This window comes from Shewanella sp. LZH-2, assembly GCF_016859145.1.
GTDB classification, from domain to species: Bacteria; Pseudomonadota; Gammaproteobacteria; order Enterobacterales; family Shewanellaceae; genus Shewanella; species Shewanella xiamenensis.
Window position 1 is genome coordinate 864,592 of sequence record NZ_CP069350.1, and the last position, 115,343, is coordinate 979,934.

At 45.9% G+C, this 115,343-nt stretch carries 100 protein-coding genes, 1 tRNA gene and 2 pseudogenes (2 of these 103 only partly in view); 47 read left to right on the plus strand and 56 right to left on the minus strand.

Annotated elements, in window-relative coordinates; all coding sequences use genetic code 11:
* Together JM642_RS03980 and JM642_RS03985 are read left to right on the plus strand one after the other, a co-directional pair.
* Positions 1-1,321 carry the 3' portion of a bacteriohemerythrin gene (locus tag JM642_RS03980; protein ID WP_047539348.1) on the plus strand. Its footprint begins 269 nt before the window's first position, so 1,321 of the gene's 1,590 nt are visible here — the last part of the coding sequence; its start codon lies beyond the left edge, outside the window; the stop codon is at positions 1,319-1,321.
* Positions 1,322-1,510: 189 nt separating this feature from the next.
* Positions 1,511-1,597, plus strand: a tRNA-Leu gene (locus tag JM642_RS03985).
* A gap of 72 nt (positions 1,598-1,669) precedes the next feature.
* Here the strand turns inward: JM642_RS03985 and modC are convergent.
* From modC to modA, 3 genes are read right to left on the minus strand one after another with little or no spacing between them, the layout of a single operon-like run.
* Positions 1,670-2,755 carry a molybdenum ABC transporter ATP-binding protein ModC gene (gene modC / locus JM642_RS03990; RefSeq protein WP_047539378.1) on the minus strand — a complete coding sequence of 362 codons (1,086 nt, stop codon included), beginning with the start codon at positions 2,753-2,755 and terminating at the stop codon, positions 1,670-1,672.
* The gene (gene modB / locus JM642_RS03995) at positions 2,749-3,486 is read right to left on the minus strand and encodes a molybdate ABC transporter permease subunit (protein ID WP_144374920.1); all 738 of its coding nucleotides are present in this window, start codon (positions 3,484-3,486) and stop codon (positions 2,749-2,751) included. Before modB ends, modC begins: the two co-directional genes overlap by 7 nt.
* Positions 3,486-4,271, minus strand: a complete 786-nt coding sequence (gene modA, locus JM642_RS04000; RefSeq protein ID WP_144374921.1) for a molybdate ABC transporter substrate-binding protein — start codon at positions 4,269-4,271, stop codon at positions 3,486-3,488. Before modA ends, modB begins: the two co-directional genes overlap by 1 nt.
* Positions 4,272-4,473: 202 nt before the next feature.
* On the opposite strand from modA, the gene JM642_RS04005 reads away from it, so the two are divergent.
* Positions 4,474-5,253: a TOBE domain-containing protein gene (locus JM642_RS04005; RefSeq protein WP_069454286.1), complete on the plus strand. Its 780-nt coding sequence runs from the start codon at positions 4,474-4,476 to the stop codon at positions 5,251-5,253.
* Positions 5,254-5,270: 17 nt separating this feature from the next.
* On the opposite strand, the gene queG is transcribed toward JM642_RS04005, so the two are convergent.
* Positions 5,271-6,452 carry a tRNA epoxyqueuosine(34) reductase QueG gene (gene queG, locus JM642_RS04010; protein ID WP_203432896.1) on the minus strand — a complete coding sequence of 394 codons (1,182 nt, stop codon included), beginning with the start codon at positions 6,450-6,452 and terminating at the stop codon, positions 5,271-5,273.
* A gap of 162 nt (positions 6,453-6,614) precedes the next feature.
* Between queG and JM642_RS04015 the strand changes: the two genes are divergently transcribed.
* On the plus strand, positions 6,615-7,424 hold the full coding sequence (locus tag JM642_RS04015; protein WP_203432897.1) for a transporter substrate-binding domain-containing protein: 810 nt from the start codon (positions 6,615-6,617) through the stop codon (positions 7,422-7,424).
* Here JM642_RS04015 and JM642_RS04020 read toward each other — a convergent pair.
* On the minus strand, positions 7,414-9,354 hold the full coding sequence (locus tag JM642_RS04020) for a GGDEF domain-containing protein (protein ID WP_203433723.1): 1,941 nt from the start codon (positions 9,352-9,354) through the stop codon (positions 7,414-7,416). The genes JM642_RS04015 and JM642_RS04020 overlap by 11 nt on opposite strands.
* A 114-nt stretch (positions 9,355-9,468) precedes the next feature.
* Between JM642_RS04020 and JM642_RS04025 the strand changes: the two genes are divergently transcribed.
* Entirely contained in the window at positions 9,469-9,996 is a 528-nt protein-coding gene (locus JM642_RS04025; protein ID WP_037428001.1) for a phosphatase PAP2 family protein, read from the plus strand.
* A 23-nt stretch (positions 9,997-10,019) separates the two neighbouring features.
* A complete protein-coding gene (locus JM642_RS04030; protein WP_037422197.1) occupies positions 10,020-10,454 on the plus strand; it encodes a DUF3069 domain-containing protein in 435 nt (144 codons plus the stop codon).
* 66 nt (positions 10,455-10,520) lie between these two features.
* Here JM642_RS04030 and JM642_RS04035 read toward each other — a convergent pair whose 3' ends face one another.
* The 4 genes from JM642_RS04035 to JM642_RS04050 all read right to left on the minus strand — a co-directional run bounded on the left by JM642_RS04035 (position 10,521) and on the right by JM642_RS04050 (position 14,981).
* Complete coding sequence (locus JM642_RS04035) at positions 10,521-12,209, minus strand: NAD-dependent malic enzyme (protein ID WP_023268525.1); 1,689 nt, start codon at positions 12,207-12,209, stop codon at positions 10,521-10,523.
* 267 nt (positions 12,210-12,476) lie between these two features.
* On the minus strand, positions 12,477-12,941 hold the full coding sequence (locus JM642_RS04040; RefSeq protein WP_037422212.1) for a DUF1456 family protein: 465 nt from the start codon (positions 12,939-12,941) through the stop codon (positions 12,477-12,479).
* 130 nt (positions 12,942-13,071) lie between these two features.
* A complete protein-coding gene (locus JM642_RS04045) occupies positions 13,072-14,355 on the minus strand; it encodes an Nramp family divalent metal transporter (protein ID WP_203432898.1) in 1,284 nt (427 codons plus the stop codon).
* An 83-nt stretch (positions 14,356-14,438) separates the two neighbouring features.
* Entirely contained in the window at positions 14,439-14,981 is a 543-nt protein-coding gene (locus JM642_RS04050; protein WP_047539409.1) for a PH domain-containing protein, read from the minus strand.
* Positions 14,982-15,184: 203 nt separating this feature from the next.
* Between JM642_RS04050 and JM642_RS04055 the strand changes: the two genes are divergently transcribed.
* Both JM642_RS04055 and JM642_RS04060 read left to right on the plus strand, forming a co-directional pair.
* Positions 15,185-17,770 (plus strand): TonB-dependent receptor, encoded by a 2,586-nt coding sequence (locus JM642_RS04055; RefSeq protein ID WP_203432899.1) that lies wholly within the window; start codon positions 15,185-15,187, stop codon positions 17,768-17,770.
* Between the two features lie 117 nt (positions 17,771-17,887).
* The gene (locus JM642_RS04060; RefSeq protein WP_203432900.1) at positions 17,888-18,514 is read left to right on the plus strand and encodes a glutathione S-transferase family protein; all 627 of its coding nucleotides are present in this window, start codon (positions 17,888-17,890) and stop codon (positions 18,512-18,514) included.
* 70 nt (positions 18,515-18,584) lie between these two features.
* Here the strand turns inward: JM642_RS04060 and JM642_RS04065 are convergent, their stop codons facing one another.
* The 4 genes from JM642_RS04065 to JM642_RS04080 form a co-directional block, all read right to left on the minus strand.
* Positions 18,585-19,085: a DUF4447 family protein gene (locus JM642_RS04065; protein ID WP_011623924.1), complete on the minus strand. Its 501-nt coding sequence runs from the start codon at positions 19,083-19,085 to the stop codon at positions 18,585-18,587.
* A 41-nt stretch (positions 19,086-19,126) separates the two neighbouring features.
* Positions 19,127-19,534, minus strand: coding sequence for an SMI1/KNR4 family protein (locus tag JM642_RS04070; protein ID WP_011623923.1), 408 nt, complete (start codon positions 19,532-19,534; stop codon positions 19,127-19,129).
* A 234-nt stretch (positions 19,535-19,768) separates the two neighbouring features.
* On the minus strand, positions 19,769-20,554 hold the full coding sequence (locus JM642_RS04075; RefSeq protein ID WP_037422229.1) for a RelA/SpoT domain-containing protein: 786 nt from the start codon (positions 20,552-20,554) through the stop codon (positions 19,769-19,771).
* Between the two features lie 212 nt (positions 20,555-20,766).
* Positions 20,767-22,851 carry a M13-type metalloendopeptidase gene (locus JM642_RS04080; protein WP_203432901.1) on the minus strand — a complete coding sequence of 695 codons (2,085 nt, stop codon included), beginning with the start codon at positions 22,849-22,851 and terminating at the stop codon, positions 20,767-20,769.
* Between the two features lie 345 nt (positions 22,852-23,196).
* Here JM642_RS04080 and rsuA point away from each other — a divergent pair, with 345 nt between their 5' ends.
* On the plus strand, positions 23,197-23,886 hold the full coding sequence (rsuA, locus tag JM642_RS04085; protein WP_239000486.1) for a 16S rRNA pseudouridine(516) synthase RsuA: 690 nt from the start codon (positions 23,197-23,199) through the stop codon (positions 23,884-23,886).
* Positions 23,887-23,970: 84 nt separating this feature from the next.
* Here rsuA and JM642_RS04090 read toward each other — a convergent pair whose 3' ends face one another.
* The 3 genes from JM642_RS04090 to JM642_RS04100 are packed head-to-tail and all read right to left on the minus strand — an operon-like array spanning position 23,971 to position 26,035.
* Positions 23,971-24,927, minus strand: coding sequence for a DUF4097 family beta strand repeat-containing protein (locus JM642_RS04090; protein WP_203432905.1), 957 nt, complete (start codon positions 24,925-24,927; stop codon positions 23,971-23,973).
* Positions 24,924-25,502, minus strand: a complete 579-nt coding sequence (locus tag JM642_RS04095) for an anti-sigma factor (RefSeq protein ID WP_203432907.1) — start codon at positions 25,500-25,502, stop codon at positions 24,924-24,926. Before JM642_RS04095 ends, JM642_RS04090 begins: the two co-directional genes overlap by 4 nt.
* Entirely contained in the window at positions 25,502-26,035 is a 534-nt protein-coding gene (locus tag JM642_RS04100) for an RNA polymerase sigma factor (protein ID WP_037422238.1), read from the minus strand. The genes JM642_RS04095 and JM642_RS04100 overlap by 1 nt, the downstream gene beginning before the upstream one ends.
* A gap of 403 nt (positions 26,036-26,438) precedes the next feature.
* Here JM642_RS04100 and JM642_RS04105 point away from each other — a divergent pair, with 403 nt between their 5' ends.
* On the plus strand, positions 26,439-28,301 hold the full coding sequence (locus tag JM642_RS04105; protein ID WP_203432909.1) for a methyl-accepting chemotaxis protein: 1,863 nt from the start codon (positions 26,439-26,441) through the stop codon (positions 28,299-28,301).
* Between the two features lie 175 nt (positions 28,302-28,476).
* Here JM642_RS04105 and JM642_RS04110 read toward each other — a convergent pair whose 3' ends face one another.
* From JM642_RS04110 to lolB, 3 genes are all read right to left on the minus strand, one after another.
* Positions 28,477-29,424 carry a ribose-phosphate pyrophosphokinase gene (locus JM642_RS04110; protein ID WP_037422243.1) on the minus strand — a complete coding sequence of 316 codons (948 nt, stop codon included), beginning with the start codon at positions 29,422-29,424 and terminating at the stop codon, positions 28,477-28,479.
* Positions 29,425-29,537: 113 nt separating this feature from the next.
* Positions 29,538-30,392, minus strand: a complete 855-nt coding sequence (ispE, locus tag JM642_RS04115) for a 4-(cytidine 5'-diphospho)-2-C-methyl-D-erythritol kinase (protein ID WP_047539434.1) — start codon at positions 30,390-30,392, stop codon at positions 29,538-29,540.
* Position 30,393: 1 nt separating this feature from the next.
* Positions 30,394-31,038 (minus strand): lipoprotein insertase outer membrane protein LolB, encoded by a 645-nt coding sequence (lolB, locus tag JM642_RS04120; RefSeq protein WP_037427848.1) that lies wholly within the window; start codon positions 31,036-31,038, stop codon positions 30,394-30,396.
* Between the two features lie 254 nt (positions 31,039-31,292).
* Between lolB and hemA the strand changes: the two genes are divergently transcribed.
* Genes hemA through prmC form a run of 3 tightly spaced genes read left to right on the plus strand, consistent with a single transcriptional unit; the run spans position 31,293 to position 34,512 of the window.
* Positions 31,293-32,543 carry a glutamyl-tRNA reductase gene (gene hemA / locus JM642_RS04125; protein WP_203432911.1) on the plus strand — a complete coding sequence of 417 codons (1,251 nt, stop codon included), beginning with the start codon at positions 31,293-31,295 and terminating at the stop codon, positions 32,541-32,543.
* Positions 32,544-32,557: 14 nt separating this feature from the next.
* Positions 32,558-33,649, plus strand: a complete 1,092-nt coding sequence (gene prfA, locus JM642_RS04130) for a peptide chain release factor 1 (RefSeq protein ID WP_037422256.1) — start codon at positions 32,558-32,560, stop codon at positions 33,647-33,649.
* Between the two features lie 2 nt (positions 33,650-33,651).
* Positions 33,652-34,512: a peptide chain release factor N(5)-glutamine methyltransferase gene (gene prmC, locus JM642_RS04135; protein ID WP_203432913.1), complete on the plus strand. Its 861-nt coding sequence runs from the start codon at positions 33,652-33,654 to the stop codon at positions 34,510-34,512.
* A gap of 141 nt (positions 34,513-34,653) precedes the next feature.
* Here prmC and JM642_RS04140 read toward each other — a convergent pair whose 3' ends face one another.
* On the minus strand, positions 34,654-35,067 hold the full coding sequence (locus JM642_RS04140; RefSeq protein ID WP_037422261.1) for a GNAT family N-acetyltransferase: 414 nt from the start codon (positions 35,065-35,067) through the stop codon (positions 34,654-34,656).
* A 117-nt stretch (positions 35,068-35,184) separates the two neighbouring features.
* Between JM642_RS04140 and JM642_RS04145 the strand changes: the two genes are divergently transcribed.
* The 4 genes from JM642_RS04145 (at position 35,185) to kdsA (ending at position 38,671) form a co-directional block, all read left to right on the plus strand.
* Positions 35,185-35,580 carry a SirB2 family protein gene (locus JM642_RS04145; protein ID WP_037422264.1) on the plus strand — a complete coding sequence of 132 codons (396 nt, stop codon included), beginning with the start codon at positions 35,185-35,187 and terminating at the stop codon, positions 35,578-35,580.
* On the plus strand, positions 35,580-36,368 hold the full coding sequence (locus tag JM642_RS04150) for a tetratricopeptide repeat protein (protein WP_037427842.1): 789 nt from the start codon (positions 35,580-35,582) through the stop codon (positions 36,366-36,368). Before JM642_RS04145 ends, JM642_RS04150 begins: the two co-directional genes overlap by 1 nt.
* A 142-nt stretch (positions 36,369-36,510) precedes the next feature.
* Positions 36,511-37,758, plus strand: coding sequence for a DUF819 family protein (locus JM642_RS04155; protein WP_037422269.1), 1,248 nt, complete (start codon positions 36,511-36,513; stop codon positions 37,756-37,758).
* A 64-nt stretch (positions 37,759-37,822) separates the two neighbouring features.
* A complete protein-coding gene (gene kdsA / locus JM642_RS04160; protein ID WP_037422272.1) occupies positions 37,823-38,671 on the plus strand; it encodes a 3-deoxy-8-phosphooctulonate synthase in 849 nt (282 codons plus the stop codon).
* 157 nt (positions 38,672-38,828) lie between these two features.
* On the opposite strand, the gene JM642_RS04165 is transcribed toward kdsA, so the two are convergent.
* The gene (locus JM642_RS04165; RefSeq protein ID WP_047539441.1) at positions 38,829-40,598 is read right to left on the minus strand and encodes a flavocytochrome c; all 1,770 of its coding nucleotides are present in this window, start codon (positions 40,596-40,598) and stop codon (positions 38,829-38,831) included.
* 228 nt (positions 40,599-40,826) lie between these two features.
* Between JM642_RS04165 and JM642_RS04170 the strand changes: the two genes are divergently transcribed.
* From JM642_RS04170 to JM642_RS04185, 4 genes and pseudogenes are all read left to right on the plus strand, one after another.
* Positions 40,827-41,855, plus strand: a complete 1,029-nt coding sequence (locus JM642_RS04170; RefSeq protein ID WP_203432915.1) for a porin — start codon at positions 40,827-40,829, stop codon at positions 41,853-41,855.
* 114 nt (positions 41,856-41,969) lie between these two features.
* Positions 41,970-42,854 carry a LysR family transcriptional regulator gene (locus tag JM642_RS04175; protein WP_037422278.1) on the plus strand — a complete coding sequence of 295 codons (885 nt, stop codon included), beginning with the start codon at positions 41,970-41,972 and terminating at the stop codon, positions 42,852-42,854.
* Positions 42,855-42,870: 16 nt separating this feature from the next.
* Positions 42,871-44,094 (plus strand): DUF819 family protein, encoded by a 1,224-nt coding sequence (locus tag JM642_RS04180; RefSeq protein ID WP_203432917.1) that lies wholly within the window; start codon positions 42,871-42,873, stop codon positions 44,092-44,094.
* A gap of 192 nt (positions 44,095-44,286) precedes the next feature.
* A pseudogene (locus JM642_RS04185) lies at positions 44,287-44,505 on the plus strand (multidrug transporter); the annotation flags it as partial.
* A 266-nt stretch (positions 44,506-44,771) separates the two neighbouring features.
* Here JM642_RS04185 and JM642_RS04190 read toward each other — a convergent pair.
* Positions 44,772-45,788: an IS110 family transposase gene (locus JM642_RS04190; protein ID WP_203432919.1), complete on the minus strand. Its 1,017-nt coding sequence runs from the start codon at positions 45,786-45,788 to the stop codon at positions 44,772-44,774.
* 96 nt (positions 45,789-45,884) lie between these two features.
* On the opposite strand from JM642_RS04190, the pseudogene JM642_RS04195 reads away from it, so the two are divergent.
* Together JM642_RS04195 and JM642_RS04200 are read left to right on the plus strand one after the other, a co-directional pair.
* Positions 45,885-46,532, plus strand: a pseudogene (locus tag JM642_RS04195) (DMT family transporter); the annotation flags it as partial.
* A gap of 87 nt (positions 46,533-46,619) precedes the next feature.
* The gene (locus JM642_RS04200) at positions 46,620-48,164 is read left to right on the plus strand and encodes an EAL domain-containing protein (RefSeq protein WP_203432921.1); all 1,545 of its coding nucleotides are present in this window, start codon (positions 46,620-46,622) and stop codon (positions 48,162-48,164) included.
* Between the two features lie 59 nt (positions 48,165-48,223).
* Here JM642_RS04200 and JM642_RS04205 read toward each other — a convergent pair whose 3' ends face one another.
* The 4 genes from JM642_RS04205 to JM642_RS04220 all read right to left on the minus strand — a co-directional run bounded on the left by JM642_RS04205 (position 48,224) and on the right by JM642_RS04220 (position 51,504).
* The gene (locus JM642_RS04205; protein WP_203432923.1) at positions 48,224-49,540 is read right to left on the minus strand and encodes an ammonium transporter; all 1,317 of its coding nucleotides are present in this window, start codon (positions 49,538-49,540) and stop codon (positions 48,224-48,226) included.
* Positions 49,537-49,875: a P-II family nitrogen regulator gene (locus JM642_RS04210; protein ID WP_037422289.1), complete on the minus strand. Its 339-nt coding sequence runs from the start codon at positions 49,873-49,875 to the stop codon at positions 49,537-49,539. Before JM642_RS04210 ends, JM642_RS04205 begins: the two co-directional genes overlap by 4 nt.
* A 283-nt stretch (positions 49,876-50,158) precedes the next feature.
* Positions 50,159-51,142, minus strand: coding sequence for a 2-dehydropantoate 2-reductase (locus tag JM642_RS04215; protein WP_203432925.1), 984 nt, complete (start codon positions 51,140-51,142; stop codon positions 50,159-50,161).
* Positions 51,142-51,504 carry a VanZ family protein gene (locus JM642_RS04220; protein WP_037422291.1) on the minus strand — a complete coding sequence of 121 codons (363 nt, stop codon included), beginning with the start codon at positions 51,502-51,504 and terminating at the stop codon, positions 51,142-51,144. The genes JM642_RS04215 and JM642_RS04220 overlap by 1 nt, the downstream gene beginning before the upstream one ends.
* A gap of 162 nt (positions 51,505-51,666) precedes the next feature.
* Here JM642_RS04220 and JM642_RS04225 point away from each other — a divergent pair, with 162 nt between their 5' ends.
* Complete coding sequence (locus JM642_RS04225) at positions 51,667-52,152, plus strand: YajQ family cyclic di-GMP-binding protein (protein ID WP_037422293.1); 486 nt, start codon at positions 51,667-51,669, stop codon at positions 52,150-52,152.
* 96 nt (positions 52,153-52,248) lie between these two features.
* On the opposite strand, the gene JM642_RS04230 is transcribed toward JM642_RS04225, so the two are convergent.
* The 4 genes from JM642_RS04230 to JM642_RS04245 all read right to left on the minus strand — a co-directional run bounded on the left by JM642_RS04230 (position 52,249) and on the right by JM642_RS04245 (position 55,369).
* A complete protein-coding gene (locus tag JM642_RS04230) occupies positions 52,249-53,634 on the minus strand; it encodes an MFS transporter (RefSeq protein ID WP_144374940.1) in 1,386 nt (461 codons plus the stop codon).
* A 156-nt stretch (positions 53,635-53,790) separates the two neighbouring features.
* The gene (locus tag JM642_RS04235) at positions 53,791-54,111 is read right to left on the minus strand and encodes a hypothetical protein (protein ID WP_037421860.1); all 321 of its coding nucleotides are present in this window, start codon (positions 54,109-54,111) and stop codon (positions 53,791-53,793) included.
* A 70-nt stretch (positions 54,112-54,181) separates the two neighbouring features.
* Entirely contained in the window at positions 54,182-54,769 is a 588-nt protein-coding gene (locus JM642_RS04240; RefSeq protein WP_203433725.1) for a peptidylprolyl isomerase, read from the minus strand.
* Positions 54,770-54,802: 33 nt separating this feature from the next.
* Positions 54,803-55,369, minus strand: a complete 567-nt coding sequence (locus JM642_RS04245) for a YajG family lipoprotein (RefSeq protein WP_037421857.1) — start codon at positions 55,367-55,369, stop codon at positions 54,803-54,805.
* Between the two features lie 137 nt (positions 55,370-55,506).
* On the opposite strand from JM642_RS04245, the gene JM642_RS04250 reads away from it, so the two are divergent.
* The 9 genes from JM642_RS04250 to JM642_RS04290 all read left to right on the plus strand — a co-directional run bounded on the left by JM642_RS04250 (position 55,507) and on the right by JM642_RS04290 (position 63,807).
* Entirely contained in the window at positions 55,507-56,067 is a 561-nt protein-coding gene (locus JM642_RS04250) for a porin family protein (RefSeq protein WP_099457523.1), read from the plus strand.
* Between the two features lie 242 nt (positions 56,068-56,309).
* The gene (locus JM642_RS04255) at positions 56,310-57,341 is read left to right on the plus strand and encodes a DUF2804 domain-containing protein (protein ID WP_055647730.1); all 1,032 of its coding nucleotides are present in this window, start codon (positions 56,310-56,312) and stop codon (positions 57,339-57,341) included.
* A gap of 52 nt (positions 57,342-57,393) precedes the next feature.
* The gene (locus JM642_RS04260) at positions 57,394-58,257 is read left to right on the plus strand and encodes a sterol desaturase family protein (protein ID WP_203432927.1); all 864 of its coding nucleotides are present in this window, start codon (positions 57,394-57,396) and stop codon (positions 58,255-58,257) included.
* Between the two features lie 198 nt (positions 58,258-58,455).
* A complete protein-coding gene (locus tag JM642_RS04265) occupies positions 58,456-59,091 on the plus strand; it encodes a hypothetical protein (RefSeq protein WP_203432929.1) in 636 nt (211 codons plus the stop codon).
* Positions 59,092-59,259: 168 nt separating this feature from the next.
* The gene (gene mpl, locus JM642_RS04270; RefSeq protein WP_203432931.1) at positions 59,260-60,657 is read left to right on the plus strand and encodes a UDP-N-acetylmuramate:L-alanyl-gamma-D-glutamyl-meso-diaminopimelate ligase; all 1,398 of its coding nucleotides are present in this window, start codon (positions 59,260-59,262) and stop codon (positions 60,655-60,657) included.
* A gap of 1 nt (position 60,658) precedes the next feature.
* A complete protein-coding gene (locus tag JM642_RS04275; protein ID WP_047539467.1) occupies positions 60,659-61,318 on the plus strand; it encodes a flavin prenyltransferase UbiX in 660 nt (219 codons plus the stop codon).
* Positions 61,319-61,325: 7 nt separating this feature from the next.
* Entirely contained in the window at positions 61,326-61,856 is a 531-nt protein-coding gene (gene hpt, locus JM642_RS04280) for a hypoxanthine phosphoribosyltransferase (protein WP_037421839.1), read from the plus strand.
* Between the two features lie 245 nt (positions 61,857-62,101).
* Positions 62,102-63,040 (plus strand): ABC transporter ATP-binding protein, encoded by a 939-nt coding sequence (locus JM642_RS04285; RefSeq protein ID WP_172589962.1) that lies wholly within the window; start codon positions 62,102-62,104, stop codon positions 63,038-63,040.
* Complete coding sequence (locus tag JM642_RS04290; protein WP_011715945.1) at positions 63,037-63,807, plus strand: ABC transporter permease; 771 nt, start codon at positions 63,037-63,039, stop codon at positions 63,805-63,807. The genes JM642_RS04285 and JM642_RS04290 overlap by 4 nt, the downstream gene beginning before the upstream one ends.
* 110 nt (positions 63,808-63,917) lie before the next feature.
* Here the strand turns inward: JM642_RS04290 and JM642_RS04295 are convergent, their stop codons facing one another.
* The 3 genes from JM642_RS04295 to rluA form a co-directional block, all read right to left on the minus strand.
* Positions 63,918-67,556, minus strand: a complete 3,639-nt coding sequence (locus tag JM642_RS04295; RefSeq protein ID WP_172589960.1) for a S8 family serine peptidase — start codon at positions 67,554-67,556, stop codon at positions 63,918-63,920.
* A gap of 208 nt (positions 67,557-67,764) precedes the next feature.
* Positions 67,765-68,226 (minus strand): transcriptional regulator AsnC, encoded by a 462-nt coding sequence (asnC, locus tag JM642_RS04300; RefSeq protein ID WP_011073571.1) that lies wholly within the window; start codon positions 68,224-68,226, stop codon positions 67,765-67,767.
* A 95-nt stretch (positions 68,227-68,321) separates the two neighbouring features.
* Positions 68,322-68,999 (minus strand): bifunctional tRNA pseudouridine(32) synthase/23S rRNA pseudouridine(746) synthase RluA, encoded by a 678-nt coding sequence (rluA, locus tag JM642_RS04305; protein ID WP_037427817.1) that lies wholly within the window; start codon positions 68,997-68,999, stop codon positions 68,322-68,324.
* Between the two features lie 187 nt (positions 69,000-69,186).
* Between rluA and JM642_RS04310 the strand changes: the two genes are divergently transcribed.
* From JM642_RS04310 to JM642_RS04320, 3 genes are all read left to right on the plus strand, one after another.
* Entirely contained in the window at positions 69,187-71,103 is a 1,917-nt protein-coding gene (locus JM642_RS04310) for a U32 family peptidase (RefSeq protein ID WP_047539475.1), read from the plus strand.
* 142 nt (positions 71,104-71,245) lie between these two features.
* Entirely contained in the window at positions 71,246-71,620 is a 375-nt protein-coding gene (locus JM642_RS04315) for a PH domain-containing protein (protein ID WP_037421824.1), read from the plus strand.
* Positions 71,621-71,645: 25 nt separating this feature from the next.
* Positions 71,646-72,398: a CPBP family glutamic-type intramembrane protease gene (locus JM642_RS04320; RefSeq protein ID WP_203432933.1), complete on the plus strand. Its 753-nt coding sequence runs from the start codon at positions 71,646-71,648 to the stop codon at positions 72,396-72,398.
* A 6-nt stretch (positions 72,399-72,404) separates the two neighbouring features.
* On the opposite strand, the gene JM642_RS04325 is transcribed toward JM642_RS04320, so the two are convergent.
* Positions 72,405-74,690 carry a toxin-antitoxin system YwqK family antitoxin gene (locus JM642_RS04325; RefSeq protein ID WP_203432935.1) on the minus strand — a complete coding sequence of 762 codons (2,286 nt, stop codon included), beginning with the start codon at positions 74,688-74,690 and terminating at the stop codon, positions 72,405-72,407.
* Between the two features lie 137 nt (positions 74,691-74,827).
* Between JM642_RS04325 and JM642_RS04330 the strand changes: the two genes are divergently transcribed.
* A complete protein-coding gene (locus JM642_RS04330; RefSeq protein WP_055647738.1) occupies positions 74,828-75,148 on the plus strand; it encodes a cupin domain-containing protein in 321 nt (106 codons plus the stop codon).
* Positions 75,149-75,151: 3 nt separating this feature from the next.
* Here JM642_RS04330 and JM642_RS04335 read toward each other — a convergent pair whose 3' ends face one another.
* From JM642_RS04335 to JM642_RS04350, 4 genes are all read right to left on the minus strand, one after another.
* Complete coding sequence (locus JM642_RS04335; RefSeq protein WP_047533314.1) at positions 75,152-76,324, minus strand: AAA family ATPase; 1,173 nt, start codon at positions 76,322-76,324, stop codon at positions 75,152-75,154.
* Between the two features lie 82 nt (positions 76,325-76,406).
* A complete protein-coding gene (locus tag JM642_RS04340) occupies positions 76,407-77,597 on the minus strand; it encodes a membrane dipeptidase (RefSeq protein WP_172587622.1) in 1,191 nt (396 codons plus the stop codon).
* Positions 77,598-77,707: 110 nt separating this feature from the next.
* Positions 77,708-78,151, minus strand: a complete 444-nt coding sequence (locus JM642_RS04345; protein ID WP_203432937.1) for a SufE family protein — start codon at positions 78,149-78,151, stop codon at positions 77,708-77,710.
* A 51-nt stretch (positions 78,152-78,202) separates the two neighbouring features.
* Positions 78,203-79,450, minus strand: coding sequence for a cysteine desulfurase (locus JM642_RS04350; protein ID WP_203432939.1), 1,248 nt, complete (start codon positions 79,448-79,450; stop codon positions 78,203-78,205).
* 300 nt (positions 79,451-79,750) lie between these two features.
* On the opposite strand from JM642_RS04350, the gene JM642_RS04355 reads away from it, so the two are divergent.
* Positions 79,751-81,451: a methyl-accepting chemotaxis protein gene (locus tag JM642_RS04355; protein WP_144374948.1), complete on the plus strand. Its 1,701-nt coding sequence runs from the start codon at positions 79,751-79,753 to the stop codon at positions 81,449-81,451.
* A 129-nt stretch (positions 81,452-81,580) separates the two neighbouring features.
* Here the strand turns inward: JM642_RS04355 and JM642_RS04360 are convergent, their stop codons facing one another.
* Complete coding sequence (locus tag JM642_RS04360; RefSeq protein ID WP_203432941.1) at positions 81,581-83,197, minus strand: DEAD/DEAH box helicase; 1,617 nt, start codon at positions 83,195-83,197, stop codon at positions 81,581-81,583.
* A 407-nt stretch (positions 83,198-83,604) separates the two neighbouring features.
* Between JM642_RS04360 and JM642_RS04365 the strand changes: the two genes are divergently transcribed.
* Positions 83,605-84,654 carry a DUF3626 domain-containing protein gene (locus JM642_RS04365; RefSeq protein ID WP_037421804.1) on the plus strand — a complete coding sequence of 350 codons (1,050 nt, stop codon included), beginning with the start codon at positions 83,605-83,607 and terminating at the stop codon, positions 84,652-84,654.
* A gap of 83 nt (positions 84,655-84,737) precedes the next feature.
* On the opposite strand, the gene JM642_RS04370 is transcribed toward JM642_RS04365, so the two are convergent.
* Complete coding sequence (locus tag JM642_RS04370) at positions 84,738-85,256, minus strand: type II secretion system protein (protein WP_203432943.1); 519 nt, start codon at positions 85,254-85,256, stop codon at positions 84,738-84,740.
* Between the two features lie 400 nt (positions 85,257-85,656).
* Here JM642_RS04370 and cydD point away from each other — a divergent pair, with 400 nt between their 5' ends.
* The 3 genes from cydD (at position 85,657) to cyaB (ending at position 90,009) form a co-directional block, all read left to right on the plus strand.
* Entirely contained in the window at positions 85,657-87,579 is a 1,923-nt protein-coding gene (cydD, locus tag JM642_RS04375; RefSeq protein ID WP_203432945.1) for a cysteine/glutathione ABC transporter permease/ATP-binding protein CydD, read from the plus strand.
* On the plus strand, positions 87,576-89,327 hold the full coding sequence (gene cydC / locus JM642_RS04380; RefSeq protein WP_203432947.1) for a cysteine/glutathione ABC transporter ATP-binding protein/permease CydC: 1,752 nt from the start codon (positions 87,576-87,578) through the stop codon (positions 89,325-89,327). Before cydD ends, cydC begins: the two co-directional genes overlap by 4 nt.
* Positions 89,328-89,391: 64 nt before the next feature.
* On the plus strand, positions 89,392-90,009 hold the full coding sequence (cyaB, locus tag JM642_RS04385) for a class IV adenylate cyclase (protein WP_203433727.1): 618 nt from the start codon (positions 89,392-89,394) through the stop codon (positions 90,007-90,009).
* A gap of 51 nt (positions 90,010-90,060) precedes the next feature.
* On the opposite strand, the gene JM642_RS04390 is transcribed toward cyaB, so the two are convergent.
* The 3 genes from JM642_RS04390 to JM642_RS04400 all read right to left on the minus strand — a co-directional run bounded on the left by JM642_RS04390 (position 90,061) and on the right by JM642_RS04400 (position 92,766).
* Positions 90,061-90,240, minus strand: coding sequence for a helix-turn-helix domain-containing protein (locus JM642_RS04390; RefSeq protein ID WP_011623867.1), 180 nt, complete (start codon positions 90,238-90,240; stop codon positions 90,061-90,063).
* 94 nt (positions 90,241-90,334) lie between these two features.
* Positions 90,335-91,069 carry a DUF599 domain-containing protein gene (locus tag JM642_RS04395; protein WP_037421785.1) on the minus strand — a complete coding sequence of 245 codons (735 nt, stop codon included), beginning with the start codon at positions 91,067-91,069 and terminating at the stop codon, positions 90,335-90,337.
* 698 nt (positions 91,070-91,767) lie between these two features.
* Complete coding sequence (locus tag JM642_RS04400) at positions 91,768-92,766, minus strand: DUF4238 domain-containing protein (RefSeq protein WP_203432949.1); 999 nt, start codon at positions 92,764-92,766, stop codon at positions 91,768-91,770.
* 423 nt (positions 92,767-93,189) lie between these two features.
* Here JM642_RS04400 and JM642_RS04405 point away from each other — a divergent pair, with 423 nt between their 5' ends.
* Complete coding sequence (locus JM642_RS04405; protein WP_037431787.1) at positions 93,190-94,206, plus strand: IS110 family transposase; 1,017 nt, start codon at positions 93,190-93,192, stop codon at positions 94,204-94,206.
* 712 nt (positions 94,207-94,918) lie between these two features.
* Here the strand turns inward: JM642_RS04405 and putA are convergent.
* From putA to JM642_RS04425, 4 genes are all read right to left on the minus strand, one after another.
* Positions 94,919-98,113, minus strand: coding sequence for a bifunctional proline dehydrogenase/L-glutamate gamma-semialdehyde dehydrogenase PutA (gene putA, locus JM642_RS04410; RefSeq protein ID WP_203432950.1), 3,195 nt, complete (start codon positions 98,111-98,113; stop codon positions 94,919-94,921).
* Between the two features lie 257 nt (positions 98,114-98,370).
* Positions 98,371-98,919, minus strand: coding sequence for a TIGR04211 family SH3 domain-containing protein (locus JM642_RS04415; RefSeq protein ID WP_037431483.1), 549 nt, complete (start codon positions 98,917-98,919; stop codon positions 98,371-98,373).
* A gap of 195 nt (positions 98,920-99,114) precedes the next feature.
* Positions 99,115-100,404: an inorganic phosphate transporter gene (locus JM642_RS04420; RefSeq protein ID WP_203432952.1), complete on the minus strand. Its 1,290-nt coding sequence runs from the start codon at positions 100,402-100,404 to the stop codon at positions 99,115-99,117.
* 25 nt (positions 100,405-100,429) lie between these two features.
* Complete coding sequence (locus JM642_RS04425) at positions 100,430-101,110, minus strand: TIGR00153 family protein (protein WP_037421779.1); 681 nt, start codon at positions 101,108-101,110, stop codon at positions 100,430-100,432.
* A gap of 231 nt (positions 101,111-101,341) precedes the next feature.
* Between JM642_RS04425 and JM642_RS04430 the strand changes: the two genes are divergently transcribed.
* Positions 101,342-102,853 carry a CYTH and CHAD domain-containing protein gene (locus tag JM642_RS04430; RefSeq protein ID WP_203433729.1) on the plus strand — a complete coding sequence of 504 codons (1,512 nt, stop codon included), beginning with the start codon at positions 101,342-101,344 and terminating at the stop codon, positions 102,851-102,853.
* A gap of 52 nt (positions 102,854-102,905) precedes the next feature.
* On the opposite strand, the gene JM642_RS04435 is transcribed toward JM642_RS04430, so the two are convergent.
* The 8 genes from JM642_RS04435 to JM642_RS04470 all read right to left on the minus strand — a co-directional run bounded on the left by JM642_RS04435 (position 102,906) and on the right by JM642_RS04470 (position 109,940).
* Positions 102,906-103,730: an ion transporter gene (locus JM642_RS04435; RefSeq protein WP_037421864.1), complete on the minus strand. Its 825-nt coding sequence runs from the start codon at positions 103,728-103,730 to the stop codon at positions 102,906-102,908.
* A 146-nt stretch (positions 103,731-103,876) separates the two neighbouring features.
* The gene (locus JM642_RS04440) at positions 103,877-104,206 is read right to left on the minus strand and encodes a hypothetical protein (protein ID WP_037421772.1); all 330 of its coding nucleotides are present in this window, start codon (positions 104,204-104,206) and stop codon (positions 103,877-103,879) included.
* Between the two features lie 107 nt (positions 104,207-104,313).
* Complete coding sequence (locus JM642_RS04445) at positions 104,314-104,967, minus strand: hypothetical protein (protein WP_203432954.1); 654 nt, start codon at positions 104,965-104,967, stop codon at positions 104,314-104,316.
* Between the two features lie 146 nt (positions 104,968-105,113).
* Positions 105,114-105,803, minus strand: coding sequence for a PspA/IM30 family protein (locus JM642_RS04450; protein ID WP_037421761.1), 690 nt, complete (start codon positions 105,801-105,803; stop codon positions 105,114-105,116).
* Between the two features lie 11 nt (positions 105,804-105,814).
* Complete coding sequence (locus JM642_RS04455; RefSeq protein ID WP_007645549.1) at positions 105,815-106,228, minus strand: DUF2170 family protein; 414 nt, start codon at positions 106,226-106,228, stop codon at positions 105,815-105,817.
* A gap of 78 nt (positions 106,229-106,306) precedes the next feature.
* Positions 106,307-108,031, minus strand: a complete 1,725-nt coding sequence (locus tag JM642_RS04460; protein ID WP_203432956.1) for a polyamine aminopropyltransferase — start codon at positions 108,029-108,031, stop codon at positions 106,307-106,309.
* Between the two features lie 4 nt (positions 108,032-108,035).
* Complete coding sequence (locus tag JM642_RS04465; RefSeq protein ID WP_203432958.1) at positions 108,036-108,935, minus strand: DUF350 domain-containing protein; 900 nt, start codon at positions 108,933-108,935, stop codon at positions 108,036-108,038.
* Positions 108,936-108,950: 15 nt separating this feature from the next.
* Complete coding sequence (locus JM642_RS04470; RefSeq protein WP_037430255.1) at positions 108,951-109,940, minus strand: hypothetical protein; 990 nt, start codon at positions 109,938-109,940, stop codon at positions 108,951-108,953.
* Positions 109,941-110,194: 254 nt separating this feature from the next.
* Here JM642_RS04470 and glnE point away from each other — a divergent pair, with 254 nt between their 5' ends.
* Positions 110,195-113,059 carry a bifunctional [glutamate--ammonia ligase]-adenylyl-L-tyrosine phosphorylase/[glutamate--ammonia-ligase] adenylyltransferase gene (gene glnE / locus JM642_RS04475; protein WP_203432960.1) on the plus strand — a complete coding sequence of 955 codons (2,865 nt, stop codon included), beginning with the start codon at positions 110,195-110,197 and terminating at the stop codon, positions 113,057-113,059.
* 57 nt (positions 113,060-113,116) lie between these two features.
* A complete protein-coding gene (locus JM642_RS04480) occupies positions 113,117-114,088 on the plus strand; it encodes a sensor domain-containing diguanylate cyclase (protein ID WP_169547177.1) in 972 nt (323 codons plus the stop codon).
* A gap of 46 nt (positions 114,089-114,134) precedes the next feature.
* Here JM642_RS04480 and JM642_RS04485 read toward each other — a convergent pair whose 3' ends face one another.
* Positions 114,135-115,094, minus strand: coding sequence for a sodium-dependent bicarbonate transport family permease (locus tag JM642_RS04485; RefSeq protein WP_203432962.1), 960 nt, complete (start codon positions 115,092-115,094; stop codon positions 114,135-114,137).
* A 136-nt stretch (positions 115,095-115,230) separates the two neighbouring features.
* Between JM642_RS04485 and JM642_RS04490 the strand changes: the two genes are divergently transcribed.
* A protein-coding gene (locus JM642_RS04490; RefSeq protein ID WP_203432964.1) for a LysR family transcriptional regulator crosses the window boundary here: on the plus strand, positions 115,231-115,343 show its 5' end (the start). Its footprint extends 880 nt past the window's final position; only the first 113 of its 993 coding nucleotides appear in the window; it begins with the start codon at positions 115,231-115,233; the stop codon falls past the right edge of the window.

Here is a 115,343-nt window from a genome sequence, read left to right on the forward strand (position 1 = left end):
CGTTCACAGCATCAATCGCATGGGCGAAGATGTGAGTCGTACGATTTTATCTCTAGTTGATACCAGCGAATGGATGAAGAAGGTCGCCACCGACATAAAGACGATTAGTGAGCAGGCAAAACAAGGCGTTTTGGAGCAAGAACGTCAAACCGAGCTTGCGGCAACGGCCATGACCCAGATGGTTTCAACCGTACAAGAAGTGTCACACAATGCGGCTAATACCGCGCAAGCCGCTGATATTGCGCAGACTTCAGCTAAACATGGTGATGAAGTCATGGGCGCTATTGTCAATAAAATCAGCGATATGACTTCGCAAATTCACCAAACAAAAGCAGTGATTGAACACCTTGCCGCCGATACGAATAGCATTAGCAGCATTATTGAGACTATCTCGCAAGTGGCCGAACAAACCAACTTATTGGCTCTTAATGCGGCGATTGAGAGTGCTCGAGCGGGTGAGCATGGCCGTGGATTTGCGGTTGTTGCCGATGAAGTCCGTAATTTGGCAAAACGTACCTCAGAGGCGACCGCTGAAATTCAACAGCAGATAACCGCATTACAAAAGGGCGCTCAACAAGGGGTTGAAGTGATGTTAAAAAACGTCACTATCGCCGATGAAACCGCCTTGATGGTAGAGAAAGCGCATCAATCTTTGGGTGAAATTGTCACTCACGTTGAAAGCATTACGGATATGTCTCATCAAATTGCCACTGCATCGGAAGAGCAGCATGCAGTTGCAGAGGAAATTAACAAAAATATCAACGCGATGACTGAATTAGCGTTGAAAAATGCACATCATACTAATCTAACCAATCTATCTAGTCTTAAGGTTTATAATATGTCTCAGGAGATTGGTTCACTGCTACATCGTTTCCATGTGGATAAGCAGCTATTTACCTCTAATCAAGCCCAAAGCCAACTATTTGTAAAATGGGGGCCAGAACTTGATATCGGTATGCCGGAGATTAACCGCCAGCATCAACGCTTAGTCTCTCTTGTTAACGAATTGCACCGTACCTTAAGCGAAGCCTATGGCCTCGAAGCGATTAAACGGATTGTTCAAGGACTTGTGGATTACACCGCGAATCATTTTTCCTATGAAGAAGAGTTGTTTGCTCGTTTTGGATACCCACAAACTATTGCCCATAAGGAGAAACATGCGCAGCTTGTTGGTCAAGTGCTTGATTTTCAAAAGCGGGTTGGTAGAGGTGAAGATGTGGCTGACGAGTTAATGGCATTCTTAAAATCTTGGTTGGTTAACCATATTCAAAAAAGTGACAAGGAATATACGCAGTTTTTACTTTCCCATGGCGCTGAGTAGATTAAGATGCTGTTTTAAGAGTCATCGAGCAATATGCAAGGTAAAATTAATAGACGCCGGATTTTTGAGCGGTTAAAACTAATTTGCCAACAAGGTCTTTAAAAGGGCTTGCCATTGTCTTTGGCAAAGGTATAATTCCCAGCACTTAAAGCCAGCTAGTTGTTTTTATTAGCTCTAAGTATTGATAATGCCAGAGTGGTGAAATCGGTAGACACAGCGGATTCAAAATCCGCCGCCCTTAAAAGCGTGACGGTTCGAGTCCGTCCTCTGGTACCATCCCTTTCAAAGGGACTCAAACCGACCTAGAGTCGGTTTTTTTGTGTCTTAAATTTGTTCCAAACATGCAACTTAGTGGGACTCGGCAATATCCATTTGTGTCATAGTCACGCCTTTGATTTGGGCATAGATAGCCTTTCCTGGAGCGAGTTGTAACTCGTCACAAGCCCATGGGGTGATGTTGGCCCACAGTTCTTCTTTGCCTAGTGCAATTTTTAGCTGAATTTGCTCGCCATTATCGCTGGGGTAGAGCTCTTTTATGTTTCCTCTTAGTAAGTTACGAATACTCGAGCCTTTAGGTTCTTCAGTGCAAACCGAAACATGGTTCGCTTGAATGCGTACCTTTAACTGTTTATGGGTGGGGGGCAATTGGCCGCTGACCCAGAGCTGATTGCCGTCATCCATCAACAGTCTGGTCATTGGATAATCAGGATGTCTGTCGGCGATTCTGGCGCTCAGCAGCGAACTTAATTCCTGCAATGGTACCCAGGGGCGCATTTGTTCACTATTCCATACCTGTGTTAGCGGTCCTTGGGCGATCATTTTTCCTTGATGTAACACCAACATATGGTCGGCAAGTTGTAGGATTTCATCCAAGCTGTGGCTCACATAGACGATTGGTAGCTTCAATTCCTGCGCTAGGGTTTGTAGGTAAGGCAGCAATTCGCGTTTTCGGGGTAAATCGAGGGAAGCTAAGGGCTCATCCATCAATAGCATTTGCGGCGAGGTGAGTAGGGCTCGGCCAATGGCGACCCGTTGTTTTTCACCGCCAGACAGTGTGCTGGGATAGCGGCTTAAGAGTTTTTCTATACCCAGTAGCGAGACAACTTTATCAAACAATTCAGGTGCTTTATGACGCATCCCATAGGTGAGATTGCCCTTCACACTGTAATGGGGAAATAATCTCGCTTCTTGAAAGACATAGCCAATTCGGCGTTTTTCAGGGGGCAGATTAACGGTTTTATGCTTGAACAATAGTGTATCGCCCAGGCTAATTTCGCCTTTGTCTGGCGTGGTTAATCCGCCGAGTAAATTCACTAAGGAGGTTTTGCCCGCTCCTGATCGGCCGAATACGGCTGTGACGCCCTGTAATGGTAAATGGGTGTACACCTTGAGTTGTAGTTGGCCGAGTTGTTTTTCAATATTGATGTTTAACATACGCTTGCCGTTCTTTTGAGGGCTTTTTTTGTGAGCCATTGGGAGGCGAGTAAGGAGGCCAACGCTATCACTATCGAGATGATACACAGGCGCATTGCCTGATATTCCGCCCCCGGTGTTTCGATAAAGGAATACATGGCCAGCGGAATGGTGCGAGTTTCGCCGGGAATATTGGAGACGAAGGTAATTGTCGAGCCAAATTCCCCTAGGCTGCGGGCAAAGGCGATGATCATTCCCGACACTATTCCGGGCGAGGTGAGCGGCAGGGTGATGGTCAAAAATACCCGCCAGCGGCTGCTTCCCAAGGTGCGCGCCGCCTGTTCGAGGCGTATATCGACGGTTTCGAAGGATTGACGTATGGCTCTGACCATTAAAGGAAAGGAGACCACAGCGGCGGCGAGTGCCGCGCCGCGCCAGCTAAAGCTAAAACTTACGCCAAACCAGTTATAGAGCCATTGTCCGATTACGCCCTGACGCCCCATGCTGATGAGCAGCAGGTAACCGACCACCACGGGCGGTAACACCAGTGGGAGATGTAGGAGACTGTCGAAGACAGCCTTACCGGGGAACTCTACGCGCGCCAGCAACCAAGCGCATAAAATGCCTAAGGGTAAACTGGCGAGCACGGCAACCGCCGAGACTTTGAGGCTCAGCAGTAGCGCGGCGGTTTCGTATTCGCTGAGCAGTGGCCCGTTAAACAGCGAGCCACTTACTAAAACATCACTCAGCACTAGTTCACTCCAAAGCCATATTTTTCAAATACTGCTTTTGCACTTGAGCTTTGAAGGTATTGATTAAAGTTTTTAGCGCTGGCGGTTGATTCTTGCTTAGTTAAGGCGCTGGGATATTCAATCGGGCTATAGCTGGTGGCGGGGAAGGTTGCCACAATTTTAATCTTTTGTGCCACTTTGGCATCGGTCGAGTACACGATACCGAGCGGGGCTTCGCCCTGTTCCACTAATGCTAAAGCGGCGCGGACATTGTTTGCTCTCGCCAGCAGTGGCTCGGCGGTTTTCCAAAGATTCAGGTTTTCAAGCGCTTGCTTGGCGTATTGTCCGGCTGGGACATGATCAGGGTCGCCCACCGCTAAGCGGCTGCCATTGACCGCGGCCTTAATATCCCAATCGCTGTTTAGGGTGATTTGGTCTACTGGGCTATTCTTTTCGGCAATCAGCACTAAGGTATTTTTTAACAGGGTAATGCGGCTATTGGCATTGACCGCCTTGGCCTCGACGAGGTAATCCATCCATTTTTGGTTGGCGGAGATAAACAGATCGGCGGGCGCACCATTAGCGATTTGTTTGGCGAGTGTTGAGGAGGAGGCGAAGGAGAAAATCACTTTCGTTTGATGTTCCTTTTCGTACTGCTGGCCAATCTCATTAAGCGCATTCGTGAGGGATGCGGCGGCAAAAACAGTCACTTGTTCTTGGTCTGCGGCAAAGCTGATGCTGCAACTGAGGGCTAAGCCAACGACTGAGGCTGTGGTAAAGCGTAAAAAGTGTTTGAGCGAGCTCATGGTGTTCCTCCGTGATAAAAAGTGATCGTTATATACCAATCTGTATATCGATCATTCAAGTCCCGATGCGTAAATTAGTGATCTCGGCTCGGTTTATTGGCGAAAACGCTAATACCTCGGCGGAGAATTCCGACCGTACGTATTGGTATCTTAAGATTGATCGGGGACAATAGCATTCACTTAAGCTAAGGCGCGCAGGAACATGGACTTACACGCACTATTGACATTGTCATTGGGGGATAAACCCTTCGCCAATCCTCGGCGGATAGCTTTGCTACGCCAAGTGGCTAATACTGGGTCTATCAGCCAGGGCGCTAAGTTGGCGGGGATCAGCTATAAGGCCGCGTGGGATGCAATAAACGAGATGAACACCACTATGCCCGAGCCCGTCGTCAGCAGTGAAAAGGGTGGTAAGGGCGGTGGTGGCGCCAAACTTACCGAGTTTGGTGAGCGTTTACTTAAGGTGTATTCCATCACCTCGCAGGTGCAGGAAATGGCGCTGTCGGCGTTGCTTGATGATTCGGTCGATATGCACAGTTTGTTAGATGTGATGGCGCATTTCTCCCTTAAAACCAGTGCTCGCAACCAATTAACGGGGCGTATCCACAGCATTGAGCCACTCGGTTTGAATGACAGCCTGAAGGTGACATTGGCGGGGGGGCAACAGATCCAAATCTCAGTGACCCATGCCAGTTTTGAGCGTCTGCAGTTAGCTTTGGACCAATCGATTCTATTGTTGTTTAAGGCACCCGCGGTGACGGCCAATCGTTATGCCTGCCAGAGCGCTGGGCAAAATTGTGTCAGTGGGCACTTACTGAGTGTGACTGAACTGGCCGATAAGGCTGAACTAGCCATAGAAATTGGTGGCAAAGAGATTATCTATTCGGTGATGCCACTGGCCGATATTCAAACGCTCAACGTAGGCGAGCCATGCTTTGCCTGCTTTGATGCCACACAAGTGATTGTTGCCAGTATGAATTAAGGCATTAAGCTAAGATGCTAGGCATCCCGTGGTAAGCCTTTTTGGATGACCCTAACCAGTCGCTCCGTTTTACGGTTATTGGTTTGTGAGCCGCCCGCACGTTGCCGCACTAGGGCCCAATCGATATGTTCTTTCACCATATCATCGATATCCGCTTGGGCTTTACGTTGCTTGAGGGCGGCAATGATTTGTGGCGAACTCGGCGCATTGCCGAGTGCTACAGCGATATTGCGTAGCCAGCGCTGATGACCAATACGGCGAATAGCGCTGCCTTCGGTTTGTTTGAGAAACTCGGCTTCGCTCCAAGCGAATAAGGTAAGCAGTTCTGGCTGTTTGAGCTTAGGCCGAATGTGGAAATCACTCTCCAGGGTCAGCGGTGCTTCGCGATTGACCGGGCACACCAACTGACAATCATCACAACCGTAAATGCGATTGCCCATCAAAGGGCGAAACTCTTCTGGAATGGCACCCTGCAATTCGATTGTCAGATAAGAAATACAGCGCCGAGCATCCACAGTATAGGGCTCGACGATAGCGCCTGTCGGGCAGGAGGTGATGCAGGCCACGCAGGTGTTGCAGTCTTCCTGGATAGGAATGTCTACGGGTAAGGGCAGGTTGATCAGCAATTCCCCAAGGAAGAACCAGCTACCAGCATCGTGATTAAGGATAAGTGAGTGCTTACCTGTCCAACCTATGCCGGCTTTTTCGGCGAGTGGACGTTCCAGCACAGGGGCAGAATCGACAAAGGGCCTAAAGTCGGCGGCATCGAACCCTAAGGCGACAAGCTCGCTACTGATTTGATCGCCCAGCTTTTTTAAGCGGGCACGGATGAGTTTGTGGTAATCCCTGCCGCCCGCATAACGCGAGATATAGCCCATATTCGGTGAAGCTAAGTTAGTGGCAAAGCCCGCCTCCGGTGGCAAATAATCCATCCGTGCTGAAATCACTCGAACTGTGCCTGGATGCAACTCATAGGGGCGAGCGCGCATCATGCCATGGGTGGCCATGTAGGCCATTTCTCCGTGATATCCTTTATCTAACCACGTTTCCAACTTAGCTTCTTCAGCTGTTAAATCGGTGTCACAAATCCCTATTTGGGCAAAACCGAGCGCCTTTCCCCAGTTTTTAATTTGTAAAGCGAGGCGGGATAGGGTGGCTGCATCGGGAATATTGGCGGGAGAGGTTGCTGTGGTTGACATGGAAGCTGCGTTGAACTTAATAAGATGGCTCTATGATAGCAGTTTTAAGCCGCTACGGACGAGTTTAGTGTTTAGGGCATTTAAGCCAAACAGCAATTGTTACTTTCTTCTGTGCGTAAATTAGATCTATGATTAAGATTAACCTCCCCTTCGGCCTTGCCTATGTTATCCGCCATTTCCAAGTACTGCTATCGATTGTTATTAGGTGTGAGCTTAGGTTATTCAGGGCTAAGCTTTGCGGTAGCGGCTCCAGTGCGTTTAGTCACAGAAGCTTGGCCGCCTATGAGTTTTGAGCAAGATGGTGTACCCACTGGTTTTGGGGTGGAACTGGTGAATATGCTGCAAGCTCGCCTTGGACAGCAAGAAAAGATTGAAGTATTGCCTTGGGCGCGGGCGTATTCGATCGCGAGTACAACGGCAAATGTACTACTGTTTGCGACATCTATCAGCGATGAGCGGGAAGCCAATTTTGATTTTATTGGCCCCATTGCGACTAGCAACATTACTCTTTACACCAGAGCGGACGATCCTATCAGCATCAATCACTTGTTAGATGTGAATACGGCGGGAATCGTTGGTGTGTATCGAGAGTCTGTGGGGGCACAACTGTTGCAACAGCAGGGAGTTAATGCCCTCTTAGTGGCAAGTTTTCCACAGCAATCGGCTAAACAGCTGTTGTTTTCGCGGATACGATTCTGGTGTCAGGCTGATCTGGCGGTAAAGCATATACTTGAAGATGTTGGGGCGAAGGAATCGGCTATTAAACCTGTTTATATTATCGCTGAAATCCATCTTTATCTTGCTTTCTCGAAGGGGACACCAGCCGAGACTGTGCAGCGTTGGCAAGTTGAGTTAGAAAAGCTAAAAGAGTCAGGGGTGTTTGCAAAGGTCTATCAAAAGTGGTTTGGCGCACTGCAGCCCCCCCTCGAAAATCAGATTTTTTGGCGTAAAAATAATTCAGCTAGCAGGTAAGTTCCGCAGCTTTAACACAGTTTCTTCCGGCATTTTTGGCTTCGTACAGCGCGCTATCTGCCCGTTTCAGTAAACGGGCAAAGCTTTCATCTTGAGGCTTTGTCTCTGGACATAAGGTGGCAACTCCTGCACTGACGGTCAGTTTTAACTCTTCCGGTAAATTAATGGTGCCGTAACGGCTGATTAAGCTTTGTAATTCATGGGCCAGCTCCCAAACGCGTTCAGCGCTGGTATTGGGTAATAAGATCAAAAACTCCTCACCGCCGATCCTGCCGATTTGATTGCGGTCCGCGGCAAATTCTTTGCAGGCCTGGGCTATGGTTAAAAGTGCTTGGTCGCCAATTTCGTGGCCGAAGTTATCGTTGATTTTTTTAAAATGATCGGCATCGAAGATGATGATCGAAAAAGGCATTTGCTGTTTAAGCGCTTGCTGAAAATACTGCTCTGCTTGGGCATATATATGCCTGCGATTAGGCAATTGGGTGAGATAATCGGTTAAGGCGATGGTTTGTAGTTGGCGGTTTCTGTGCACTTGCTTATAGGCAAATAGCGACACTATGCCCAAAATACAGCCCGTCAACAACAGAATGATAAGCTGTAGTGACTTATTTTTTTCGAGCAAGGCTAATTCTTGCTCTTTTAATTTTTGGTTATCAATCAATCGCTTGTTTTCAGATTCGAACCTACTGGTATCAAATTTTACTTTTAATTCCGTTGTCTGGTGAGCCGTGGAGTTGTTATCAACTTTCTTCGTTAGATCAACAAATTGCTGCAGAGTATAGTAGGCTTGCTGTAAGTCCCCCATCGCAGCATAGATATCACTCTTGAGTTGTAACAGTTGAATAAGACCACGGTCATTATGCATGGTCCGAAAAGCATTTTCGGCTGAGGCTAGTTCAGTTAGCGCCTCTGGGTAAAGAGCTTGTTGAGAAAGGATTTTTGCCATAAACAGCTTCATAAAACTATAAGCTCCGGGCTCTTTCTCTGTAATGTCGAGTGCAGCCTCCTTTAAATAGTTTTCCGCTTCCTGTAACCGGTTTAATTGAATAAGACTGTAGGCAATATTCGTTGCATTTATTGCAGCCACAAGCTTGTACTTGTGGTCTTTAAAGTATTGGTAACTAAAGCGAAAGTTCTCTATGGCTTGCTCATGCTCCCCTATTTCATCTAGGGCGAGTCCAATATCTGAAGTGACATTGGCAACTTGATCCATATTGCCATTTTTTAAATATAACTCTTTGAGTTTTTGATAGTATTTTATTGCGCTTTCAGGGTCGCCATAGCGTCTAAAGCTGGTGGCAATATCGGTCAAGTTTATATTGGCCCAGCCTGTGAGATTTAATGATTCATAAAGCCCTTGGGCGGTGACAAGATCGTCTAATGCCTCTGAAAAGTCACCAATATAGGAGTGTAGTGCTCCACGAAGACTGCGGGCATCGGCAATGAGTTTTATATCTTCATGCGCGTATGCGCTTTTCACGCCTTTATTATAACCTTCCATAGCTCCGCTAATATCACCACTTAGCTGTAAAAACCAAGCATGGCAAAGGGTTATATCGGTAATAAAATGGGCCGAAGCGGTAGATGGAATATGTGAGAGCATTTGCTCGGCATAATTAAGCGCGTTAGTTATTTGGCCTTCATCATCTGAAGGTTGGCTCCAGCACTTGATTTGGTTAAGTTTTTCAATACGTTCTATATCATCACTTGAGATGTACTGCTCTAGTAAAGCAATATTTTTCTCGATGGCTTCACGGGACATTGTCTCGCCGCTATCAAATAATTTGAATATTTGTTCGACCTGTGGCGGCTCTTCAGCTAAAGCTAGGTATGCTTGCCCGGTGAAGAGGAGTAGTGCTATGGCAAAGAATCGTCGGCAATATCGCAAGAGATAGATTTCCTGTTCACTTTGAAACAGATAGCTAACTATTATCCTAACATAAGTTTTTCACTAATTGTTTACATTGTGTATTGGCAATTTTTGCATTCATTCCGCTATCAAGGTATAAACGTCGCCTTGGATCTCACCCAATAAGGAAAACCCTTGAAAAAATTACTCTGTGTCGCACTGTTACTGTTCACGGGAGCGAGTTGGGCAAACTCGGATGATATCGAGACCTCGGGCGATGTGGTTCATTTACTCCTGCCGGCGACGGCTTTGGGCGCGACCCTATTCTATGAAGAGGGGAATGAAGGTTCGTGGCAATTACTTAAAGCAGCAGTCTCGAGCCGAGTCATAGTCGAAGGGCTTAAGCTGGGTGTCAATAAGGATAGACCCGATGGCAGTGGTGATGATTCTTTCCCATCCGGGCACACCTCGGATAGTTTTATGGCAGCCACGTTTATTCAGCAGCGTTATGGCTGGCAATATGGTCTGCCGGCGTATCTTGCTGCGACTTATGTGGGTTATACCCGAGTCGAGAGCGATAAGCACTATTTAGAAGATGTCCTCGCCGGCGCTGCGATTGGTGCACTGGCGGGTTGGTATTTTACTGAGCCCTATAAAGGGATCACAGTGACACCGTTAGCCCATAATGGGGTTTATGGTTTATATATTAGCGGTCAATTTTAAGTTGTTTATAAAAGAGAGTCATTATGGCTGAAGTATCAGTTGAGTATCGTGAAACCGCCGAGCGGATTTCTTACAATGTTGCCAATAAAGTGTTACCTATGGCGAAATTGCCCGAGAGCCTATTAGCGGCCTATCAAGGTTTATGTGCCGAGCTGTTAGAAGACAGAGAAACTAAATTTAGCCAAGCGTGGGATGCGTTACCCGCCAGTGCGCGTAATTTAATGCCACAGGCTGAATTCCATGGTTTTTATATCGCTAATGCTTGGTTGCAACTCAGCCGTGTTGCACAGGAGATTTCTGAGCAGGCGGATACGGATGAAGCGATTAACGAGAAGGAATACAACGGGATATTTACCCGTTTGGCCGATGAGTCGCTCAAAGAAAGCCTGCGTAAGTTGAAAAAGGCCCGCACCGATCGTTCTATGCTCAATAGCTTTAAACAGGTGATGGCGCCTTAAGCTGTGAGTTTTACCCAATAAAAAGCCCGTCGATTGACGGGCTTTTTATTGGAATAATGTCTGAAATTAGAACGAAGTACGCTTATAACGGCGGTACTCTGGCTTCCAGAAATTATCTTCGATAGATTGCATAAGCAGCTCATCACTCGCAGGTAAGGATAACCCTTGCTCAATCGCCACTTTACCGACGGCGAACGCAATATGCTTACTCACTGAGTGAATATCTTCCAGTTTTGGCAGTAGTGGCCCTGAGCCATTAATGGCTAACGGTGAGCATTCGGCGAGCGCGCGGCTCGATGCCATTAACATCGCATCGGAGACATGGCGGGCACCCGAGGCGAGTACACCTAAACCAATGCCTGGGAAGATAAAGCTGTTGTTACATTGCGCGATTTCATAGGTCTCGCCATCAACAACCACAGGTTCGAACGGGCTACCCGTTGCCACTAAGGCTTGGCCAGACGTCCAGTGCAGAATGTCTTTTGGCGTCGCTTCAACACGGCTGGTGGGGTTTGATAGTGGGAAGATAATTGGACGTTCGCAGTGGCTATGCATTGCACGAACAATTTCTTCGGTAAACAGACCCGGTGCGCCCGATACGCCAATCAGTACCGTTGGCTTAGCGTTATTGACCACATCGAGCAGTGAAATATTGTCGCTGAAGTTATTCCAGTTGCTGATATCGGCACATTTTTGAGCCAATTTTTGTTGGAATGGCAACAGGTTCGGCATGTTGTCGAGCAGCAGGCCCCAACGGTCAACCATGCAGACTTGGCTGCGGGCTTGCTCGTCGCTGATACCTTCAGACACCATTTGCGCAACTATGGCTTCGGCAATACCGCAGCCCGCGCTACCCGCACCTAAGAAGGCAACTCGTTGTTTGTTAAGTTCAGTGCCCGCGGCTTTACAGGCGGCGAGTAATGAACCCACAGTCACAGCGGCGGTGCCTTGAATGTCATCGTTAAAGCAGCAGTAGCGATCCTTATAACGCTCAAGGATTGGCATCGCATTCTTTTGGGCAAAATCTTCAAATTGGATTAGGGTATCTGGCCAACGCACATGCACGGCTTGCATAAAGGCTTCGATAAACTCGGCATACTCTTCGCCACCAATACGCGGATGGCGCCAACCCATGTACATCGGATCTTCCAGCAACTGTGGATTATCGGTACCTACGTCTAAGGTAATGGGTAGTGTGTATGCGGGACTGATCCCACCACAGCTGGTATAGAGTGACAATTTACCAATCGGGATCCCCATGCCGCCAATACCTTGGTCGCCTAAGCCTAAGATGCGCTCACCGTCAGTCACAACGATGATTTTTACTTTTTGGCGAGTCGAGTTATTGAGGATGTCGTCAATTCTGTCTTTGTTTGGGTAGGAGATGAACAGACCACGGTTACGGCGATAGTTTTTCGAGAAGCGCTCACAGGCCAAACCTACCGTTGGGGTGTAGATAATTGGCATCATTTCGCTGATATGATTTTGCACTAAACGATAAAACAGGGTTTCGTTGGTGTCTTGAATGTTGCGCAGATAAATGTGCTTATCGAGATCGTTATTGAAACTTCTGAACTGATCGTAGGCGCGCGATGCTTGTTCTTCAATAGTTTCAATGGCATAGGGTACTAAGCCTTCGAGGTTAAAGAAAATACGCTCTTCTTCAGAAAATGCACTGCCCTTGTTAATCAATGGCGCTTCAAGAATGGCAGGTCCTGCAAACGGAAGATAGAGGGGGCGTTTATTATCGTCCATGGGTAACCTTTGAGTTATTGTTTAAGTGGTTCGGTACGTGCTTGAGACGTGCTATAGGTCACGTAAGGTTATCACGAAATGTGATCTTTGTTGCCTGTGTCGTGCGCTATTTGTGGCTTTTTTTGCAGCACAGGTAATTCTTACTGTTTAAAACAGAGTTCTGTTAATTGATTGTAAATACATCTGCCAAGCGAAAGCTTGTTTAACGGCGAGATAAAAACAAAAACGCAGCCAAGGCTGCGTTTGTTATTTTTAGCGGAAGAAACATTAGACTCCGCGGTATTTTAGCGATAAGCCACGGATAAAGTTGCGCAGGATCTGATCGCCACAGGCTTTGAAGTTTTTATGGTCCGGGTTGCGGAACAGGGCACTTAATTCAGATTTAGACATTTGCACTTCGGCGAGCGCTAGGGTGGCCACAATATCTTCCTCACGCATTTCGAGGGCAACACGTAATTTTTTGAAGATTAAGTTATTGTTTAATTTTGATACTGGTTTAGGAATTTCAGCACCTTCACGTAGACCACGCTTTTCGATGATTAGACCATCTAAAAACTGACATAGGGTGGTATCGTTACAGGCTTTATAACCTTCTTCCTCTTCTTTGCGCAGTAAGTTAATCATCTCTTCGGTGGAGACTTCTCTACCCACTTTGGCAAAAATCTTAATCATTTTGGCGTTGCTAAAATCGAATACGAAGCGCAAACGGCGCAAAATATCATTGTTTATCATGGTCATCTCTAGGCGCGGCTGCGCAGTCTGGTTTAAGAGCAGATAGTATATACCCAAACAACCTGAAGATGCAGGATTCAGCGGTATTTGTGGTGTTAATCATTAATATCACGCTAGTGTTGAACACCTGCTAGGCCTTTACCCAGTACCAGTAAATAAAAAGTACGGCAAAAATAAGTAAATAACTTAAGCCTATCCAAGAGAGGCATTTCATCTTTGTACCGTAGCGGTCTGCTTCTGGGAGTTGGCTGCTGGTCATTAAGCGATAATTTAACCATGCAAAGACGACAGTGGTCATAAAGGCCAAGATCATCACAAACTCCAGTAATGGCAGCAGTGCGCCCTTAAAAAACAGGATTAACAACAATCCTAACGCACTGACACCGAGCATAATGCCTGTCAGACGTTTATCCGCTTGTACTTCTGACACTACTGACTTGGAGAGTAGTTGCCAGCCCATGTTTAGGGTCCGGCTATAGCCATCGATGACGGTGACAGTGGTGCTGAAAATACATAAAAACGCCACTATGCCAATCAAATATCTGCTTTCACCGCCCATGACTTGGCTATATAAGTTGATTAACTGATTTGCAAATTGGGCACCCGATTCAGAAAAATGTTCGCCGCTGCCATGCATTACCAGGGCGCCCAAGGCCAGAAAGACCACTGCCAGCAGGGCGGTGACGATATAGCCTAAGTTAAAATCGAGCAGAGCTTGGTATGGTGTTACCGATGAAGTCTTTTGTTTTTCCAGCAACCACAATGAATTCCATGCGCTGACTTCAATCGGTGCAGGCATCCAGCCCATCATGGCGACTAAAAATCCTACATGGGCCCACTGCCAAGGAGAGGGGGATATAAACTGGCTTGCTAGCGGTTTCATATGATCTAATGCCAAGGCGACGGCGATTAATGTGGTGAGTGTCAGGGCAAACATGATGATCTTAGTTAGCCTGTCCAACAATGAATAGTGACCTAAAATCAATAACAACAGTGAGCTTATTAGCACCAACAGCGCCAACACATCAATAGGTAAGGGGATAAACTGGGTGAGCATGGCGGCAGTTAACATGCAAACTCCCGCGGTACTGGCGATGGAGGCTATCACATTGAGGCCTGTGAATAGCCATAGATAACCCCGACCTTGCTTAAGATATCCATGCAGCAAACTTTCGCCCGTGGCGGCGGTGTAACGCGCACCTGCGGCAAAGAAGGGGTATTTCAGCAAATTTACGCCAAGAATGACCCAAGCCAATTGCCAACCAAATTCTGCGCCGGCGCGAGTGGATGATACTAAATGTGAAGCCCCAATCGCGGCGGCGGCCATCAACACTCCCGGTCCCATGGCTTTTATGCCAAGGGCGAGCTGTGCAGTCCAATTGATGGAGAGTGGTTTAACTTCAGAGTTGTCCATGGCGTGGTGCGTACTTCCTTATCGGTGAAAATATATCTGTTTGATATTAATGCATACATTCTAAATTTGGATCGAATTAACTGTTAAGCATCGTGTTTGGATGCGAGTAAGCCTTCGATACGTTTTAAACTGGCGGTTATTTCGACAAGCTGGCCGAGTAGCGCATTATCGTTTGTAGCGGGTAATGCTTCAGATTGTGGATGCTTGTCACTCAAGCGCTCCTTCTGCTCCAAAATCTGTGCTCTAAAACTAGGGGCATCGACTATGCCCACTAGACTAATTAAGGCACCCGTTCCCGATTGTCCAGCAGTTTCGACTGTGAGTTTATGTAATCCCATTAGGCGCATTATGGGACCTTGGATTAAGGCGATATCGGTGATTTTATCTAAGGGAACGGTATTTTCGGTGCGGGTTAATATGCCTCTACGCACAATAAGTTTTTTGCTGGTGAGACGCGCGCTCATATTGTTGATATAGCGACGCGTCCCCCATAAGCCAAGAGGAAACCAAAGCAATAACAAAGGTATACCTACAATGCTTAGGGTGAAGTAAGCGGCCCCTGCGAGTAACCAATACATGCCTAAGTTGGCTTCAAATTCAGCTTCATGAATCGTTTGTTCTTGCATTTTCGTCCCTATTTTATGCAGTGAGTTGTTAACTATCTTGAGATGTTTGTGCTGAAAAATACATGGTTTTTATTAGTAACAAAAGTTTAACTTTTTTCAGTGGGCCATTGACTTTGTTTCACAACACATTACCTTGAATATTGTTAATAAAAAGTTGAATTAAAGTAAAATAATTCCAACAATACTAAAGTTAGGGAATGCAAATGAAAAGACCTCAGATTCTACCCAATGCTTGTGCTATCGCGATCGCAATGGCGTTTGCCCCGAATGTTAGCTATGCAGCTGAAAATGGTGCTGATAAAGTTGAACGTATTGAAGTGACGGGTTCTCGTATTAAGCGTACCGATATCGAGGGACCATCACCCATTCAATCCATCGGCAAAGAAGATATTGCTAACATGGGGTTTGACAACCTGCAGCAGTTACTCGAGCGGATGCCTGCGAACGGTGCAGGTGCTTTCTCTACGCGTGGTAACAGCCAAGACTCGACCGCAAACGGCGGAGCCTCGATCAGTTTACGTGGCTTAGGCCCTGACGCCACTCTGGTATTGATCAACGGTCGTCGTGTCGCGGCAAGTGCTTTTGCTGAAGGTATCACTAACTCCTTCGTCGACATTAACAACATTCCGGTTTCAGCGATTGAGCGAATAGATATTCTGAAAGATGGTGCGTCGGCGATTTACGGTTCCGATGCGATTGCGGGCGTAGTCAACATTGTCTTGAAAAAAGACATCGAAGGGATTGAGGTTAACTTAGGTTACGGCGACACCCCTGGTACGGGTTACGATGAAACCACGGCGAGTGTTGTGTGGGGAACCAAATCCGAAAAGGGCAGTGCATCTATTATCCTTGATTACTTTAAAAACGAAACGCTGTCAGCGACCGATTTAGGCCGTTTTGGCACTGCGGATCAAAGTCCTTACGGTGGTGAGGATTTTCGTTCTTCCCGTGGTTTCCCCGGTTATTTTTATGTTGATGGCGTGAAGACTATCGACCCATCCTGTCCGCCCGATCGCGCAACAGCTAGTGGCAGTTGTCTATTCGACTACGGCCCTTACAACCTAGTGATCCCTGAAGCTGAACGTATCGGGGCTATTGGTCAATTCGATTACCATTTCAATGACGATTTGACTGCTTTCCTCGAGTTAGCGGCGCAACATAACTCCTCTATTGCGGGTGGTGCGCCCACACCTCTGGATGAAGATGCGGCCTTAACTGTACCGGGTACCCACCCTAATAATCCTTGGGGCAAAGATATTGAAATCGGTCGTTTCCGTACTGTGGATGCGGGCGCACGCCGTTGGGATATTGAGTCTGATACCCTGCGTTTAGTTGCTGGATTACGTGGCACTATCAAAACTTGGGATTGGGAAGCCTCGGTACAACGCGGTCGCAGTGAATCGATGCAAACCGGCGATCGTAGCCAAGGTTGGGTCAGAACCGATTATCTACAAGCTGAGATCGATGCTGGCCGCTACAATCCTTTTGGTGGCACGATGAACTTGCAGGATGTGATCGATGCCATCACGACTAGCCTTGTCCGCCAAGGTTTGTCGAGCATGACTTCATATGCGGCGAACATTTCGGGTCAAGCGTTCACGCTGGCGGACCGCGATATTATGATGGCAGCGGGTGTAGAATACCGTGAAGAAAGCGTGAGCGACGTGCCGGATGAACAGTTCCAACGTGGGCTGATTTTCGGTACCGAAGCGGTTTCTGCGGCGGCCTCTCGTGACCAATACGCGGGTTATGTGGAGTTCTCAATTCCAGTGACAGATAACTTTGAGTTGCAACTTGCTGGTCGTTATGATCACTACAGCGATTTTGGTTCAACCACTAACCCTAAAGTGGCGTTCCAATGGGGGATTACCGATGAGCTGACGAGCCGTGGATCTTGGTCAACGGGTTTCCGTGCACCTTCATTAGCACAAATCGGTTTAGGCCCATCTCGCGAAAGTAGCTTCTTTATCGATACTTATCGCTGCGCCGCCGATGGTGTGGATTGTGAAGCGCTCGACTATAACACTGAATTCCAAGGTAACTCTGAATTAGATGCCGAAGAGTCAGAAACATGGAACCTTGGACTTATCTGGGCGCCAAGCCAGAAGTTTGATATCGGTTTCGATGTTTACAGCATCACTCAAGATAACAAGATCGATAAGCAGCCATTGGGCGATATCTACACCGCAAACTGTAACGATCAAAACAGCACTGTGTGTGAGCGTTTAGCACCGCAAGCGGGTCAAACCTTAGGTCCTATCAGCATTATTCACTCAAGCTTTATCAACTTAAGCTCGCAGGATGTGCAGGGTGTTGACCTGTCAACCCACTATGGCCTTGAGTTAGATAACTTTGGTGATTTGAAGTTTGGCTTAGAGTACAGCTACTTACATAACTTCGAAAAAGACGGTCTCGATTACACTGGCGAGTACAAGTTCCCACAACATCGTTGGTTGCTCACCACGAACTGGACCATGGATAACTTCGCCGCCAACGTAAACCTGAGTTATATCGGTGAGTTTGAAGATACTCCAGATATCGACTTTGACGGTGTGTTAGACTTCGAAACCAACAAGTCTCGTATGGTGGATGCACAGTTATTAGTTGATATGTCAGGTAGTTACCGTTTCAACGAGATGTTTAAGCTGACATTAGGCGTGAACAACGTGTTCGATGAAGAGCCACCATTTGCGATTGGTGATGGCGATACCGACCTCTATGGATATGTGATCTCTGTACACAACCCAATGGGACGTTATATCTACACCAAACTGACAATGAACTTCTAATGAGTCATTGGCTGAGTCATTGGAAACGGCGCTTCGGCGCCGTTTTTGTATGTTACTCTGCCGCGACACAGTGTATCTTCGTTCTCGTTAATCAGTCATCACTAAAAGGACGTTAATATGATCACCTTATATGGCATGCCCCGCAGCCGTGCATTACGAGTATCTTGGGTGCTAGAAGAGTTAGGCGCCGAGTGGGCCTTTTCGTTTGTGGATATGAATAAGGGCGAGCACCGTAGCGCCGCTTTCTTAGCGCTCAATCCCTGTGGCAAAGTGCCTGTGTTAACCGATGATAATCTTGTGTTGTCTGAGTCTGCTGCTATTTGCCTGTATCTGGCGGAGAAATTTGGCAAGTTGTTACCTGAAGCGGGCAGTGCGGCATCGGGCCTTTATCATCAATGGGTGAGCTTTATTATTACCGAGGTTGAGCAGCCTCTATGGACCCTAGGCAAGCATAAATTCGCGCTGCCGGAAGCGCAGCGTCATCCTTCTATCATGCCTTGCGCTGTGTGGGAGTTTGATAAGGCGGCCTTGGCTGAAGCTATGCTGCCCGATAGTGACTTTTTACTCGGTGACACCTTATCGGTTGCCGATATTCTGCTGGCGCATACACTGATGTGGGGCACTTTATTTGAGCAGCAGATCCCGCCTAAATTGGCGGCGTATCGCGATAGAATTGCAGCGCGTCCTTCGCGTAAATCGGCGTTGGCCAAAATGGATGCTGTCGCTGCTGCGGCGCAGGCTTAATCTGATTTAGGCATTAAAAACAAAAGGGCAGAAGATTTTCTTCTGCCCTTTTGATTAAGTCGTTTAGCGTTTATAGCTGAGTCGCCGCCCATTTCGCACGGCTTTCACGGCTTTCACTTAATCCATTTTGCTCACGGAATGCCTTGTAGGCTTCGACATCGAGATTGACTAAGCTAACATCCACTTCAAGCACGAGTTTGCATTCTTTTTTAATGCGCCATGCAGCGGTGTTGTACAGCTCAGTTAACGGCAGCGAGCTTAAAAACTCAGGGTTATATTGGGTGTAAACGGCTTGGGTTGGATACACCACGAAGGCTAGGTGACGTTTAGGCTCTTTCTTAAATAAGGCTTCGATGCCGTCAGTGGTATTGAGCACTTGCATCTCGATAATATCGTCGAGATCTAACAGCTTTTTCTGTGCCAGTTCAGGGGCCTGTGTTTCAGCATTTTCCCACGCTAATACATCGGCTTCGCTGTGATTGGTCAGTTGTCCTACTTGAGCCGCACTGAGGCTGAGTGATTGGCGTAAGTAGCTCATTTCGATGGCGTTCAAGCCAATATTTTTAGACATAATGCGGTTCTCAAGTTGATAAAAATAAAATCTCGGTAAAATCAGTATTTGTTTTTGAGCCAAATATCTTCTACCCATTCCCAGAAGGATTCCCAATAGGTATCGGTAAAGTCACCATTTTGCCAGAAGTGAACTTGGCCATCCTGATCGATACAGTAAAAGTCATCGCCCAATTGGCAGATGGCAATCAAGTCCCTCGGCAAGCCGATTGACCAAGCATAGCAGGTGACTTCGGGTAAATAGGTGTGCGAATAGGGATCGGCTGCGGTCACAGGCTCAATCGCGCCATAAATCACATCACTGGCATGGAGTAGGTATTCCTTTAATTCCCGTGGCAGCGGGATCAAAATCTGTTCCTCAACCTCCACTAACTGCTCGAATGTGGGTAACTCGAGTGGCACAGGCACGGTTTCGCTGCGTTCTTGGAGTTGCTCAATTATGTCGTGCATGGAATTTCCTTAAGGGTCGCCTTATGGCGCGGGATTATATAGGGAAACAAGGTTGGATGCGAGGGAAGGGCTGTGAGCGATAGTGGGCATAGATCGATTGTTAGCGAGATGACGCTTTGGGTTGAGTCTGGGGTTACGCCATAAAAAAGCGCTGGCATCTGTTTTCACAAATAGCCAGAGCAACAGTGGAAGTGGTACAGCGTTAAACGGTAAAGCGATTAAACAAACGGGTGATTAAGCAACTGAGTTAGTCAGCAGCAGTCCTTCATCGACGCGTTTGTAGTTAAGCCAAGCTTTGTGATACAGCTTATGGGACTCTTGGCGCAGCTTAGCGATTTGTGCCGTTTCAAACTCACTTAATGCACGTTGCTGTTTTATCGCATTCGCTTCAATCTGCTGAACCTGTTCATAAACTTTGTGTTCTGGGCCGCTTTTTATGTCGGCAATATCCTTAAGGTGCAATTGGACCTCGGCAATCATGCCGCTTTCGGGCAAACGCACCAGTAAGTTAAGGTCACGATAACCTGAGGCTTTAGGCTCGGCGAAACGGTTTTTCTGTTTTACGACCTGAGCTTGCTCGCTTAAGGCGTAATAGCTTTGCATCAGCTCAGAGATGCTGTTACTGACAATGCTGGCGCGGGCAAGGTCGGTGATCTGGCTGGCATCCCCCTTAAATTTACTGGCGACTTTCTCGGCGGCGCGTTGATAGCTTTTTACGTCGGGCAAAATCACCTGCGCCTGTGTATCCGCAGTGACTCGTTGCAATAAGTTACCTAGCTCATTTTGGGCAATAGGGGCATTTGAATACAGTTTATCTAAACAGCTTAAAGATTGGCGTGGTGTGTCGAAGGTTTGGGTATTTAGTGCATATAGCCCTTGCAGATCATGGCTTTGAGCTTGCCTTGCGCTATAGCTGCTACGTTCGGCTCTGCTGTCATTGATATCTAGAGGATTGGCTACACCAGTGCGGGTCGATAATAAGAGTAGAAAGATAAAAAAGGTACGAAACAACTTATTCATAACGGCCTACTTCCTTATGGGAGTGATACACATCACAGGGATACCATAGGCTGACGTGGCTTAATTAAAGCTGAATCAATGATGAAGACTTGTTCATGTTTGGCTTAGGTTCACATTTTTCGCACCTAAAAAAATGGCACCGCTATTGTGAGCGGCGCCATTGCGCTTTCATGATTATGTCGCGTTAACTACAATCTTGAATTAATTTGGCATTACCAAATTTTTACGCGTTTCTCTGGCGCGATATACATTGCATCACCTGGTTTCACATCATAGGTGGTGTAAAACTCTGGCATGTTAGACAGTGCACCCAGTGCGCGGAATTCCGCTGGTGAGTGTGGATCTGTCGCTACGCGGTTACGCAGGGCTTCTTCTTTGGCTTTTGCACGCCAAATTTGGGTGAAGCCGATGAAGAAACGTTGGTCGCCAGTCAGACCATCGATAACTGGGGCTTCTTTACCATTGAGTGACTTTTTGTACGCGCGGTAAGCAATAGTCACGCCTGATAAGTCACCAATGTTTTCGCCTAAGGTCAGGCTGCCGTTCACGTGCAGATCGTCAAACACATAGTAACCATCGTATTGTGCGATCAGGGCTTTACCACGGGCAGAGAATTCTTCTAAGTCTTTCGCTGTCCACCAGTCACGCATATTACCATCGCCATCGAACTTAGCACCTTGGTCATCGAAACCATGGCCCATTTCGTGACCAATTACTGCACCGATACCACCGTAGTTCACGGCGTCATCAGCTGCCATATTAAAGAATGGTGGCTGCAGAATCGCGGCAGGGAACACGATTTCGTTCATGGTTGGGTTGTAGTAGGCGTTAACCGTTTGTGGGGTCATGTGCCATTCGTCTTTATCGATTGGTGCACCTAACTTAGCTAGCGACTTAGCGTGCTCAACTTCGCTTGCGCGAACCGCGTTACCCATCAAATCATCGGCTTTGATGGTCAGCTTGCTGTAATCTTCCCACTTGTTTGGATAACCAATTTTCGGGTTGAATTTCGCTAATTTTTCGGCCGCAGCTTGTTTAGTCGTATCGCTCATCCAAGTCAGATCTTTGATGCTGTCGCCGTAGGCACCGCGTAGGTTTTCAACCAGTGCTTGCATACGCTCTTTAGCTTCAGGTGCGAAGTGACGCTTCACGTAGACTTTACCAACCACTTCACCTAATACGCCGTTAACTGCGGCAACACCGCGCTTCCAACGTGGCTCTTGTTCTTCTTGACCGTTAAGGATTTTAGAGAAGAAGGCAAAGTTTTCGTTGTCGAAGTCTTCGCTCAAGTTGCTCGCCGCGTGGGTCAGCACTTGCCATTGCATGTAGGTTTTCCAAGTTGCTAGATCGGTCGTTTTGAGGACTTCGTTCAGGCCTTGGATATAGCTTGGTTGGTTAACGATAATATCGGTTTGTTTGTCAGCACCTAATGCCGCTAAGTAGCCGGTCCAGTCGATATCTGGCGCTAAGCTTGGCAGATCTTTAACTTGATAAAGGTTATAGGATTTAGTGCTATCGCGGGTTTCAACCACATCCCAATGTTTAGCGGCAATGGCGGTTTCAAGTGCGAGGATAGATTCTGCACTGGCTTTTGGATTGGCAAGGCCAGCTAGCGTGAACATTTTTTCGATATGAGCAAGGTAAGCTTTACGAATATTAACGAAACGCTCTGACTCGTTAAAGTAGTAGTCTTTTTCTGGCAGGCTTAGGCCGTATTGATACAGGTGAGTCGCGTAACGGCTAGAGTTTTTCGCATCGATATCGATGTAGAACGCCATTGGTGTACCTGCGCCCATGATCTGGCTATGGGCGAAGTATTTAACCAGTTCGTTTTTATCTTTTAAGGCGTTGATGGCATCAAACTCGCCTTTGAGTGGCGTTACACCTAGTTTGTTTAATGTGGCAGTGTCCATAAATGAACGATAAAGATCGGCCACTTTTTGCTCGTCAGTGCCTTCGGCTAGGTTTGGCGTAGCTGCGACTTCTTCGATAATCGCTTTGACATCGTCACGGGATTTTTCACGCAGATCGTAGAAGGCTCCAATGCTGGTGCGATCGGCTGGAATTTCAGATTTTTTTAGCCAAGTACCGTTAACATATTTATAGAAATCGTCCTGTGGACGTACTGATTTATCAAAGTTTTCAAATTCGATACCAGAACCCAATGCTTTAGTAACAGCGGCAGCTGTAGCGGTTTTAGCGGTTTCGGGCGCGCTAACTTGTGCTTGTTTGTCATTACAGGCAGTAAGGCCCGCGATAAGTGAGGCACACAGTCCCCCAATGAGTACTTTTCTCATGTCGTTTCCTTCGAGTTTGTTATTGTGCCCATATCAGGGGCTATTTGGGTTCTAAATGGGATTGCTTCAGGCGCAATGTAACGTATGTTAATGCTATAGTGGGAATCGAAACAAGGTGATTACACTTTTAAAGATGGATTTATTATCTGGCAGTTGTAACTAAAAATTACCATAACTTTAATTGACCTAAAAAGCAGCAAACATACCGTATGCAAGCATTACCGAGTTAGTAGGTACTTATTTTATTTACGCCGACGCACTGATGTCGTTTTAGTTTAGGCTTTGTCCTTTTATTGATTGGGCTCATAATACGTCAGTTTTCATTTATTGAAGTTGAGTTATCAAGTGCGTTTAGACAAATTTATCTGTGAAAGTACCTCACTTACACGTTCCCTAGCTAAAAAAGCCTTACACCGTGGTGAGATTACCTGTGACGGCGTTGTGGTCAAAGACTCAGGCTTTAAAGTGCTTGAGGGGATGCAAGTATGCCTCGAAGGTGAGCCTATCTCCCTCCTCGGTGAGCGTTACCTGATGCTCAATAAACCTGTGGATACGATTTGCTCGACCATAGATGAAGTCTACCCTTCGGTATTGAGCCTGCTGGATATTGAAAAGCCCGAAACCTTACATATTGCTGGTCGTTTAGATGCCGATACTACTGGCCTAGTGTTGATCACGAGTGATGGTCAATGGTCGCATCGGATCACCTCGCCGAAAAAAGACTGTGGCAAGCGTTATTTAGTGACGTTAGCCGAGCCTGTGGATGAGAGTCTGATTGGCGTCTTTGCCGCTGGAGTGGAGCTGAGAAACGAAGACGGCCTGACAAAACCCGCAGTGCTTGAAATCATCGAGCCGCAGCGGGTGCGTTTAACCATTACCGAAGGCAAGTATCACCAAGTGAAGCGGATGTTTGCCGCCGTAGGCAATCATGTGGTTGGCTTACACCGTGAAAGCATTGGCAAAATTGAATTAGACGCAGAACTTGCCCTCGGCGAGTGGCGTTATCTGACGAGTGAAGAAATCGCCTCGATTTAACACCGTTTGGCTAAAAAAATGCCGCTCCTGATGAGCGGCATTTTTATTGCTATTTTTATCGCTAATTCGCGTTTTCTGATAAGACTATTGTTTTTTCAGGATCAGATTACCGCTAATGGTATCCATCTTCACACTGGCGCTACCAGAGCCCGTTTGGAAGCTTAAGGATTCATTCGGCACGTATTTTTGTCTTTGTGGCACATCTTGGCTCAAGCCATTTTTGATTTTGCCGCCTGGGCCGCCATTGAGCTCGAAATTGGCATCGGGTGTATCAGCAAATGTCACAATAATATCGCCACTAACGCTCTCTAGATTGGCTTTATTAAAGGCTTTGGCTAGCGACACTTGGGTGTCGCCGCTAACGGTACGTACATTAACTTCTTTAACGGTTTTAAAGTCGCCATTAATTTCGCCTGAAACCTGCTCGACGTTGACTTTGTCGGCTAAGGTTTGGCTGCTGAGATCGCCACTGACTAAGCGGTATTTAATTTCGCCTTTGCTTTCAGAATCTTTAATCTCGCCAGAAACTGTATCTAACATCACTTTACCTGTTAATCCTTTGGTGGTGATATCGCCTGAGACAGTGTGTAGCGTCGGATTACCCCCCAAATTATCGGCGCTGATATTGCCACTAACGGTATTGAGTTCAAGCTCGCCTTGAGTCTGGCTGATTTGTAGATTAGCTGAAATCGTATCGGCATTGAGCTTAACGGTTTTAGGTACTTTAATGGTGAGCTTTGAGCCATTGTTGTCACTGCCGTTATAGTGGCGTGGCATTTTATCTTCGATATTCAGATTGTTACCTTTCTGCTCAAAGACAAAACCTTCGCTTAGCTCATCCAAAGTGCCGGTCACGCTGACTTCATTTTTATCCCAGCTTTGAATTTGCACGTCGCCCCGTTGGATTTTTATTTGCAGCAGAGTATCGCTGCTAATGGGTAACTGTTTATCCACACTTTCAGCGGCGAACACGCTGCCCATAAGACCAAGGTAAAGTGTTGACACTAATAGACTGGTTTTCGTGAGGGTAAAATGGCTCATATGCTATTTCCTTGTGTTGAGTTTTGAATCGGAAGTTTTTGGCCTTGTTGTAGCAAATCGAGTTCACGTTGTTGCACCCAAAGCCAGAGTTGCCAAAGTTGTTTGTCGGTTGGATTAGCCTGTAATGCTTGATAAATCTGTTCGCCGGCACGACGTAATTCCGCTAAGCCTTGCTCTAACGGAGCGCTAAAGCGGCTCGTTTGCCAAGCGACTACCGTTGGGGTCTGTTCGAGGCTCGTCACCTGGGCTTGATGTGTCTGGGCTATTTGGCTTAGCAGAGCTTGCAGCACTTGCTCATCATCCGCAGCTTGGCTGGCGATTTGTTCTGAGAGCGAGGTTTTTACCGGAGCTTGAGTGTAGAACCCGAAGAACACCGCCAGCACTATAGTTGTGGCAATCGCCCATTGCGTGCCTTGCAGTCGTGGCGTTTGGCGACTCGCCGTTTGAGCGGCCAATGGCTTATCCATACGTTTTTCGATGCCTTGCCAAAGATCCCGTTCGGGCGTTAATGTTTTGGGAGCATTATCAATCAATTGCTGGAGCTTGGCCTCGCGAGCATTATTAGATAAGGACATTACAGCATCTCCTGTAGTAACTGCTTGGCTCTGTGGTACTGGGTCTTACTGGTTCCCACGGCAATACCAAGTAATTGTGCAATTTCTTCATGTTGATAGCCTTCAATCGCGCAGAGTACAAACACGATACGCGCCCGCTCTGGCAGTTTTAGGATCAACTTGTCTAACCCTTGATAATGTTCATCGGCGCTTGAATGTTCATCGTCACTCTCCATTGGGATAAAACGTGCCCAAAACGACTTTTGCTTACGGATAAAGCTCAGTGCCTGATTCACGCAAATGCTGTGTAACCAAGTGGAGAACTGACTCTCTCCCCTAAATTGCGGCAATTTCTGCCACACCAAAATAAAGCACTCTTGGGTGATTTCTTCTGCCTGCGAGGCTTGGCCAGATAATCGTAGTGATAGGGCATATATCCTTGGATGATGGTGTAAATACAGCTGCTTAAATGCGGCTCTATTACCTTGGCTAGCCAAGGTGATGAGGTCAAATTCTGACATTGCATTGTTGAGTGGGAGTCTCCCTGCCGTCACAGCCTTTTCCTGTCATCTGAGTGAATGTTTATAGATTGGACGCTCTGAAAAGCACAAAAGGTTTGTATCTGATAAAAATAAATTTTTTATCAGTTCATTTAGCATCACTTGTTCGAGTTTTATAGTAAAATTAGTGGCAAAAATTTAGAGTTAAGTTTATGAACTTACAGGTTTTATACCAGTTGGTATTCTGAATCATAACTCTATGAAAGTAAAATCACAGATTATACTTGCATAGTTGCCACTATACTTGGCTGTCAATGTAAATCGAAAAATGGAGAAAGTTCCGAAGCGGATTAAACAATAAATGAAAGATGAACTTTTTATGTCAAGGCTATATTTACTGTAAAAGACGTGACTCCCAACTATCTTTTTAAGAGATGTTATTTATTAGGGGCTTTTTATGTTAATCCGCTCGAAATTGTTACTCAGTGCTGCCGTATCTGTAACGGCTTTGATAGCCATGTTTGGATTGCAGCTTTATACAAATTCAGTTGAGTCGGAACTCTCCCACGCGGCGCAAAACGTGCTCGAACTTGAGCGTGATGTGTTGTTACTGCGTAAAAATGAAAAGGACTTTTTTGGCCGTAAAGATATTCAATATGTTGAAAAACATAAACAAGTTCATGCCTCAATTGATGAAATGATTCCTAAGCTTGAAAAAATCTTTAAAAAATACGATGTACCTATTACTTCCCTCGAAAGTTTTGACCGCAATTTAAATCAATATCAACAGGCCTTTAATGAGGTTGTTCAACTGCAACAAGAAATTGGCTTAACACCCAAAACAGGTCTCTATGGCACCTTAAGAACTGCGGTGCATAATGTGGAATCCATGCTGAAGGAATACGATCAACTTTCTTTGCAAGTTGCCATGTTGCAGCTTAGACGCAATGAAAAAGATTTTATGTTGCGCCGCGAAATGAGCTATGTCGAGACCTTCGATGCCAATATTGCTTTGTTTAATAGCAGCTTAAGGGCATCAAGTTTAGATATTGATGCGCAAAATAAAATTGTTGCATTGATCGAACAATATCAAAAAGACTTTAAAAGCCTCGTTAGTAAAGAGCAGCAACTGGGTTTAGATGAAAAACAGGGCACGATGGCACAGTTAATCGCCGCGAATAAATTAACAGAATCTAGCGCCGATGAGCTGCATAAACTTGCTCTTAAATCTATCGAAGATACAGAAAAGAGCAGCAGGAATATTGGAATCGCTGTCTTTCTGATGATTGCATTAATCCTCGGCATAATTACTTACTTAATAATCCGTAGCATTATTAATCCCGTTGCGCGCATTACACAGGTTATTTCACGCATCGAAGTGAGTAAAAACTTAACCCTAAGATGCGATGCATCAACGCAAGATGAGTTAGGCGAAATTGCACAGCATTTCAATAGCATGGTGGGCAGTTTCCAGCAGCTTATCGAGCAGGTTATTGACTCTGTCTCTACTATTAACACCTCAAGTAAGAGTGTCTCAGAGAATGCCATGCTTGCTTCTGAAGGTGTTGCGCAGCAACTTAACGAAACCGATATGGTGGCTACCGCGATTACCGAAATGGGCGCCACCATTGATGAAATCGCTAAAACGACCGAGCTTGCGGCACTCAAAGCGAGTAAAACCCATGATAACGCTCAGTTGGGGCAAACTGAGGTAGAGCAGACGATTCTTAAAATTAGACAGTTATCTGAGCAAATTAATACGAGTGCTTCAGTAGTGGACGAGCTTGAGCGCGATAGCGAAACCATTGGCAGTGTGCTTGATGTGATCCGCGGCATTGCTGAGCAAACCAACTTACTCGCATTGAATGCTGCGATTGAAGCGGCGCGTGCTGGAGAGCAGGGGCGTGGATTTGCTGTTGTGGCTGATGAGGTGCGTAGTCTAGCGATGCGAACTCAGACATCGACACAGGAGATTGCTAATATTATTCAAACCTTGCAAAGCCGAACCCGTTCTATTGTGCAATTAATGGATGCGAGCCAAAAACAAGGTGCAGAGAGTGCTGAGCAGGCCGCAGCAGCGGGGGAATTACTAAAGCTTATCAATAATGACGTTCGAAACATTATGGATATGAGTACGCAGATTGCTGCTGCAATTGAAGAGCAAAGTATGGTGGCTGCTGAAGTGAATAAGAATGTTGTGGTTATCCGCGATATCGCGGAGCAATCTTCCCATGCCGCCGATGCTAATGCTTCGGCATCGGACGAGTTAAGAACCCGAGCCGAGTATTTGGTGAGTGCTGTGAGCCATTTTAAGATCTAAACGATTATGCTTGAGACGCACCTTGGGGGGCGTTTCTATAGCATTTTGAGGCGCGGTTTGTGGATGGATAAGGCAGAAGTCGATTCAATCCTAAAATGTAAACTAAGACCAAAGCTAAAACGCGCAAACAAAAAACGCACCTTGAGGTGCGTTTTTTTATACAAGTGCCGTAAGATTAGTGGCTGAACATTGCAGAGATAGACTCTTCGTTGCTTACACGGCGAATGGCTTCCGCCAATACCGCCGACATCGTCAGTTGAGTCACTTTCGCCACTTTCAGCATTTCAGGGCTTAAAGGTACGGTATCTGTGACGATCACTTCATCGATCACTGAGTTGGTGATATTTTCAGCCGCTTTGCCAGAGAACACTGGGTGAGTTGCGTAAGCAAATACGCGGTTTGCACCATGTTCTTTCAAGGCTTCAGCCGCTTTACACAGAGTGCCGCCTGTGTCGATCATATCGTCAACGATAATGCAGTCACGGCCTTGAACATCGCCAATAATGTGCATCACTTGTGCAACGTTTGCCTGTGGACGACGTTTATCGATAATGGCCAAATCAGAATCGTCTAACAGTTTTGCCACTGCGCGAGCACGAACCACGCCACCGATGTCAGGAGAGACAACCACAGGGTTATCTAACTTCTTCGCAACCATGTCTTCTAATAGCACTGGGCTACCAAATACGTTATCAACAGGAACGTCGAAGAAGCCTTGGATCTGCTCAGCGTGTAAATCACAGGTTAAAACGCGGTCAACACCGACGCTAGACAGGAAGTCAGCAACCACTTTTGCCGTAATAGGTACACGTGCGCTGCGGACGCGACGGTCTTGACGAGCATAACCAAAGTAAGGAATAACAGCAGTGATACGACCAGCAGATGCACGGCGTAGCGCATCAACCATCACGATCAGTTCCATGAGGTTATCGTTAGTCGGCGCGCAGGTGGATTGGATGATAAACACATCGGCACCACGTACATTTTCGTTGATTTGGACACTGATTTCACCATCGCTGAAACGACCAACCACTGCGTCTCCGAGTTTACAAAATAGACGATCGGCTATCTTCTTAGCGAGACTGGGGGTGGCATTCCCAGCAAAGAGCTTGATGTCGGGCACTGTATGAACCTCAGGCGTTTGCTTTATATTTTAGTGGCTAGAGCAACGACGATGCGGGGACGGGAGCGGACCCGTGGGCGATCGTGAAAAAAGTTGCTCTAGAAGAAAGTAGTTTATGGACGATTGAGTCGCACTATGAGCGGCGAAATATTCATCCCTTTTGCAACAAATCCTTGCATATCAGACGGTAATTTCGCCAAGGCTGCGAGAGCTTGCTGCTGCGACGAAAACTCCCCAAACACGCATGCGCCCGTTCCGGTCATTCTCGACGGCGCATATTCTAGCAGCCAGCCTAAGGCCTTGGCAACTTGAGGGTATTTAGATACGACCAGTTCTTGGCAATCATTTCTCCAAGATTGGCTCAGTAAAGTGTCAATGCCAAGCTTAGGCGTATTACGCGGCAGCTGCGGATCTTGGAATACCGCTGCGGTGGAAACATGGGCGTCAGGGGCAATGATTAAATACCATAATTCAGCGGGATTAACCGTCTGTAAACACTCTCCAACTCCCTCGGCAAATGCAGCGAAACCATGAATAAAAACAGGGATATCGGCACCGAGTTTTAATCCAATTGCCGCTAATTCATCATGAGACAATTGGGTATTCCATAACTGATTCAAGGCGACAAGTGTGGTGGCTGCATCCGAGGAGCCACCGCCTAAACCGCCGCCCATGGGCAGACGTTTATCGAGCCAGATTTCAGCACCGCCACGATAACCTGTAGATTGTTGCAGTGATTTTGCGGCTCGCAGAATTAAGTTATCGCTATCCGCGACAACGTTTGACATGTCCGAGTGCAAAATCAGTTCAGGTGTGTCAGTGACTCGAAAGTCGAGTTGATCGCAACAGTCAACAAATTGAAACAGGGTTTGCAACTCATGGTAACCGTCACTGCGGCGTCCGTTGATATGCAAAAACAGATTGAGTTTGGCGGGAGCTGGCCAATTTCGTGAAATCTCTTGGGACATGCTAAGGTTTTTCTCCGAGCAGTATTGAGGGTTTACCTAAGGCTTGCCATTGATTGAGCTGAAGCTTGAGCTGTAAATCACCGCGTTCGAGCGTTAATTGGTAAGGCACCTTAGCGCCACTTTGGGATTGCCAGCTTAAAAATGTGACTAACCAAGGCGGTGGCGTTTGCACATTTTGCAGTTGCTTAGTTTGACCTGTACTATCAACGGCGATAACACGATCTAAACTGCCAGTTTGTCCTGTGATCCACAGGGGCAAATCATTAATCGGGATGGACCAGCCACTAACGCGCTCAAGCAAGGCTTGGGCGTTATTATCACGAAAATCTTTGCCATCAATATGTAGGTGAGCCGAGTGAGGCGTCGCCTCCAAAGTCAATACTGTAGTACCTAACATCGTCGTGAGCGTGAGCTCGTCGCGCTCCTCGCTGTGGCGCCAATAGAGATTGGCACTGAGCTTATCTTCAGGTGTGCGGATAGCGAGTTTACCCTGTAGCTCCCACGCTTTAGCTTGGGCTGCATTATCGACCGTAATAGGGCTGAGATCGGTCATAGGCGGCAGTGTTTCACAGCCGCCTAAAAACAATAGTCCGCTCAAGGCGATACAAGAGAAAATGGATTTTGTGAAGCGCTTCAAATTATTCATCTATAACTGATATACCAAAGTCCTTATGATACGAGGGCTTGGAAAGAATACCAATGCCATTTGTAAAATTTCCATTGGCAGTCACTTGGGATAACTTCAGTCGTGCTAATCGGTAATTGTCTATCATTGATAGAAAATTTAGGTAAGAAGTTAGACCTTTATTCGGTTTTGTTAAGCGTATTCTGTTTTTAGTTGGGCCAATTCAGTAGAATGCCCTTATTAAGATAGACGCCAAGAATCTAGAAAAGAGTCAGATGAGCCTTGTAGCAATCGGTATTAACCATAAAACAGCCACGGTAGACCTGCGTGAGAAAGTCGCCTTCTCTCCAGACACAATTCATGATGCCATGAAGAGTCTGGCCAGTCGTACGCGCTCCGGTGAAGCCGTTATCGTCTCGACCTGCAATCGCACTGAGTTGTATTGTAACAATGGCGATGAGGCCGATATCATTGAATGGCTTGAAGAATTTCATGGCCTAGAGCATAAAGATGTCGCGCCCTGCCTCTACAATTATCACGGACAAGAGGCGGTGAGGCATTTGATGCGCGTTGCCTCGGGTCTTGACTCGCTGATCCTGGGTGAGCCGCAGATTCTTGGTCAAGTTAAACAAGCCTTTGTCAAAGCCAAAGAAGCCGGCACTGTCGCCTTAACTATTGACCGCTTGTTCCAAAATACTTTCTCTGTTGCTAAAAAAGTGCGTACCGAAACCGAAATCGGTGCCGCTGCTGTATCGGTCGCTTTTGCGGCCGTGAGCATGGCAAAACATATCTTCTCTTCGCTGTCGACCACTAAGGTACTGTTAATCGGTGCGGGTGAAACGATAGAGCTAGTAGCTAAGCATCTTAAAGATAACGGTGTTGCCTCTATGGTAGTGGCAAACCGTACTTTAGAGCGCGCTCAAAGCATGTGTGAAGAGTTCAATGCCACGGCAATTACGCTGGCACAGATACCAGATTTTCTCCCTAAAGCCGATATCGTGATATCCTCTACCGCCAGCCCGCTACCAATCCTTGGTAAAGGCATGGTAGAAAAAGCGCTAAAGCAGCGTCGCCATCAACCTATGTTATTGGTTGATATAGCAGTTCCCCGGGATATTGAGCCGGAAGTCGCCGATTTGGACGATGCGTTTCTGTATACAGTGGACGACCTGCATAGCATTATTGAACAGAATAAGGCTTCCCGTAAGGAGGCCGCCGAGCAAGCTGAATTAATTACTGAAGAACAATCTCACCTCTTTATGGAGTGGGTGCGTTCTTTAGAGTCGGTCGATAGTATTCGCGAGTATCGCAGCCAGAGCATGGCGATAAAGGATGAGTTAGTGGAACGCGCCCTGAATAAATTAGAGCAGGGGGGCGACACTGAGCAGGTATTGATTGAACTAGCCAATCGCCTGACCAATAGACTCATTCACGCACCCACCCAAGCCCTCACGGTGGCGAGCCGTCAGGGGGATTTGAATACATTAGGTCAGTTAAGAACAGCGCTCGGATTAGATAAAAACTAAGGTTAGCGAGTTAAATGAAGGAATCCGTTATCCGCAAGCTGGAAGGCTTGCTCGAGCGCAACGAAGAAGTCTTAGCTTTGCTTGGTGATGCGTCTGTTATTGCCGATCAGGATCGTTTTCGTGCGTTATCTAAAGAATATTCTCAGTTAGAAGAAGTGGTTGCAGGCTTTAAAGCCTACCAGCAGGCACAGGCGGATCTCGAGTCTGCTAAGGAAATGCTGGAAGAAGATGACGCTGAAATGCGCGAAATGGCGCAGGAAGAAATCAAGGCTGCTAAAGCTGAACTTGAACGTCTAGAAGCCGAACTGCAAATTCTGTTACTACCAAAAGATCCTAACGACGACACTAACGCCTTTATCGAAATTCGTGCCGGTGCGGGTGGCGACGAAGCGGCGATCTTCGCGGGCGACTTATTCCGTATGTATAGCCGTTATGCTGAAGCCAACCGTTGGCAGCTCGAGATTATGAGCTCGAACGAAGGTGAGCATGGCGGTTTTAAAGAAATCATCGTTAAAGTCAGTGGTGAAGGCGCCTACGGTAAACTTAAATTTGAATCCGGTGGTCACCGCGTTCAACGTGTACCTGAAACCGAGTCACAAGGCCGGGTTCACACCTCTGCCGTAACTGTGGTGGTGATGCACGAAGTGCCTGAAGCAGAAGCGATTTCCATTAATCCTGCCGATCTTAAGGTCGATACTTTCCGCTCATCGGGCGCCGGTGGTCAGCACGTTAACAAAACCGATTCTGCCATTCGTATTACCCATATTCCAACTGGGATTGTGGTGGAATGTCAGGATCAACGCTCGCAACATAAAAACCGCGCACAAGCAATGAGCGTGTTAGCGGCGCGTATCCAAGCCGTAGAAGATGAAAAACGCCGCAGCGCTGAAGAGTCTACTCGCCGTAGTCTGGTCGCCAGTGGTGACCGTTCTGAGCGGATTCGTACCTATAACTTCCCGCAGGGCCGCGTGAGTGAACATCGTATTAACTTAACCCTATATCGCTTAAACGAAGTGATGGAGGGTGACTTGGATGCGATTTTAGGACCGCTGATGCAAGAACATCAGGCAGATTTATTAGCCGCACTCGCTGATGAGCAGGGGTAATTTTGGCTGATCAATCCTGTATCGCCGAGGCTCTGCAATGGGCCTATGTACAGCTAGCTTCAACCTCTGAATCCGCCCATTTGGATGCAGAGGTTTTATTATTGTATTGCCTCAATAAGAATCGTGCTTATCTGTACACTTGGCCTGAAAAAGCCTTGAGCGTAGAACAGTGGAAACGCTTCCAGCAAATGGTGCAACGGCGTCAGCAAGGCGTACCTGTGGCTCACATTGTTGGCGAGCGTGAGTTTTGGTCACTGCCCTTTATTGTGAATGATACGACCTTGATCCCTCGTCCTGATACTGAGATCCTCGTCGAATCCGCCCTCAACCTACCCCTTGAAAGTCATGCAAAAGTGCTCGATCTGGGAACGGGAACCGGCGCGATTGCACTGGCTTTGGCTTCTGAACGCGCCGAGTGGCAAATTACCGCGGTGGATAAAGTGGAAGATGCGGTCGTGCTGGCAAAGGCGAATCGCACTAATCTGAAACTTGAACAGGTTGAGATACTACAAAGCGATTGGTTTAGCGCTATCACTTCCCGTGACTTTGATTTAATTGTTTCTAATCCGCCCTATATCGATGAGGCTGACGAGCATTTACATCAAGGTGATGTGCGTTTTGAGCCACAAAGTGCGCTCACCGCCGCCGATGAAGGGTTTGCTGATCTTTACTACATTGCAAAAACTGCTCGAGATTATTTAAAGCCGAATGGTTATATATTGCTTGAGCATGGTTTTGAACAAGCAGTAAAACTCAGGGCAAAACTCACAGAGCTAGGTTACCAAAATGTCGCTACCGTGCGGGATTTTGGCAGCAACGATAGATGCACTATGGGTAAGTGGATGGGATTGATTGGAATTTAATATTTGCTCCAATCTAGCTGAGTGCCAAAAAACGCCATTGATTACCCGTCAATGGCGTTGTTGTTTATGTATCTGTTGAGATTATTAGTCTTTATAAGATCATGACAAGACATCTTAAAATCACATTTTATCTTTAAGAAGCTACAGCACCTTGACCATAAAGAATTTACTGCCGGTTTCGGGATAGGCTTGCTGTACCCACTGCACACGATATCCGTGGCGCTCATAGAAAGGTTTTGCTTGAAAATCTAAGGTATCGAGCAGAACAAATTGGCAGCCGCGTTGTTTGGCTTTGCTTTCAGCCTCGAGTAATAAGCGTGAGCCGATGTTTTGCTGGCGTAATGCTTCATCCACCCACAGATAGTCGATTAAGAACCAATTGCCGAAGGTCTTGCCGCTTAAGCCCGCAAGTAAGGTGCCTTGCTCATCCTGCAACTTTAAGCCTAGGTTTTGGCGTTGCAGCGTTTGCCAGTGCTGCTGATTAAATTCGACGATTTTTTGCTTTACCGTGTCGGCAAACTCGGTGGACTCATCGTCAATTATCATTAAATTCATCATGGTTTCCTGCAAAGTGCGCGACGGGGCCCGTCTGTGAATCTCGAGTGTTAGGCATTGGTCTGGCGTTATGATTAGGGTAAACTAGCGCCTTTGTCACTGGCCATAAGTATCACAATGGAAACTTTTTACAGTCTTTATCCTGCTGTTAAGCACCTGCACTTAACCTTAATTGCCGTGAGTGTGCTGTTTTTTGTCGTTCGTTTTGTGTTGCATTTACGTCAGTCAGCACTGATGGGCAAGAAGGTCTTTAAAGTCGCTCCCCATGTGATTGACACTTTCTTGCTACTTTCTGGTTTAACTTTGTGCTTTATGATCAAGCAATATCCCTTTGTGGATCCTTGGTTGACCGAAAAGATTGGCGCTGTCGTTGCTTATATTGCCTTGGGTGTAATTGCAATAAAAGCCAACAGAAACAAACTTTTCAAAGTATTCGCCTTTCTCGGCGCTATAGGTTGGTTGGTCTACGCGGCTAAATTGGCGCATTTTAAACAAGCGGTATTATTGGGTTAATGGGTAAATACACTCTGCAAGATGGCATTTCTTTGCCCGAGTCGGCATTGGATGTAGGTGCTCACCTTGGCTTTTCAAACCTCGAAGCGGCGAAATGGGCTTGGTTTGAATTGGCTGGAGCCGTATTAAGTCATTATCTGGTAGATCAACAGCAACGCTTAAAGGCTTTGTTTCGTTGGTTTTATCAGGATTTAGGGTTCTGTGTTCGCGACAACTACTTCAGCACCGAAGCGGCGGACTTGGGCACTTGTCTTATCACTAAACAGGGTAATAGCACCACGCTGGCAACGGTATTGATGCTACTGGCCAAGCAGCTCGATTTAGAGCTCGAGGCCCTGCTATTACCGGGTAATACCGTGCTTCGCAGTAACGTTGGTGGCGTTGTTCGTTATCACGATCCGCTGACGGGCAAAGAGCTGACGAAACACCAGCTGCATGTGTTAGTGCGCGGTGAGTTGGGTAATGCGGCTGAACTTAAGCCAAGTTACTTAAAGGCGGCGTCGGTAAAGAAGCTGATTTCGCGCATGCTGCATGAGCTTAAGGCGGGTTGTATCGTTTCCCATCAATTTGAGGCGGCGATGGAGTGTTGTAACTTGTTGCTTCAGTGGCATCCCGATGATGTGCATTTGAACCGCGAGCGCGCTTTTATTGCGCAGCAACTTGGATGCATTAATGTTGCTGCGGCCGATCTACAACATTTTGTCGATAACAGCCCACACGATCCTGTTATCGAAATCGTTAAGATGCAGCTCAAAGAACTCAGTGAACACGCTGAAATCTATCATTAAATCTTAAAGGAGAGCCTTACAGGCTCTTCTTGTTTTTCTAAAACAATAACAAACCGGGCGAATGGGAAGTTTGCCTACTAACTGCAAACGGCAGTTTTTAGCATAAATACAATAACAACTGTACCAAACAGGGAGAACACACATGGCAAGTACGGCATTAGTTACCAATGACGCGGTAGCGCTGGGGATTTTAGCGACGATTCTGGGATTTGTGTTTTATACCAGTACGAGCAGTCATCCATTTTGGCAAAAGTTTTACCGTTTCATCCCAGCGTTATTACTCTGCTATTTCTTGCCTTCATTGCTAAACACCTTTGGGGTGATTGATGGCCATACATCACAGCTTTATCCTGTAGCTTCTCGCTATTTATTACCCGCCTGTTTGGTGTTGTTGATTTTAAGTGTGGATTTAAAAGCCATCTTAGGACTTGGGCCCAAGGCTGTGATCATGTTTTTAACGGGAACCATCGGTATTGTCATCGGCGGCCCGATTGCTTTACTCCTGGTGTCATTGATCGAGCCATCGCTGATTGGTGTTGATGGCCCTGATGCGGTGTGGCGCGGTATGACGACCCTTGCGGGTAGCTGGATTGGCGGCGGTGCTAACCAAGCGGCGATGAAAGAAATTTATGAAGTCGGTGGCAATATCTTCTCCGTGATGGTGACAGTTGATGTAATTGTGGCCAATATTTGGATGGCGGTATTGTTGTTTATGGCGTCAAAGGCCAAGGAAATCGATGCTAAAACCGGTGCGGATACGACGGCGATTGAAACTTTAAAGAACAAAGTTGAACAGTATCACGCTGAAAATGCGCGCATTCCAAGTCTACGTGATCTTATGCTAATCGTGGCAGTTGGTTTTGGTATTACGGGCGTAGCCCATATTGCTGCCGATTTCCTCGGCCCGTATTTTGAGGCCAATTATCCTTGGACCGAGGACTACAGTTTTACCTCGAAGTTCTTCTGGTTAGTGGTGATTGTGACCACCATAGGTTTAGCGATGTCTTTTAGTCCTTTGCGCCATTTGGAGGCAGCGGGGGCATCTAAGGTTGCATCGGCTTTCCTGTATATTCTAGTGGCGACCATTGGTTTGCATATGGATGTAAGCAAAGTCCTTGATACACCATTATATTTTTTAGTGGGTATTATTTGGATGATTGTACACGCTAGCTTTATGTTATTGATTGCTAAGCTAATTAAAGCGCCATTATTTTATATGGCGGTAGGTAGTCAGGCTAACGTGGGCGGCGCGGCATCAGCGCCCGTTGTGGCTGCTGCGTTTCACCCTGCATTAGCTCCCGTCGGGGTGCTGTTGGCCGTATTTGGTTATGTGTTAGGAACGTATATGGCTTGGATTTGTGGCCAAATTTTACAGCTAGTTGCGGTATAGTCGCTCTAGTGCCAATATTCAGTTTTCCGCTGGACAGAGTCTAGTATTTGAGAGAGATGTTGCGATGAGTAATAAAATCATAAAGTTAGGTTCAATCGAAATTGCAAATGATAAACCTTTTGTGCTATTCGGTGGCATGAATGTGCTTGAGTCTCGCGATCTCGCGATGTCGATTGCTGAAACCTATGCCGAAGTGACTCAAAAACTAGGGATCCCCTATGTTTTCAAGGCATCGTTCGATAAGGCTAATCGCTCTTCTGTCAACTCTTACCGTGGTCCAGGCATGGAAGAAGGCTTAAAGATTTTTGAAGAAATCAAAAAGACCTTCAATCTGCCACTCATTACCGATGTGCATGAGCCTTACCAATGTGCGCCTGTAGCTGAAGTGGTTGATATTATTCAATTACCAGCTTTCTTAGCGCGCCAAACAGACCTTGTTGTCGCGATGGCGAAAACGGGCGCTATCATCAACGTGAAAAAGCCGCAGTTTTTAGCCCCCCACGAAATGCGCCATATCATCACTAAGTTTAATGAAGCGGGTAATGATGAAATTATCCTGTGTGAACGTGGTTCATGCTTCGGTTACAACAACCTAGTAGTAGATATGCTGGGTATGGACGAGATGAAGCAATCGGGTTATCCGGTGATTTTCGATGCCACCCACGCATTGCAACGCCCAGGTGGCCGTGCTGATTCAGCGGGAGGCCGTCGTGCTCAGGCGACTGAATTAGCCCGTAGTGGCATGGCATTAGGCTTAGCAGGTCTGTTTATCGAAGCTCACCCAGATCCAGATAACGCTAAGTGTGATGGTCCATGTGCGTTACCTTTGCACCAGTTAGAAAATTATCTGAAGCAGATGAAAGCGATGGATGATTTAGTCAAATCCTTCGAGCCAATTGATACCAGCAAGTAAAAAAAGAGAGGTTAAATTAACCTCTCAAAAATAGCTGGGGAGCTTTTGAAGTCAGGCAATAAATTGATTGCCAATAATCATGATGAATAAAGCTTGCGATGAGATGTGACGAGAGGCGATTCCCACGCCTCTCTGAACTAGTACATCTGAGCTTGAGTTACTTAGTTTCTAACGCATGTTTTGCCGCATTAGTGCCTGCAATTTTTCCAAAAATCACAGTGTCTGCAACGGCATTGCCACCTAAGCGATTATACCCATGTACACCACCTGTGACTTCGCCAGCAGCAAACAAGCCGACTAATGGTTTACTTTGAATATCGAGCACTTCAGCTTTGGTATCAATGGCGACACCACCCATAGTATGGTGGATACCAGGAGCCACTTTTACGGCATAAAAAGGCGCCTTTTCTAGTGGCAATGGCATTTGTTCGCGAGCAAACTCTTCATCTTTACCTTGTTTAAAATAACGATTGTAGTTTGAAACCGTTTTTTCTAATGAGCTTTCTTTCATGCCTGTAATTTTAGCAAGTTCAGAAACTGTATTTGCTTTTTCAAGCATATCTAAATGGTCATATCCCTGAACCATTTTAGCTTTTTTATAAAGCTCATTATCAAAGACTAACCAAGCATATTGTTCAGGCTGTTTAAGAATGGCATCGGATGCTTTATCGCGAGTCGTTAATTCACTAACAAAACGATTACCATCTTTATTAACCATAATTGCACCTACCCCTCGAACAGTTTCGGAGATTAAAATGCGGCTATCTTTTCCCACAGTTGGATGAGCTTGTACCCAATCAATATCGGTCATACTCGCTCCGATTGCTTTGGCAAGCTCAATACCATCACCAGTGGAAGTAATGTTATTAGAACTAGTCATCCCTTTAAACGTTGGACGATAAAATGCGACCATTTCCTTATTAAAACCATATCCACCGGTTGCTAGAACAACTGATTTAGCAGCAATCATATAGTGGCCAGAATGTTTTCCATGGACGACTACGCCGACAATTTTTTGGTCTTCATCAATCACAAGTTTGACAACTTTAGAATTAAGCCGAGTATCGACCCCTTCTTTTACTGAAGCTTTTCTCAATACATCAATGATATGTGGACCAACGCTTAAACCTCCTGTGGGTCTATGGGTGCGATCAACTCTTGCGCCACCTGAGCGTTTTAAGTCATCCATGTTTGCACCTAAAGATTCTAACCATTTAATACCATCAGCAGATTGCTCAGCTAATATTTGCACTAACTTTGGATCATTGGCATAGCGACCACCTTTCATTGTGTCTTCAACAAACCATTCAATTTTATCATCCACTTTATGTTCTTTTTGCTGAGCAGTTCCTACTGCATTGTAACCGCCAGCTGCAAGCATAGAGTTACCACCACTAAATGGGCCTTTTTCGAGTAATACTACTTGCGCTCCTGCTTTTTTCGCTGCGATAGCAGCATTAAACCCTGCGCTTCCCGCTCCGACAACAATGACATCCGTCGTTTCTTTTGGACCAGCTGCAATCGCCTTGCTGATTGCATCATTGTCCCAACCTTTATCCCATGGTTCTTTAGATTGTGCACTATTAAAAGGCATCTCAAGCCCTTTAAATGAGTGGCACTCATTACAGTATAATTTGGGTTTTTCATGACCTTTATGGCAGCTTGTACAGTTAATATCACCTAAATGTGATGCGTGAGGATCTAGCTTTAGTTTAGGATTAGCCAAAGCACTGTATTCACCATGACATGATTTACATTGCTGATTTTCATAAGTTTCACTGTCAGATACTTTGCCTGGTTGAGTGTGGCAGCTCTTGCATCCTCCCATTTCTTTATGAAAAGAGGCCAGATCATTTTTGTCATTTGCAGCCCAAGATGCTGTAGAAAAGATTGAGCACAAGACAAAACTTAAAAGTGTTAACTTCATATAATTCTCCAATTATAGTTTTATAGAGGTAATCATCACTTATGATATTTTTTTATTTATTGTTAAATGGTGATGTTGCGCAATAAATTATTGTGGTTAAATAAAATTGAAATTGTTTTAAATAATTTTTAATTAATCATTTTTATATTAGAGGTGTGATTAAAGTTCAAACGGAATCTTTAACATAGAATTAGCATAATTACGTTTTTATGTTAAAGGGTGAAATTTATGAAATATACCAATTGTTTTGTGCCTGTTGCTTTATTACTTTGTTCTAATCAAGCTTTATCTGAGCCCTTAGATTTTTATGGGAGATTGTGGCTTGGTGTATCAAACTCTAGTCATGGTATTTCTGGTAATGAAAAGGTTAATGGTTTTTCACTTGAGAATTTTGCCTCATACGTTGGGATTAAAGGTGATTATGATGTGCATGAAGATTTTAGTTTGATATATAAGTTCGAAGCTGGAGTTGAAAGTTTTGATAATGATGATACAAATATTTTTAAACCGCGTAACTCATATTTAGGCTTTAAGGTTAAATATGGTAGTGTTGTTTTTGGGCGAAATGATACTGTATTCAAAACTTCAGAAGGTAAAGTCGATCTATTCAATATTACATCAAGTGATATGAATATGATTATTGCAGGTAATGACCGGTTAGGTGATTTAGTCACGATCAATACTGCAAAAGTTGCAGGCATGTCTCTTGGCATTACATATGCTTTCGATGATGATTTTAATCAAAAAAATCCAATGCTTGCTGACAATCAAAACAATTATGCTGTTAGTATAGTATATGGTGATCCTTCATTTAAAAAAGGAAATAGTTATCTTTCTCTCGCCTATGCTGATGGACTAAATTTGTTAGAGGCAACAAGAGTTGTTGCTGGTGTTGCTATTTCATCTATAAAAGTGGGAGCTATATATCAGTATTCTAAATCCAGTATCTATGAAAATGTTAAAGGCAATTCATATTTATTAAGTATGAGTATTCCTGTTGATAAATATGATTTCAAATTTCAGTACCTTAAAGATGATGCTGGTCTGGGGAAAGTTACCAAAAATGCTGGTGCAGATCTTAAAACGTTAAATAATAGTGATGCGAGTCAATATTCACTTGGTGTCGATTATAATCTGATCAAGGAATTAACATTTGGTGCAGCAGTAAGCTACTTTGAAGGCGAGTACTCAGATTCAAAAGGTAATAATGAGTTTGACGATACTTTGATTTCTTTTTCAACAAGATACCTTTTTTAGAACATATCAAATAAAGCGGTCTAATAGACCGCTTTATTAAACTTAGATATCAGTCATGTTAAAAAATGTATCTTTCATTTATCTTGTTCCAACTGGAGTTTATTGGGGATGTAGATGCGCATTACGTTAAGGCAGTTAATGATCTTTAAGGCTATCTGTACCGAGAGGCAGATCTCAAAAGCGGCAAAACTGATGCACATGTCAACTCCTGCAGTGAGTATGGCTCTGAAAGAATTAGAGAACTCGCTAGGATGTCGACTATTTGAAAGAGCTGGTGGTGGATTGGAGCTAAATGCCCATGGAAAAATTATTCTGCCTTATGCTAATGAAATGCTTAGTAAGGGAAATGAATTAGAGAAGCTTTTTAATTTTGCTGAGGATGGCGTTAAAGGTTGCTTAGTGATCGGTAGTAGTAAAACGGTTGGTAACTATGTTTTATCCAGAAAGATCCCATTATTTAAAGATAAATATCCAGACGTAAAAATTAAACTCATAATAGAGAATAGTCTGGTGATTGAAAAAATGGTATCAGAAAAAGAAATCGACTTAGGTTTCATTGATGCCAAGCCTGCAAGTAGAAATCTAGTATGCGAGCAATGGATGCAAGATAAGCTTTGTATTGTAAGTGGGTGCTCACATCCTGTAGCAAAGCAAGCATGTTCTAGTCATATTTTAAGTGAACAATTGTGGGTTTTTGACCATGAGTCCTCTCTGTCACATATTAGGGCTGTTCAATTGTTAAAAAGTTTAAACGTTTATGTCAGAAATGACATTTGTATGTCTACTATTGGGGCGATTAAACGTGCAATTGGAACGGGTATAGGTTTGAGTGTTTTACCCTATGTGGCTATAAAAGAAGAGTTAGAGCGGGGGGAGTTATGTTTGATCGATTTGAAAGGATGGGATTATAAACGCACTTACTGGTCAATCCAACGAGAGTCTGATGAGCTTTCATTACAGTCTAATATTTTTTTGAATTTTTTAAATAATGCTAGTTAGAAAGTGGTTGGGATAAATGATTTCTTCAGAGTGTGGAATCGTTATATTTTTAATCTCACTTCTTGTCGTTGTGTTATATTCAAACTCTTCATCTTGTCTTTTTTTTAAACGCTTTTATAGCGTTTTTCCTGTCATGTTCATTTGCTATACCTTACCTGCTGTATTGAGTTTTTTTAATGTGGTAGATGCAAGTAGGTCAAGTGTTGATGACTATTTTAAAGCGCACTTAATTCCATTTAGTTTATTTTTGCTAATTGTGAGTACGGATTTTATTACATTAAAGTCAGTCGGTGGAAAGATTTTATTGATGTTTTTCATCGGAACTGTTGGTGTTTGTATTGGAGGGCCAATTAGTTTATGGATTGGCTCTAAATTATTTCCAGAAGAGCTTTTATGGCAAGGTGGCGATGCAGCATGGCGTGGCATGGCAACATTAATGGCGAACTGGTTGGGTGGTACAGCAAACCAACTTGTAGTCAAAGAAATTCACCAAGTTGGCGAGGCCATTTTTGCAGTAATGATGACGATAAATGTGTTTTTTTCTGGCGTATGGATGGCTATTTTGTTGTTTTTGGCTAAAAAACAAAAAGCGATTGATAGAATGTTGGATGCTGATTTGAACAATTTACCTGTTTTTATTGAAGATGATATAACAAGGTTAGATGGCAAAAAGCATTTTATTGGCTGTATGTTACTCATTTCTTTTTCATTATTTATTTTTTTGTTTTGTCATTCGGTCTCCGAATTTTTATCCCTAACAGTGAATAATCGTTTGCCTTATTTATTGCATTATAACCTAGGATCAAGTTTCTTTTGGTCTATGATTTTGTCAACACTTTTAGGTATTTTACTCTCCATGACCTATGCAAGACATGTGTTTGTTAAACAAGTCAGGTTTGTTTCATTTTTTTTGCTGTACTTTATGATTATGAATATTGGATTAAATATTGAGTTTGCTTCATTTCAATCCATATTCTACTATTTTATTATTGGGTTGATTTGGTTTTTTACTCATATAATTATTCTACTATTATTTTGTTTGTATTTTAAACTGCCCATATTGTATTTTGCTATTGCAAGTCAGTGTAATATTGGGGGCGCAGCTTCAGCGCCTGTTGTCGCGAGTGCTTTCCATCCTAAATTAGGATCTATCGCGGTTTTAATGGCTGTGTTGGGTTATACATGGGCGTCATTTATTGCATCAATTATTGGCTCTTTCATGCAATTTATACATCCATAATTAATATTCAAATTATTATGTATATTTTCTATTCGTTTTTATAGCGATTATTTAATCGATGACCATACTAGCGTATGATCTCAAAGGCATTTATCAGTTTTTGTGTCGTGTCTAATGTTTCCATGTGGGGTATGATGCTTTTCTTATCTTTTGCGTCGAAGCAAGAGAACATGCTTTGGTGGAAATAGGTTTATGTGGATTTTGTTTACCTTGCTCGCTGCGTTTATGCAGGCGTGGCGCAATGCCTTTCAGAGCCAACTGAGTAAAGAGGTTAAGGTCGCGGGCGTCACCTTAGCGCGGTTTATTTGGGCAGGCCCAATTGCGGCCTTGTATCTTGCACTATTATATCTTTGGAATAATGTCGGCTTACCACATTTTACGGCGGAATTTTTCGGCTTTATTATCGGCGCATATATGGACCCATCCGGTTTGCAAGACATTCGATAACGATTTTGAGAAGAGTTCATTGCACCCATATATCCGGCCTGTTATTGAGGGATCCCTCTGGCCCTGATGGATATCTGCTTCTACAGTCCTTATCATCCCTGCGGCTTCGTAATGAGCCTATGCCCGACTAAGGTTTTTAGTAGATCAGTCTGACTGTCTCATCATCAAATCAAGTGTCTTAGCAACTTGCTGGTTGGTTAATTATTCACGTTTATTGAATCTATTCAGTACTATACTGGAAGCCGATACTCTTCCTCACGCGCCGCGATAACCCATGCCATTCTCGCGAGTTTATTGGCGACGGCCACACAGGCTCGATTAAAACCTCGGCGCTCTGCTAACTGTATTGCCCAGCAGCTAAATTTATCCTGTTTATGACAACTGTGCTGCAACACCGCTCTGGCGCCGTGAATAAACAGGGTACGTAAATACGCATTTCCCCGCTTGCTTATCCCAAGGAGGTTATCTTTACCTCCGCTGCTGTGTTGCTTGGGAACCAAGCCACACCAAGCTGAAAAGTGTCTACCATTACTGAAGTCTTTACCCTCTCCAGCAGCCGCATAAAAGGCCGTAGCGGTGACGGGACCAATACCTGGGATAGTCTCTAAACGCTGGCAAATCACATTGTTTTTCGTTTCAGTGAGTACTTGGGTATCACAATCCTTAAGCCGTCTTTCTATATCTGTAAACTCTTCATATAACTGATAAAAAATTGTTCGACCTTTGGTAGTCAGCGCATTGGTTTCGTTAGTCAAAATCTCAGGAAACTGTACTTTAAAAGCCGATTTACTTTTGGCTATCACGATGCCGTATTCAGCTAACATACCTCGCACTTGGTTGATTAAGGCTGTTGATTGCTTAGTTAATCGTTCGCGCATTCGGTGGAGCAGTTGCACATCTTGCTGCTCGACGCTTTTGGGGTTTACAAACCGCATGTTGGGTCGCTGCGCAGCCTCCGCGATGGCTAAAGCATCATTGTAGTCATTTTTGTTACCTTGCCGAAAAGGCACGACAAATTGAGGAGCAATTAACTTGACGCTGTGGCCCAACAGCTCAAATTCTCTGGTCCAGTAATTTGCGCCACTACAGGCTTCCATCACAATCAGACAAGGCTCAATTTGAGCGACAAAGGGCAGCAAGTCTTTGCGTCTAAGCATTTTCTTTTTAATTAACTTGCCTGCTTTATCGACGCCAACAGCATGAAAAACAGACTTTGCGATATCTAAACCGATTGTAGTAATCTTCATAGGTGGACCCGTCCTCTTTCTGATGAGTTTTAGCGACTACATCGTGGCCCATTGCGAGGCCGATTTAAAGTGGATGGGTCCATTCCATTATCCATGATGCAGATCCTTGCGACCGGCCTGATGGTTAAGCTATTCCAGCAGCAAAACTTTGCTATTGGTGCCGGGCTTGCTAAGAGTGAGGCAATAGTCGCGGCAATCTTAGGAACATTGTTCTTTGGTACCCATTTATCCTTACTCGGCTGGGTTGGGGTTATCTTGGGCGGTATCGCTGTATTTTTGCTGAGTGCTAAGCAGGGGCTTAGGCAGCTATCCCTAAGCACAGTGCTCCTTGGCATTGCCAGTGGCAGCGCCTTTGCGCTGACTTCGCTTTGGGTGCGGGAAGCTAGTTTGAGGTTAGATGTCGGTTTTCCTCATAGTGCAGCTTGGGTATTGTTGTTGGTGATTAGCCTGCAAACAATCGTGCTAGCCAGTTACTTGGTTTTAAAAGATAAAGAAACATTAATCGGCCTGTTACAACGGCCTAAGTTAACCTTGCTGACCAGTACTACAAGTTGTTTTGGATCTATTGGTTGGTTCAGTGCGATGTCGTTACAAACTGTCCCTTATGTGAAAACCTTAGGCCAAGTGGAAATCTTTTTTATGATGTTGATTTCCGCATTCTGGTTGAAGGAATGCGTAAAAATAAAAGAAATGCTTGGTCTAGCACTTATTGCGGTTGCTGCCATACTCGTGATGTGGGGATGAGTATTTGAGCTGTTTTATATTTATCATATGCAACGCAATGTTTAACCAAGATAAATCGCTATAGCGGCAACAAGATAAGGATTCCGGATGCAGAATCGTATTAACAGCCTGTCGTCACTTTTACGCTTATTCATCTCTCAGTTCGATCTTTCATGCAAGCATTTATTCATTATGTTGTCTGTTCCTGTTGTCTTGGCTATCGCATCCAGTTTTATGGTGACGAGTTATTTGGTTGAGAAAAAGGTGCATGAAGTTGGTGAGTTTAATCTCAAACGGCTTGAGGATTTGTTAAGCCAGTCTGAGTCTATAGGTCAGTATGCCAACACTCTTAGTCAAGGTGATTGTAGTGACCTGAATGAGTATATGAAGTTTAAGCCCTATTATCGTGGTGTACTGCTTTTTAATGCTTATGGTTTTTATTGTTCATCCACAAATGGTGAAATTGATTTTCCACTGAACACACTCTTACCTGAACCGACCCTAAAAGAGCCTACTTATTTTATTGTTCCTGAAACGCCTGCGCGTTTAGGTGTCCCTGCCATCATTGTTATTGCTACGCAGGCCAACCAAACGAGTGGAGCGGTTGTGATTATTGAAGGGCAATATTTTATCGACAGCTTTATTCAGCCAGAGGTGTTTCCTCGTCCTGTGCTAAATGTGGTATTGGGGTTGAAGGGCGCGACATTGCCGACTGTGCCACAGTTTGGTGATGGGAAAGTTGTTGCCGTAAAGGCTGATAATTCGGAATTGGTGATCCTACTTGAGGTCTCGCAAGCGTTTTTTTGGTACTTCTTCTGGATATCTTTTGGGCTATCGCTCCCCGTTTTTTTGGCATTTACTTGGTTAGTCGGTTTACATCTTTGGCGTAAAAAAAACCGCTATTCACTGGCCGACGATATTAGAAGCGGGATCGAAAATAAAGAATTTTTCCTTGTATACCAACCTATTATTTGTACTGAAGACGGTAAGGCTAAAGGGGTTGAGGCATTAGTACGGTGGCTACATCCGCAAATGGGCTTGGTGCGGCCAGATCTATTTATTCCCATCGCGGAGCAGAGCCAACTGATCGTGCCGCTAACTAATTATATTTTTGAACGCGCTTTAGCCGATTTTAGTTTGTTTTCCGTGCAGCCAGGGTTTCGAATTGGTTTTAACGTAGCGCCTGAGCATTTTATTCAAAGTGATATTGAAGCTAAATTTCGCTATTTAAAGGATGCTTTTTCTCAAATTGGTGTTCAACCTTTGATTGAGATTACCGAGCGGCAGCTATTAACGGCGGATATGTGCGAGCGAATTACAGCATTGCGTGAGCTTGGTATTTTAGTCGCTATTGATGATTTTGGCACCGGACAGACAACCTTATCGCTGCTGCAAACCTTTACCTTGGACTACCTTAAAATAGATAAGTGCTTTATCGATACCATAGGCCAAGATTCGGTCACTTCCCATGTGCTCGATACTATTATCGAACTCTGCCATAAAATGAATTATGTCGCTGTAGCAGAAGGGGTAGAAACACAGGAGCAGGCGGATTATTTAATTAGTCGTGATGTGCATTTTCTGCAAGGATATTTATTCGCTAAACCGATGAAATTAGATGAGCTTGCCCTTTGGCTGAAGAAACGCAACTAACAACAACCGTCAGGATAGGTATCCTGACGGTTGTAGGTTTTGCGCAGAGGTTGATGTGCTTACAGGCTGTAACCCGTTTCTTCATGTTCAGAAAGATCGAGCCCATTCACTTCTTGCTCACTGCTGACACGCAGTCCTCCAAGGAGTTTGCTAATAACGATAAACAAGAGCCAAGTCACTACTGCGGTATAACTAAAGGTCGCCGCGATACCAATCATTTGGACGCCGAGTTGGTCAATCATAGTGTCGTTAACAGTGGCAAAACCATAGCCGCTAAAGATCCCAAGTTGAGTCGAACTAAAAACGCCTGCGAGCAACGTACCGAGGATGCCGCCTACACCATGGACAGGAAATACATCGAGAGAGTCGTCAATCTTCAATTTTTGTTTAATGTAAACCGTTGAAAAGAAACAGACCACCCCGCCAAGAAAACCAATCACTAAGGCTCCTGCTGGGCCAACATAACCCGATGCAGGCGTGATTGTTCCCAAACCCGCCACCATACCTGTAACGATACCAAGTGCGCTGGCTTTACCAAATTTATACCATTCAATCCCAGCCCAAGTGATGGCACCCATCGACGCCGCCAAATGGGTCACGAGTATCGCCATTGCCGCTGTACCATTGGCGCCTAAGGCGCTACCGCCATTAAAGCCAAACCAGCCCACCCACAGCATGCCCGCACCTGTGACAGTCATGGTCAAGTTGTGGGGCATAATCGCTGAGTTTAAAAATCCCCTGCGTGGGCCTAGTACTTTTGCCGCAACCAGTGCCGCCACCCCTGCGGTAATGTGTACGACTGTGCCGCCGGCAAAGTCATAGAGCCCAAGCTCAGCTAACCAGCCGCCACCCCATACCCAGTGGGTGATAGGTGCATAGACTAACAGCAGCCAAGTGCTTGAGAATATGAGTACCGCAGAAAATTTCATTCGCTCAGCAAAGCCGCCGATAATCAGCGCTGGCGTGATAATGGCAAAGGTCATTTGGAATAGCATAAACAAAGGTTCGGGAATATCACCGCTCATACTCTCACGACCAATGCCGGCTAAAAATGCTTTATTTAGCCCACCGATAAAACCATTGCCTGTATCGAAGGCGATAGAGTAACCCACGACAAACCAGAGTATTGAGGCAATAGCAGCAATCGAAAAACACTGCATTAAAATGGAGAGCACGTTTTTGCTACGCACCAGTCCACCGTAAAATAATGCCAGTCCTGGGAGCGTCATCAGTAATACTAAGGCTGATGAACTTAAAATCCATGCGGTGTTGGCACCGCTCAAGTGCGCCTCATCGGCGAATACTGGAGCTGTAAAGCTACTCGCGATGAGGATAAGTAACGCTTGATAACTGCACTTAGATTTTGGATTGATCATATGGCATCGCTCCCTTCTTCAGAGGTGCGAACGCGGATCACTTGCTCGAGCGGAGTGACAAAAATTTTACCGTCACCGACTTTGCCTGTGCGAGCGGCTTGGATGATGGCTTCGATTACAGCTTCTTCAAGCTCTGAGTGGATCGCGATTTCAAGCTTCATTTTGGGAAGAAAGTCGACAGCATATTCGGCGCCGCGATAGAGCTCTGTGTGCCCCTTTTGCCGGCCAAAACCCCTCACTTCAGTCACTGTCATGCCGTGGACGCCCAGTTGAGTGAGCGCTTCGCGTACATCATCAATTTTGAAAGGTTTAATAATTGCGGTGATGAGTTTCAACTTTATTCTCCAACAAACATCAGGCATCAGTTTGTTGGATATAGCAGGAATTAGGCCACAACAATAAATGTTTTATTATCATTATGTTAACAATGTGGCGCACCCAAATAAATCTTATTTTTGCTGCAAAATAGTGCAAGAATAGATGAGCGCGCCCTGACTTGGTGCGCGCCCTTGGTGCGTTAAATGTAAAAAAGCCAATTAGGGTGCATTTAAACACTGTTAAGTATTATCGAGAATGATTTTCTACGGTAAATCTATTTAAAATCAATTGAATATGCAGTTATCGTGGTAACGTTATTGCCGAAAGCTGTTTAATAGCGCTGACCATCTTGGCATTAGTTGCTGCACTTAAACTGTGCGCGTTGGCGCGGTCACAAATATAACCATTAATTTGGTCTATCTCGGTGAGTCTGTGGTTTGCAACATCTTGGTGCATCGATGAGAAGTTTGCGGCAGTGAGTTCAATCACTCGATAGACGCGCTCCTCTAAGAAGTGCCTGTCGAGCTCAATCCCATCATGTGCGGCAACGTCGACTAATTCATCTAGGATACTAGCAATGGTGTCACTAAACTCAGCTTGAGCCAAAGCGCCGTTGGGGCATTGATGCAGCGCCGTAAGAGGATTGATTGCGGCGTTTACGGCCAGTTTTTGCCAAAGACAGGGGATAATCGCCTCAACCCACTCACTGTTTGGGATGGCATGTAATAGGTTATCTCGCAGCGTTTGTGGTAACGCAGGGCCGGTAAAATGACCCAACTGGGTTAAGCCTTGGCCGGTTTGCTTAACTTGCCAACATGACTGACGTAATACGCCCTGCGAGGTCGTGCCTAAGCTTAGGCCGCGGCCATTTAACATTGGTGCCAACGCGAGATGTGGCCCCATACCATTATGCAATAATAGGATATGACATTGTGGCGATAACTTGTTGAGTAAAGGACCTATCGCATCAATGACTTGATAAGCTTTTACGCACACAATCAACAGTTGTACTTGCTGTAAGTGGGCTTTGTCGGCGCTAAGCAGCGGGACTCGATAGGACACAGAGTCAGTAACGGCATCGCTTGGGGACAAAGGGCTAAATACCAAGTCTTGCCAATCAGTTGCTTCAAGGTTTGATACCGAGGAGTCCCGTGCAATTAAGCCTACCGCTAATCCCGCTGAATGCAGTTGATGGCAAATTAATTGCCCTACAGCACCTGCGCCTAAAATCGCGATATTAGTGACTTGAGACTCTATAGCTAATGGCACATCTTGGCCTAACATTATTCTTCCTTGAGTTGTGCGGCACTAACATATTTTCGATAGGCCCAAAGACAAAAATAAAACAAGGCAATACCCGCAAAATCAGCCAACACATCACCTATTGAAGCGCTGCGATAGGGGAGGCGGGATTGCACAATCTCAATTAACATCGCGTAAGTTGCAAGTACCAGTGAGAGCCAATACCACTTAGGACGAAAGGCGAGATAGGTCAGATACGAGAGGCAGAAAAAGCTTCCAAGATGGCCGACTTTATCGATATGGGGGATGCTTTGCGAATAGGTTGGTCTGGAGAACACCAGATAACTGATCACGACAAAGGCTACGGCTAAAGCCAGTTTGAATAGGGTGTGTTTAGTTATCACAAATACAATTTGATTATCTTAGTGTGACGCCATAATAGGAAAATGTGTCGCCAAAGTCATCCCTAAGCCGAGTTTTATCTTGCTGGGACAAAGTTAACCTTCAACTTGGGGGAGGGAGTCGGTAAACTATGGGTATTTACAATCACCTAAGGGGCGGCAACTATGCCTTCATTTGATATTGTGTCTGAAGTTGACGAGGTTGAGTTACGTAACGCGGTCGAAAACTCTCGCCGTGAACTCAGCGGCCGATTTGATTTTCGCGGTAAAGATGCAAGCATCGATTACAAAGATCATGTGGTGACGCTCACCGCAGAAGACGATTTCCAGTGCAAACAGTTAGTGGATATTTTACGTTCCCAATTGAGCAAGCGTAATGTTGAGCCTTCGACTATGGATGTCGACGAAAAGTCAGTTCACAGTGGTAAAACTTTCTCCCTGAAAGTGCGTTTTAAGCAGGGCATCGAGACGGATATCGCCAAGAAAATCGTTAAGATGGTCAAAGATAGTAAAATTAAAGTGCAATCGCAGATCCAAGGCGACACAGTGCGTGTGACGGGCAAAGCCCGCGATGATTTACAAGCTGTGATGGCGTTAGTTCGTCAAGCAGATCTTGGTCAGCCTTTCCAGTTCAATAACTTCCGCGATTAATCATGAAAATTGGCTTAAGTTAGCGTTAAGCTAACTTAAGCGTGGAAAATACAGTAAGCCCCAAACCTTTACGGTTTGGGGCTTTTTTATATCTGATTATTCTTGGTCTGGTTTGTTACTGACGTGGGGGGCGTATTTATTCACTAAATGAATAAGTAACAACACAGGAAAGCCTATCACACTGGCAGCGACAAAGAAGTTCACATAACCAAATGCGTCGACATAGGCGCCCGAGAAACCCGCAATAAACTTAGGGAAGAGCAGCATAATCGAAGAGAGCAGGGCGTATTGGGTTGCGCTATAGCCGCTGCTGGTGAGGCTTGATAAATAGGCGATAAAGGCAGCGGTGGCAATCCCCGCACTGAAGTTATCAACCGAAATGGCAAAGGTTAAAAAGCTGACGTTATAACCAATGACCGCTTGCCAAGCAAAGAGCAAATTAGTGACAGCAACCAACAGCGCGCCAAGAAATAATATCTTCATGGTACCGAAGCGGGCTAACAGGACTCCGCCAAAGGCTGCGCCAACCAAGGTCATAATAAGGCCATAGATTTTACTTAAATAGGCAATTTCTTCCTTAGTGAATCCCATGTCCACATAAAACACGTTGGCCATAATCCCCATCACAATATCCGAGATGCGATAGCAGGAAATCAGCAATAAAATCAAGATAGCACTACGGCCATAGCGTTTAAAAAAGTCGATAAAGGGCAGGATGCTGGCGGTATAAATCCACGAGAGAGTCGCAGCTATAGGTTTAGGGTAACGCTCGCTTAAGCGTTGTTTGACCGCTAATTCGGTCTCATCGGCGGCGCGGGTATCGACCTGTGGCTCTTGGCTAAAGAGCGTAGTCAAAACCCCAATAAACATCAGTCCAGCCATGACTAAATAGGAAGTTTGCCAAGCGATTAAGTTATATTCGGTATTACCTGGCTCAACCCAAGCTGCGATGGTCAGCGCGCCTGCGGTCGCCACAATCATGGCGCTGCGATAACCCACCTGATAGGCAGCCGCTAAGGCTGCTTGCATTTTTTCGGGAGCCGATTCAATGCGAAAGGCGTCAATCACGATATCTTGGGTCGCAGACGCAAATGCAACCATTAATGCAAACAAAGCTAAGCGTTCGAGATCTTTAACGGGATCACTAAAAGACATCCCCAAAATTGCACCGACCAGTAACAACTGGGCGAACAACATCCAGCCGCGTCGCCGGCCTAAAAAGCGCGTCAGTAAAGGGAGTGATAATCTATCTACTAACGGTGACCAGGCCCATTTGAAGGCATAGGCTAAGGCTATCCAACTGAAATAACCGATAGAGGTGCGATCGACACCTGCTTCCCGTAACCAAAATGACAAGGTTGAAAAGACTAGCATTAATGGTAGGCCAGCAGAAAAACCGAGTAATAGTAGGATCAAAACGCGTTTATGGTAATAAACACTCAAGGAATCTAAGGTGCGACGAGTAAAACTGGGTACGGACATATGTATTAGCCGAAGAGTCGAATCCGCCTAGCTTACGGGTAAGATGTGGTTAGGTTCAAGGGGCAAGGTATCTCCTTTTGATACTCAGAGCGATTTTGTTTGCAAAAGCTAAAAATAAAAAGACTCAGCAAGCTGAGTCTTTTAAGAAGGGATTGTTCAAGGTCGGATACCGATACAACCCGAGGGCATTTGGCCTCCCAAACAGAGGAAGTCACAGCACGCATGCAACTGCTGACACAGGTACTGATTGCCGCGGATCATCCAGTCTGGCCACTTACTAAAGCTATGGAGCAAGTGCCAAAACACGGTTTCCATTTCTGTTTGCGCTTCACTTGTTGGAATGAGTTGTTGCCATTCTTCAAGTGTGTCCCATAAATAGAGCTGGATCTCGCAGAAATCGAGTTCATCACTCAAAAACGCTTTCCCATATACTGCAAGTTGGGGCGCTTTATTATCGATAAATTCTTCAATCGTCACCCTTGCCTCCTTTCTTTCTGCTTGTACAGTATAGATGCAGGATTAGGGCTTTTGCTCAAATTTTTTTCGATTATTTTTTGGGGAGTAATTTAGCTGTTTTCAATATGATAGGTGTTACTGGCACATCGGGCCAATTCAGTTTGGCATTAGTAGTGGTCTCTACCACAGCCATGGCTTCGAGGACTTGCTTTCCTTCGATCACTTCACCAAATACCGCATATCCCCAACGACGTTTTGATGGGTCAAGCTTTGTATTGTCCGCAACATTAAAATAAAACTGACGGGTGGCAGAATGGGGCTCATTATCGCGCGCCATGGCGATGGTGCCCATGCTATTTGATAAACCATTACCCGACTCGTTGACTATCGGCTTGCCCGCTGGCAACTCTTCTAATTGTTGATTCAGCCCACCGCCTTGCACCACAAAGTCACTGATCACGCGATGGAAAATCGTGTTGTTGTACTCGCCTTTGACCACATAGGTGAGGAAGTTATCAACCGTAATCGGCGCGCGAGTTCTATCGAGTTCGACGACAATCTTACCTAAACTCGTATCAAACTCGACCTGTGGATACAAGCTATCGGGTTGAATGTCGATTGCCGCCCAGCTGCTATAACTTGCACAGAGAACTAAAAGTGCGGATATCCAACGAAACATCATTCTTTCCTTAATCATTATAAACTTGCGCAATTATTGTTGTAGAAACTGGTTTAACTCTGGGTCATTTAGAATCTCCCCTGTGAGTTGACCGAGGAGCTTATTCATATCCATTTCTAAGGTGGCAAAGTCAGGAGTTAATGGGCCTTTTAAGACACCCTTGGCTTTATAGCGTTTGACCAATTCTTGATTGGAATTACGTGCTTGGACTGCGATACGGACGCTGTGTTTGGCTTCGTAGCCAAAGGTCTTTTTGGTGACATCCATCTGTAATTCTTCTAATTGAATTTGAACAGAGTTGGTTGCACTGGGATCGATTTGGTATCCCGCTTGAGTGAAACCGTTACGAAATACTTCGTCGAGCAATAACTTAGGGGGCTCGCTTGGGCCGACTAAACGGGTTTTGGTGCCTTCTTCCATAAAACGCGCAACGTATTCGGCGTTACGAGTGTCGATTGTGTCTAGTGAGATTTGCAGCGGTCTTGAAGTCTGTTGGCTAATATCTGGAACCTGTGGACTAAATGCCATATGAGTCGGATTTTGGCTCGCGCAGCCTACAAAAAGTAAAGGAAAAGTCAGCGTCAATAATAACCGTTTCATGTGGAATCTCATGCTAGTAAAAAGTGGTTACAGCATACCAGAAATCATCTCTGTTGCCACAATGCATCGGTGTTCAGTTTTTGTACAGGGTTGGGGGCTATGATATGACTACCTTATAATAATGGAATATTAACAATATGAAGTACTTAAAAATAAATGTTTGCGTGTTATTTCTCGCTTTATGTGCTGGTTTTGCTGGTAATGCCAATGCCACCGATTCACCCCATGTGTTAGGCGGCAGCTTAGGCTATGGTACCCAAGAGTTTGAAACTAAAAGCGGTAAATATGATGCGGGTGATACATTTACTGGCGACTTGTATTACCGCTATATGCTCAACGAGCATTTTGGATTTGAAGCGGGATATTTAGCGGGCTCTGGTGGCGTGGCGAGTGCGCTTGTTAGTGCGATCAGTGATATAAAAGATTTAGATTACCAAGGCGTGAGAGCCACTGCTTACGGTGAGTATGCTCTGTCTCGTGGTAATAGTCTTTATGCCAAACTTGGTGCAGCCTACACTAAAGTGAGTTATGAGTTTGAAAAGCAGGAGATGGATTCGGACGATGTGGGCTTTTACGGCGCTATCGGTTGGCAATATCGTTTTCGCTCGGGCTTTGGGCTAAACCTCGAATACCAATATGTGCCGATGAAAGAGCTAGAGTTGCAAGGGGTAAACTTTGGTATCAGCTATCGTTTTTAACGGCTAAGGTGTTCCACTGGATTCGTCAATATTTGATTAAGTGGGTTTGTCTCAACTAAGCGCCTTTGGGCGCTTTTTTAATGGTTTTTTGAGGAAACTAAACCGAACTCCTCTCGGTAACAAAATCACAACAATTTGAGCTTGCACTCTTTTAATGCAATGAATGACAGGTTAGAGTAAAAATTCAACATTAAATAAGAGAGCATAAATGCTCCCTCGAGTGCAAAAGCAAAGGCGAAGTTATGTCTAGGATTATCACCCAAATCGCCCCCGACAGTTTGATCAATGCCAAAGGTCAGCCACATTTTGGTCATTTCGACGGTATAGTCAGTCGCTTAGGTTTAGCGGATTTTGCCTATTTCGATACTATGGATAAGCCCGCATCGGCTTGGGCGAAACGGTTTGACTATAAGCAGTTCCAATTTATTTCTATCGTTACGCCCCGTTATATTATTGGTGTTGCGCTCGCGGATATCGCCTACCTTGGCAGTGGATTTTGTTATTTATACGATATTAAAAACAATAGGTTAACTCAGCAGGACTGGCTAAAACCCCTTGGGTTTGGCTACCGGATGACGCCTTCTCCAGCCAATGGCACGGCAACCATTGGCGGCAAAGGTAAGCGCATAACCTTTAAAATCCAAGAGGGGAGTTGGCATTTAGTCATTGATACTAAAAGCATTCAAGCCGATTTAACTTTACATGCATTGCCTTTAAGTTTACCTATGGCCATGTGTAGCCCCACGGGATACAACGGCTGGACCTATACCCAAAAACACAATGGTTTATCGGTCAAAGGACAACTCACCATAGACCATGAACCGCAGCCATTGAATTTCGCCTTCGCAGGCTATGATTTTTCCGCGGGATTTATGCGCCGAGATACCAGTTGGCGTTGGGCATCGCTGAGTGCGCAAATTGACGACGGAGTGATTGGATTAAATCTTGCTGCGGGCGTGAATGAAACTGGTGCTAATGAAAATGTGTTTTGGATCAATGGTGAGCGGCATTTACTCGGACCAGTGCAATTTGAATTTGACCGTCATGGCCAGCAGGGCACAGATCTCTGGCGTATTCATAGTCACGATGGCCGCGTCGATTTAGAGTTTACGGCGCGAAATTGCCGCAGTGAGAAACGCAATTTTATCTTGCTGAAGAGTAACTTCCGTCAATATCTGGGGCTTTTTAGCGGTTTTATCATTGACAATCAGGGGCGGAAATTCCAACTCAACAATGTATTGGGATTAACCGAGGATCATTACGCTCGCTGGTAGAACATAGGCAAATTTACGCTTTAATACAATAATAACAATAGGATAAAGGTATATGGATATCGCAGCGTTAATTAATCATCCCGAAGTACTGTTACTGGTACTTGCCCCGCTTTTTTTTGTCTGCATGTTGCTGGAATGGTACTTAGGTGACAGAAGACAAAAACTGCCCGTTAGCGCCCGTTACTATCCAAAGGAAGTGTTGTGTAATTTTAGCCTCGCCGCCATGCACCAAGGAATGGATATTTTGGCGGGCTTGCTGATCGCTAAATTGTATCTTGCGGTATTTGGTTGGAAATTATTCGATATTCAAATGGGGCCATTCAGCTTTGTGCTGCTGATGATTGCCCAAGATTTTTGCTATTACTGGTTCCATCGTGCGAGTCATAGAGTACGGTGGATGTGGGCAGCCCACGTGGTGCACCATAGTTCGGAGAATATGAACTTTAGCACCGCGTTTCGCCAGAGTTTGATGTATCCCTTCGCTGGTATGTGGGTGTTTTGGTTGCCGTTGGTAATTTTGGGTTTCGACCCTAATTGGGTGGTTTTTGTGGTGCTGCTCAATTTGGGATTACAGTTTTTTGTGCACACCCAAGCGGTGAGAAAACTCGGCCCATTGGAATGGCTGTTTAATACGCCTTGCCACCACAGGGTGCACCATGGGCGTAATCCGCAATATATCGATAAAAATTATGCCGGTATCTTGATTATCTGGGACAAACTCTTCGGTACCTTTGTACCCGAAGAGGAAACCGTGATTTACGGGATTACTAAACCCGTCAACAGTTTTAATCCAATCAAAGTGACCTTTAGTGAATGGCGCGATATGTTCAGCGAGGTGACGGCTCGAGGGCTGACGTTATTGGAGCGATTTAAAATACTTTTCGCGCCCCCAGCAAGCCAACAAAAGGATGAATGATTTGGCTCAATACGCGAGCCTGTAGCCCTCAACGAGTGGTTCGCTCTTCATTAAATAGTGCAAATGGCTAATAGGAGTAAGACCTTAACCTTGCTAGCCTACTTTTCTTTTTTTGCAAATTAATCGCTGAAAAAATATACAGAATCACGCTTTGGTGGTAATTTTTTGTACAAGTGATTCATCTGAGTAGGTTGTCGTATGGTTGATGAGCCGCATTTAACCTTAGAGGAATTAGCTTGTTTTAGAGAGCTATTTTCCCCCAATCGCATAACCCATAGCACTGAGGACGCTCATCCTGAGCCTTTGGTTAACCATGTATTAACGGTCAAAACCGAGGTGCCACAGGCGCTCGCCTCGCTATTGGGTAAGGCCAAGCTGACCCTATTGGCTGAAGTTGGCTCCTATAAACTCTGGTTTCCCCTTGAGATGCGTTTCGATGATTTTGGCCAATTACAGCCCGCTCTTGGGGTGCCTGAAGTGTTAGACGCAAAAGGGGCAGAGCGGAGTTGGCGTTTGACTCAGCCTGAAGATGTGTGGATCTTCGACCAAGATCAGGGCGAACAATGGTCTGTGGTGTCTTTATCGAGTTCTGGCATGGCGATTCGTGCTAAATCGTCACAACAGTTTGAACAATTGGTCGATAGCCAAGAACTGCAATTACAGTTGCCCGATGGTGAAACCATGCGGGTTAAAATCGAGCCTATCCGCCATGAAGAGGGACTGGCGATTGTCAGATTTCAGGCCGAAGCCGAAGAGCGAGAAGCCCTACGTCAATTCCTCTTTAATCGTCACCGCAGTCAATATCCCAAGCTCTATGCCAGCTTGCGCGGATAAGTGAGCCAAGTGGCATAATTCTGTTAGTTAAACTTCAGCCAATTGTTAAAATTTATTCCGCTCTCAGGATCTTTGCCGAAGATGTGGCTTTTCCGAGATCCTAACCTGCCAATCTGCGGTGCTATGGATTAGAATAGCCTTGAATTCAAAAACATCAGAGCGAGCGGTATGCACGTACATATTTTAGGAATTTGTGGAACCTTCATGGGTGGCCTAGCACTCTTGGCTAGGGCAAAAGGGCACAGAGTGACAGGCTCGGATGCCAACGTCTATCCACCGATGAGTACGCAGCTTGAAGAGCAAGGTATTGAACTCATTCAAGGTTTTGATCCAAGTCAGTTAGGTGAAGCGGGCAGTTATCCCGATCTTGTGGTGATTGGTAATGCCATGAGCCGAGGTAATCCTTGTGTCGAAGCGGTATTAAACCTTGGGATCCCTTACACCTCTGGACCACAGTTTTTAGCCGATCATATTCTGCCTGAGCGTTGGGTGTTAGCCGTATCTGGTACCCATGGAAAAACCTCCACTTCAAGCATGCTGGCGTGGATCTTAGAGGACTGTGGTTATCAACCCGGTTTCTTGATTGGCGGTGTGCCACAAAACTTTGGTGTGTCGGCCCGTTTAGGGGAATCGGCATTTTTTGTGGTCGAAGCTGATGAATACGACAGCGCCTTCTTCGATAAGCGTTCTAAATTTGTGCATTATCATCCCCGTACGCTGGTGATTAATAACCTCGAATTTGACCATGCTGATATTTTTGCCGATTTAGCGGCGATCCAAAAACAGTTCCATCATTTGATCCGAACTGTGCCAGGACAAGGCAAAGTAATTTGGCCAGCCGATTCCCACGCGGTAAAGCAAACCATTGATATGGGCTGCTGGAGCGAACAGGAGACTTTCCATACCACTGATGCGACTAAAGGTTGGCATGCTAAGGCCTTAAGTGATGATTGCCATGAGTTTGAAGTCTTCTTCGACGGCGAATCACAAGGCGTGCTCGATTGGGCACTGATTGGTCAGCACAATATTGAAAACGCTATGATGGCGATTGCTGCAGCGCGCCATGTTGGGGTTAAACCGAGTGTTGCGATTGATGCATTAACCCGCTTTGTACCGCCGAAACGTCGCCTAGAGTTGTTGGGCACTGTCCACGGCGTCAGCGTATACGATGATTTTGCCCACCATCCAACGGCGATAGCGACCACCATTAAGGGCATGCGTGCCAAAGTCGGGCAGACCAAAATCACTATCGTATTAGAGCCGCGCTCAAACACGATGAAGAGTGGTGTACATAAGGACACACTGGCTCATTCCATGCTGCAAGCGGACGAAGCCTTTTTATATCAAGCTGATACTATCGATTGGAATATGAAAGAGGCGATGGAAGCTGCGGTGATCCCTGTGACTGTCCTGCATCAAATTGATGATGTTGTCGCTAAAGTCGCAGCCTCGGCAAAAGCGGGTGACACTATCGTGGTGATGAGTAACGGTGGTTTTGGCGGATTACATAAGAAACTGTTGGCGGCGCTCGAAGTCAGCCCTCAGTTTGTTCAGCAGGCGGACTAATATGGCCTATGCCAAATCTGAGAAAGCTATTAGCTTAGCCTGGACAGGAGCCTCGGGGGCACCCTATGGTTTGAAGTTATTAGAATGCTTATTAGCCTCGGGCTACCAAGTTTTTTTAATGATCTCGAGCGCCGCTCGGGTGGTGCTGGCGACTGAACATGGCTTGCAGCTCAGTGCTAACAGCGATAAAGCCAAGGCGCAATTGTTAGAGGTGCTTGCAGAAAAGAATGCAACTTTATCTGGCGAGTTAGTGGTATTAGGCAAGGATGAGTGGTTTTCGCCGCCAGCCTCAGGCAGTGCTGCCCCTAAACAAATGGTGATTTGTCCTTGCTCGACGGGGACACTGGCAGCTGTTGCGACGGGAATGAGCAATAATTTGCTCGAACGCGCGGCGGATGTGGTGTTAAAAGAACGTGGTCAACTGATCCTCGTTCCGCGGGAAACTCCTTTTAATGCCATACACTTAGAGCATATGCTCAACCTATCGCGCTTAGGTGTCACTATTATGCCTGCGGCGCCTGGCTTTTATCACAATCCCAAATCGGTTGAAGATCTGGTAGACTTCATGGTCGCTCGAATCCTCGATCATTTGGGCGTTGACCATGCATTAACGAGTCGTTGGGGTTATGACAAACACTCCCCTACTGACATCGACAATTGAGACTGATATGAAACACACCACCGAAGTGATGATCTCCGCTGAAGAGATTAGCCAAAAATTGGATCAAATGGCCGAGCAAATCAATGCCCACTATGCCAACAGCGAGCGTTTGCTGATGGTGGGATTATTAAAAGGCTCAGTCGTATTTATGGCTGATCTGTGCCGCCGTATTAAAGGCCATGTTGAAATCGATTTTATGTCGGTTTCGAGTTATGGCAATTCCATGACCAGCTCACGGGATGTGAAAGTGCTGAAGGATGTGCAATCGGATATCGCGGGCCGCGACGTGTTGATTGTGGAAGACTTAATTGACTCGGGTAACACCTTAAACAAAGTGCGCGAAATGCTGTTATTGCGTGAGCCAAAGAGCTTAGCCCTGTGCACTCTGTTGGATAAACCCGAGCGCCGCGAAGTGGATGTCAAAGTCGATTTTATCGGTTTTACTATCCCAGATGAGTTTATTGTGGGTTACGGCATCGATTATGCTGAGCAATATCGCAACTTACCTTATATCGCCAAAGTGGTGCCGCTAGAATAAGCTCAGATGCGTTATGACTCAAACTCCCGCCTAGGCGGGAGTTTTGTTTTGTGTAGAAAGTTGGTCACACGAATGCGATTTGGTGTAACTGACCTATGTGTGTGGAGATCTATTAGTTATTTTTAATAACTATTTTTTCAATCAATTAGAGTCATAATTCGTTTTTATACAGCTTAGCGTATTGCAATTGCTGTTTTCGTCACCATTTTAGTATTTCGTTTATTCTTTCAGGATCAGGTAGCACTATGGCCAAGCATGCCCATGCTCTCGTACTCGAGGGGCTAAAAAAAACCTACAAAGGCGGTGTAGAAGCGGTAAAGGGCATTAGCCTTACCGTTGAACAGGGAGACTTTTTTGCACTGTTAGGCCCTAACGGCGCGGGTAAGTCGACTACCATTGGGATTATCAGCTCCTTAGTGCAGAAAACTGCTGGCTCTGTGCAGGTTTTTGATTTTGATATCGATAAGCAACTCGAGGAAGCCAAGCTGTGCATAGGTTTAGTGCCACAGGAATTTAACTTCAACCAGTTTGAAACTGTGCTGCAAATTGTGGTGAATCAGGCGGGTTATTATGGCGTACCTAAGGCCGTGGCTCTTGAGCGAGCCCAAAAATACTTAAGCCAGCTTGATTTGTGGGAGAAGCGTAATAGTCAGTCCCGCACCTTGTCGGGGGGGATGAAGCGGCGGTTAATGATTGCCCGCGCCCTGATGCACGAACCTAAGTTACTGATCTTAGATGAACCAACTGCGGGGGTCGATATTGAGCTACGACGCTCAATGTGGGAATTCCTCAAGCAAATTAATCAGCAGGGTGTGACTATCATACTGACCACCCACTATCTTGAAGAAGCAGAAATGTTGTGCCGCAATATCGGCATTATTGATAAGGGTGTGCTGGTGGAGTGCACTAGCATGAAGGCCTTGCTGAGCAAACTGAATCTTGAAACCTTTATCCTCGACCTACGCCGCGACATCGATGTCGCCCCCACTCTCGAGGGCATGGTGTGCCGTTTAACCGATCCGCATACCTTAGAGGTCGATGTGGCAAAGGAGCACAATCTCAACGATGTGTTTACCCAATTAACCGCGGCCAATGTGGAAGTGTTGTCGATGCGCAATAAGTCCAATCGATTAGAAGAATTGTTTGTGGAGTTAGTGAAGAAAACCCAAGGAGCTAAGGCATGAAACAGCTGTATTTTATCGCCTTCAAAAGCATATTAACCAAGGAAATCAATCGTTTTACTCGGATCTGGATCCAGACTTTAGTTCCGCCTGCAATCACTATGACCTTGTATTTTTTGATTTTTGGTAACTTGGTCGGTAGCCGCATTGGTGATATGGGCGGTGTGTCCTATATGGAGTTTATCGCGCCAGGCCTAATCATGATGTCGGTGATCACTAACTCCTATTCGAATGTGGCGAGTTCTTTCTATAGCGCGAAATTTCAGCGTAATCTCGAGGAGTTAATGGTCGCGCCCGTACCTCACTATGTGATGATCGCAGGCTATGTGGGTGGCGGTGTCGCTCGGGGGTTATGCGTTGGTTTAATCGTGACGCTAGTCGCCATGTTCTTTGTCGACATCAGCTTGCACCATGCGGGCCTTGTGGTCATGACGGTATTTTTAACCTCAGTGTTATTCTCCTTAGGGGGATTAATTAATGCGGTATTTGCCAAGAGTTTCGATGATATCAGCATCATCCCGACGTTTGTGCTCACGCCATTAACTTACCTTGGTGGAGTATTCTATTCACTGTCGTTACTGCCATCCTTTTGGCAAGGCGTGTCGGCACTCAACCCTGTGGTCTATATGATCAACGTCTTCCGTTACGGTTTCTTAGGTTTTGCCGATATCAGCATTCCGCTTTCTATTGGCATCATGGTGGGCTTTTGCGCTGTACTTTGGGGTGTTGCGTATTACCTGATATCCAGAGGCATAGGGCTGCGTTCGTAATCCGGTTCTTGTTCATACCATCAATGTCTCACGTATTTCAGGACGGGACATTGAATAATAAAAAGGGAGTCATTTAGACTCCCTTTTGTTTGCTTACTTATGTGAACAGATTACTTCATACGACGACGCATTGCCGCCAGAGGTAATAACAACGCCGTTAACCAACCCAGCGCACCGCCGGAGGTACCGCCAGCATTGTTTGCTTTTGTTGTTTTAACTGTCACTGTTGATGTACCAGTATTACTATCATCTACCCCATCAGATGCGACAACGGTAAATGTGTAAACGTTGTCACCTGCAGGGGCTGTAAATCCAAGTTTATCTGAGCCGTTAACAAAACTTATTGCAGGACCAGATGTTTGCTTCCAAGTGTAAGTTAAAGTATCGCCATCAGCATCTTTACCATTTGCTAGCAAGGCTACATATGAGTTCTCAGTAGCATTTGCACTGGTAGGAGAGACTGTTGGCTTAGTGTTATTAATCAACACTGTCACTTTGGCTGGTGCAGAAGCATTCCCCATCGTATCTAGAGCAATAACTTCAACTTCCATAGTTTTGCTTTGCTGATTAATTACAGCGTCGTCACTTAAGCGTACTGTTCCATCTTTAGCAACTAAAACCATACTGCTATTCGAGCCTGTAGTCACAAATTCGGAGAACGGGCTTGTCAGCATATCAGGGTCAGTCGCTTTTATTTGTCCTAATACGGTTCCAGCAGCAGTACCTTTCTTAACTGATAGTGTTAAGTTTTCTACCGTTGGCGCTGAGTTACCTTCATCAGTGGTATTAGCCACAACAGACATAGAGCCTGAGTCCGACAGGAACATAAAGCCTTTAGCGTTATCACCAACTTGAGCTTCTAAAATCGCACTTTCACCTGGTTTGAGTTCAGTGACTTCTTTTCCATCGCTATCCACTAACATGGCTGATGTTCCTGAGCCATCAAGTACAAGCGATGCAACAACACTGTCTTCATCACCAGAAGGTGTCGGAGCCCAATCACTGTCTTCTACACGGTAACGAACTTTAATGGTTTTACCTAAGTCTGCTTCAGTTAACCCCATGTCTTCAAAACACACTTTGCTAGTTAGGAAGTCATTACCTGTGACGTGGAAAACAGGCTCTAGCGTACCTGATGAAGTGCCATATTTAGCCACTAAACCATAGATTGATCTTGGATAGGCATCATTAAACCAGTTTAGGTTTGCGGTTGCTGCTGTATAGTCCCAAACACCGTCATTGTTTAGGTCATAGTCTACGTCATAACTGGCCACTAATGCATGAACGATAGGATCGCGCATTTGTAAGGTGTTATAGATTGCAATGCCAGTATCACATGAGCTACTGAGCAACAGTTCACTCGATGCATTTAACAAGTCATGGCGTTTAGATTCGTCGACAGGGCTTGTTGCGATCAATGGAGCTGTAAATGGATCGGTAATTGAGGTTGCACCAACGTTGGTTAGTGTACGAACTAAACCGTCTTCAGTGACTTCAGTTTCAACTGAAATTGCCGCCGCTGCTTTAGGTAACACGTGGTATACCAAGTGGAGTGCTTTCGATTCACCATCCATGAACTCAATTGCACCATCGTATTCAGATAGCGTCAGTGCTGCTGATGCATCTGCAGCAGTTCCGTCTAGCTCATATGATGAGGTTAGCGTCCATTCTGGCAACTTAGTTGGATCAATCGTTGCAGTAACATCAAAATCAACGGTTTGTCCGGCAGGAATAGTGACACTGGCTGGTAATGCAAAACTTAAGGCGCCTGAATCAAGATCGTTTTGGAAACGTTGATCGACTTTTAAGGCGTAAGTTTTTTCAGCCGTAGAGAAGTTTTTAACAGTTACTGTCTTAGTGATTGATGTGGTTTTGTTGAGCGCTAATAAGCCAAAGGCTAACGCCGCTTGTTTGGTGTCTTTATTCCAAGCCGCAACGGGCAGATTAATGGCTTTTTCTACGTCAACTAAACCTGAACCGATATAGCTGATAGGTGCAAGTTCTGTATCAGGGTTGATTTCTTTAGGTTCCAGCGTTACATCAAGGTTAGCCGCGTTCATGATGGTCGCTTTTACCTCAAATGCATTGCGATGAGGTAAGGCTTCACGAATGATACTTACTGCACCAGCTGTAATCGGGCTAGAGAATGATGTGCCGCTGATTGGACTTAATCCTTCACCTAATCCTGGGTGTGCGGTGAGAATATCAGTACCAGGTGCGGTGATCTCAGGTTTTAAGGTTCCGCCGATTGATGGACCTCTTGACGTAAAGGTCGCAATGGCACCTGCGGTAGTTACTTCAGTTGATGTAATACTAAATGGAACATCGCCAGATGCGAGTGCTGCTTTGATTGCATCGCCATCTTCCTTAGAAACCATTACCGAAGGAATGGTGATCTTGTCGTCGGTCCCGCCCATCACAATCGCACCAGCATTGGCTGCGTTGTTAGCCACAATAACAAATGAGGCTCCTTTTAGTTGAGCATTTAGTACCTTAACTGTAAAACCACAGGTTCCGCGGTCAATTAGCACCGTTTTGCCTGTTAAATCTTCAGTATAAGCCGCGCAGCCATTTTTATTAGCAGCAGGGTAAACAATCGGTGCAACGGTATTTGTGAAGCTATAAGCATTGGATTTATTAAATCCAGCACCAATTGCTGTGACTGTATTACCCGCTATGGATGCTTCAATTTTGCCAACTTTAGTCGTTGGATGCGTCATTGCGCCAACAGAAAGAGCGCTATTAGTGGTACTTGGGCCACCGACCACAAAAGGTGTTGGACCATCGTTACCGGCTGAGATCACAAGGTTTACACCTAGTTTGACCATTTCATTGATCATGGCTTGAACGGCGCCGTCCTCAACATCACCAAAATCACCGCCTAACGACATGTTAACAGTGTCGACGCGATCGCTGATGTCTCCATCACCGTTTGGATCCATAGAGGCTTCAAGCGCGTTTAATTGAGCGATACCAGAACAGCCAGAGTTACATACTGAATATACGAGCAGCTCAACATCTGGAGCTGTTCCAACAACAGAATGGCTGACATGAGTACCATGATTGGTTGTGACATCAATTGGGTTTGGATCATTATTAACAAAGTCCCAACCTCCAATGACTTTGCCTTGTGGCCAGTTTGGCATTTCACTTTTTGCTGCGACGGCTGCTTTGTAGTCAGCAACTAATCCTGAGCCACCTAAGGCTTTGTGGGTATAGTCAACGCCAGTATCGAGTACGGCAACTCGTTGACCTTTACCCGAAGCAATACCCGCATCAATCACTGCTTTTGCTTTGATGTATTCAGCGCTAGCGGCAACATCTAGTTTGTAGTCATAGATTGGCAGAATAGCCGCTACTTCAGCGTTGTTAAGCAGGGATGCAATTTGCTTATGATTACCTTCCACAACAATCGAGTTTACTAATTTTGACGTTGTTGCAACGATTTTTAAATCAGCATCCATGCTGTTAATTGCATTTTTGACTTTGGTTTGAGAGCTTTCAATTTGGCTCATGACCGATTGCTTATTAAATCCCTTTAGCTGGCTTTGTTGCGCAAGAGAAGGTGCCTTTAATTTTACCATCCAAGCTACAGCTTGTTTTTGTTCGTTACTATCATTTTTAGTAACGCTTAAGCCTGCATACTTATCAGTTGTTTGATTGGTTGTATTGTACTGAGCAGTTGTACCTGCAACAGCAGCACTTGATAATAGTGCCGCGGAGATAGCGATAGATAGTTTTGTCTTCACAACTTCATTCCTTGTCAATTAATGCTTGTAGTGCCAAATTAATCGCACTTGTAGCTAAATTGTTATAATTATGCTGCGCATTTTGTGGCTAGCAATGGAGTTGTAACACAAAAATATCGTACGGTTAACACTTTTGAAGTAAAAAAGACTTAAGTCATACTTTTGCAATATATCGTTCTGTTTGTTGAGCTTTATATTCGTGGGTTGATTAAGGCTTTACTGCCCGTGTAATCGGGTTTTGCAGGCTGATCAGGGTTTCAGTCGATTGAATTTCGTCGATTGATTGGATGCGGTTAATCAGCACATGTTGCAGGCCATCGATGGATTGGCACATGACTTTGACAAAAATGCTGTAGTTGCCAGTGGTATAGTAGGCTTCAACCACTTCTTCTAGGGCGTTTAGTTTGGCGATGGCGGCGGGGTAGTCGCCAGCACTTTTGAGATTAATTCCAATAAAACAGCAGACATCGTAACCCAGCGCCTTGGGATTGATGGTGATCTGGGCACCCGTGATAATCCCCGCTTGTTTCATTTTCTCGACACGCACATGAATGGTACCCGCACTCACGCCGAAACGTTTGGCAAGTTCGGCAAAAGGTGTGCGCGCGTCTTGCATTAAGGCTTCGAGGATATGGTTATCTAGCTGATCACGCTGAAATGCGGTTTCCATAAATAAACTCTCTATAACATAATGAATTGTCATAAAGTTACGTTTTTTTATAGGGAATGGCTACTGCTTTTGCGTTTTTTAATTGTTTTTAGTGATCATTGCTCACCTTCTGGTTCGCAAAAGGAGGCATTAGCGCTGAATGTCATAGGTTCACCCGTATATGGGTGTTTGATCGTAAGCTCTGCGGCGTGGAGTAATAATCGCGGTGCTAAGGATTTGGCCAGTGGATCGGCGTAAAAGCCATCGCCTAGGATAGGATGGCCGAGTGCCATCATATGTACTCTGAGTTGGTGTGAGCGCCCAGTAATCGGCTTGAGTTTAACCAGCGTCGAGCGCTTGGCGCGGCTTAACACTTCAAAATGGGTCAATGATGGCTTGCCAATGTCGTGGTCAACTTTCTGTTTTGGGCGATTGGGCCAGTCGCAGATCAGCGGATAATCTACGCTACCTGTATCGTTTTTGACATGGCCAGCGACTCTGGCGAGATAGGTTTTGCTGGTTTCTCTATCATGAAACTGGCGTTTTAATTCGCGTTCGGCGCTACGAATGAGCGCAACCACTATTACACCTGAGGTCGCCATATCAAGGCGATGGACGATTTGGCAATGCGGATGCTCAGCTTTTACTCGGGCGTACACACTGTCGTAATGGGCGGGATCGCGACCAGGCACTGATAACAACCCCGAAGGCTTGTTGACGACGATAATGTCTTTATCTTGGTAAAGCACATCGAGCCAGGGAGTTGTTGGTGGTTGGTAAATAAAATCAGTCATAATCGCGCCTATTCAATAATGCGCGGCAAAGATACTCCGCTAGGCTCTGGGGTGCAAGTTTGTTGTCTCTCCTCCTTATCTCGCCTCGCTTTAATCCAGCGAAAAATGATTTGCAGATAGAGCTGGATTTGAGTTTTTGTTATACTCGTCACCTTTTTCGTTATTGTTCATTTTGAGCCTGTGAAGTATGAGCCAGCCAGAGATTTACACCCCTGAGACACTTTCTCACGTTAATAACCGTCTAGAGTTATTGGCGCCAGCAAAAAATGCTGATTATGGTATTGAAGCCATTCGCCATGGTGCCGATGCGGTTTATATCGGTGGTCCAGCATTTGGGGCGCGTGCGACGGCGGGTAACAGTGTGGAAGATATCGCTCGCCTATGTGCTTTTGCACACAAGTATCATGCGCAAGTGTTTGTCGCCCTCAATACGATTCTGATGGACGATGAGCTCGAAACCGCAGAAAAACTGATTTGGGATGTGTATAACGCGGGCGCCGATGCGCTGATTGTGCAGGATATGGGGGTTTTACAGCTTAACCTGCCGCCGATTGCGCTGCACGCCAGTACGCAAATGGACAACCGTAATCCCGAAAAAGTTGCCTTCTTAGAGCAAGTGGGATTCTCGCAGGTGGTACTGGCGCGCGAGTTGGGCTTAAGCCAAATCCGTGAGGTTGCGGCTCATACCAATATGCAGATTGAGTTCTTTATCCACGGCGCCCTGTGTGTGGCCTACAGTGGATTATGTAACTTAAGCCATGCCTTTAGTAATCGCAGTGCTAACCGCGGCGAATGTTCGCAAATGTGTCGTCTGCCGGGCAATCTTAAGACCCGCCAAGGGGATGTGTTGGCGCAAAACGAGCACTTACTCTCATTAAAAGATAATAACCAAACCGATAACCTCGAAGCTTTGATTGATGCCGGTGTTCGCTCCTTCAAAATTGAGGGGCGTTTAAAAGATTTAAGTTATGTAAAAAACGTGACTGCTCATTATCGCCAAAAACTCGATGCCATTATGGCGCGTCGCCCTGAGTTTGTGGCTTCATCCCATGGCCGTACTGAGCATACGTTTACCCCAGATCCCGAAAAAACCTTTAATCGTGGCAGCACCGACTATTTTGTCCATGAGCGTAGCCAAGGGATTAAAGATTTTCGCTCGCCCAAATATATTGGCCAAGATGTGGGTAAAGTGGTTGCTCTTGGTAAGGATTTTATTCAAGTCAGTTCAACCCACGAATTTAATAACGGTGATGGGTTAGCGTATTTTCCACCCAATTATGCGATGGCAAAGCAGTCCGACGACAAGTTGCAAGGTTTACGGGTAAACCGCGCCGAAGGCCATAAGCTGCATGTGTTACAAGTTCCACGGGATTTACGTGTTGGTATGACTTTATACCGTAACCATAATCAGGCATTTGAAGCCTTGTTAGCGAAAGAGTCGGCCAAGCGAATTATCGGCGTAGATATGCGTTTAACCGATACCGCCAGGGGCGTAGCGCTGACTTTAACCGATATCTACGGCCTCAGTGCTACGGTTGAGTTGGAAGTTGAAAAGACGCCCGCCACCGACGCTGAAAAAACCTTGCAGACGATTCGTACACAATTATCGAAGCTTGGCAGTACCGATTTTACGGCGCGCCAGATTAGTATCGAAACTGCTCAGCCTTGGTTCCTGCCTGCTTCAACCCTTAACGGCCTGCGCCGTGATGCGGTAGCTGCATTAGAACTTGCCCGTGTTGAAGGTTACCAACGGCCAAAACCTTGGAAATATAACCAAGATGCTGTGTATCCATTCAAACACTTAAGTTACTTAGGTAACGTGGCAAACGAAAAGGCGAAGGATTTTTATCAACGCCATGGCGTGATTGAAATTCAGGATACCTACGAGAAAAACGGCGTGACTGAAGACGTGCCTTTGATGGTGACTAAGCACTGCCTGAGATTTAACTTTAACCTTTGTCCTAAGGAAGTGCCGGGAATTAAGGCCGATCCTATGGTGCTCGAAATCGGTAACGATGTACTTAAGTTAGTATTTGATTGCCCTAAGTGCGAGATGCTGGTTGTCGGTGAAAACCGTCAGGTTCGCGGCCAAAAAGCGCTTTAATTAACGCCTTCATAGTAAGGGAGCATTGAGCATTCAATGCTCCCTTTTTTATTGTTTTTCAGCTGCTCAGCTTTCTCATTGTTGCCTATGAGTTACTGAAAGGATACTTTATTGAAAAATTTTAATAATAAAGGATGTCAGCATGGGACTATTAGATGGGTTGCTCGGAAATGCTTCTGAGGTGAATTTACAGGAGCTGGCCGAAGAGCTGCGCCCAATCATGGGCATTCAGGAAGAATTAAAGCTGGCCTATAAAGTGGTCCGTGATCTGTTTGTATTTACCAATAAGCGCTTGATCTTAATTGATAAGCAAGGGCTTACGGGCCAAAAGACCAGCTATCACTCCGTGCCCTATAAATCCATCACCCATTTTGAAGTGGAAACCACAGGCCATTTCGATATGGATGCCGAGCTAAGAATTTGGATTTCAGGTCGAAGTGAACCACTGGTAAAAGAGCTTAAGCGCGGCACCGATGTGGTCGGGATCCAAAAGACTATCGCCACTTTCGCACTATAGGTTTGAAAATATAGGAAATAAATACATGGACGTAAAAGCATTTCGGTTGGGTAAAATATTATTTTGCACTGGTTTTTTAGGTGTTATTTCTATTATTCCATTCGTTTCGACGTTACTAGAATCCCATTCTGCTCAGCTAGAGATCCCGATATCTCTGTTGATTTTGTTAATGGTTATGCAGTCATCATTTATGCTGGTCTTAATGATATTTTTTGGGGTAATTTTTTCTCAAAAAGTTGGTTTATTTGCGCCTGTCTTTGAGGTTTGTGCAGAGGGCGGAAATATTTACCATGCGTTGAAACCTCAATTTATTCCAGCTTTAATTGGTGGTGTTTTAGGGGGATTATTTCTTTTATGCTTTATGGCGGTAGTGGTTGGCAACCTACCTCAAGATTTTATTCAAGCGGGGGAGAGCTTAACACCGCCTTGGTATGCGAAAGTTATTTATGGCGGCATTACTGAAGAAATTCTTATTCGATGGGGATTAATGTCATTTATTACTTGGTGTTGCTATCGATTAACGCAAGCCAAAGAGACTGAAGTTAAACCATATAATTATGTGTTCGCCATTGTGTTATCAGCTTTTCTCTTTGGTATTGGACACCTTCCAGTTGCTTTTACGCTTACGTCAGAGGTTAATTCTGCCTTAATTTTCTATATTATTTTCGGCAATGCTGGATTTGGGATTGTCGCTGGCTATTTGTACTGGAAGCGAGGTTTAGAATGTGCAATGCTGGCTCACATCATTGCACATTTAATTATCATTAGTTTTCAATAAAACTAATTAATTCACTCTTATCGTATTCGATTCAGTAGTGTGTTCTATCGGTTTTCCGCTCATAGTGTAGGTTTCTGATAGTGTGATTCTACCTTGCTCATCATATTGATTATGGATGCCGACCCAAAATTGCTCTTCTCCTTGGAAGTGTAGGTTACCCTCCTCAGCGATTTGGCTGTTGGGGTGATAGCGCTTCATGGCGTAGAGTTGGCTATCTGGGTCAAATTTTAAATGATAAGAGAGAATAGGAGCGGGTTGTTTTGCTTGCTGCCAGGTTGTGGTGTCTGCTCCAGTTGAAGTCACTTCTGTAAGATTCAAGTGAGTTTTATCAGCACCAGCTTGAATTGTTGCAGTTTGTTCCTGTGTATCCTCTGCGCCATCAAAATAATGGCGGCTTTCATTGAGCTTACCATCGTCGCTGAGCCACGCTTCACGATACAGTTGCCCTTGAGGCGTAAATCGTTGCCAATGGCCGACATCAAGGTAATCACCATCGATATAGGTGATAAAACCCGTTTCGATGAGTTTGCCTTGTTCAGAAAAGGATTTTGAGCTGTATCGTTCCCCTTCTAAGCGAGTCAACAACCAACGAATTGTCCCATCTTGATAGTATTCTATCCGAGTATCAGGAGTGCCTTCTTGATAGTATTGCCTTTGATTATTCTCAAGATGATAGCCGCAGCGAGTATTTGAGTGGCTCTCAAAGGATTCAAGGATGCCCTGCTTGTTGTAGGCGCTACTTTGTTTGAGATAACCCTGTCCCTCTCGAACGACATATTCTGTAATAGTGCGGATGGTGCCATCTTCATAAAACCAGCGTGCTGTGCCATCACGATTGCCTTGGGTATGGGGCAAATACATTTGAATTTGTTGGTTTTCATAGTATTCAATAAAAGGCGCGATCGAGAGATTATGTCGATATTGACCTTCGGCAGATAGGACACCGCTTTCATAGTAACTGCGAAATAATCCTTCTCTTAAGCCCTTTTCAAGGTAGATTTCAAGGGCGAGTTGGCCATTTTCATGGTACCAAGTGGCAAGGCCCTGCTCATGGCCATTTTCAAAGGGAATGCACTGTTCTAACTGCCCATTGGGATACCATTGTTCACTGTTGCCATGGGCGATACCGTTACTAAAATTGAGCTGTTTTGCAAGCACGCCATTGGGGTGCCATTCTTGTCGCAGGCCTTCATTTACTCCCTGTGAATTGAGTTGTACTCGCCACGCGAGTTGGCCATCTTCATAGTAAGTTTCAATGCGTTTGCCCACCTGATTGAAGTGGACTTCTTGCTTCAGATTGCCATTGGGATGATACCAAAGTTCGTTAACAGGCTTACCCATATCATGGGTTAATTCGGCTTGCAGCTTGCCATCTTCATAGTACATATACTCAATTCCGTGGATGTGATTTGCCACCATTGGGCGCGTCAGCCACAGATTGCCAGATTCATAATAGCGTTTTAACTGATTGATATAATTGCCTTCGCTATCCTTTTCTGCTGTTTCCTTTATCTGGCCATTACTATGGTAGTAGGTGAGTAACATACCATCGAGCTGGCGTTCTTCGACTTGATTGATTTTTCCTTCATGGTCGTACCAAGTTTGGCGGCCAAGTTGTTGGTCATTAACGAAATGCCCCTCAAATTGCAGTACACCTAAGGCATTGAGCTGGCGCGTTATCCCGTTGCGCTCACCAAAGTAATTGCAATCTACCGCCTGAGTGATGTTAGGGGATAGGGTGATTATCCTCAGCAGCGAGCGCCCTTGCTCGGTATGAATTTGATGTAAAGTACGCTGCAATTTCCCTGTGAGGCTGGAGAAATCTTGCATATCGCCTTGAACGGTATGAGCTGAGTCGATAATAAAATGGCAAGTCACTAAATCTTGTTGGTTATAGAGTTCAACTTGCCATAGTGTTTGCTGGGCATTATTGGGATGAGGGAGCAGACTACAGGTTTTATCTTTGCCTAGATAAAAATATTGCCCAGGTCCATTGACCTCAATGCTGTCAAACTGAGTATCGTGAAAAGTACAGGACTCATGTTTATGTTCCCAGCCAAGGAGTTCAATGGTTTGCGGGTTATCAAAATAATATCGATTTATCGCTGCCTGAGTATCCACTCGATTGGCTTGCGCCGGAGTGGCCTGGATGGCAAGGCTAAAATAAGGCTTAAACGAGGAGGCTGCTTGAGTGGCTTGCGGCCGAGCTGCTTGAGATGGAATGTCTTGCTGGACGCCGCGTTTTTCTTTGGTATTAAACAACTTTGCTTTAAATGCGTTCAACAACGACATAGGTCAACATCTCCAAATCCATATGATACAACTAACTTATCTGGTAAATTTCTTAAGTCAAATAGGCCTATGATAACGGGTTATACTTTGGTTTCTCAATAGATTATCTTGCCCTTAAGTCGAGATCTGGATTCATGATGCTACAAAATTTTTATCAGTCACTCCCAAGTGATCTTTCACAAGAAGTGTTTGAAACCCTTGCCGGAAATGGCAATGTGAAGATTGAGCGCATTATCTCCAAAGGCCATTCAACCCCTGAGGGTGATTGGTACGATCAAACACAATATGAATGGGTGATGTTGCTCAAAGGAGAGGCGCAACTCGAATTTGAGCAAGGTAGATTGTTAACACTTAAACCAGGAGATTATCTCACCATCGCGCCCCATGAAAAACACCGCGTCGCTTCGACTTGTATACAGGGCGAAACCCTATGGCTGGCGGTATTTTATGATGCGTGAGGTCTAGCTGTTTTGCCATTGCCAACTGGGTGTATTGAGCAAATCCTGACCTAAGATTTGAGTTTGCCCTAGGGTTTTATCCAGAGCCAAAGTATTACATTCCTCAAACTGACTTAAGGCATTGATTAATCGATTAGCGTGTGACACTACCCATAATTGACATACCTCGGACGCCTTAGCGATAAGTCTCGCTAATGCGGGTAATAAATCAGGATGCAGGCTTGTTTCGGGTTCGTTTAACACCATGAGTTCCGGTGGTCTTGGAGTCAACAGGGCGGCAATTAACAGTAAATATCTCAGTGTGCCATCGGATAACTCGCTCGCATGCAGTGGTCTTAATAAACCTTGCTGATGAAATTCAAGTTGTAGGATCCCGCCCGCTTGAGGCGTGATACGAACCTTCGCTCCCGGAAAGGCATCGCTCACCGCATGGTCAAAAGCGCTCTTATCGCCAATTTCAAAAATAGTTTGTATAGCAGAGGGAAGATCCCGGCCATCATGGTGTAGCACGGGCGTTGCTGTGCCAAGTTGAGGGCGGCGGGCCGGAGCCTCGGCATCGGTTCTAAAATGATCATAAAAACGCCAAGCACGAATGCTATCCCTTAGCGTTAACACTTCAGGGCTGCGTTCTGGATCAGCAAGTTCGGTAAACATACTGTCACCGGTTTGCAGGTGTGCGCTTAGTGTTATCCAGCCTTGGCCATCTTGGCTGCGACTTTTCACCATAGGGCCGCGGCGCTCGACTAAGACGCTTGCTGGACGGTATTTTGCACCATTCCAAATCGCCTCTCGTTTGATTTGGGGATCTAAGCCAAAGAGGGTCGTCGAGTCGGGTTTGGGCAGGCCAAGTTCAATCAGATAACTAAAATCTTCGCCCGCAAAGCCTAGCTTTAGGCGTTTTGGCGCTTGCCTTACGGTCGCTTCGATGGGGGTATCACCTGCTAACATGCCCTTGGTCAGATTCTCAGGTCCAGCCCAAAAACAGGAATCTAAGCCGCCCTCTTGTGCTAAAGCATTGACTACTCCACCCTGCGCCGTTTGCGCTAATAGACGTAATGCTTTGTATAAATTAGATTTGCCACTACCGTTAGCGCCAGTGACGACATTAAGTCGGCCCAGGGGTAAGACGACTTCCCTTAAGGTGCGGTAGTTAGAGATGGCAAGTGTGGTTAGCATGGTTATCCTGTTAGGTTTCCCATCATCCTCGAGTAAGCTGTCTTGGAGCTGTTATCTAAGTACCAGTTATGCGGTGATGGATTTAGATTAATACTTGATTTAACACTCGTTGCCAGTTGCCGCCCATAAAGCGGTCGCGGTCGGTTGATTTAAATCGGGCCTTGGCTAGGGCATCATCAATCCGACTCATGCGTTCGATATGGTTTAACTCAGGGATCACTACATGCCTTGGTTCAGCATCAAAGCCTAATACTTTTTTGGCCCTTAGGCTGTACCACCAATCCTGATATTCCTTAATGCCTTGGGCATTATCGTTATTCAGGGCTAACAGATTTTCTTGACCTCGCAGCGGAAAATCGTTGGCGATGGCCACACAATCAACTCCACCTATACGTGCAACATATTCTAACTGACGAATATAGTCATTGATCGTTGGGACGGCCTTATTGGTGAGCCAAAAGCTCATCATAAAGACACCAAAAACACCGCCTGAATTAGCAATAGCACGGATCACTTCATCTGGGCTACAACGGGCATGTTTAACGATCCCGCGCGCCGCGCCATGGCTTTGAACGATTGGCGCGCGGCTCAGTTTAGCCACATCTAATGCGGTCTGGGCGCTTGAGTGGCTCACATCGATTAATATATTGGCTTGGTTGAGTTTTGCGATAAGCGCTCGCCCATGATTCGTCAGCGGTTTATTGAGCCCGCCATTGGCATCATTATCTAGCGCTCCGCCCGCAAAGGTATTGCCATAATGGTGAGTGAGTTGCAGTGCGCGTAGGCCTTGGCGATGAAACGCATCAACATATGCCCATTGGTTGGCATCACTATCATCTTCAACACAGTCCGCACCTTGGATTTGAAAGAAAACTGCCGTGCGATTGCTCTCCCTCGCAAGCTGGATATCGCGTCCTGTTAAGCCTTGTAAGAGGATATCGGGATGCTCGCTCACCCGTTTTGCTGCTTGCTGGATGCTGTCCAGGCAGGCTTTGTAGGTTCGCTTGTAGTTTAAGGTGCCGTCGGCTTGTTCAATGGTTTCAATGGCGGAGATATCACACAGAAAGGCATCGAGGCCTGAGGCGAGAACATCGGCTAAATCATCGGGCAAAAAGGATAAACCATCGATATATAAGCGCCGTGCACGTGGCGGGAGGGGCGCGGCAAGACTAGAGAAACTGGCAAAAGGGCTTAATGCACTGGCGGCGCTCAATCCAGTAACTGCACTGAGGCCTTTGAGCAGAGTTCGGCGACGGTGATTGATAGCCTTCATGGACGTGCACTCTCCTTTAGATTAAGCTCATTTGTACTTCTTTATACCCTGTTAAAGCATAGAAGTCTTTGATTAAATCCCTCTTTTGTCGATTTAACCCGCAGATTGATTTAGGGTTTTACCGCATCAATCATTGCCTTAGCTAAGGCATGTAAGCCGTTGGTTCGTGAGGGACTTAATTGGCCCTCTAGTCCTAATTGTTTGAAATAGGCGGAAGGGTCGAAGGCAAGTATTTCGTCGCTCTGTTTGCCGTGACAGGCACTCAATAGTAAACCGATTAACCCCTTCACGATGCGCGCATCACTATCGGCCAGAAAATAATGCTTACCGTCTTGCTCTAGATGGTACAGCCAGGCATCACTCTCGCAGCCCTTCACTTGAGCAGACTCAAGGCGAAATTCATCCGCTAAAGTGGGTAAGGTTTTACCTAGTAACATGATTTGGCGATATCTTTCCTGCCAGTTTGGCGCCTGCTCAAACCGTGCTAGTAATGTCGCTGCATCCTCAACCTGATAAGCAAAATCGGTTGCTGGAGGCATGATTGGCAATGTCATGGGGAACTATCCTCTTTTTATCTGTTTTGCTGATGGCTTTAAGGATAAACCTTAGAGTAGCAATTCTTTAACTGAGGCCAAGGCGGCAATAAAGCGGTCGATATCGGTTTTATTGGTGTAGATACCAATCGATGCGCGGCAACAACCTTTAAGGTTAAGGGTTTGCATTAAGGGCATGGCGCAGTGATGGCCGCAGCGAACTGCAACGCCTTGTTGATCTAATAAAATGCCCACATCCTGATGATGTTCATCGGCAAGGTTAAAAGCGACTGCGCCAATATTATCGCGATGTGCGCCATACACACGCACATCGCCAAGGGCGCGCAGTTGGTTTTGCAAATACTGAAGCAGTTCAGCTTCATGGGCTTTAACCTCTGACGTGAGGTGTTGTTGCAAAAAGCGTATAGCGGCGCCAAGGCCAATCACTGCACTGATCGGCGGTGTGCCAGCCTCTAAGCGATTAGGCAAACTGCCAAATTCGGTGCCATCAAAACTGACGCGTTTGATCATTTCGCCGCCCGTAAGTAGCGGTGTAAGGGTATCGAGTATCTCGAAACGGCCATAAAGCACGCCAATGCCCGTCGGGCCGTACATCTTGTGGCCAGAAAACACATAAAAATCACAATCGATGGCGGCCATATCAACACTTAAATGTGCCACGGCCTGTGCGCCATCGACTAAGGTGAGTGCCCCTTGGGATTTTGCTTGGCGAACTAACTCCACCACCGGATTTACCGTACCTAAGGCGTTGGATACATGGCACAGGGCGACAACCTTGGGTTTCAGTTCCAGCAAGGCTTGGTAGGCATTTAGATCAAGTCGGCAATCTTGAGTCAGCGGAATAGGTTTAATGATAGCGCCAGTGCGTTTTGCCAATTCTTGCCACGGAACAATGTTGGCGTGGTGGGCGGCGCTGTCGATCAAAATCAGATCGCCAGATTTAAGTTGTGGCGTTAAGCCAAACGCGACTAAGTTGATGGACTCAGTAGTACCGTGGGTGAAAATGATTTCTTCACGGCGTTTGGCATTGATAAATACCTGCAATTGATCGCGCACGTTCTCGTAGCTAGAAGTGGCGCGCGCCGACAACTGGTGCGCCGCACGGTGCACATTGGCATTGTCGTATTGGTAATACTGTGCCATTGCCTCTAACACACTCTGCGGCTTTTGGCTGGTGGCCGCAGTATCAAGATAACACAGGGGATAATCGCCCAACATTTGCGAGAGGGTGGGAAATTGCGCGCGGATTTGGCTATGGCTATCGGGCAATAGCGTGTCGGTCGAGGTTGAGTGTGTCATCTAGGGCTTAACGCAATAAAAAGGCGTTGGGATCTTCGGATATCTTCCCGTCGAATGCAAGTTTTCACAGGCGTTTATGGCATCCCAACGCTTATTTTCCCACTCTCTTATTATGGCGGTTTAGCTTAACCAAGATTCAGTCTCAAATTTCTCCTTATGCTTAAGTCGTAGACTCAAACGTTAAGTTTGCAGATTGCCACTATTTTTGTTTAGTCATGCTTGCTCGTCACTGCAAAGCGAAAAACTCCGACTATGCTAAATAAAGACAAATAAGACATTGGCAGTTGGAGTAGCATCCTTATGCTTGGCTTCTTAAGAGATTTACAGATCAGATATAAAATGGGCAGTTTAATCGGCATTATGCTGCTACTGATTCTGTTATTAGCAGGATTTAGCTTGCTTAAAATGAAGCGGGTTGCCGATGAAATTCACACAATTGCATTAGAAAACATACCATTAGTGAAATTATCGAATGAAGTTACTATCTTGCAGCTTGAGAGTTCGATTAGCCTTGAGAAGGCTTTCAGAGCCTCTGAGATACCCGTTTCAGCGCAGGAGCGATTAATTGACGGCTTTATTGGAGAAGTTATTCAACATAAAGAGCGGATTAATAATGAGTTGATGTCGACCCAAACCATGCTCAATGAGGCGCTAGCATATCCCCAATCTTCAGAGTTACGAGATAAAACACAACAGTTAACTCAAGAAATTACCAATATTATTCGAGTTTATCGAGATTACGATCTAAAGCTTGCCACCGTGGTCGCCGCAATCCAGCAACGCACTAATCCTGCGGCATTGGTGCAACAGGTGAATGAACTTGAACAAACCCAAGGTGAATTTAATACCCAGCTAAGCCAGTTTGCGTTGCGTTTAGAGCAAATGACACAAACAGCAGTCACTGTTACCGAGAACGAAGAGCAAGACGCCATTTACGGCTTGATAGTTATTTCTTCTATCGCTTTGATTTTAGGTTTAGTTATCGGAATCGCCTTTAGTCAGTACATAGTACGTTCGATTATGCGCCTGCGTAATGCAGCAGCCATGATGGAGTCGGGAAACTTTAGCCGAGAATTAACAGTAGAATCGAAAGATGAACTGGGCGAGCTGACTATTAGTATGAATCAAATGGCCCTAACCCTCAGTAAAACCGTTGGGCAAGTGATTGGTCGCAGTGAAGAAATCGCATCTATGGTTACAGAGCTTAATGCTGTAGCTGAAAATAACCGTAAAGCGATACTTAGTCAGCAGGAAGATACAGATCAAGTTGCCACCTCCATGACCCAAATGGCGGCGACAATTACTGAAGTTGCTAGCAGCGCCGAGAGTGCATCCTACTCCTCTGGACAAGCGGAAAGCCGAGTGAAAGAAAGCTGTGCCGTTGTTGACGCGAGTGAGAAAATTACTCAGCAATTAGTGGTTAGCGCCCAGCAGTCCAGTCAGCTTATTCAGCAGTTACAGGCAAGTACAGGTAAAATCTTAAACTTTGTGTCTGTGGTTGATGCAATAGCAGGGCAGACCAATCTGCTTGCTTTAAATGCCTCAATCGAGGCGGCAAGAGCGGGTGAGCAAGGTCGAGGGTTTGCCGTGGTTGCCGATGAGGTTCGTGCATTGGCAACTCGCAGCCAAACAGCCACACAGGAAATCAGTGAACTTATCCAAACCTTAGTACTTGATGCAAAATCTGCTGTGGATTCATTTGGTAAAAATGAATTACAAATCAAGGATTCATCTCTATTAGTTAACCAAATCAAACAAAACTTGCTTGAAATTTCGGATGCATTAACTCAGTTATCACAGGCTAATGCACAAGTGGCTACCGCGAGTGAGGAACAAGCTGTCACGGCTGAGGATATTAGTGAACGGATCAATACCATACGGGATTCAGGTGAGTCTGTGCTTAGCAGCGCTTTTGAAACGGCTAAAGCTAGTGAGTCACTCTCCCAACAGGCAAATTCATTACGTGAAGCGATGCTGCAATTTAAGGTGCGCACAGTCTAGGGATTTAGCACTATCGCTATCAATTTGTTTAGTAAAATAAAAATGCCCAGCGCTTAGGCTCTGGGCATTTTTATTGTGCATTTTTGGATAACTGGCTGAAGCTTAACGGCGATTAATTAGTTAACGCGATTAAGGCTTAACACGATTCGGGCGGTTATCTGCGCGATGTGAGTGCTGTTTCGGCTCATTCGAAGCCGGTTTTACACTGTGTGGATTGCGGCCTTTGGGCTGCTCTTGGCGGCGTCCATCATTGTTTGATTTGTCGCTTCGTTCTGCATGGCTACGTTGCTGTGCACCTGAATGCGGTTTCGCTTTTGCATTGTTCCCCGCCGTTGCACTGTTAGTTGTGCCGCCATCGCGCTGAGGATGCTTACTCTTTGGTTTTGGCGAGCGTGCAACTGCTGCCTCGGTATTATGATGTTCATTGCTGTTGCGTGATGGCGTGCTGTGCTTATCGTGGCAGCCATCTCGAACGCTTGATGTTTGAGACACATCACGGCCAGAACCAGATCGTGGGGCAGGTTTTCCTGCACTGCGGTGTTTACGCTGGCTTGCCACGGCTTTTACTTTATGATTTTTGCCTTGGGGAGTGAGCGTTGTTTCGGGCAGCGCATGCACTGGGCCAAAACCTGCAACTTCTTGGCGCTCGAGCACGCGGTTAATTAATCGCTCAATATCTTTAAGCAGTTTAATTTCTTCGCTGCAGACTAATGAAACGGCTTGGCCTGTGGCGCCAGCACGGCCGGTACGGCCAATGCGATGCACATAATCTTCAGGCACGTTAGGTAAATCAAAGTTAACAACTTGCGGTAACTGATCGATATCTAAACCGCGGGCGGCAATATCGGTCGCAACCAATACGCGAACTTCACCGCTCTTAAAGTCGGCGAGGGCTTTAGTGCGCGCACCTTGGCTTTTATTACCGTGGATCGCGGCAGCGCTAATGTCGGCTTGGATAAGGCTCTTCGCGAGTCGGTTTGCGCCATGTTTAGTACGCGAAAACACTAACACTTGCTGCCAGTTTTCCTGTTTGATGAGTTGGATCAGCAGGGCTGATTTTTGCGTTTTATCAACGGGGCAAATCCATTGCTTAACCGTCGTTGCGGCGGCATTGCGCGGCGTGACGGAAATCTCAACCGGATGATTGACTAACCCTTTTGCAAGCTCACGGATCTCATCGGAGAAGGTGGCTGAAAACATCAGGTTTTGTCGCTTAGCGGGTAAGAGTGCAAGGATTTTTTTGATATCACGGATAAAGCCCATATCCAACATACGATCCGCTTCGTCGAGCACTAAGATCTCAAGTTGATTAAACTTCACCGCATTTTGTTGCACAAGATCTAATAGTCGCCCTGGTGTGGCAACTAACACATCAACACCATGACGTAATTTATTGATTTGCGGGTTGATAGGCACGCCACCAAAGACCACCGCGGAACGCAGTGGTAGATATTTACCATAGGTTTCAACACTTTCGCCAACTTGTGCCGCCAGTTCCCTCGTAGGAGTTAAGACTAAGGCGCGAGTTTGTCCTGACTTGGCTTTTTGGCCTTTAGCGAGTAATTCCAGTAATGGCAGCGTAAAACCTGCGGTTTTTCCTGTCCCCGTTTGGGCCGCAGCCATGACGTCTTTGCCCGTTAGTACAGCTGGAATTGCTTGCACTTGGATGGGAGATGGCGTGTCATAGCCCTGTTCGGATACGGCTTTTTGGAGTGGTGCGGATAAACCTAAGGCGGAAAAACTCATTAATGGATCTCTTGTGGCAACATCGCATCGTTGCTTTGGTATAGCCTGAACGGCGGGCGTGCAGCTTACATTAACAGGGGCCTCAGTGCTACGACTGAAAGCATTTTGTTGTATAAAGGCATAAAAATCCTATTTCATTAGTGGCTAATTTATCGACCTATCAGTATCTTGTTCAGTATTTAGCGAAAGATCACGTTTATGTTAATTTGATTGCTTATAAGTAGTTCAACTTGAGGTAAAATTAACAAGATTCCTCAATAGGTTGCCAAAGTGTTGGCCAGACATATTCATAAACGGGATATGTAAAGATTCGCGGGATGTTTTTCCGTTTGCAGGTTGAATTCTGCACCATTGCATTCTTAAGATAGTTCTGCTCAGGAATATTAACGCCTCATGGCGGGTGGATTATGACAGCAATACAGCATATTGAACGCCTTGCACGTGGGCGAAGTGAGCAGGCCGTGGCTGTGATTAAAAACGTGCAGCAGATGTCGAATATTCCCATGCAGGAGATGCAGTTAGCACTCAAGCAATTATTTCAGTGTGGCCGCGTTGCACTGCATTTCCATCCCGACAGAATCGACAGCCGAGGTCTAACAGTCGCTGAAGGGCTTCTACGTGATGGGCAATACCGTAGTCAGTTCGAGACCCATATTTCCAATGGGCAGTTATCGCCTGAGCTTGGAGGACCAAGGGATCATTGGGAAAATCAGCTGTTTGGCGATGTGTATAAAGGAACCAAATCCCGCCCTAAGTATGGCGCTTTAGATTTAGGTATGTGGCAGGATGGCCCCGCCCCGCGTTTTGGCAGTTGTTATCTGCTCACCCACTCACAATTGCTCACGCGTTCGACCTTTACTTACCTTGATTCTTACCGTAATCCTAAGGAAAAGGGGACATTATCTTGTTTTGATGATGTGCTAGCGGCACTGCTGACCGAGAGTTTTGAGCGCCACTATGCCTTGGGTAAAGCGGACTTTAAGCCTCTAAATGTGATCCATTATTTGGCGCATCAGCTTAATTCGTCATTGCTTGCCCGCTTTGAACGCCCGATGTCGACAAATCTTGATCATTATATCGAAGCGCAAATTCACGGTGACGTGTCACTCGATGAAGATATTGCCATGCTGGTGGCCGATCCGAGTTTTAAAGGGACTGAAATCGGGGCAACGTTAACTAAGTTGTGCGACCGTTACGATATTGAGCTGCAATACCATAATGGTTTTAGCCTGCATACGGCACAGATCCCTAGCGATTTCCGTGGACCCACTATGCCATCTCTGGCCGAACGTATTGCGATTGACGACAGCGTCGATGCTTATGCCATTGGGGTTGCTGCACGGGATTTATATCATTCACCACAACACTGGCGAGATCGAGGTAATCGTGCTCAAGTAGCCCATGAACTCAAGCTACTTTGGCATGTGTTAGTCAAATACGGTGGTATTCAGCCTTAGCGCGGAAATAGGGTCACTAAATATGGCGACTTGCGCACTATTGACGTTTTGATTGGGCCCAAAACGTCAACAAGCCTCAGTCATTAGCAACCTGTGTCAACCTTAGTATAGGTCGGAACACCTGTTGTCTCCCATTTATAGTCTATATAACAATTAGTTGCAGATACCTCTGCTTGAGTAGGGGTCGCCAGATTTAACTTTTGCTTTGTGGTTGCAATGACTTGATAGGTGCCGTTGGATGTATAAATACGGTAGGACCAATCATTCACGCTTAAGCCTGCGGCATTAAAAATTTCAGGTGGTGTTGTGTAGCCCGCACTAGGTGCTGTGCCACTACTGCTTGCGGCCCAAGGTTGGTAATTCTCGCCCCTAATACCATCAAAAACCACACGATTAGTCGTACCTGTGTTGGCGATTTCTGATTTTGCCTTGAATAAGGTGACCGCAGACTTCATTGATGCCAATGCACCCGACAACTGACTTTTGTACGCATCAGACTGTAAATTAACAAATTTGGGGGCAGCCACTACAGCCAAAATGCCCAAAATAATAATCACAACAACAAGTTCTATTAACGTGAAACCGGAATGTTTGTTTGTCATTGCTATCTAACTCCTTGAAAATTATTCCTATCTTATCCAACAATTTCGCTAATGACCAGTTAGCTAATATTTTAGTCTTTATCCTCGTTAAATAGGGTTATCCCTAATCAACAAAGATTTTTAAGTTTGATAATATTTGGGGGTGTGAATACGTGGTTCTAGGTAAGTGTTTATAGGCGTGAAGTATTTATCTGTGTGAGCTAAATCTGAATTTATTGATCATCATCGCATTTTCGTGAATCTTTTAGCAAAAGATACGTCCAAGGTTTCATCTGTTGGGGATGCCTGCGATACTGCGTCCCTATCGAACCTTTTCGCTTATTGCAAGTCCTTGGCATTGATTGGTAAGCGTTAGATCGATTTCTACAATTTACTGCAGTGTTGGTTTTGTTGGAGCACCATGGATAAGTCGTTAGAAAAGTCCCTTCTTGTTTGGCTCAAGTCGCAAAAAAAGGCCTGTGGCTGGTTTCTTAAACTTTCGGTCTGGTGTGGAATATTAAGTGCTATTGCATTGATCGTGCAGGCTTATTTAATTGCCACTCTCCTCGATGGTGTGATTATTGGTAATGGATTGCTCGGATTCGGCGCCGATAGCGCTCAGACTGTTATCAGCGCGAGTGATTATCTGCCGCATTTTATGGCCTTGATTGGCTTAATGTTATTGCGAGCAATACTTGCCTATGGCCGCGAGCGTGCCAGTTTTGAAGCGGGTAGGCGTTTACGCCAACAGATCCGCAGTGTGGTAATGGATAAATTAACTCGGCTCGGCCCTGCGTTTATTAAAGGCAAACCCGCAGGCAGTTGGGCGAGCATAGTGTTAGAGCAAGTTGAAGATTTACAAGATTTTTATGCTCGTTATTTACCGCAAATGACGCTTGCTGGCGTGATCCCCTTATTGATCCTCATCGCCGTGTTTCCCATCAACTGGGCGGCGGGGCTGATTTTGCTGTTAACCGCGCCCCTTATCCCGCTGTTTATGATCCTTGTCGGTATGGGTGCTGCTGATGCCAATCGTAAAAATTTCAATGCGTTAGCCAGATTAAGTGGCCACTTTATGGATAGATTAAAAGGGCTCGCGACCTTAAAGCTATTCAATCGAGGCGATGCTGAGCTGAAGGTGATTGAAAAGGCATCGGAGGAGTTTCGCAGCCGAACCATGTCGGTGTTGCGTATGGCCTTTTTAAGCTCGGCGGTACTGGAATTTTTTGCCGCGGTGTCGATTGCTGTATTAGCGGTTTACTTTGGTTTTAGTTACTTAGGTCACCTCGATTTTGGCTACTATGGCGCGCACGCTCAAATTGGGCCTAATACCAATGAAGGTTTACCTTTTAGCCTGTTTGTCGGTTTGTTTATCCTTATTTTAGCGCCGGAGTTTTATCAGCCGTTAAGGGATATGGGCACTCACTACCATGCCAAAGCGCAGGCGATTGGTGCCGCGCAGGCTTTAATGACTCTGCTTGAGCATCCCGAGCCTCAGCCAACAGACTCAGTCGTTGGTGATACCAGACTTGAGAAGATTGAAAGCCTGATAGCTGAAGAACTTGAGGTCTTTAGCGTTGATGGCAGCCGCTTATTAGGGCCCATCAGTTTTGAATTGAAACAGGGGGAACATTTAGCCTTAGTCGGCCCAAGTGGCGCAGGCAAGACCAGTTTACTCAACGCGCTATTAGGATTTTTACCCTATCAAGGCAAGTTACTGATTAATGGTGTTGAGCTCTCCAGCATTGATCTTGCCTATTGGCGGCGCCAATTAGCGTGGCTTGGGCAAGAGCCACAGTTATTCCATGGCACAGTGCGGGAAAACGTAGCACTAGCCAATCCTAATATTACAGACGAGCAGGTGTGGCACTTGCTAGAGCAAGCCAATATCCATGAATTTGTGCGCATGCAACCCCTTGGTTTAGCGACAGCTATCGGTGAACAATCATCAACCCTATCGGTCGGGCAGGCACAACGTATAGCTCTGGCGCGGGCGCTAGCACAGGCGTCGCAGGTGTTTATCCTTGATGAACCCTCCGCGAGTTTAGACAGTGTTAGCGAGCAACTATTAACGCTCACCTTGAACCGTGCGATGGCGGGCAAGATGTGCATTATGGTGACCCATCGATTAGATCAGCTCGATCGGATGCAGTCCATCTTAGTCTTAGATAAGGGATTGATTGTCCAGCGAGGCGACTTTGCGACTCTTTCTATGCAGGCGGGTTTATTCCAAACCATGTTGCATGAAAATATCGAATCGGTGGCAGATATTGAGCTGGATACACCAATGCCTGATACTCGCATCGATATTGCGTTAGGGACAACAGAGGGAGGTGCACAATGAGAATACTCCTTCCTTTCATTCGTTTGTTCTCCCATCAATGGTTAATGATGGTTATTGGGCTGGTGCTTACCCTTACCACTTTGATGGCGGGGATTGGCTTATTGTCGTTGTCGGGTTGGTTTTTATCGGCGACGGCGGTGGCGGGATTAACGGTTATCGGCTCCCAATCCTTTAACTTTTTTACCCCCGCCGGTGGCGTGCGTTTCCTTTCTATCGCGCGTACAGCCAGTCGTTACGGTGAGCGTCTCGCGACCCATGAGGCGACCTTTAAATTACTGACTGAACTCAGAGTTTGGGCCTGGCGAAAACTCTTCCCTCTCAGCGCTAAAAATCTGCAAGGTTTGCGCCGTGCGGATATGCTCAACCGCCTCGTGGCGGATATCGATACGCTCGACCATCTGTATTTAAGGCTACTGACGCCGATGGCGGCTTCCTTGCTGATGACGGCGTTGTTATATCTATTCCTTGCATGGTTTGATGCCAAGCTAGCCTTAAGTTTATGCCTGTTTTTAGTGGTGATTTGGCTGCTGCTACCACTGTTGTTTTATCGTCTCGGGCATGCGCCTAGCCGCAATATGCTGGAGACTAAACGCCAATATCGAGTGCAGTTACTCGATATATTACAAGGCCAAGCGGAGCTGAGTTTATTTGGTGCAAACGCCAGATACAGACACAAGCTCGATGAGGCCGAGCAGGCGTTATTTGCTAGCCAAGGGGCGATGGCGAATATCACTGCCTTGAGCCAAGCCATGCTGATCCTGGCGACGGGCTCGGCACTCATCATGATGCTATTTTTAGCCGCCAATGGCGTGGGCGATGCCGTGCCTCCCGGCCCGATGTTTGCCTTGATGGTGTTTGCCACTATGGCCTGTGTGGAAATGATGATGCCGATTGCGGGCGCTTTCCAACATTTGTCCGGTTGTGTGCTGGCGGCAACGCGTATTAACGAAATCACCGAGCAAGAAAGTGATATTCGTTTTAGTACAGATACAGATCTTAAGGCGACCTCTGGTGGATTGCTGATCCGCGATATCCAATTTAGTTATAGCGAAAGCCAGCACGTGCTTCAGGGCTTATCCCTCGAGATAAAGCCGGGCCAAAAGGTGGCGCTATTGGGCTCCACTGGCTGCGGTAAATCCAGTTTATTGTCCTTAATTACCCGAGAGTGGCAGGCGCAAAGCGGTCAGATTTACCTTGATGGTCATCAATTGAGTGACTATAGCGAGGGCGCATTAAGATCGGCGATGACAGTCGTGAGCCAGCGGATCTATCTGTACGCGGGCACGCTGCGGGAGAATCTTGCCATTGCCTTGCCTGTGCCTGAAGGGCAAAAGCGTTCCGCCAATGATGCGCGTTTTATCCAAGTATTACAGCAGGTTGGTTTAGGTGAGTTACTCAAAGGCGACAAGCCATTAGATATGTGGATTGGTGAGGGCGGACGGCAATTATCGGGCGGCGAGCAGCGCCGTATCGGCGTGGCGAGAGCACTGCTAAGGGATGCGCCATTATTGCTGTTAGATGAACCAACCGAGGGTCTAGATAAGCGTACCGAGCGTGAAATTTTAAGCTTATTATTTGAATTTGCGAAAGATAAAACCCTGCTCATGATTAGCCACCGCTTAACGGCGATGGCCAAGATGGACCAAATTCACCTCCTTGCCGAGGGGCAAATTGTGGCATCGGGCGATCATCAGCAGTTACTTCAAACTTGTCCCGCCTATCAGGCGCTCTATCGTTGCTTAGCTTGAGGCTGGATGTCGAATGGGTGAGAAATACGCGCAGCAGGAGTGAAACCTTTATATGAGTAACCCAATGCCAGCAGACATTGCACCAAAAGAATTGGCACTAAAAGAATTGGCAGCAAAAGAATTCGCACCACAAATTAACGCTCATTTTAACGGTAAGTTTGAAGTTGAGCTTAAGTATCGGCTTACAGACCGTGAAGCCTTTTGGGCACGCCTAAGCACCAAATCCCCCGAGGTGATGCTCGAGGATAATCTTGAGCATGACTGCTATTTTGATTCGCCCTCAGTGTCGTTAGCGGCGGAGCATAAAAGCCTGTGTATTCGCGAGATGCAGCCCTCAGGCATCATGCTGTGGATTGTGAAAGGTCCCGAGAAAGACCGTTGTGAAGCGGTCAATATCACGGATGCCAACAAGGCTAAAAGTATGCTACGGACTTTAGGCTATCAATGTGTGCTTGAGATTAAAAAACGCCGCAGCGTGTATTTTCTCGGGGAATTTCATTTAACGCTTGATTGGCTCGAAGGTTTAGGAGACTTTGCCGAGCTTGCAATCATGACTAATGATGAAGCTAAGCTGCCAATCTATGAGGCGCAGCTCCTCGCCTTAGCCGCAGAGCTTGGGCTAGAGGAATCACAGCGGGAGTTTTTATCTTACAAACAGTTACAGATGGCTATACAAGGATAAGCGAGGCATCCCAAGTCCATTTGGGGATGAATCGATAAAAGGCGCGGCGGCTTATCTTCCTAAGCGCTGCGAAAAGGCTAAGTAACGTTTGACCTCTTCTTCGGGGAATCGCAATTCTTCACCGTCTTTGACGCTGCTGAGCAGGTTTTCCCGCGCATAGCGTTTGATAGTTGCCGGACTCTTATCCAGCAACTTGCACACTTCATCCACTGTTAACAGATTATCACTCATGGTTCACTCCCATTATTGATTGGTGATTAACCCAATGAGTATAGAACAAGAATTAGACTGCGCTTTACTGGCGCAGTCTCAAGCTAAATGACGACTACTTGGATTGACGCTGAGTTTCTCGCGCTTGGTATTCTGTTCCTAAATGTGCCTTCGCAGCGGTAATGGCCATAACAGCACGGGATTTAAATTCGCGGCGATAGAGGGTGACCACCACAAACAAACTCGCCAAAATAAACAGTATTGGGTGCACAAACCAACAGAGCACGGCCATCGAAAAGTAGTAAGCCCGCAGGCCATAGTTATAGGAATGGGCGGCTTGGTCTTGCACCGTTGCCATTTGCCGCGCGTAGGCTTTGAGGTTGTCGTTGGCGCCTTCGCTATCCATTGGGCCTGCGCCTATCATCACGTTCACAAAGCCGTATTGGCGCATCGACCAAGTAAATTGGAAAAACGCCATCACGAAGATCACCACTAATAGCGCGAGCTTCACTTGGACTAAGGAGTGGTTCGGCGGCGTAGCATAGGGAATCGTAGCAATCACGGCTTCGAGGCGTTCAACCTGGGCAAATAAGGTTAATACCCCCGCGAGCACGAACAGCGTAGTCGATGCAAAAAAGGCAATATTACGTTCAAGGTTAGCTAATAACGCCGCATCGCCAACCCGCACTCCTCGGGTCATCAACTCAAGCATCCAGTAAATTCGATGTTTATGCAGGCCACGGGCAATACAGTCGGTATCCTTCGCTTTACGTCGGGCAAAGGCGGTATAGCCAGCCCAAGAAACGATAAACCACGTCAATGCAGAAATATCTAATAGCGAGAATGTCATAGTTGCCTTGAGAAAGTGACTTTGAGAAAGTAAAAATCGATTGATTGAATGGCGATTATGAAGGTTTTTATCTCTTAGGCGCAATCCCCCCATATCGCTTTCAAATCTCGCCTATTCACAATTTGAAGCCGCTCACATTGGCTTTAAAACCGCTTGCTTAGTAAGACTCAGTTTTGAGGAAATTCTAGTGAGGTAAGTGAGTGAGAAAAATGCGTTGGGTATATCTCGTCGACGAGTGCTGATTGAGTTCGGCTTTGTGACTTTAGCCGTTGTGTGTTTAATGTTTACAGATATCTTCCGAAAGTGGTTCGCCATGGCATTTGCTTACCGACACGCAGCGAGTCCGTCCGTGGATGCTCGACCGCCCCATCCATGGGGCTGACGGTCGTCTTCGCAAATCGCCTTGGCTCATCTATCTAACATTAGCGTCATCCGATGTCTGATTAGACTCGGCATCTGATAGGCATGATGTTTAAATGTCGTTAAGTGCATTGTTAATGATGTTCCAAACATCATACTGTCATTTTCCATTTCCCTATGGATAAGATGCACGAGAACAACAGTGCCTTGCTCACGCAACGAACGCAAATGCCCAGCGGCAACTCCGAGGGGAAGGTGAACTCTGTGATTTCAGTGTCGGACTGTTAGTCCTAAAAGAATTATGCCTGTCGTGTCTTTTATCACTTACTTTTACTCATTCAAGAAGGTGTTGTATGGACTGTTTTAACAGCTTTGAGATTTGAACCAACAAACTTCTTATACAGCTTAAGTGACTCCTCACTGTTGCCAATGATATGAACATTTGCACGTTTGGCTATCTTGATATTCATTTCTTCAACAACATCAACTGATACTTGAACCTTGCCGCGCGGAAAACGATTTGATTTGTTTATCATGTAAGCAACATTTGGTGATATCGGATAGTAGAAATCACATTCATGATCTTTTGGTGGTTTAATCTTGTTAGTTAATGCTTGATGAACATTAATAATGGGCTGGTCAGAAGTAATGAACGGTGTATCTGTGTCATTGAGCAGCAGGCAATGAGTGTCGTCTTTTCTCTCTAAGTAAAGTGAACGACCTAAACTCATGCCTAATATATAACCAATGAACCACCAACACTCTAGCATTAACGTCTTAATATGATTGGCTGAAGTGTTGCTTATCGTATCTTTGATGTTTTTAGTTCTCGCAATTTGCTGACCATAGAATTGCATGAACTTAATCATATTATCGTCTTTATCAAGTACGGATAAATTTCGATTTGCAAGCGCCTCTAGAGTTTCTTGAACTTCATTTTCGTGAGCTGTGTGATAGTTTTCAATACCGTTACACTTCCAAGCTTCAATCATCTTATCAGCGGTTTCATCTTTTTTACCGCCTTGTTTATACAGTGATTCCAAGTACTGCATTGCTAGGTAATCACTTAGATAAGACATATGCAGCTCGTGTAGGTCTTTAGGACTTTTTGACGACCATCTTTTGATTATTTGCACATGTTCAGGTGTAAGTGGTTTTACTTGATAAAAATCACGTTCAACAGCAATGTTTTTGACACTATCAAAGCGAATGTCGTTATTTTTCTTAGTCGTGTAGTAAACCTGTTTGTTATCAGGCGACCATCTCTTCATATAATTAGCCCATACATGATGATGGTTCTTTTTTGCTTCTAAATATTTTTTGTCGGTTTCAGTCATATGCCCTCCATTGCATTGGTGTTATAAAAATTGGCATGAAGAGAAAAATAGAGGACATCAAGGCCAATGTCTTATTTTGTTCAAACTACATTTACGTTAATCGATCATGCACCTTTCACAATAACTTTATCGAGACATCCATAGTTATTTAGCGACAAGTATACTCGGGAATTAACGAGATACGGTACTAGTATGGATGCTGCCGTTGAGCAGAAAGGGACGGGACCAGCATAGCTCTCTTGTGATTAGCAGTTAGCTCGGAAGCAGCAGAATACGCCTCCCCTTGGAGTTGCCGCAGGGCGAATAGACAAATTGCGTGAGTTCGGTCATGGATAATGGAATGGACCCATCCACTTTAAATCGGCCTCGCAATGGGCCACGATGTAGTCGCTAAAACTCATCAGAAAGAGGACGGGTCCACCTATGAAGATTACTACAATCGGTTTAGATATCGCAAAGTCTGTTTTTCATGCTGTTGGCGTCGATAAAGCAGGCAAGTTAATTAAAAAGAAAATGCTTAGACGCAAAGACTTGCTGCCCTTTGTCGCTCAAATTGAGCCTTGTCTGATTGTGATGGAAGCCTGTAGTGGCGCAAATTACTGGACCAGAGAATTTGAGCTGTTGGGCCACAGCGTCAAGTTAATTGCTCCTCAATTTGTCGTGCCTTTTCGGCAAGGTAACAAAAATGACTACAATGATGCTTTAGCCATCGCGGAGGCTGCGCAGCGACCCAACATGCGGTTTGTAAAACCCAAAAGCGTCGAGCAGCAAGATGTGCAACTGCTCCACCGAATGCGCGAACGATTAACTAAGCAATCAACAGCCTTAATCAACCAAGTGCGAGGTATGTTAGCTGAATACGGCATCGTGATAGCCAAAAGTAAATCGGCTTTTAAAGTACAGTTTCCTGAGATTTTGACTAACGAAACCAATGCGCTGACTACCAAAGGTCGAACAATTTTTTATCAGTTATATGAAGAGTTTACAGATATAGAAAGACGGCTTAAGGATTGTGATACCCAAGTACTCACTGAAACGAAAAACAATGTGATTTGCCAGCGTTTAGAGACTATCCCAGGTATTGGTCCCGTCACCGCTACGGCCTTTTATGCGGCTGCTGGAGAGGGTAAAGACTTCAGTAATGGTAGACACTTTTCAGCTTGGTGTGGCTTGGTTCCCAAGCAACACAGCAGCGGAGGTAAAGATAACCTCCTTGGGATAAGCAAGCGGGGAAATGCGTATTTACGTACCCTGTTTATTCACGGCGCCAGAGCGGTGTTGCAGCACAGTTGTCATAAACAGGATAAATTTAGCTGCTGGGCAATACAGTTAGCAGAGCGCCGAGGTTTTAATCGAGCCTGTGTGGCCGTCGCCAATAAACTCGCGAGAATGGCATGGGTTATCGCGGCGCGTGAGGAAGAGTATCGGCTTCCAGTATAGTACTGAATAGATTCAATAAACGTGAATAATTAACCAACCAGCAAGTTGCTAAGACACTTGATTTGATGATGAGACAGTCAGACTGATCTACTAAAAACCTTAGTCGGGCATAGGCTCATTACGAAGCCGCAGGGATGATAAGGACTGTAGAAGCAGATATCCATCAGGGCCAGAGGGATCCCTCAATAACAGGCCGGATATATGGGTGCAATGAACTCTTCTCAAAATCGTTATCGAATGTCTTGCAAACCGGATGGGTCCATATATGACCGATTAGCTTTCGCAGGTGCAGGGACGCATCCTTCGGAAGCGATAGCAAATTTGGCAATGAGCACAAGGGGCTTTCAACTCCGTTGGGGCGTCTTGGAGCATCCTAGGGCGAAGGCTAAAAGTCGCTTTGAGCGCGAGATAGGGATATCGAGCTGGCTATTTAACATGGACGTTTTTGATAGGACGAGCAGTCCTCCTTGGTCGACTCTTTATTAAAAATCAAGGGGGTGAAGCCCCACGACTTTGCTTTTGATTGATAAACTCAAATAAAAAATGCGAAGACTCCCATAATACTCAGATATCTAAAAATCATCCCCCAAATGATGCCAAAGTAATTGATTTGTATAATTATTTATGGAATTGTATTTAGCTGTAAGTATTTATTCGCCAATAAAAAAGCCAGACAGAGTCTGGCTTTCGTTTCTCAATAAGTCGTTAGGACTTAGGCGTCGCTATCACCCAGTGACAACAGGGTCGCGTTACCGCCGATGGCGGTGATGTTATTAGTGCGAGTCTTTTCAGTCACAAAGCGAGTTAAGTAGTGTGGACCACCGGCTTTTGGACCTGTGCCCGACAGACCTTGACCGCCGAAAGGCTGTACGCCAACGACTGCGCCGATTTGGTTACGGTTGATGTACACGTTACCTACGTTAACCTTGTCAGCGACTTCGAGGGCATGGCCTTCGTTACGGCTGTGGATACCTAAGGTTAATCCAAAACCTGTGCTGTTGATTTCATCGATCACATGGGCAAGTTCAGATGCCTTGTAACGGATCACATGTAGGATTGGACCAAAGTGTTCTTTTTCAAGCACTTTGATTGAGTCGATTTCAACGGCAGTCGGCGACACAAAGTGGCCATTCTCAGTACCAGCAGGCAATGGCATTTGCTTGATCAGCTTGCCAACTTGCTTGATATGGTCGATATGGGCGTCAAGGTTAGCCTTCGCGGTCGCATCGATAACTGGGCCTACGTCGGTTTTCACTGAACTTGGGTTGCCAATTACTAACTCATCCATCGCACCTTGCAGAACATCGATAACGCGGTCTGCAATATCTTCTTGTAGGAAGAGTACACGCAGCGCCGAGCAGCGTTGACCTGCGCTGGTGAAGGATGAAGACACTACATCGTTAACCACTTGTTCTGGCTGAGAAGTAGAGTCGACCACCATAGCGTTTTGACCACCGGTTTCGGCGATTAACGGAATGATCGCGCCTTCACGGTTTGCCAGTGTGCGGTTGATGAGTTTGGCTGTGCCCGTTGAACCGGTAAAGCATACGCCGCCGATGCGCTCGTCAGCTGTCAGTGCGTTACCTACGGTAGCGCCAGTGCCTGGTAGATATTGCAGCACGTCCGTTGGAATACCCGCTTGGTGTGCTAACTGCACTGCGCGGTAACCAATGATAGACGTCTGTTCAGCGGGTTTTGCGACCACAGTGTTACCCGCAGCGAGGGCTGCCGATACTTGGCCTAAGAAGATCGCCAATGGGAAGTTCCATGGGCTGATACACACGAACACACCGCGACCTTGGAGGAAGAGTTCGTTTAACTCGCCCGTTGGGCCTGGGAGCAGTTCAGGTTTTGACATCAGCTTTTTAGCTTGCACCGCGTAGTAGCGGCAGAAGTCTACTGCTTCACGCACTTCGTCGATACCGTCTTGAATGCTCTTACCTGCTTCACGGGTACAGAGGGCAATCAGTTCTTCGCGGTTTTCTTCTAACAGATCCGCAAGCTTTTGCAGGGCTGAGGCGCGCACTTCAACAGGCGTACGGGTCCAAGAGGCGAAAGCTGCATGAGCAGAAGACACGGCTTGTTCGATAGCCGCTTTGTCGGCAAAGGCCACTTGGCCCACGGTTTGAGTGGTATCGAATGGGCTAACCACGGTTTTGTGCTCGCCAGTTAAGGTTTGACCATTAACCAGAGGGCCCGCTTGCCACTGCGTCGATTTGAATTTGTCTAAGGCCGCGAAGAATGGCTCTGCTTCTGAAATGATGTTCATATTGAGTCCCTTGGAATTTTTGCGATCGCTACCGAAGATGTCGGTAGGTAAAACGATTTTGTTGTTAGCCAGGGTTTTGTAGCCTGTCAGGGTTTTCAGTGGGTGAACCACTAAAGACTCGATAGGGGTTTTCGGATCGACTAGCTTGTGTACGAACGAGGTGTTAGCACCGTTTTCCAGCAGGCGACGCACTAAGTAGGGCAGCAGATCCTTATGGGCACCGATTGGGGCATAGATACGTACCGCTTTCGCGCCCGCTTCCGACAGAATCGTGTCGTACAGCTCTTGTCCCATACCGTGTAGACGTTGGAACTCGTGGTTACGATCGCCCGCCATATCGGAAATTGCCGCAACGGTTTGCGCGTTGTGGCTGGCAAATTGTGGGTAAATCGCGCCGCGGGTGGCTTCGGATAACAGGTAACGCGCACAGGCTAAGTAAGATACGTCGGTACCGGCTTTGCGGGTGTAGAGTGGATATGCAGCTTCGCCAGCTTGTTGTGCCCATTTCAGCTCGCTATCCCAGTAGGCGCCTTTCACTAAGCGAACGGGGATTTCGTCGCCTTGCTCTTTTGCTAGGCGGGTTAACCATACCAGTACTGGCAGGGCACGCTTAGAGTAAGCTTGCACCACGATACCGAGTAATCCCCAGCCTTTAGTGGCGTCAGAATTAAACAGTTTTTGGAACAGTTTTAGCGACAGTTCGAGGCGGTCAACTTCTTCGGCGTCGATAGAAATACCGATATTTAATCCGCGCGCGAGTTTAATCAGGCGAATAACAGTGTCGTACAGCTCGGTTAGTACTCGGTCTTCGTTAGCGACTTCGTAACGTGGGTGCAATGCCGACAGTTTGATAGAAATCGTTGGGCGTGGAGATTCGTTTTCGTTATAGCTTTGTGCGCCTAACTCGGTAATCGCATTGGCATAATCTGTAAAGTATTTTTCGGCATCTTTACGCGTTAGCGCGGCTTCACCCAGCATATCGTAGGAGTGGGTGTAACCTAATTTACGCTTGTCTTCGCTGTTCTTGAGCGCTTCTTTCATGGTGCGGCCGAGAACGAACTGCTTACCCATAATCTTCATCGCCGCCATCATGGCTTGGCGGATCACAGGCTCACCTAAACGATTCACTAAACGGCCTAATAGGCTACTCGGGCTACCATCGATTTTTTTATCTAAGCTAACAATTTTACCCGTGAGCATTAGGCCCCAAGTGGAGGCGTTAACGAGCACTGAATCGCTCTTGCTTAAGTGTTCATCCCATTTTGCGCCTGAGAGTTTATCTTCAATCAAGGCGTCGGCGGTGGCCGCATCGGGAATACGCAGCAGGGCTTCGGCTAAACACATCAGGATGATGCCTTCCTGTGTTTCTAAGCTGTATTGCTGCAGGAAGGCATCGATGCCAACCATTAAGCCTTTTTTCTCAAATTGACGAACTTTGTTTACCAGTTCGTGGGCACGACGAGTGACGCGCTCGATGGCTTCATCACTGGAGGGTACTAGTTTGATTAGCTCTGACAAGTATTGTTCTTCATCGACAATGTAGTTGTCGGTGACGGCTTTGAACAGTTCGTCGAGATTGGCAGAATCGTAGCGGCCTGCCAGCACTTCACTCGCTTTGAACATAGTAATCGCTTCCATCTTGGCCAGTTGTTTTCGGCTCTATTGTTGAAACAAAAATGGGGGGCGCGAAACGCATTTGATATTTTGTATACAATATGAAGCTTTGCGCGCGCAGATTATACAACCAAAATGTGACGGACAACACTATAGCGTGAAAGAATGTGAGGATTGTTTGATTGGCTTGTTAAGCGTTAGTTGTAACGCTTGATTGACAAAAAGCCAGTGTTTGAAAACACTGGCTTTAGCTTTGACTTTCAGATTATTTGCGTAAAAATTTACATCCAACGCTTCTTGTTGCGGCGTTGTGGTCTTGGCAGATATACCAAAATTACCCCAACCACTAAACCTGCGGCGGCAATCAGTCCACCCTCACGCCATAGGGCAAATTGTGCCTCTTGGGCGCTACGATCAACCGCTACTTTGAGGTTATCACGCTCTTGAGTGGTTTTGTTCAGCATAGCTTCGGCTTCGCTTAGCTTGGCTTTGAGTTCATCCACTTCATCGGAATGGTTATTCGTCGAACTTAAGACTTCTGCAAGCTTGGCTTTGGTTTCGTTTAACTCATTAGTGAGTGTTGAAACTTGCTCACGAAAACTAGGCGTTGAACTGATTAAGTTGGTTGGCACCCAACCTTCACGACCTTTATGGTCGATTATTTTTGAATAATCGCCCTGAGTTTCGCCAAGTAACGTAACGGGTTGTCCCGCTTCAATCGAACCCAAAATACGATAATCAGTACCAGGGCCGTTGAGAATATAAAGAAACACGTTATCCGAGATATAGCGGGGTTGGCCTTCGGCCAGCAGGTTAGGGGAGAGTAACATCATTCCCACCAGAGTCAGCATTCTTAACACTTTTGTATTCTCATCAACGAAATAGTGACCACATGCTAGGGATTTGAGGCCTGCAATGCAAGAGGGAAGTCATAGACTTCCCTCAACTTTGCCGCATCCATGCTAGCAATTCCTCTGTGTTTAGTACATTTCTACGGCGAGCTTGCCATAGTCGTTATGTGCTTCTTAGTTAAAGATGCCTTTAATCATATAGAAGAAGATGATCGATAGACCTGCACCCGCAGGTAAAGTAACCACCCAAGACACAACAATGTTACGCACCACACCAATATTGATTGCTGCAATACCACGGGCCATACCCACACCTAATACCGCACCGACTAACGTTTGTGTGGTAGAGATAGGTAAACCAGTACCAGAAGCAATCACTACGGTAGAGGCTGCGGCTAATTCGGCAGCAAAACCGCGACTTGGAGTTAAGTGAGTAATATTTTTACCAATGGTTTGCATTACGCGCTGACCGAAAATCGCCAAACCCATAACGATACCCACAGCACCTAAAGGTAGGATCCACCATACTAACGGTGATTTAGATGCAATTTGGCCACCACTATTAACTACAGATACCACCGCAGCTAAAGGACCAATCGCATTTGCAACATCGTTTGAACCGTGGGCGAATGCCATACAACAAGCGGTTAAAACCATCAGGATCGCAAACACTTTTTCGACGTTAGCGTACATGGTTTTGTGGCTTGCTTTCTCATCCATTTTTAGACGAGAAATAAACACTTTACCTATGATACCAACGACCAATGCTATTACGCCCGCCAGGATATAAGCTTCGGCACCTTTTAAATGAATGCCAACGTGTGACAACCCTTTGAGGATCGTGACTAATGACATCATAAAGCCTGCGAACGCCATGTAGAAAGGTACATAACGTTTAGCATTAGCAAGTGGGTTATCGGTGTTGAAAATCAGTTTTTGAGTACTTTGGAACAGAATGAACGCCATAAAGCCAGAGATTGCTGGTGTAATAACCCAAGAACCAACAATACCGCCTACTTTTTCCCAAGCGACAGACTCAGTGCCAACGCCTACAGCCGCGAAGCCGATAATCGCGCCTACAATTGAGTGAGTCGTTGATACTGGCCAGCCTAATGCCGATGCCACGACTAACCAAATCCCCGCAGCTAACAATGAGCCAATCATGCCATATACCAGCAATTCAGGGGTTTGGGTAAAATAACTTGAATCAATAATACCGTTACGGATTGTACTGGTCACTTCGCCGCCGGCCAAAAAAGCACCTGAAAATTCGAAGATCATCGCGATAATAATCGCTTGTTTAATCGTAATGGCGTTAGAACCAACAGAGGTTCCCATCGCATTGGCCACATCGTTTGCACCAATGCCCCACGCCATTAGAAAACCAAACGCAGCCGCAATGGCAATAAGCCACGGCCCATTAGTGGCTAATACGTTAGCCACCTCCATACCTGCATCAACCATATTGATACCTTGATAACCTTATTTATTAAACGCGAGCAAGCATAAGCTCAAGACGCGAACCGACGCGTTCGGCCAGATCTGCAAGACCGCCGACCCATTCAATCGTTTTATAGAGGAACATCACATCGACAGGATTCAATTCTGATTCCAATGCGAATAATTGACGACGAAGTTGAATTTGTAAATCGTCAGTATCTTCTTCGATGATATCGAGTTCGTTGATCATTTTGGCCACTAAGTCAACTTCACGACCACGGAAACCTGCTTCGAGCAAATCTTCGAGTTCGTTAATGACTTCTTTTGCAAGACCAACAGCGTCGATACAACGTTGTAAGTATGCGATAAAGGGGACTTGCATGACCTGAGGAATAAGCAATTGGCGGCCGATAACACGACCAGAGATATCTTTTGCTTTGTTAGCGATTTTGTCTTGTTGTGTCAGTAGTTCCAATAGATCTGTACGCTCAACAGGCATAAACAAACCGCTTGGCAGAGTGAGGCGAATTTCACGTTTGAGTGAGTCCCCTTGCTTTTCCGCTAAACTAATTTGTTTACGTAGTTGAACTGCAGCATCCCAGTTACCTGTGATGGTGGCTTCGAAAAAGGGGACCAGTAACGATGCGCAATCGTAGACTTTGTCCATGTGCTCTTGAAGAGGCTTAATTGGCGATTTTGCAAACACGCCCAAAATAGAGTTTACTGGCATTGCCGTTTACCTATTTAGATTGTTCCATGATTGGAAAAAGCGGGCGCATGTTACCCTATGCGTCCGCGTATTGAAACTGTGTTTTTTGAGAAAAAATCACAGCTTTATTCTAACGGGTTATATACCAACTTCAAAACCAAATCCTACGGGATTTTTATGACACATTTGTGACATTATGAACTAAAAATGACGCGTGAATGAATATTTGATGACAAAATGAGCGGTGCAGTAATGAATGCTGAGATTGAATTAAAACTGTTTTTCCTACCTAAATTTCTAGAAACCCTGATAAATAAGCTAGATAGCTTAGAAAATGCTGCTCCGCAAGGCACACGTCGTTTAACCAACGGTTACTTTGACACACCCACATTGCAATTGCGTCAATGGGACATGGGATTGCGGGTTCGTGGCTATGATGGACACAAAGAACAAACCATCAAAACAGCAGGGCAAGTGATTGGAGGAATCCATTCACGCCCCGAATATAATGTCACTATTCAAGCTGATAGCCCTGATTTAAGCCTATTTCCGGCAAACATTTGGCCCTTAAATGCCAATCTAACCGCTGTACAAACTGAGCTTGGTTGCGTGTTCCATACCGATTTTTATCGCCGAGCTTGGCATGTAACTGTGGGAAATAGCCTGGTGGAGGTCGCCTTAGACACTGGCGAAATTACCGCCAATGGCAAGCACGACGCGCTCTGTGAACTGGAATTTGAGCTGTTAAGTGGAGATGCTAATGCACTATTAGTATTAGCAACGGAAGTGGCTGATACTGTTCCAGTACGTTTAGGCAAAGCCAGTAAGGCGCAGCGGGGCTATCGACTCGCGGGGCAATCTAAGCCGTTAGCCTTAAGTGCGCTGGAGTTTTTACCGCTGCCTGTGCCTGAAGATTTGAATCTACATCAACCCCATCAACAGGATTTAACGGCGACCTGCCAAGTGTTACTTGAAACGGCACTTGAACGTTGGCAATTGCTTGAGGCGATGATAGCTGATGAACAAGATAACGAAGCTCAGATAGCCCTATGGTGGCGGATGCGTGCTTGTATTCGTTTATTACGGATGACTCTGAGCCAGTTTGGTCTCGCTAATGCTACTTTGATGCAGCAATTTAATCTTATTGAATCACAACTAACGTTTATTGAAGAGGCACAGGCCTTAGCAGCCTTGCTCGGTAGTCAAAAAGGCTTATTAACTCGGCACGACGCCCGTCAAGCTTTGATGCAACAACTACAGCTGCAATTTGAAGCCATGGATATCTCAGGGCGGTTAAATTTACTCTGGCAAAGAGTTGAATACGGTCAATTGCAGTTAGCGATTGTCGAGATCCTATTGGCTCTCAGCGCGGGGAATATCGAACTGCCCGCAGAGCTTGGATTATCCCACCATGCTGATCATGCTCAGGAAGCTTCATGGCAGGCGATTTTAGCTGCCATGCCTAGCGATAAGACAATGACCGCCGAGGATTATTTGCAGTGTGCCGCGTTACTGGATGAGAGTATTCAAATAGGGCAAGCGTATGGGCTTTTATATGAGGCAAAATCCCGTGATGCCTTTAGGGCGCCATGGCAGGATTTAGTGTTAGGGATTAGAACCTTAGCCTGTTATCGACAATTAACACTTGCGGCCAAATCACTTGGTGTCGATTTAACCGATTGGCTTGAGGACAAGCAGCAAAGCTTACTTTTTGCGATGGAGGCATCGAGACAAAACGCGATAGAGCAAACGACCTATTGGTAAACGGCCTGTTGGAATAGCCATATTGAACGAAGCTTAGGAAGGCAGTGCCTTCCTAATTTTTTTGGGCTTCTAATGCTTGTTTTAACTCAGCAATTTTGGCCAGCATCTGTGCCTGATTTTGCTCCATTTGCCGCTGGGTTTCTTCCATTCTAGCAAGCGCTAGTTCAAGTTCTGACTTGATTTCTGCCTTATGGGCATCTTGGCGCTCCTGTCGTTCGCTTTCATCTGGTGCAACAAACACAGAAGCCATATAGCCCGAAATTACCCCGAAAAAACTCACACCACTAACGATCACTATGCCACCCACAATATGCCCCGCGGTGCTGACGGGATAAAAGTCGCCGTAACCTACGGTCGAAATGGTCACTAATGCCCACCAAATAGCCTGCTCGGCGGTTTGGATATTCGCGCCTTCAGTGCCGCTTTCGACAATCAAAATAATAATTGAAGCGAAGGTTAAAATGGTCACCATCGCCACCAGCAAACTGGCAAGGGTGGCTTGTTTACGTTGTTTTATCAGTGGGATAAGGAAGGAGCGGCTCATACGGATTAAACGGATCACCCGTAGGATTTGGAAGACCCGTGCAATGCGTAGCGCCTCAATAGCAGGAATACTGGCGATGAAGTCGATCCAATGATGGCGTAGGTAAAAGAGTTTATTCCGCGAGCGTAATAGGCCAGCAAAAAAGTTGACCATAAAAATCATGCAAATCGTGGTATCGATGAAAAAGAGTAATCGATAGGTTTCTGTATCGAGACGGCCAAAGGTCATCACTAGCACTATGATCACCGATAGCAGCGATAGCAGCATCATTGCAACTTCGATGGGTGAGGGATTACCAACGGCGCGGAGTGACCAAGAGGTTTTATCTGTCATGCCTAACATGATCCCTGTGTTTTAAGGCGAATGTTTAAGGTAAAAGAGTTTACGCTATGAGTAAATTAACTTTGTGATAAATCGCCCGAGTTAGTCCAGTCAGGCCATTTGACGCCGATTTTTGTGCAGGATTAACGCTGAAATTATTAGTCCTTTGCGACAAAGCGTACGAGATCTTCAAGTACTCTACGTTTAATTTCAAGCTGGGCATCAGCACTTAGGCCGTATTTTTCAGCAAGTTGCACATAATCGTCGGCGTTAAGTGACACGGTTAAACGGGGGCGAGTCGGACGTTTTGAAACACTTAAGCCCAAAATCGTTCTGATCTGATCGGAAGGGCTAACGCCCGCATCGAGCGCCGCTTTACGAATAGAATATTGAAACTTTTCATCGAGGTCGAAAGCCACTTGAGTCGCCTTTGCAGCATCTTGGTTCTTCTGCCATTGCTCTGGAAGAGGGTGTTTCATTTTACTCATTGGGTTTTACCTGTTGCTATCAACCGTATATTGCGAGCCAATTCAATGGGGATTGTAATGGCTTAAGCGATAAAGTGCGAGTCACGCACTTTATCTTTTGCCAAATTTTACTGACCTGGCCAGTAGTCGCGAATGTCCGACAAGGGGCGGTATAAGGTCAGTACCACATCGGTATCGCCACCCTCATACACTTCAACTTCTACTGCGCGGCTTTCGTCATCATCGAGCAGCAAATAATATTCGAAGGGTTCACCGCTGGCGCCATTGGCATCCTGCGGCGGTTTAAGTCCTCGATAATCTTCACGGTGAAAGTAGCCAAAGAGTGCAAAACTCACTTGGTGGTATTGCTTGCCCAACCATTGTTCGAGTTGTTCAGCTATATCTGGCGATAACTCTTGGGTGGTGAGCTCCGCGTGTCCAGGCTCATCGAACAGGGTACTAAATTGCTCTAGGTCGAATATTTGCTCAACCTGGGAGCGGGTAATTTTAAGGGAAAAAGCAAGGTAAGTTTCATCGTCTTCTTCGATGCTTAAAAACAAGGTGTCACTACCATGCCCTTTGAGTACCCATTCGGTTTGTTGTTTACGTTCAAATTCGTAGGTATTAACGGCTTCGACTTTGAGTTGTTGGCCGCGCAATTGTGGTGGCAGTGCAAAACTATTGTCGATGGAGATCATGTCACCGATCTTGAGCGCGGAGGGATGATTGAGTTCACGCGCTGGAGGCGCCTTTTTACCAAAAATACTGTTAAAAAATCCCATATTCGCTCCTAAGCTGTGCGCCAATGTTCTGAACTAACCCATGAGTTAGCTTAGACTTGGGTGAATGTTGGTATACCTAAAACAAAAAAGCCGAGCACAATAGGGGGTGATGGTCCCATCAGTGCTCGGCGTTTGGTCAATCTTAATTAGCTTTTACGTGCCTTGATACGTTCGAGCACAGCGTTAGCATTGGATTTTTGCTCACCAATGCCCGCTTCAGCTAACTTAGCCTGCAATGATTTATCACTGCCTTCTTCGGCTAAGGCTTCAGCTGCTTTTAATCTGTCATCAAACTGCTGCTGACGCGCTTTGATACGCTCTAAAGAGTCTTTTGCATTCAGTAGCTTAGAGTTGCTTGATGCGAAAGAGTCGGTAATCGTTGCCGTGGCTTTTTGCACGCTTTCGGTGGTTTTTACCATGCTTAACTGACGTTGATAATCAGACAGTTGACGCTCGGTTTTCTTCACCAAATCTTTTAAGCGTACCGCATGGGCGCTGAAGCTATCATTGGCGGTCTGCTGCTCAGATAGTTCTTGCTCCAATTGGGCAATTTTTTCCGCCACTTCAATCGCTAAGGCTTCATTGCCTTTGTCTAACGCTTGGGCGACATAGCCTTCGTGCTCAGCAATTGAACGCTTTAAGCGGTCAACTTCGCGGCTGGCTTGCATTTCTTTGGCCATGACATCGGTCAGTTCGCGCTTGGCGTTGGTTAAATGTTTCTCGGCATCGCGGATTTCCTGTTCGAAAATTCGGGTCGAGTTTGCGTCTACGATGCTTTGGCCAACTTCGGTGGCACCACCGCGAAACGCTGTTAAAATTTTATTCAGAATGCCCATGTTGTGGCTCCTTATTTCAGATAGTCGACCATTTCATCGATAACTTCTAAACAGTTATCGGATAATACTGCTAGCTCTTGCTCGATTTCGAGCATGCTAGATTGCAGAGACAGTGCACCGTAAACCACGTATTTGTCATCAATCTTGGCAAAGGCTGACAATGGCATTGGAATGTTCAATTCGAGCATGGTTTCAAACATTTCACTGCGACGTTCTTGGTTTACTTCATTTTCGCCCCACAGGTAACTGATGCAGAGAATTTGGTTATCCGTAACCGATACGAATACCGGGATTTCTTCACGGCCGACCACATTCACTTGCAACACTTCGACTTCACCATCAATTGGATAGCAATCGAATTGGAAGCCGGTTTGGCTGTTATTGCCAAGGCTGTTGAGGTGATTAGCAAGAGTATGGATATTCATATTTGTCCTTATTGACATATTATGTCTGTGTTCAAAGATAGCACTGAGACATAATATGTCAAGTACTATCTTCATCCGTTAAAAAAGATCCAGTCCTTGGGTTTCGGACCAAGCCTGTTGATGATAATGGTACAACTGTAATGACCCCAGTTCATTGGGCTTTATATTGGTCGCATCCTGATAAAAATTGGCAGGAAATTCAAACGCGCCTTTAACTAAACCTAAGGTTAGCCAGTCATCCACAATAGGCAGCTCTGTCAGCTGCGCTAAACGATGTTGAGCATCTTTGCCATTTAAGGTGGCAATACTCCAACCCCATTCGCCAAAACTAGGGACATTGTGGTGATATTGTTTTACATCAAATCCCGCTAATGCCAAGGTTTTTGCTACTGAGATAAAGGCTTTTTGCGCATGATAGGGTGACGTTGACTGTACTGTCAGAGCGCCATCACTGCTCATTAGTTCCTTAAGTTTTCGATAGAAATAATCAGAGTAAAGCTTATTCAGATCTGGATGGTTGGGATCGGGTAAATCCACAATAATCGCATCATATTTATCCCCTTTCGCAATCAGTTTATCTACTCCATTAAAGGCATCATCGTGGATGACCGTTACTCGAGGATCGTTAAACGCATTGCCATTGAGTGATAGCAGGGCTTGGCTTAAACGCGCAGGCATATCAGAATCGGGGGATTTAAACAGTTGCACCAATGCCGCATCAAGGTCGAGTAAGGTCACTTGCTCAGGTTCCCAGCGCAATACTTGTTTTAGGCCCAGCCCATCACCGCCACCAATGATTAATACCTTGTTATGACGAGCACTAGCCGCAAGGGTTGGATGAACTAAAAACGCATGGTAAATGTGTTCATCGCTACTCGAAAACTGTAAACGACCATTGATATATAAGGCATATACGGGGGGAAGACCATTGCCGCGTAGGCGCTCTGTAAAGGTCAGCTGTTGAAAACGTGTTGCCTTGGAATAGACCACCTTATCTTTGTAAAGTAGATTGTTGAACTGTTGCTCCCAGCTTGGCCCTCGAATGGCGAGCAGCAACAATACGCCAGTGACGACTAAGTGGCCCACTAACAGTAATTTCGGTCTTTGGATCTTTGGCCAAAAGCGCCAGATAAATACAAACCCAGCTAACAAGTTAAAGCTGGCGGTGAGTGCTGCGGCCAGTTGTATGTCAATAGCCAGCATAAAGCCGACCCAAATGGCTGCGCCAACTCCTGCGCCTATATAATCTGCGCCGTAAATTGTGCCCGCATTGTGGAGTAGGTGTTCATCTGAAAGGGATTGTCTTACCCTTGCGATCAGTGGGATTTCCATCCCGATCATCAAGCCGAGCAGCACGCCCCAGACATAAGGTAGATATTCGCTAAGCTTTTGTAGCGTGCCAATCATCCCACCTTCGGGCAGTTGATCCGGCGGCAAGCCCAAGGTGCTGGCGATGATCATCGGTAGTTGTTGGCCAAAACCTATCACGGCAGCGGTAATTAGAATTGCCAGCGAACCACAGAGCGCGACGGTGAGTTCGAGCACCACAAAGCCAGTGAACGCATCTTTAATTTTACGCGCGGCAAAGGCCCCAAGGCCCATGGAGACGATCATCAGACCGATCATGGTATAGATGGCGGCCTCAAGTGCGCCTAAAATCCGGCCTGCGTAGTGGGATAGCAGATATTCGTAGATAAGACCGCACCCAGCGAGCACGGCCATTATGCCCAGTAATAGGGCATCGTCGAACCAGCCTAGGCGGCTAGGTTTAGCCGCCGCAGTGGTTAATTGTGACTCGTGCATGTGTTTATGCCATTAGGGCCGTGAGGATAAGTGCGATTGCAATACTGATGGCCATTTCCACGGCTGCGATACCAATATTGTGTTGTCTTTCGACTTCATCCGCTAAATTGATCCGTGCTAAAACCAGCTTTTTAATCACAAACAACAACAGTGTCAGTACGACCAACATGATGATGGAGAACACTAACCAACCAATGATGTTAGTGACATAGGCCGTTGGATTGAAAAGAATAAAGTGACTCGCAGCATTAAAGCTGAGCGCCATAGCGATCATAAATCCGGCGTGGCGGATGGCTAAAGCGGTATGGCCTTGAGCGAGTGCCTGTTGCATTGATGAATCTTGGTTACGGCTTGCGAAACGTTTTTCACGTAAGCGGGTGAGAAGCACCAGCATGAGTTGTGAAATCGCAAAGGCGCTAAAGATGGCAATAAAAGTGTCGATTGTTAAATCTTCAGCCCATAACAGTACCGCACGAATAATAATAGCGGTGGCAATAGCAACACTGGCATCCACAATGGCGACAGACACGTTACCTTTAACAATTTGCTGGTTTTTATCGAGTTCGTTTAACGCGATTTTATCGTGTAGAAAGCGACCGAATTTAATCTGTATTAGGCCAAATAAACCATAGGCACTCATGCCTATCGCTTCGGTTAAATAGGAGGGCGCTGCGGCACCTGTGATGGCGCCTGTGAGCACTATGCCTAACGCAGCAACTGCGCCAGCAGTACTGATCCCAAAGGCAAAGTTATCGCGTTCAGCCAGTTCTTTACTGCTATTTACTCTTACGCTCCATCCTTGTAAATAACGCATTAACGTTAATAGGATAACCGCAATGGTAAGGTCGATTGCGAGTATGGTGACTAGCTCTGGTGTGATACCGAAATCCTGAAATAGTGTCATGGGAGATCCTTTACGTTACTTGCCTCGGCGCACACTGCGGGTCGTGCGGTTGCTGGAATTACGGAAACTGCTGTCTTTAGAATAATTTGAGCGGAATTTACTGCCCGATTGCGCGCCTGACTTATTTGCTGAGCTCGAACCAGCAGTATTTGCTTTGGGGGCGCTAGTGCTCTCGCGGGAGAGTGCGGTTGAGCCTGTACGCGATTTTGCATAGGGGCTATCGAAGCGCTTTCCTTGAGAATCAAAACGTTTTTTCGTTTCTGCAAAGACTCTAGCTTGAGCTTCTACCTGTTTTGGCGAGGTGTAGCGATATCGGCCAACGTCGTTGTAATAACTATATCCACGGTTACCTGACCAGCGGTCGTAATAGATTGGACGCTGAAAAATGTTGGAAAACATGGAATACATGCCGTACCAAGCCCAGAAAGACATGCCACTAGAGTCAGTCTGCCAGCTTCCATAAGCTGGGTTACCCACTAGTTGACTACCAGGGCCATAGTCCTCGGCATTATTGGCAAGGGCCGCCGCTTCACGGCTGATGGCATTGACACGGGCAAGCTTACCCTCTGACATATCTGCGATCACGTTCACCGGATCGGATAGCATGTCGTTATACAGGCTAGGATCGGCTGCTTGATAGAGATTCTCAACCTCGGCTAATTGTTGGTCGAGATCGGTAAAGTTGGCCGAATTTTTGGCATCAGCTAAGCGGCGTTTGAGCGAGGCATACATGGGCCCTTCGGCGGTTGCATCCTTGGCTAATTCATCCACTAATGGCGCTAAATCGGGCTTTTGCTGTTTTAGCAAGCTGCTATATTGCTTGAGCAGATTAGCATTACGCACCTGACCGTCATCAAGCATGGTATTGAGGGTTGTGAGACGCTGCTCTGTGAGTTGTTGATACTTCTCTATTTTCTCCGGCCGATCATCGCCACAACCCGTTAGCGATAAGGTCGCGGCCAAAATGAGCATCGACGTGAGAACACGCATTAGCATTCCTGCCATGTTTTCTCCAAAAGTGCTGAAATAAAACTCAAATATGGGCGGACAATAATAATCAACTTGCCCAATATGTTTGCCTCGCAGGTTATAGTACCCTAAACAGCCAAGAAAGAGGGGTTGCTCTCTTGAGGGAACTTAAGTTTTGCCATTTATAGAAACACGCGTTAAGGCATAGCAACTTTGTTAAACCTGATGCGATTTCATTCTATATCATTTGTGACATAATATGTCGATGTTTAAATTTGTTAGGGATTATTATGGCCGTACAAAAAGACAGTAATAAGTCATTGTCTCCCCTCATCACTCAAGCCGCAGAGCGCCATTGGGCACGTCTCGCTGAAGTATGGTCAGAAGGACTGGCAAATTTAACGCCTGCGCAGCAGCAGGAACTAAAAAACGTTTTAGGATTAAGCGATTATATCGCGGCGCAGTTAACTCGTTCTCCTGAATGGATCAACACCCTGTTTGCCGATGATTTGCAGCAAGTCGAACGAAAATTGTTTGATGCCCAGTTACGCGAGCTATTAACCAGCGCCACTACCGAAGACATGGCAAAACGCCTATTGCGTCGATTCCGTAATTATCAAATGGTGCGGTTAGCATGGCGAGACTTTTTAGATTACGCCAGCTTAGAGGAGTCTTTGCTCGATCTTTCTGCGCTCGCAGAGGCGTTAGTTATTGGCGCAAGGGATTGGCTTTATAAAGAGATGTGCGCGCAATACGGGACACCAATGGATAAGGCGGGTAATCCTCAACCGCTGTTAATTTTGGGTATGGGAAAACTCGGTGGCCGAGAGCTGAACTTCTCTTCTGATATCGATCTGATTTTTACTTTCCCAGAACATGGTGAAACAGTTGGTGGTCGTCGTAGCCTTGATAATCAACAGTTTTTCATCCGAATGGGACAGCGGCTTGTTAATTTACTCGACCAAATTACCGTTGATGGTTTTGTATTCCGCGTCGATATGCGCCTGCGCCCTTATGGCGAGAGCGGGCCTTTAGTCGTGAGCTTTAGTGGTCTTGAGGATTATTACCAAGAGCAAGGGCGTGATTGGGAGCGCTATGCCATGGTTAAAGCCCGCTCGCTCGGGCCTTGGAATCATTTTTCCGACGAGCTACACAGTTTGTTGCGCCCCTTTGTTTATCGCCGTTATATCGATTTTTCGGCGATTGAATCCCTGCGAAAAATGAAACAACTCATCGCACAAGAAGTCCGCCGTCGTCAGTTAACCGACAATATTAAGCTCGGTGCGGGAGGGATTCGTGAGGTGGAGTTCGTTGTACAAAGCTTCCAGTTGATCCGTGGTGGTCGTGAACCCTCGCTGCGCCAGCAAAGTCTGTTTGGTGCTATGGGCACCCTTTATAGCCTTGGGCAGTTTGAATATCTGGCGGTCGATGAGCTAAAACACAGTTATTTATTGCTGCGCCGTGTCGAGAATATTTTGCAAGCGATTGATGATAAACAAACGCAAACCTTGCCGAATAATCCTCTTGATTGGGAGAGACTTTGTTATGTGCTCGAGATAGCTAATGAAACGGATCTTCGTACCCATATCGAGGCGGCGATGGCGAAAATTCATCGTCACTTTAAGGCTACCGTTGGCGGCGAAGAAGGCGAAGAAAAAGCCGAGCATTGGACAGCGCAGTTGTGGAACGTACAGCAGGATGATCACGCAATCAACTTGTTAGCCGAGCAGCAGATTGATGATGAAAAACTCTGGCCTTTACTGAGTCGTTGGCGTGAAACCGTGACGAAACGCTCGATTGGCCCGCGTGGACGTGAAACTCTCGATAAATTAATGCCAAGGTTGCTCGACGAGTTGCTTAATCAACCTAGCCCGTCGGCGGCTTTTGAGCCCGTGTCTAAAGTGCTTGAGCAAATTTTAACGCGTACTACCTACCTTGAGTTACTGTGCGAAAACCCCGGCGCCCGTCAGCAACTGGTGAGTCTGTGCTGCGCAAGTCCTTGGATTGCAGTGCAACTTGCAAAGTTTCCTATGCTGCTTGATGAGCTTATCGACCCAGCGCATCTATACGATACAACTTCGCTGGATGATTATCCGAGTGAGCTGCGCCAGTATCTGCTGCGGGTACCAGAGGATGATATGGAGCAGCAAATGGAGGCACTGCGTCAATTTAAGTTATCGCAACAACTTAAAATTGCCGCCGCCGATGTCACCGGTGTATTGCCTGTGATGCAGGTGAGTGACCATTTGACTTTTTTGGCTGAAGCCATTATCGAACAAGTGGTGATGCAGGCATGGCAGCAGATAGCGGTGCGCCATGGCGTGCCGAGTTATCTAGAGGAAAGCAGTGATACGGGCTTTGCGGTGATTGGTTACGGCAAGTTAGGGGGGATTGAGCTGGGCTATGGCTCAGATTTAGATTTGGTTTTTCTGTATGAAGCACCGGAAAATATGACCAATAGCCTAACCAATGGTGATAGACCGATTGAAGTCGGTCATTTTTACCTTAAACTTGCTCAACGTATTCTGCACTTATTTTCGACTCGAACGACCTCGGGTGAGCTGTATGAAGTGGATATGCGCCTGCGTCCTTCGGGGGCATCGGGTCTTATGGTGAGTGAGATCGCCCGCTTTAGTGAATATCAAACCCAAGAGGCGTGGACGTGGGAACATCAAGCGTTAGTGCGTTCACGTTTTGTTTTTGGTGATAATAGCTTGGCTGTCAAGTTTAGCCAAATCCGCGCTTCAGTCTTAGAGCAGCCAAGGGACAAAGACGAGCTTAAAAAAGCGGTTCGTGAGATGCGGCAGAAGATGCGCGACCATTTGCTTAAGGTTGCCGAAGGTGAGTTTGATTTAAAACAGAGTCCTGGCGGGATTGCGGATATTGAGTTTATTGCACAATACTTAGTGCTCGCCAATGCTCATGAGTACCCTGAGTTGTCAATTTGGTCAGATAATGTGCGTATCTTCGGCGTGTTGGCTGAGCTTGAGCTCTTGCCACTGATGAGCGCTCAACATTTAACCCAAAGTTATTGCTGGTTAAGGGATGAAAATCATCGCTTAACCCTACAGCAAAAATCAGGGAAGTTGGCTTACGCCGATGTAACTGCTCATGCGGAGCGGATACTCGCCATTTATCAGACGATACTTGAGTAAGTAAAAACAAGTGAATCAAGTAGTGAGTCGATGCTTGATATAGAGTTGGAGCGAGCTATGCAATTACCTCCTATCCCAGAGAATGAGTTGCAACGTTTAGCCACCTTAAGGGCATTGAATATACTCGATACCGATGCCGAGGAAAGATTTGACAGGATCACTCGGCTGACTCGGCGGATCTTTGCTCTGCCGATTTGCGTGGTGACCTTAGTTGATGCAAATCGTCAATGGTTTAAATCCCGGCAAGGATTAGCGGTGACTGAGACATCAAGGGATGTTTCGTTTTGCGCCCACGCCATTAATCACGATGGTATTTTTATCGTTAACGATGCCTTAACGGATCCCCGTTTTCACGATAATCCTTTAGTCACTCAGTCTCCCCATATTCGTTTTTATGCTGGTTATCCTTTGACTATTCATAGCGAATATCGGGTGGGGACGTTGTGCTTAATTGATAATGAGCCGAGGGAATTTAGCGAAGATGATATCGAAACCTTAACGGATTTGGGGCAGATGGTTGAGGCTGAGTTGTTGTCTATTGCGCAGAATACTTTAGATCCTTTAACGATGATTTCTAATCGGAGAGGATTTGAACTCCTTGCTTACCAATCTCTTGCTAGTTGTCGACGCATGGATTCTCAGGCAGCGTTAGTCTTTTTTGATCTGGATTTTTTTAAAGAGGTCAACGACCGTTTTGGCCATCGCAAGGGCGATCAGGTACTTTATGATTTTGCCCATATTTTAATGGCGGCATTTCGGGAATCCGATGTAATCGCGAGATTAGGTGGTGATGAGTTTGTGGTGCTATTAAGTTTAGTGCAGCCCGATACCGTTGGCTTTGCCATTAAACGATTTCAATTATTACTTGACCAATATAATCAACAACATCCACAGCAAAACTCCTTAAAAACCAGTATAGGTATCGCCCATTGGTCGCCTGATTCGGATATCAATCTTGAGGATTTACTCGATGCTGCCGATAGGGCAATGTATCAAGATAAAGCCGAACATCATTCAAATAACCCTTAATGGCGGATATAAAAAGGGAGACCTGAGTCTCCCTTATGACAAATTGTTATCCGGTAATTTGCATTATCCAGTGTTGGTACAAGGGTAAACCGATTAACACGTTCACCGGAAAGGTAATCCCGAGGGATGCTAACATAGCGAGTCCGATATTCGCTTCGGGAATGGCGGCTCGTATGGCGGCGGGGGCGGCAATATAAGAGGCACTTGCACTTAAACCTGCAAGCACTAAGATGCTTCCGGCCGGTAACTCGAGCCATAACCCCACTCCAATCCCACACCATGCCAAGATAAAAGGTGTGACGGCGGCAAACACTAATAAGCGCCACTGCTGCAATGGGAGTGGTAAACAGACTTTCGCTGTGACTAATCCCATCTCCAGTAAAAACAAGGCCAGTAGCGTTTTAAAACCACCTAGTAATACAGGACTAATGGGTGCAAGCCCTGTCGGACCATAAAGCCAACCGATGACGACTCCACCCACTAGGAGTATTACGCCGCGGCTGGTCAAGGCCTCATGCAGTATGCTCGATTGCTGAGTATTAGGCGCTGTAGCTTCTAGCGGCTGTTTAGCGCTTAAATATCGGTGTAACCAGAGCATAACCACAATCGCTGGGAGTTCGAGTAACACCAAATATAAGGTGGTTTCCGGTCTTAATATCATCCCTGATTTTTCCACCATGGCGATAACAACGGCAAATGTGCCTGCGCTGACCGATCCATAATGGGCTGCGATACTAATGGCATCCGTGCGTCCGAGCCGAACTAAGCGCGTGAGCACAGGGTAAAGTACTAATGGGATGATCAAACCCAGTGCAACAACAGCAACGAGTTCAGTGATCACTAAGTGTTGAGTATGACCATGCAGTGCCATTCCGCCCTTTAACCCTAAGGTCAGCATTAACAAAATGGATAGGGTTTCGTAAATGGCGGGTGGCACTTTAAGGTCGGATTTGACTAAGCCTGCGAGCAAACCTAAGGCGAAAAATGCAATGACAATATCTGGCATAAGTATCTCATTAATAAAGGCATTAATATTTTAAGGCTATCATTTTATTTGAAAACCATTGAACGCTGGAGATTCTGAACCTAATTCGATATATTGAAAAATAAATTATTTGCTAATTAGGTATAGATAATTATCTATGGATAAATCTTCTCAAGGTCAATTAAAACTACGGCATTTGAGTTTTCGGTTACTTGAGGTTTATGTGCAGGTGGTTCGATTGGGCAATATTTCGGCGGCGGCTCGCACCCT

Excerpts from the sequence above, each read along its gene's own strand:
- JM642_RS04370 (WP_203432943.1), bottom strand. The coding sequence starts at position 85,256 with ATGACAAACAAACATTCCGGTTTCACGTTAATAGAACTTGTTGTTGTG.
- queG (WP_203432896.1), bottom strand. The coding sequence starts at position 6,452 with ATGTCAACCACAGCAACCTCTCCCGCCAATATTCCCGATGCAGCCACC.
- JM642_RS04390 (WP_011623867.1), bottom strand. The coding sequence starts at position 90,240 with ATGAGTGATAATCTGTTAACAGTGGATGAAGTGTGCAAGTTGCTGGAT.
- JM642_RS04480 (WP_169547177.1), top strand. The coding sequence starts at position 113,117 with ATGCAATTACCTCCTATCCCAGAGAATGAGTTGCAACGTTTAGCCACC.
- JM642_RS04290 (WP_011715945.1), top strand. The coding sequence starts at position 63,037 with ATGAAACAGCTGTATTTTATCGCCTTCAAAAGCATATTAACCAAGGAA.
- JM642_RS04325 (WP_203432935.1), bottom strand. The coding sequence starts at position 74,690 with ATGTCGTTGTTGAACGCATTTAAAGCAAAGTTGTTTAATACCAAAGAA.
- JM642_RS04455 (WP_007645549.1), bottom strand. The coding sequence starts at position 106,228 with ATGAATATCCATACTCTTGCTAATCACCTCAACAGCCTTGGCAATAAC.
- JM642_RS04365 (WP_037421804.1), top strand. The coding sequence starts at position 83,605 with ATGACAGCAATACAGCATATTGAACGCCTTGCACGTGGGCGAAGTGAG.
- cydC (WP_203432947.1), top strand. The coding sequence starts at position 87,576 with ATGAGAATACTCCTTCCTTTCATTCGTTTGTTCTCCCATCAATGGTTA.
- JM642_RS04005 (WP_069454286.1), top strand. The coding sequence starts at position 4,474 with ATGGACTTACACGCACTATTGACATTGTCATTGGGGGATAAACCCTTC.
- JM642_RS04450 (WP_037421761.1), bottom strand. The coding sequence starts at position 105,803 with ATGGGCATTCTGAATAAAATTTTAACAGCGTTTCGCGGTGGTGCCACC.
- JM642_RS04355 (WP_144374948.1), top strand. The coding sequence starts at position 79,751 with ATGCTTGGCTTCTTAAGAGATTTACAGATCAGATATAAAATGGGCAGT.
- JM642_RS04470 (WP_037430255.1), bottom strand. The coding sequence starts at position 109,940 with ATGGCAGGAATGCTAATGCGTGTTCTCACGTCGATGCTCATTTTGGCC.
- JM642_RS04485 (WP_203432962.1), bottom strand. The coding sequence starts at position 115,094 with ATGCCAGATATTGTCATTGCATTTTTCGCCTTAGGTTTGCTCGCAGGC.
- lolB (WP_037427848.1), bottom strand. The coding sequence starts at position 31,038 with ATGAATAATTTGAAGCGCTTCACAAAATCCATTTTCTCTTGTATCGCC.
- JM642_RS04230 (WP_144374940.1), bottom strand. The coding sequence starts at position 53,634 with ATGTCCGTACCCAGTTTTACTCGTCGCACCTTAGATTCCTTGAGTGTT.
- JM642_RS04060 (WP_203432900.1), top strand. The coding sequence starts at position 17,888 with ATGATCACCTTATATGGCATGCCCCGCAGCCGTGCATTACGAGTATCT.
- JM642_RS04045 (WP_203432898.1), bottom strand. The coding sequence starts at position 14,355 with ATGGACAACTCTGAAGTTAAACCACTCTCCATCAATTGGACTGCACAG.
- JM642_RS04170 (WP_203432915.1), top strand. The coding sequence starts at position 40,827 with ATGAAATATACCAATTGTTTTGTGCCTGTTGCTTTATTACTTTGTTCT.
- JM642_RS04335 (WP_047533314.1), bottom strand. The coding sequence starts at position 76,324 with ATGCTAACCACACTTGCCATCTCTAACTACCGCACCTTAAGGGAAGTC.
- JM642_RS04320 (WP_203432933.1), top strand. The coding sequence starts at position 71,646 with ATGGACGTAAAAGCATTTCGGTTGGGTAAAATATTATTTTGCACTGGT.
- JM642_RS04155 (WP_037422269.1), top strand. The coding sequence starts at position 36,511 with ATGGCAAGTACGGCATTAGTTACCAATGACGCGGTAGCGCTGGGGATT.
- JM642_RS04465 (WP_203432958.1), bottom strand. The coding sequence starts at position 108,935 with ATGACACTATTTCAGGATTTCGGTATCACACCAGAGCTAGTCACCATA.
- JM642_RS04360 (WP_203432941.1), bottom strand. The coding sequence starts at position 83,197 with ATGAGTTTTTCCGCCTTAGGTTTATCCGCACCACTCCAAAAAGCCGTA.
- JM642_RS04140 (WP_037422261.1), bottom strand. The coding sequence starts at position 35,067 with ATGAATTTAATGATAATTGACGATGAGTCCACCGAGTTTGCCGACACG.
- cyaB (WP_203433727.1), top strand. The coding sequence starts at position 89,392 with ATGCCAGCAGACATTGCACCAAAAGAATTGGCACTAAAAGAATTGGCA.
- JM642_RS04435 (WP_037421864.1), bottom strand. The coding sequence starts at position 103,730 with ATGACAGATAAAACCTCTTGGTCACTCCGCGCCGTTGGTAATCCCTCA.
- JM642_RS04310 (WP_047539475.1), top strand. The coding sequence starts at position 69,187 with ATGAGCCAGCCAGAGATTTACACCCCTGAGACACTTTCTCACGTTAAT.
- JM642_RS04445 (WP_203432954.1), bottom strand. The coding sequence starts at position 104,967 with ATGGGATTTTTTAACAGTATTTTTGGTAAAAAGGCGCCTCCAGCGCGT.
- JM642_RS04340 (WP_172587622.1), bottom strand. The coding sequence starts at position 77,597 with ATGAAGGCTATCAATCACCGTCGCCGAACTCTGCTCAAAGGCCTCAGT.
- mpl (WP_203432931.1), top strand. The coding sequence starts at position 59,260 with ATGCACGTACATATTTTAGGAATTTGTGGAACCTTCATGGGTGGCCTA.
- JM642_RS04150 (WP_037427842.1), top strand. The coding sequence starts at position 35,580 with ATGGGTAAATACACTCTGCAAGATGGCATTTCTTTGCCCGAGTCGGCA.
- JM642_RS04030 (WP_037422197.1), top strand. The coding sequence starts at position 10,020 with ATGGCTGAAGTATCAGTTGAGTATCGTGAAACCGCCGAGCGGATTTCT.
- putA (WP_203432950.1), bottom strand. The coding sequence starts at position 98,113 with ATGGAAGCGATTACTATGTTCAAAGCGAGTGAAGTGCTGGCAGGCCGC.
- JM642_RS04075 (WP_037422229.1), bottom strand. The coding sequence starts at position 20,554 with ATGAATAAGTTGTTTCGTACCTTTTTTATCTTTCTACTCTTATTATCG.
- JM642_RS04395 (WP_037421785.1), bottom strand. The coding sequence starts at position 91,069 with ATGACATTCTCGCTATTAGATATTTCTGCATTGACGTGGTTTATCGTT.
- JM642_RS04145 (WP_037422264.1), top strand. The coding sequence starts at position 35,185 with ATGGAAACTTTTTACAGTCTTTATCCTGCTGTTAAGCACCTGCACTTA.
- JM642_RS04250 (WP_099457523.1), top strand. The coding sequence starts at position 55,507 with ATGAAGTACTTAAAAATAAATGTTTGCGTGTTATTTCTCGCTTTATGT.
- JM642_RS04240 (WP_203433725.1), bottom strand. The coding sequence starts at position 54,769 with ATGTTTCGTTGGATATCCGCACTTTTAGTTCTCTGTGCAAGTTATAGC.
- JM642_RS04245 (WP_037421857.1), bottom strand. The coding sequence starts at position 55,369 with ATGAAACGGTTATTATTGACGCTGACTTTTCCTTTACTTTTTGTAGGC.
- asnC (WP_011073571.1), bottom strand. The coding sequence starts at position 68,226 with ATGGAAACCGCATTTCAGCGTGATCAGCTAGATAACCATATCCTCGAA.
- JM642_RS04055 (WP_203432899.1), top strand. The coding sequence starts at position 15,185 with ATGAAAAGACCTCAGATTCTACCCAATGCTTGTGCTATCGCGATCGCA.
- JM642_RS04350 (WP_203432939.1), bottom strand. The coding sequence starts at position 79,450 with ATGACACACTCAACCTCGACCGACACGCTATTGCCCGATAGCCATAGC.
- JM642_RS04205 (WP_203432923.1), bottom strand. The coding sequence starts at position 49,540 with ATGATCAATCCAAAATCTAAGTGCAGTTATCAAGCGTTACTTATCCTC.
- JM642_RS04180 (WP_203432917.1), top strand. The coding sequence starts at position 42,871 with ATGATTTCTTCAGAGTGTGGAATCGTTATATTTTTAATCTCACTTCTT.
- kdsA (WP_037422272.1), top strand. The coding sequence starts at position 37,823 with ATGAGTAATAAAATCATAAAGTTAGGTTCAATCGAAATTGCAAATGAT.
- modC (WP_047539378.1), bottom strand. The coding sequence starts at position 2,755 with ATGTTAAACATCAATATTGAAAAACAACTCGGCCAACTACAACTCAAG.
- ispE (WP_047539434.1), bottom strand. The coding sequence starts at position 30,392 with ATGTCCCAAGAGATTTCACGAAATTGGCCAGCTCCCGCCAAACTCAAT.
- JM642_RS04165 (WP_047539441.1), bottom strand. The coding sequence starts at position 40,598 with ATGAAGTTAACACTTTTAAGTTTTGTCTTGTGCTCAATCTTTTCTACA.
- JM642_RS04460 (WP_203432956.1), bottom strand. The coding sequence starts at position 108,031 with ATGCACGAGTCACAATTAACCACTGCGGCGGCTAAACCTAGCCGCCTA.
- JM642_RS04105 (WP_203432909.1), top strand. The coding sequence starts at position 26,439 with ATGTTAATCCGCTCGAAATTGTTACTCAGTGCTGCCGTATCTGTAACG.
- JM642_RS04095 (WP_203432907.1), bottom strand. The coding sequence starts at position 25,502 with ATGTCCTTATCTAATAATGCTCGCGAGGCCAAGCTCCAGCAATTGATT.
- JM642_RS04425 (WP_037421779.1), bottom strand. The coding sequence starts at position 101,110 with ATGCCAGTAAACTCTATTTTGGGCGTGTTTGCAAAATCGCCAATTAAG.
- JM642_RS04190 (WP_203432919.1), bottom strand. The coding sequence starts at position 45,788 with ATGAAGATTACTACAATCGGTTTAGATATCGCAAAGTCTGTTTTTCAT.
- JM642_RS04090 (WP_203432905.1), bottom strand. The coding sequence starts at position 24,927 with ATGAGCCATTTTACCCTCACGAAAACCAGTCTATTAGTGTCAACACTT.
- rluA (WP_037427817.1), bottom strand. The coding sequence starts at position 68,999 with ATGACTGATTTTATTTACCAACCACCAACAACTCCCTGGCTCGATGTG.
- JM642_RS04260 (WP_203432927.1), top strand. The coding sequence starts at position 57,394 with ATGGATATCGCAGCGTTAATTAATCATCCCGAAGTACTGTTACTGGTA.
- JM642_RS04345 (WP_203432937.1), bottom strand. The coding sequence starts at position 78,151 with ATGACATTGCCAATCATGCCTCCAGCAACCGATTTTGCTTATCAGGTT.
- JM642_RS04015 (WP_203432897.1), top strand. The coding sequence starts at position 6,615 with ATGTTATCCGCCATTTCCAAGTACTGCTATCGATTGTTATTAGGTGTG.
- JM642_RS04420 (WP_203432952.1), bottom strand. The coding sequence starts at position 100,404 with ATGGTTGATGCAGGTATGGAGGTGGCTAACGTATTAGCCACTAATGGG.
- JM642_RS04275 (WP_047539467.1), top strand. The coding sequence starts at position 60,659 with ATGGCCTATGCCAAATCTGAGAAAGCTATTAGCTTAGCCTGGACAGGA.
- JM642_RS04070 (WP_011623923.1), bottom strand. The coding sequence starts at position 19,534 with ATGCACGACATAATTGAGCAACTCCAAGAACGCAGCGAAACCGTGCCT.
- glnE (WP_203432960.1), top strand. The coding sequence starts at position 110,195 with ATGGCCGTACAAAAAGACAGTAATAAGTCATTGTCTCCCCTCATCACT.
- prfA (WP_037422256.1), top strand. The coding sequence starts at position 32,558 with ATGAAGGAATCCGTTATCCGCAAGCTGGAAGGCTTGCTCGAGCGCAAC.
- JM642_RS04415 (WP_037431483.1), bottom strand. The coding sequence starts at position 98,919 with ATGTTACTCTCCCCTAACCTGCTGGCCGAAGGCCAACCCCGCTATATC.
- JM642_RS04400 (WP_203432949.1), bottom strand. The coding sequence starts at position 92,766 with ATGACTGAAACCGACAAAAAATATTTAGAAGCAAAAAAGAACCATCAT.
- JM642_RS04315 (WP_037421824.1), top strand. The coding sequence starts at position 71,246 with ATGGGACTATTAGATGGGTTGCTCGGAAATGCTTCTGAGGTGAATTTA.
- JM642_RS04265 (WP_203432929.1), top strand. The coding sequence starts at position 58,456 with ATGGTTGATGAGCCGCATTTAACCTTAGAGGAATTAGCTTGTTTTAGA.
- hpt (WP_037421839.1), top strand. The coding sequence starts at position 61,326 with ATGAAACACACCACCGAAGTGATGATCTCCGCTGAAGAGATTAGCCAA.
- JM642_RS04050 (WP_047539409.1), bottom strand. The coding sequence starts at position 14,981 with ATGCAAGAACAAACGATTCATGAAGCTGAATTTGAAGCCAACTTAGGC.
- JM642_RS04255 (WP_055647730.1), top strand. The coding sequence starts at position 56,310 with ATGTCTAGGATTATCACCCAAATCGCCCCCGACAGTTTGATCAATGCC.
- JM642_RS04175 (WP_037422278.1), top strand. The coding sequence starts at position 41,970 with ATGCGCATTACGTTAAGGCAGTTAATGATCTTTAAGGCTATCTGTACC.
- JM642_RS04065 (WP_011623924.1), bottom strand. The coding sequence starts at position 19,085 with ATGTCTAAAAATATTGGCTTGAACGCCATCGAAATGAGCTACTTACGC.
- JM642_RS04215 (WP_203432925.1), bottom strand. The coding sequence starts at position 51,142 with ATGTTAGGCCAAGATGTGCCATTAGCTATAGAGTCTCAAGTCACTAAT.
- hemA (WP_203432911.1), top strand. The coding sequence starts at position 31,293 with ATGAGCCTTGTAGCAATCGGTATTAACCATAAAACAGCCACGGTAGAC.
- JM642_RS04225 (WP_037422293.1), top strand. The coding sequence starts at position 51,667 with ATGCCTTCATTTGATATTGTGTCTGAAGTTGACGAGGTTGAGTTACGT.
- JM642_RS04035 (WP_023268525.1), bottom strand. The coding sequence starts at position 12,209 with ATGGACGATAATAAACGCCCCCTCTATCTTCCGTTTGCAGGACCTGCC.
- JM642_RS04330 (WP_055647738.1), top strand. The coding sequence starts at position 74,828 with ATGCTACAAAATTTTTATCAGTCACTCCCAAGTGATCTTTCACAAGAA.
- JM642_RS04440 (WP_037421772.1), bottom strand. The coding sequence starts at position 104,206 with ATGAGTAAAATGAAACACCCTCTTCCAGAGCAATGGCAGAAGAACCAA.
- JM642_RS04405 (WP_037431787.1), top strand. The coding sequence starts at position 93,190 with ATGAAGATTACTACAATCGGTTTAGATATCGCAAAGTCTGTTTTTCAT.
- JM642_RS04200 (WP_203432921.1), top strand. The coding sequence starts at position 46,620 with ATGCAGAATCGTATTAACAGCCTGTCGTCACTTTTACGCTTATTCATC.
- JM642_RS04430 (WP_203433729.1), top strand. The coding sequence starts at position 101,342 with ATGAATGCTGAGATTGAATTAAAACTGTTTTTCCTACCTAAATTTCTA.
- cydD (WP_203432945.1), top strand. The coding sequence starts at position 85,657 with ATGGATAAGTCGTTAGAAAAGTCCCTTCTTGTTTGGCTCAAGTCGCAA.
- JM642_RS04040 (WP_037422212.1), bottom strand. The coding sequence starts at position 12,941 with ATGATAAACAATGATATTTTGCGCCGTTTGCGCTTCGTATTCGATTTT.
- modA (WP_144374921.1), bottom strand. The coding sequence starts at position 4,271 with ATGAGCTCGCTCAAACACTTTTTACGCTTTACCACAGCCTCAGTCGTT.
- JM642_RS04080 (WP_203432901.1), bottom strand. The coding sequence starts at position 22,851 with ATGAGAAAAGTACTCATTGGGGGACTGTGTGCCTCACTTATCGCGGGC.
- JM642_RS04285 (WP_172589962.1), top strand. The coding sequence starts at position 62,102 with ATGGCCAAGCATGCCCATGCTCTCGTACTCGAGGGGCTAAAAAAAACC.